The 112115-nt window shown below is 59.7% G+C and carries 110 protein-coding genes, 1 pseudogene and 1 CRISPR repeat array (2 of these 112 running past the window's edge); of the genes and pseudogenes, 49 read left to right on the top strand and 62 right to left on the bottom strand.

The window, feature by feature from the left end; translation table 11 throughout:
- Positions 1–277, top strand: partial view of a Uma2 family endonuclease gene (locus tag NW833_RS04865; RefSeq protein ID WP_414411738.1) — the 3' portion only. Its footprint begins 296 nt before the window's first position; 277 of the gene's 573 nt are visible here — the last part of the coding sequence; the start codon falls outside the window, past its left edge; the stop codon is at positions 275–277.
- A gap of 108 nt (positions 278–385) precedes the next feature.
- On the opposite strand, the gene NW833_RS04860 is transcribed toward NW833_RS04865, so the two are convergent.
- From NW833_RS04860 to NW833_RS04845, 4 genes are all read right to left on the bottom strand, one after another.
- Entirely contained in the window at positions 386–712 is a 327-nt protein-coding gene (locus NW833_RS04860; protein WP_414406038.1) for a YggT family protein, read from the bottom strand.
- Between the two features lie 116 nt (positions 713–828).
- Positions 829–1203 (bottom strand): hypothetical protein, encoded by a 375-nt coding sequence (locus tag NW833_RS04855; protein ID WP_414411737.1) that lies wholly within the window; start codon positions 1201–1203, stop codon positions 829–831.
- Between the two features lie 38 nt (positions 1204–1241).
- On the bottom strand, positions 1242–3014 hold the full coding sequence (locus tag NW833_RS04850; RefSeq protein ID WP_414411736.1) for an ABC1 kinase family protein: 1773 nt from the start codon (positions 3012–3014) through the stop codon (positions 1242–1244).
- A gap of 127 nt (positions 3015–3141) precedes the next feature.
- Positions 3142–4428, bottom strand: a complete 1287-nt coding sequence (locus tag NW833_RS04845) for a glucose-1-phosphate adenylyltransferase (protein ID WP_414411735.1) — start codon at positions 4426–4428, stop codon at positions 3142–3144.
- Between the two features lie 78 nt (positions 4429–4506).
- On the opposite strand from NW833_RS04845, the gene NW833_RS04840 reads away from it, so the two are divergent.
- The 6 genes from NW833_RS04840 (at position 4507) to NW833_RS04815 (ending at position 9709) form a co-directional block, all read left to right on the top strand.
- On the top strand, positions 4507–5289 hold the full coding sequence (locus tag NW833_RS04840) for a ParA family protein (RefSeq protein WP_414411734.1): 783 nt from the start codon (positions 4507–4509) through the stop codon (positions 5287–5289).
- Between the two features lie 110 nt (positions 5290–5399).
- Positions 5400–5750, top strand: coding sequence for a hypothetical protein (locus NW833_RS04835; RefSeq protein ID WP_414395605.1), 351 nt, complete (start codon positions 5400–5402; stop codon positions 5748–5750).
- 108 nt (positions 5751–5858) lie between these two features.
- Positions 5859–7037 carry a sulfate adenylyltransferase gene (gene sat, locus NW833_RS04830; protein WP_414411733.1) on the top strand — a complete coding sequence of 393 codons (1179 nt, stop codon included), beginning with the start codon at positions 5859–5861 and terminating at the stop codon, positions 7035–7037.
- Between the two features lie 246 nt (positions 7038–7283).
- Entirely contained in the window at positions 7284–7805 is a 522-nt protein-coding gene (locus tag NW833_RS04825) for a PDZ domain-containing protein (RefSeq protein ID WP_414395609.1), read from the top strand.
- A gap of 4 nt (positions 7806–7809) precedes the next feature.
- A complete protein-coding gene (locus tag NW833_RS04820) occupies positions 7810–8124 on the top strand; it encodes a hypothetical protein (RefSeq protein WP_414395611.1) in 315 nt (104 codons plus the stop codon).
- Positions 8117–9709, top strand: coding sequence for a hydantoinase B/oxoprolinase family protein (locus tag NW833_RS04815; RefSeq protein WP_414411732.1), 1593 nt, complete (start codon positions 8117–8119; stop codon positions 9707–9709). The genes NW833_RS04820 and NW833_RS04815 overlap by 8 nt, the downstream gene beginning before the upstream one ends.
- Here NW833_RS04815 and NW833_RS04810 read toward each other — a convergent pair.
- Both NW833_RS04810 and NW833_RS04805 read right to left on the bottom strand, forming a co-directional pair.
- Positions 9649–10038: a thioredoxin family protein gene (locus NW833_RS04810; protein WP_414411731.1), complete on the bottom strand. Its 390-nt coding sequence runs from the start codon at positions 10036–10038 to the stop codon at positions 9649–9651. The two genes, NW833_RS04815 and NW833_RS04810, sit on opposite strands and share 61 nt — an antisense overlap.
- A gap of 34 nt (positions 10039–10072) precedes the next feature.
- On the bottom strand, positions 10073–10813 hold the full coding sequence (locus NW833_RS04805) for an NnrU family protein (protein WP_414395617.1): 741 nt from the start codon (positions 10811–10813) through the stop codon (positions 10073–10075).
- Between the two features lie 60 nt (positions 10814–10873).
- Between NW833_RS04805 and psb27 the strand changes: the two genes are divergently transcribed.
- Positions 10874–11275: a photosystem II protein Psb27 gene (gene psb27, locus NW833_RS04800; RefSeq protein ID WP_414411730.1), complete on the top strand. Its 402-nt coding sequence runs from the start codon at positions 10874–10876 to the stop codon at positions 11273–11275.
- Between the two features lie 3 nt (positions 11276–11278).
- On the opposite strand, the gene NW833_RS04795 is transcribed toward psb27, so the two are convergent.
- The 4 genes from NW833_RS04795 to NW833_RS04780 form a co-directional block, all read right to left on the bottom strand.
- Positions 11279–11959: a sensor histidine kinase gene (locus tag NW833_RS04795; RefSeq protein ID WP_414411729.1), complete on the bottom strand. Its 681-nt coding sequence runs from the start codon at positions 11957–11959 to the stop codon at positions 11279–11281.
- A gap of 150 nt (positions 11960–12109) precedes the next feature.
- Positions 12110–13072 carry a peptide chain release factor N(5)-glutamine methyltransferase gene (gene prmC, locus NW833_RS04790; RefSeq protein WP_414411728.1) on the bottom strand — a complete coding sequence of 321 codons (963 nt, stop codon included), beginning with the start codon at positions 13070–13072 and terminating at the stop codon, positions 12110–12112.
- Positions 13009–13806, bottom strand: coding sequence for a Tic22 family protein (locus NW833_RS04785; RefSeq protein WP_414411727.1), 798 nt, complete (start codon positions 13804–13806; stop codon positions 13009–13011). Before NW833_RS04785 ends, prmC begins: the two co-directional genes overlap by 64 nt.
- A 301-nt stretch (positions 13807–14107) precedes the next feature.
- Entirely contained in the window at positions 14108–15280 is a 1173-nt protein-coding gene (locus NW833_RS04780; protein ID WP_414411726.1) for an ABC transporter ATP-binding protein, read from the bottom strand.
- Between the two features lie 195 nt (positions 15281–15475).
- Here NW833_RS04780 and NW833_RS04775 point away from each other — a divergent pair, with 195 nt between their 5' ends.
- The 4 genes from NW833_RS04775 (at position 15476) to apcD (ending at position 19222) form a co-directional block, all read left to right on the top strand.
- Positions 15476–16201: an SDR family oxidoreductase gene (locus NW833_RS04775; protein ID WP_414411725.1), complete on the top strand. Its 726-nt coding sequence runs from the start codon at positions 15476–15478 to the stop codon at positions 16199–16201.
- 127 nt (positions 16202–16328) lie between these two features.
- Complete coding sequence (gene folE / locus NW833_RS04770) at positions 16329–17012, top strand: GTP cyclohydrolase I FolE (protein WP_414406054.1); 684 nt, start codon at positions 16329–16331, stop codon at positions 17010–17012.
- A 226-nt stretch (positions 17013–17238) separates the two neighbouring features.
- A complete protein-coding gene (locus NW833_RS04765) occupies positions 17239–18594 on the top strand; it encodes a type IV pilus twitching motility protein PilT (protein WP_414411724.1) in 1356 nt (451 codons plus the stop codon).
- Between the two features lie 142 nt (positions 18595–18736).
- Positions 18737–19222, top strand: a complete 486-nt coding sequence (gene apcD, locus NW833_RS04760) for an allophycocyanin subunit alpha-B (protein WP_414395632.1) — start codon at positions 18737–18739, stop codon at positions 19220–19222.
- Here apcD and NW833_RS04755 read toward each other — a convergent pair.
- Positions 19219–19923: a HEAT repeat domain-containing protein gene (locus NW833_RS04755; RefSeq protein ID WP_414411723.1), complete on the bottom strand. Its 705-nt coding sequence runs from the start codon at positions 19921–19923 to the stop codon at positions 19219–19221. The genes apcD and NW833_RS04755 overlap by 4 nt on opposite strands.
- A 92-nt stretch (positions 19924–20015) precedes the next feature.
- On the opposite strand from NW833_RS04755, the gene rpsO reads away from it, so the two are divergent.
- Together rpsO and NW833_RS04745 are read left to right on the top strand one after the other, a co-directional pair.
- Positions 20016–20291 (top strand): 30S ribosomal protein S15, encoded by a 276-nt coding sequence (rpsO, locus tag NW833_RS04750; RefSeq protein ID WP_414395636.1) that lies wholly within the window; start codon positions 20016–20018, stop codon positions 20289–20291.
- A gap of 35 nt (positions 20292–20326) precedes the next feature.
- Positions 20327–20761 (top strand): PAM68 family protein, encoded by a 435-nt coding sequence (locus tag NW833_RS04745; RefSeq protein WP_414411722.1) that lies wholly within the window; start codon positions 20327–20329, stop codon positions 20759–20761.
- 45 nt (positions 20762–20806) lie between these two features.
- Here NW833_RS04745 and NW833_RS04740 read toward each other — a convergent pair whose 3' ends face one another.
- Positions 20807–22276 carry a hypothetical protein gene (locus NW833_RS04740; protein ID WP_414411721.1) on the bottom strand — a complete coding sequence of 490 codons (1470 nt, stop codon included), beginning with the start codon at positions 22274–22276 and terminating at the stop codon, positions 20807–20809.
- Positions 22277–23412: 1136 nt separating this feature from the next.
- On the opposite strand from NW833_RS04740, the gene NW833_RS04735 reads away from it, so the two are divergent.
- On the top strand, positions 23413–23832 hold the full coding sequence (locus NW833_RS04735; RefSeq protein ID WP_414411720.1) for a hypothetical protein: 420 nt from the start codon (positions 23413–23415) through the stop codon (positions 23830–23832).
- A gap of 60 nt (positions 23833–23892) precedes the next feature.
- Complete coding sequence (locus NW833_RS04730) at positions 23893–25263, top strand: hypothetical protein (RefSeq protein ID WP_414411719.1); 1371 nt, start codon at positions 23893–23895, stop codon at positions 25261–25263.
- 424 nt (positions 25264–25687) lie between these two features.
- On the opposite strand, the gene NW833_RS04725 is transcribed toward NW833_RS04730, so the two are convergent.
- Positions 25688–27220 (bottom strand): leucyl aminopeptidase, encoded by a 1533-nt coding sequence (locus NW833_RS04725; RefSeq protein WP_414411718.1) that lies wholly within the window; start codon positions 27218–27220, stop codon positions 25688–25690.
- A 126-nt stretch (positions 27221–27346) separates the two neighbouring features.
- Between NW833_RS04725 and NW833_RS04720 the strand changes: the two genes are divergently transcribed.
- Positions 27347–28138 (top strand): hypothetical protein, encoded by a 792-nt coding sequence (locus tag NW833_RS04720; RefSeq protein ID WP_414411717.1) that lies wholly within the window; start codon positions 27347–27349, stop codon positions 28136–28138.
- On the opposite strand, the gene NW833_RS04715 is transcribed toward NW833_RS04720, so the two are convergent.
- From NW833_RS04715 to csx2, 15 genes are all read right to left on the bottom strand, one after another.
- A complete protein-coding gene (locus tag NW833_RS04715; protein ID WP_414411716.1) occupies positions 28135–28971 on the bottom strand; it encodes a metal ABC transporter permease in 837 nt (278 codons plus the stop codon). The two genes, NW833_RS04720 and NW833_RS04715, sit on opposite strands and share 4 nt — an antisense overlap.
- A 9-nt stretch (positions 28972–28980) precedes the next feature.
- Positions 28981–29757 (bottom strand): metal ABC transporter ATP-binding protein, encoded by a 777-nt coding sequence (locus tag NW833_RS04710; protein WP_414395651.1) that lies wholly within the window; start codon positions 29755–29757, stop codon positions 28981–28983.
- A complete protein-coding gene (locus NW833_RS04705; protein WP_414411715.1) occupies positions 29754–30839 on the bottom strand; it encodes a metal ABC transporter solute-binding protein, Zn/Mn family in 1086 nt (361 codons plus the stop codon). The genes NW833_RS04710 and NW833_RS04705 overlap by 4 nt, the downstream gene beginning before the upstream one ends.
- A gap of 12 nt (positions 30840–30851) precedes the next feature.
- Entirely contained in the window at positions 30852–31295 is a 444-nt protein-coding gene (locus NW833_RS04700; protein WP_414395655.1) for a SufE family protein, read from the bottom strand.
- A 116-nt stretch (positions 31296–31411) separates the two neighbouring features.
- Positions 31412–32551: a cyclopropane fatty acyl phospholipid synthase gene (gene cfa, locus NW833_RS04695; protein WP_414411714.1), complete on the bottom strand. Its 1140-nt coding sequence runs from the start codon at positions 32549–32551 to the stop codon at positions 31412–31414.
- Positions 32552–32624: 73 nt separating this feature from the next.
- Positions 32625–33083: a CRISPR direct-repeat array (repeat unit 36 nt; unit sequence GTTTCCAATTTCTAGGGATCCCCCCGAAGGGGGAAC).
- A gap of 251 nt (positions 33084–33334) precedes the next feature.
- Positions 33335–33613 (bottom strand): CRISPR-associated endonuclease Cas2, encoded by a 279-nt coding sequence (gene cas2, locus NW833_RS04690; RefSeq protein WP_011431332.1) that lies wholly within the window; start codon positions 33611–33613, stop codon positions 33335–33337.
- Positions 33613–34602: a CRISPR-associated endonuclease Cas1 gene (gene cas1, locus NW833_RS04685; protein WP_414411713.1), complete on the bottom strand. Its 990-nt coding sequence runs from the start codon at positions 34600–34602 to the stop codon at positions 33613–33615. The genes cas2 and cas1 overlap by 1 nt, the downstream gene beginning before the upstream one ends.
- Entirely contained in the window at positions 34602–34901 is a 300-nt protein-coding gene (gene csx18 / locus NW833_RS04680) for a CRISPR-associated protein Csx18 (RefSeq protein WP_414411712.1), read from the bottom strand. Before csx18 ends, cas1 begins: the two co-directional genes overlap by 1 nt.
- A 32-nt stretch (positions 34902–34933) precedes the next feature.
- Positions 34934–36892, bottom strand: a complete 1959-nt coding sequence (locus tag NW833_RS04675) for an RAMP superfamily CRISPR-associated protein (RefSeq protein WP_414411711.1) — start codon at positions 36890–36892, stop codon at positions 34934–34936.
- Positions 36893–36921: 29 nt separating this feature from the next.
- The gene (locus NW833_RS04670; RefSeq protein WP_099812779.1) at positions 36922–37563 is read right to left on the bottom strand and encodes a Uma2 family endonuclease; all 642 of its coding nucleotides are present in this window, start codon (positions 37561–37563) and stop codon (positions 36922–36924) included.
- A complete protein-coding gene (locus NW833_RS04665; protein WP_099812778.1) occupies positions 37563–37955 on the bottom strand; it encodes a hypothetical protein in 393 nt (130 codons plus the stop codon). Before NW833_RS04665 ends, NW833_RS04670 begins: the two co-directional genes overlap by 1 nt.
- 13 nt (positions 37956–37968) lie before the next feature.
- Entirely contained in the window at positions 37969–38739 is a 771-nt protein-coding gene (gene cmr4, locus NW833_RS04660; protein ID WP_414411710.1) for a type III-B CRISPR module RAMP protein Cmr4, read from the bottom strand.
- 45 nt (positions 38740–38784) lie between these two features.
- On the bottom strand, positions 38785–39918 hold the full coding sequence (locus NW833_RS04655; protein ID WP_414411709.1) for a type III-B CRISPR module-associated protein Cmr3: 1134 nt from the start codon (positions 39916–39918) through the stop codon (positions 38785–38787).
- Positions 39915–42902: a type III-B CRISPR-associated protein Cas10/Cmr2 gene (gene cas10, locus NW833_RS04650; protein ID WP_414411708.1), complete on the bottom strand. Its 2988-nt coding sequence runs from the start codon at positions 42900–42902 to the stop codon at positions 39915–39917. The genes NW833_RS04655 and cas10 overlap by 4 nt, the downstream gene beginning before the upstream one ends.
- Before the next feature lie 224 nt (positions 42903–43126).
- On the bottom strand, positions 43127–44434 hold the full coding sequence (gene csx2 / locus NW833_RS04645) for a TIGR02221 family CRISPR-associated protein (RefSeq protein ID WP_414411707.1): 1308 nt from the start codon (positions 44432–44434) through the stop codon (positions 43127–43129).
- A gap of 171 nt (positions 44435–44605) precedes the next feature.
- On the opposite strand from csx2, the gene NW833_RS04640 reads away from it, so the two are divergent.
- The 8 genes from NW833_RS04640 to NW833_RS04605 all read left to right on the top strand — a co-directional run bounded on the left by NW833_RS04640 (position 44606) and on the right by NW833_RS04605 (position 53968).
- The gene (locus tag NW833_RS04640; RefSeq protein ID WP_414411706.1) at positions 44606–45040 is read left to right on the top strand and encodes a Uma2 family endonuclease; all 435 of its coding nucleotides are present in this window, start codon (positions 44606–44608) and stop codon (positions 45038–45040) included.
- Positions 45041–45043: 3 nt separating this feature from the next.
- Positions 45044–45190, top strand: a complete 147-nt coding sequence (locus NW833_RS04635) for a hypothetical protein (RefSeq protein WP_414411705.1) — start codon at positions 45044–45046, stop codon at positions 45188–45190.
- A 43-nt stretch (positions 45191–45233) separates the two neighbouring features.
- A complete protein-coding gene (locus NW833_RS04630) occupies positions 45234–45818 on the top strand; it encodes a Uma2 family endonuclease (RefSeq protein ID WP_414395677.1) in 585 nt (194 codons plus the stop codon).
- Positions 45819–45845: 27 nt separating this feature from the next.
- Entirely contained in the window at positions 45846–46454 is a 609-nt protein-coding gene (locus NW833_RS04625; RefSeq protein ID WP_414411704.1) for a Uma2 family endonuclease, read from the top strand.
- Between the two features lie 48 nt (positions 46455–46502).
- The gene (locus NW833_RS04620; protein WP_414405924.1) at positions 46503–47078 is read left to right on the top strand and encodes a hypothetical protein; all 576 of its coding nucleotides are present in this window, start codon (positions 46503–46505) and stop codon (positions 47076–47078) included.
- A 110-nt stretch (positions 47079–47188) separates the two neighbouring features.
- Positions 47189–50911, top strand: coding sequence for a PAS domain S-box protein (locus NW833_RS04615; protein ID WP_414411703.1), 3723 nt, complete (start codon positions 47189–47191; stop codon positions 50909–50911).
- Positions 50912–51120: 209 nt separating this feature from the next.
- Entirely contained in the window at positions 51121–52173 is a 1053-nt protein-coding gene (locus NW833_RS04610) for a Fe(3+) ABC transporter substrate-binding protein (protein WP_414411702.1), read from the top strand.
- 121 nt (positions 52174–52294) lie between these two features.
- On the top strand, positions 52295–53968 hold the full coding sequence (locus NW833_RS04605; RefSeq protein ID WP_414411701.1) for an ABC transporter permease: 1674 nt from the start codon (positions 52295–52297) through the stop codon (positions 53966–53968).
- On the opposite strand, the gene NW833_RS04600 is transcribed toward NW833_RS04605, so the two are convergent.
- From NW833_RS04600 to NW833_RS04565, 8 genes are all read right to left on the bottom strand, one after another.
- Positions 53965–54909: a F0F1 ATP synthase subunit gamma gene (locus NW833_RS04600; protein WP_414411700.1), complete on the bottom strand. Its 945-nt coding sequence runs from the start codon at positions 54907–54909 to the stop codon at positions 53965–53967. The two genes, NW833_RS04605 and NW833_RS04600, sit on opposite strands and share 4 nt — an antisense overlap.
- A 26-nt stretch (positions 54910–54935) precedes the next feature.
- Positions 54936–56456 carry a F0F1 ATP synthase subunit alpha gene (gene atpA, locus NW833_RS04595; protein ID WP_414411699.1) on the bottom strand — a complete coding sequence of 507 codons (1521 nt, stop codon included), beginning with the start codon at positions 56454–56456 and terminating at the stop codon, positions 54936–54938.
- Positions 56457–56493: 37 nt separating this feature from the next.
- Positions 56494–57042 (bottom strand): ATP synthase F1 subunit delta, encoded by a 549-nt coding sequence (atpH, locus tag NW833_RS04590; RefSeq protein WP_414411698.1) that lies wholly within the window; start codon positions 57040–57042, stop codon positions 56494–56496.
- 25 nt (positions 57043–57067) lie between these two features.
- The gene (locus NW833_RS04585) at positions 57068–57595 is read right to left on the bottom strand and encodes a F0F1 ATP synthase subunit B (RefSeq protein WP_414411697.1); all 528 of its coding nucleotides are present in this window, start codon (positions 57593–57595) and stop codon (positions 57068–57070) included.
- 36 nt (positions 57596–57631) lie between these two features.
- Positions 57632–58105, bottom strand: coding sequence for a F0F1 ATP synthase subunit B' (locus NW833_RS04580; RefSeq protein WP_414411696.1), 474 nt, complete (start codon positions 58103–58105; stop codon positions 57632–57634).
- Positions 58106–58198: 93 nt separating this feature from the next.
- A complete protein-coding gene (gene atpE, locus NW833_RS04575) occupies positions 58199–58447 on the bottom strand; it encodes an ATP synthase F0 subunit C (protein ID WP_414395918.1) in 249 nt (82 codons plus the stop codon).
- A gap of 227 nt (positions 58448–58674) precedes the next feature.
- Positions 58675–59421: a F0F1 ATP synthase subunit A gene (atpB, locus tag NW833_RS04570; RefSeq protein WP_414411695.1), complete on the bottom strand. Its 747-nt coding sequence runs from the start codon at positions 59419–59421 to the stop codon at positions 58675–58677.
- A 5-nt stretch (positions 59422–59426) separates the two neighbouring features.
- Positions 59427–59957 carry a hypothetical protein gene (locus NW833_RS04565; protein WP_414405916.1) on the bottom strand — a complete coding sequence of 177 codons (531 nt, stop codon included), beginning with the start codon at positions 59955–59957 and terminating at the stop codon, positions 59427–59429.
- A 301-nt stretch (positions 59958–60258) separates the two neighbouring features.
- On the opposite strand from NW833_RS04565, the gene NW833_RS04560 reads away from it, so the two are divergent.
- Positions 60259–60846: a DUF3177 family protein gene (locus NW833_RS04560; RefSeq protein ID WP_414411694.1), complete on the top strand. Its 588-nt coding sequence runs from the start codon at positions 60259–60261 to the stop codon at positions 60844–60846.
- Positions 60843–61157 (top strand): hypothetical protein, encoded by a 315-nt coding sequence (locus NW833_RS04555; protein WP_414395706.1) that lies wholly within the window; start codon positions 60843–60845, stop codon positions 61155–61157. Before NW833_RS04560 ends, NW833_RS04555 begins: the two co-directional genes overlap by 4 nt.
- A gap of 13 nt (positions 61158–61170) precedes the next feature.
- Here NW833_RS04555 and gpmI read toward each other — a convergent pair whose 3' ends face one another.
- The 4 genes from gpmI to mnmE form a co-directional block, all read right to left on the bottom strand.
- Positions 61171–62763: a 2,3-bisphosphoglycerate-independent phosphoglycerate mutase gene (gene gpmI / locus NW833_RS04550; protein WP_414411693.1), complete on the bottom strand. Its 1593-nt coding sequence runs from the start codon at positions 62761–62763 to the stop codon at positions 61171–61173.
- 98 nt (positions 62764–62861) lie between these two features.
- Positions 62862–63386 (bottom strand): tetratricopeptide repeat protein, encoded by a 525-nt coding sequence (locus NW833_RS04545; protein ID WP_414395710.1) that lies wholly within the window; start codon positions 63384–63386, stop codon positions 62862–62864.
- Positions 63387–63409: 23 nt separating this feature from the next.
- Positions 63410–63910 (bottom strand): DNA starvation/stationary phase protection protein Dps, encoded by a 501-nt coding sequence (dps, locus tag NW833_RS04540; RefSeq protein WP_414395712.1) that lies wholly within the window; start codon positions 63908–63910, stop codon positions 63410–63412.
- Positions 63911–64011: 101 nt separating this feature from the next.
- Positions 64012–65391: a tRNA uridine-5-carboxymethylaminomethyl(34) synthesis GTPase MnmE gene (gene mnmE / locus NW833_RS04535; RefSeq protein ID WP_414411692.1), complete on the bottom strand. Its 1380-nt coding sequence runs from the start codon at positions 65389–65391 to the stop codon at positions 64012–64014.
- A 135-nt stretch (positions 65392–65526) separates the two neighbouring features.
- Here mnmE and glgP point away from each other — a divergent pair, with 135 nt between their 5' ends.
- Positions 65527–68133, top strand: coding sequence for an alpha-glucan family phosphorylase (gene glgP / locus NW833_RS04530; protein WP_414411691.1), 2607 nt, complete (start codon positions 65527–65529; stop codon positions 68131–68133).
- Between the two features lie 38 nt (positions 68134–68171).
- On the opposite strand, the gene NW833_RS04525 is transcribed toward glgP, so the two are convergent.
- The 7 genes from NW833_RS04525 to NW833_RS04495 form a co-directional block, all read right to left on the bottom strand.
- Complete coding sequence (locus NW833_RS04525) at positions 68172–69212, bottom strand: anthranilate phosphoribosyltransferase family protein (RefSeq protein ID WP_414411690.1); 1041 nt, start codon at positions 69210–69212, stop codon at positions 68172–68174.
- Positions 69209–70180: a LysR family transcriptional regulator gene (locus NW833_RS04520; RefSeq protein WP_414411689.1), complete on the bottom strand. Its 972-nt coding sequence runs from the start codon at positions 70178–70180 to the stop codon at positions 69209–69211. Before NW833_RS04520 ends, NW833_RS04525 begins: the two co-directional genes overlap by 4 nt.
- A 24-nt stretch (positions 70181–70204) precedes the next feature.
- A complete protein-coding gene (locus NW833_RS04515; protein WP_414411688.1) occupies positions 70205–71467 on the bottom strand; it encodes a class I SAM-dependent methyltransferase in 1263 nt (420 codons plus the stop codon).
- A gap of 244 nt (positions 71468–71711) precedes the next feature.
- The gene (locus NW833_RS04510) at positions 71712–72257 is read right to left on the bottom strand and encodes an NAD(P)H-quinone oxidoreductase subunit J (RefSeq protein WP_414411687.1); all 546 of its coding nucleotides are present in this window, start codon (positions 72255–72257) and stop codon (positions 71712–71714) included.
- Position 72258: 1 nt separating this feature from the next.
- Positions 72259–72999 carry an NADH dehydrogenase subunit K gene (locus NW833_RS04505; protein ID WP_414395725.1) on the bottom strand — a complete coding sequence of 247 codons (741 nt, stop codon included), beginning with the start codon at positions 72997–72999 and terminating at the stop codon, positions 72259–72261.
- Complete coding sequence (gene ndhC, locus NW833_RS04500) at positions 72990–73352, bottom strand: photosynthetic/respiratory NAD(P)H-quinone oxidoreductase subunit C (RefSeq protein WP_414411686.1); 363 nt, start codon at positions 73350–73352, stop codon at positions 72990–72992. Before ndhC ends, NW833_RS04505 begins: the two co-directional genes overlap by 10 nt.
- Before the next feature lie 85 nt (positions 73353–73437).
- Positions 73438–73689, bottom strand: a complete 252-nt coding sequence (locus NW833_RS04495) for a hypothetical protein (protein WP_414411685.1) — start codon at positions 73687–73689, stop codon at positions 73438–73440.
- A gap of 172 nt (positions 73690–73861) precedes the next feature.
- On the opposite strand from NW833_RS04495, the gene NW833_RS04490 reads away from it, so the two are divergent.
- Entirely contained in the window at positions 73862–74389 is a 528-nt protein-coding gene (locus NW833_RS04490) for an ATP-binding protein (protein WP_414411684.1), read from the top strand.
- Here NW833_RS04490 and NW833_RS04485 read toward each other — a convergent pair.
- Positions 74386–75516 carry a geranylgeranyl reductase family protein gene (locus NW833_RS04485; RefSeq protein ID WP_414411683.1) on the bottom strand — a complete coding sequence of 377 codons (1131 nt, stop codon included), beginning with the start codon at positions 75514–75516 and terminating at the stop codon, positions 74386–74388. The two genes, NW833_RS04490 and NW833_RS04485, sit on opposite strands and share 4 nt — an antisense overlap.
- 59 nt (positions 75517–75575) lie before the next feature.
- Positions 75576–76893, bottom strand: a pseudogene (murA, locus tag NW833_RS04480) (UDP-N-acetylglucosamine 1-carboxyvinyltransferase).
- Between the two features lie 359 nt (positions 76894–77252).
- On the opposite strand from murA, the gene NW833_RS04475 reads away from it, so the two are divergent.
- The 4 genes from NW833_RS04475 to NW833_RS04460 all read left to right on the top strand — a co-directional run bounded on the left by NW833_RS04475 (position 77253) and on the right by NW833_RS04460 (position 80545).
- Positions 77253–77906, top strand: a complete 654-nt coding sequence (locus NW833_RS04475) for a DUF3386 domain-containing protein (RefSeq protein WP_414395733.1) — start codon at positions 77253–77255, stop codon at positions 77904–77906.
- Between the two features lie 95 nt (positions 77907–78001).
- Positions 78002–79219, top strand: coding sequence for a GNAT family N-acetyltransferase (locus tag NW833_RS04470; RefSeq protein WP_414405904.1), 1218 nt, complete (start codon positions 78002–78004; stop codon positions 79217–79219).
- Between the two features lie 49 nt (positions 79220–79268).
- Positions 79269–79886 (top strand): Npun_F5749 family FMN-dependent PPOX-type flavoprotein, encoded by a 618-nt coding sequence (locus NW833_RS04465; RefSeq protein WP_414395737.1) that lies wholly within the window; start codon positions 79269–79271, stop codon positions 79884–79886.
- Positions 79887–80029: 143 nt separating this feature from the next.
- The gene (locus NW833_RS04460) at positions 80030–80545 is read left to right on the top strand and encodes a hypothetical protein (protein ID WP_414411682.1); all 516 of its coding nucleotides are present in this window, start codon (positions 80030–80032) and stop codon (positions 80543–80545) included.
- 6 nt (positions 80546–80551) lie between these two features.
- On the opposite strand, the gene mraY is transcribed toward NW833_RS04460, so the two are convergent.
- The 5 genes from mraY to NW833_RS04435 all read right to left on the bottom strand — a co-directional run bounded on the left by mraY (position 80552) and on the right by NW833_RS04435 (position 86942).
- Complete coding sequence (gene mraY / locus NW833_RS04455; protein WP_414411744.1) at positions 80552–81628, bottom strand: phospho-N-acetylmuramoyl-pentapeptide-transferase; 1077 nt, start codon at positions 81626–81628, stop codon at positions 80552–80554.
- 102 nt (positions 81629–81730) lie between these two features.
- Positions 81731–84106: a phosphoketolase gene (locus NW833_RS04450; RefSeq protein ID WP_414411681.1), complete on the bottom strand. Its 2376-nt coding sequence runs from the start codon at positions 84104–84106 to the stop codon at positions 81731–81733.
- 99 nt (positions 84107–84205) lie between these two features.
- Positions 84206–85309, bottom strand: coding sequence for a pentapeptide repeat-containing protein (locus tag NW833_RS04445; protein WP_414411680.1), 1104 nt, complete (start codon positions 85307–85309; stop codon positions 84206–84208).
- Positions 85310–85327: 18 nt separating this feature from the next.
- Positions 85328–85702, bottom strand: a complete 375-nt coding sequence (locus NW833_RS04440) for a DUF1257 domain-containing protein (RefSeq protein ID WP_414406251.1) — start codon at positions 85700–85702, stop codon at positions 85328–85330.
- A gap of 88 nt (positions 85703–85790) precedes the next feature.
- The gene (locus tag NW833_RS04435; protein WP_414411679.1) at positions 85791–86942 is read right to left on the bottom strand and encodes an AI-2E family transporter; all 1152 of its coding nucleotides are present in this window, start codon (positions 86940–86942) and stop codon (positions 85791–85793) included.
- 130 nt (positions 86943–87072) lie between these two features.
- Between NW833_RS04435 and xseA the strand changes: the two genes are divergently transcribed.
- The 3 genes from xseA to folD all read left to right on the top strand — a co-directional run bounded on the left by xseA (position 87073) and on the right by folD (position 89501).
- Positions 87073–88305 carry an exodeoxyribonuclease VII large subunit gene (gene xseA, locus NW833_RS04430; protein WP_414411678.1) on the top strand — a complete coding sequence of 411 codons (1233 nt, stop codon included), beginning with the start codon at positions 87073–87075 and terminating at the stop codon, positions 88303–88305.
- On the top strand, positions 88286–88525 hold the full coding sequence (gene xseB / locus NW833_RS04425; protein ID WP_414395752.1) for an exodeoxyribonuclease VII small subunit: 240 nt from the start codon (positions 88286–88288) through the stop codon (positions 88523–88525). The genes xseA and xseB overlap by 20 nt, the downstream gene beginning before the upstream one ends.
- 106 nt (positions 88526–88631) lie before the next feature.
- Complete coding sequence (gene folD / locus NW833_RS04420; protein ID WP_414411677.1) at positions 88632–89501, top strand: bifunctional methylenetetrahydrofolate dehydrogenase/methenyltetrahydrofolate cyclohydrolase FolD; 870 nt, start codon at positions 88632–88634, stop codon at positions 89499–89501.
- A gap of 26 nt (positions 89502–89527) precedes the next feature.
- On the opposite strand, the gene NW833_RS04415 is transcribed toward folD, so the two are convergent.
- The 3 genes from NW833_RS04415 to NW833_RS04405 are packed head-to-tail and all read right to left on the bottom strand — an operon-like array spanning position 89528 to position 91242.
- Entirely contained in the window at positions 89528–89803 is a 276-nt protein-coding gene (locus tag NW833_RS04415) for a hypothetical protein (RefSeq protein ID WP_414410397.1), read from the bottom strand.
- A 28-nt stretch (positions 89804–89831) separates the two neighbouring features.
- Entirely contained in the window at positions 89832–91013 is a 1182-nt protein-coding gene (gene mutY, locus NW833_RS04410) for an A/G-specific adenine glycosylase (protein WP_414395758.1), read from the bottom strand.
- Between the two features lies 1 nt (position 91014).
- Positions 91015–91242: a hypothetical protein gene (locus NW833_RS04405; RefSeq protein ID WP_414410399.1), complete on the bottom strand. Its 228-nt coding sequence runs from the start codon at positions 91240–91242 to the stop codon at positions 91015–91017.
- A 248-nt stretch (positions 91243–91490) separates the two neighbouring features.
- Between NW833_RS04405 and NW833_RS04400 the strand changes: the two genes are divergently transcribed.
- From NW833_RS04400 to NW833_RS04375, 6 genes are all read left to right on the top strand, one after another.
- Complete coding sequence (locus NW833_RS04400) at positions 91491–92549, top strand: serine hydrolase (protein WP_414411676.1); 1059 nt, start codon at positions 91491–91493, stop codon at positions 92547–92549.
- 63 nt (positions 92550–92612) lie between these two features.
- Positions 92613–92897, top strand: a complete 285-nt coding sequence (locus NW833_RS04395) for an RNA-binding S4 domain-containing protein (RefSeq protein WP_414395762.1) — start codon at positions 92613–92615, stop codon at positions 92895–92897.
- 36 nt (positions 92898–92933) lie between these two features.
- Entirely contained in the window at positions 92934–93593 is a 660-nt protein-coding gene (locus NW833_RS04390; protein ID WP_414411675.1) for a DUF2232 domain-containing protein, read from the top strand.
- Between the two features lie 86 nt (positions 93594–93679).
- Complete coding sequence (locus tag NW833_RS04385; RefSeq protein ID WP_414411674.1) at positions 93680–94240, top strand: hypothetical protein; 561 nt, start codon at positions 93680–93682, stop codon at positions 94238–94240.
- A gap of 42 nt (positions 94241–94282) precedes the next feature.
- The gene (locus tag NW833_RS04380; RefSeq protein WP_414395767.1) at positions 94283–95467 is read left to right on the top strand and encodes a pyridoxal phosphate-dependent aminotransferase; all 1185 of its coding nucleotides are present in this window, start codon (positions 94283–94285) and stop codon (positions 95465–95467) included.
- Positions 95468–95522: 55 nt separating this feature from the next.
- Positions 95523–97148 carry a peptide chain release factor 3 gene (locus NW833_RS04375; protein WP_414411673.1) on the top strand — a complete coding sequence of 542 codons (1626 nt, stop codon included), beginning with the start codon at positions 95523–95525 and terminating at the stop codon, positions 97146–97148.
- A gap of 6 nt (positions 97149–97154) precedes the next feature.
- Here NW833_RS04375 and NW833_RS04370 read toward each other — a convergent pair whose 3' ends face one another.
- From NW833_RS04370 to NW833_RS04355, 4 genes are read right to left on the bottom strand one after another with little or no spacing between them, the layout of a single operon-like run.
- Entirely contained in the window at positions 97155–97979 is an 825-nt protein-coding gene (locus NW833_RS04370) for a diguanylate cyclase (protein ID WP_414411672.1), read from the bottom strand.
- Between the two features lie 3 nt (positions 97980–97982).
- Positions 97983–98243 carry a hypothetical protein gene (locus NW833_RS04365; protein ID WP_414411671.1) on the bottom strand — a complete coding sequence of 87 codons (261 nt, stop codon included), beginning with the start codon at positions 98241–98243 and terminating at the stop codon, positions 97983–97985.
- A gap of 19 nt (positions 98244–98262) precedes the next feature.
- Positions 98263–99150, bottom strand: coding sequence for a photosystem I biogenesis protein BtpA (gene btpA, locus NW833_RS04360; RefSeq protein ID WP_414411670.1), 888 nt, complete (start codon positions 99148–99150; stop codon positions 98263–98265).
- A gap of 55 nt (positions 99151–99205) precedes the next feature.
- Positions 99206–100273 carry a quinone-dependent dihydroorotate dehydrogenase gene (locus NW833_RS04355; RefSeq protein WP_414411669.1) on the bottom strand — a complete coding sequence of 356 codons (1068 nt, stop codon included), beginning with the start codon at positions 100271–100273 and terminating at the stop codon, positions 99206–99208.
- A gap of 155 nt (positions 100274–100428) precedes the next feature.
- On the opposite strand from NW833_RS04355, the gene uvrC reads away from it, so the two are divergent.
- Both uvrC and NW833_RS04345 read left to right on the top strand, forming a co-directional pair.
- Positions 100429–102312 (top strand): excinuclease ABC subunit UvrC, encoded by a 1884-nt coding sequence (gene uvrC / locus NW833_RS04350; RefSeq protein WP_414411668.1) that lies wholly within the window; start codon positions 100429–100431, stop codon positions 102310–102312.
- A 53-nt stretch (positions 102313–102365) separates the two neighbouring features.
- Positions 102366–104036 (top strand): NAD+ synthase, encoded by a 1671-nt coding sequence (locus NW833_RS04345; protein WP_414411667.1) that lies wholly within the window; start codon positions 102366–102368, stop codon positions 104034–104036.
- A gap of 56 nt (positions 104037–104092) precedes the next feature.
- Here NW833_RS04345 and NW833_RS04340 read toward each other — a convergent pair whose 3' ends face one another.
- Positions 104093–104248 (bottom strand): chlorophyll a/b-binding protein, encoded by a 156-nt coding sequence (locus tag NW833_RS04340; RefSeq protein ID WP_414395779.1) that lies wholly within the window; start codon positions 104246–104248, stop codon positions 104093–104095.
- 519 nt (positions 104249–104767) lie between these two features.
- Here NW833_RS04340 and NW833_RS04335 point away from each other — a divergent pair.
- The 5 genes from NW833_RS04335 to hpsA form a co-directional block, all read left to right on the top strand.
- Complete coding sequence (locus NW833_RS04335) at positions 104768–104989, top strand: photosystem I reaction center subunit IV (RefSeq protein WP_414395781.1); 222 nt, start codon at positions 104768–104770, stop codon at positions 104987–104989.
- Positions 104990–105003: 14 nt separating this feature from the next.
- Positions 105004–105837 (top strand): DNA-formamidopyrimidine glycosylase, encoded by an 834-nt coding sequence (locus NW833_RS04330; protein ID WP_414411666.1) that lies wholly within the window; start codon positions 105004–105006, stop codon positions 105835–105837.
- 27 nt (positions 105838–105864) lie between these two features.
- Entirely contained in the window at positions 105865–106461 is a 597-nt protein-coding gene (locus NW833_RS04325) for a pentapeptide repeat-containing protein (RefSeq protein ID WP_414411665.1), read from the top strand.
- 88 nt (positions 106462–106549) lie between these two features.
- Positions 106550–107146: a response regulator transcription factor gene (locus NW833_RS04320; RefSeq protein ID WP_414411664.1), complete on the top strand. Its 597-nt coding sequence runs from the start codon at positions 106550–106552 to the stop codon at positions 107144–107146.
- A 120-nt stretch (positions 107147–107266) separates the two neighbouring features.
- Positions 107267–112115: the 5' portion of a hormogonium polysaccharide biosynthesis protein HpsA gene (gene hpsA, locus NW833_RS04315; protein ID WP_414411663.1), read on the top strand. The gene runs 2675 nt beyond the window's last position; the window shows 4849 of its 7524 coding nt (coding positions 1–4849); its start codon is at positions 107267–107269; the stop codon falls past the right edge of the window.

Genomic DNA, 112115 nt, shown 5'->3' with positions numbered 1-112115 from the left:
GCTGACTCCAGAGCAGCGGCGCCGCTTTGCACCCCTTTGTCCAGACTTTGTCTTGGAACTGCGCTCCCCGAGTGATGACCTGGCCACTTTGCAGGCCAAGCTGCAGGAGTACCTCGAAAACGGCTCCCAACTGGGCTGGCTGATTGACCCGGAAAGCCAAAGGGCCTACGTCTACCGTCCAGGCCAGCCTGTCCAGGTTCTAGAGCGGCCCACCTCCCTAGAAGGGGATCCCGTCCTCCCCGGCTTCGTTGCCGATCTCACCTTAATCTGGGAATGACTGGCCTGCCCATGGCCGTCGGCAACCCCGAGCGTGCTGGCACCTATCGGCGGGAAATGCAAGAACTGGATGAGCCCGAGAAAGCCCAGCGCCTGGCTGGCCCAGCAACTAGGCAAACTGGCCCACCACCTGTAGGGCAAAACTCAGCAAGAGGAAGGCCAACCAGGGGGAGAAGTCCAAGCCGCCGATGGGGGGAATAATGCCGCGGAAGAGGTTGAGATAGGGATCCGTAAGCTGGCTAAGCACCGACAGGATAGGGTTAGACCAGTTCAGTTGCGGGAACCAGCTTAGCAAAATCCGCACGATCAGCAGGGCGTTGTAGATGACGATGAACTGGTAAAGGGAGCGAAACAGCAAAGAGACCGCACCGCTGTAGACCAACCCCAGAGGGAGGTCGTCTAGGCCAGCAAGAGAGGACAACACGTGGCTAAGCATATGACTGGAAAAGGGGGAAAGGACTCATCCACAGCTTATCGGCAGAGCAGTCGGCTTAGGGTAGCGCCGGCAGAACCTCTGCCGCCTCTAGTTTGGCATGGACAGGGATCCTTTGCTCAAGACTTTTCCTCCACAGCTCGGGAGGAGGTTTCCTTGATGAGCAATTGGGCCCGCGTGGCCTGAATGGCCTCGTTGAGCTCGGCAATTTTGGCTTCGAGGGTGCGGCGAACCTGGGCAATCCGTTCTGCCTCCTGCTCCCACTCCCTCCAGCTCCTCAAGCTGGACTCCGTTGCTTTCCCCAGCCCTCGAGAGCGGGGGCATTCAGGGCTAGTGGCGGTGCCGTCGAGGCGCTCGGGATCCCGGCCTTGACCTTCAGCGGATTCCCTACCTACTCTGGAGGCGAGCACCAGCCCAAGGATCCCGCCGAGGATCCCTCCCACCACAGCCCCCGTTACCACACCAGCAATGAAATCACTCTGCCGATCTGCCACGCTTGCGTCCCAGTCAATTGAGTCTCCCTTCTTCCGTTCTAGCTCTCTTGCCCCACCCCTGCCAGCAAACGAGGCCAGAGCTGGGGGAGTCGCCATTGGCTCAAATTTTCCAGGTAATCTTGCACCTGCTCCCTCAACCCGGCCAAGATAGCCTCCAGTCTGTTGGTCAAGGGCAAGGAGGCCAGAGCGGCTTGCCAAAGGTGAGCTAGTGACAAGTCAGGGCTGACTACCCGCCACAGCCGCTGCAACTCCTCGAAGTGCAGGCGATCATCTTCTGTAAGCGAGAGGATTAGCTGGCGGCGTAGCTCCCGTGCTTCCTCCGACATGAGATAGCGCAAGCCCATGCGGGCAGCAGGGATCCAATCCAGCCCACCATCGCTGCGGGCAACTTGAAGCAGGTTCTCCAGGCGGTTCCAGCGGAACTTGCCATCCTTAATCAGCACTTGCAACAGCCGCTGGCGAATACGAGGGGATTCATCGGTCAGCAGGCGCTTGGCCACGTAGGGATAGGCCACGCCGACGATGCGAAACTGCGGATAGAGACTGAGGGCCACCCCCTCCTGGGTAACCAAAGAGCGGATCACCAAGGCAAAGTGGGAGGGCACCTGGAAGGGGTAGCGGTACATCAAATCGGAGAACTGGTCGGTGGCGGTTTTGAAGTTGAAGTTAGCCACCTCCTGCCTCAGCACATCCGCCAACACCGTTTCTAGAGCAGGGAGCAGCTCTTGCCGATCTACATCCGGCTGTAAAAAGCCCAGGTGAATGAAATCGTCAATCAGGGCGTTGTAGTCGCGATCCACCAGGTGGACCAGCGCATCCACCAGGTACTCCTTCATCTGGTCGGTGAGCTGGTCCATCATGCCGAAGTCGATGTAGGCCAGGCGGCCATCCGGCAGGGCAAACAGGTTGCCCGGGTGGGGATCGGCGTGGAAAAAGCCGTATTCCAGCAACTGCTTTAGGCCGGCTACCACACCGATGCGCACCAATCGTTTCACCTCCAAGTTGGCGGCCCGAATGCGCTCCACATCGGTGAGCTTGATGCCGTCAATCCACTCCAGGGTCAACACGCGGCGGGTGCTGTAGGCCCAGAAGATGCGCGGCACATATACATCGGGATCGTCGCGAAAGTATTCAGCAAAGCGCTCGCAGTTCCGTCCTTCCTGGAGGTAGTCAATCTCCTCAAAGAGCTTGCGGCCAAACTCATCCACCACCGCTGTCAAGGTGTTGCCCAGGTTGAGGGGCAACCAAGGGCCCAGCCAGGTGGAGGCCCAGCGGATGAGGTAGAGATCCAGGCTCAGCCGCTCCCGCAGGTGAGGCCGCTGCACCTTGACCGCCACCCATTCGCCGCTGTGCAACTGCGCCTTGTAAACCTGGCCCAGGCTGGCCGCAGCCACCGGCTCGGGCGAGATCTGGGCGTAAATCTCGGCAATTGGACGGCCCAGCTCCGCCTCAATGCAGGCAAACGCCTCCTCTGAAGGAAAGCTGGGCAGTTGATCCTGCAGCTTGGTCAGCTCCTCCAAGTAGTCTTTGCGCACCAAGTCGGGCCGGGTGGAGAGGGCCTGCCCTACCTTGATGAACGTCGGCCCCAGGTCGGTGAGCAGTTTGCGCAGCTGCGCCGCACGCTGGGGCACCTTGCGATTGCCCTGCCCCCAGAGCTGATCCCAGCGCAGGCAGAGAACAAACCACAAGAGAGGGCCAAGGATGGCCAGTGCCCGCGCCACCACTTGGGGCAGACGCCAGCGGTAGTAACGGGCAATAACCTGCGGATCGTAAACTTCTAGATCAGCAACAGAGACAATCTGGTTAGGCACGCTCCAGGGATCTCACCGTCGTCTTAAACGAGCAATACCTATCGTAATGGCAAAAGTTACCTGATTTTTCTTCACTTTCTTTAACAGCACCTCCTTTAGCTTCGGCCCGCTGCAGCCACGACCTTGCTTAGATGACGGTGTTGTCCGGGATCACCGAGTCCTTGATGATGGTGACAATGCCGTTGCTAATCCAGATTCCTTCCTCTTCCCGCTGGGCTTCGGTGACGTGATCTTTGTTGATGATGCGGACGTTGCGGCCGATGCGGGCGTTCTTGTCCACAATGGCGTTGGCAATGTGGGAGTTGGGCCCGATGCCCACCGGCGGGATCCCGGCCTCCAGCTTGGCCTGCCGCTCTTCTGCCGACTCGTAGTAGTCGGCCCCCATGACCAGGGTGTTTTCGATAACGGCATTGGCCTCTATGCGGCTGCGAATGCCGATGATGGAGTTGCGAATTTGGGCGTTTTTGATGATGCAGCCGTCGGCAATCATGGAGTTGACAATGTGGGAGTCGAGGATCTTGTTGGGAGGCAAAAAGCGCGGGCGGGTGTAGATGGGCATGTCCCTGTCGAAGAAGCTGAAGGGCGGGTTGGGCTGCTGCACCAAGGCCAGGTTGGCCCGATAGAAGGCCTCGATGGTGCCGATGTCCTCCCAGTAGCCCTTGAAGGGGTAGGCCTGCAGGTGGTACTTGCCGATGGCTGCCGGCAGCACTTCTTTGCCGAAGTCGGTGTGCTCCTTCACCTGCAGCATCTCGATCAAAGCTTCCCGCTTGAACACATAAATGCCCATAGAAGCGATGTAAGGCTTGGCTTTCGCCTCTTCTGGGCTGAGGCCGAGGACTTGGGTATCGACTCGGCAGGCTTCTAGCAGCTCCCCTTGCGGCTTTTCCTTGAAATCGATCACGCGCCCCTCGGCGTCAATCTTGAGCAAGCCAAAGCTGGAGGCCACTTTTTCTTCACAGGGGAGCACCGCCAGCGTCACATCCGCTCCAGTTTGCCGGTGATAGTGAATAAAGGGGCGGTAGTCCATGCGGTAGAGGTGATCCCCAGAGAGGATGAGGAAGTCACGCGGCTTCCAGGAGTCCATCAGCCAGAGATATTGGCGAACGGCGTCAGCCGTGCCCTGGAACCAGTCGGGGTTATCAGGGGTTTGCTGGGCCGCTAGGATATCTACAAAGCCGCCGGTGAAGGGAGACATGCGGTAGGTATTGATGATGTGGCGGTTTAGCGAGGCGGAGTTGAACTGCGTGAGGACGTAGATCTTATCGATATCGGAATTGATACAGTTGCTAACCGGAACGTCGATAAGGCGATACTTGCCTGCTAGAGGTACAGCCGGCTTGGCGCGGCGCTTGGTTAGAGGATAGAGGCGGGTGCCCCGCCCACCGCCTAGGATAATTGCCAGTACATCGCGCATGGTGGTTCTCCACCAGGTTACACCCAATAGCATAGACCGCGGCGAGGGGAAGCGGCTGCAACGGCCCTGGGGAAGCTGATGGCACGCATCCTGGCCTTTACCAACAACAAGGGCGGCACTGGCAAGTCCACCCTCTGCGTCCACGCGGCCCAGTTGACGGCCCAGCGGGGCCACGCCGTTCTGCTAGTCGATCTCACCTCCCAAACCACCGCCAGCAGCTTTTACCTCGAAGAGGCCGGATCCCTTCCCCCGGAGGAGACCGTTTGGGCTAGCCTCCACCCTCACCACCAGCGGCCTCTGGAGGAAGTCATCTATTGCACCGACAAGGGAGTGGATGTGGCGCCCTCCCACCGCACCATGGCCGAAGTGGCAGCCCACCTAGCGGCTTCCGGGGAGGCGGGCCAAAACCTCCTCCAGCGTCAACTGGATCCCTTGCTGTCGGAGTACGACTTTATCTTTCTCGACACGCCAGGGGAGCTGAATGCCCTCACCGCCAATGCTTTGCGGGCAGCCCAGCGGGTGTTGATCCCGACACGGCTCAACCGCGCCGACTTCTCCTGCACAGAAGAGACCCTGCGCTATATCGAGACCCTCAAGGGCGAGCTGAGCCAGGCCCGCGCTGTCCTGACCATGTTGGACGACCGCTACCTGCCCGGCGGCATTTGGTCGGGATCTCACACTGGACAGTTGTACGTGCAAGCGCAACAGATTTTTGCGGATGTGCTCTCACCCGTTACCATTCCAGATAGTAGCGACTTGCGCACAGCTTTTGATTATGGCCTGACGGTCATGGACTATCGGCCCGGGGCGGCCGTGTGTGGGCGCCTGCTGCAGTTTGTTGAACGTGAGGTGCTCCTGTGACTGGGTCTGAGCGTAGCTTGTTTTCTCGTGCGGGAGGAGCCCCCCGCCGCCCCGCCCGGCGCAAAGTAAAGTCAGACTCCCCCTCCACCCCTGGACGTGAGGAAACGGCAATGTCTACCGCAGAAACGTCGGAACTCGAAGCCCTCAAAGGCCAGTTGGCGGAGGCCCAACGGCAGCTTCAGGAATACCAAAACAAAATCTCCAGCCTACAGGCTCAACTCGAGCAAGTCACAGCCCACCGCGACGAATTGCAAAAGGCACTGGTCCAACTCCAGGCAGTGGCGGATGAGCGGGCCAAAACCATCCAGGAACTGCAAAGCCGCCAAGGGCAGGCCACGCTGCCGGTTAAGCCCCAAACCTCTGCCTCCCCCCTGCAGGCACCCAAGAAGATCCTCAATCGGCCTATCTTTGACAATGTATCCCCCACTGACGAAGACATGCCCCCCTACATGCTGGACTAGGCCAAGCTGGGATCCCCTGCCCAAACAGTTGAGTATTGCACCCAGGGGAAGGGGGGTGTATGGTTGGGGATCCCTAGTCTTTACGCTATGACTGCGTCCCAGGCAAAGATGACGGCTTCTGGCGATGCCATTCCACCCCACGGAGGTACTCTAGTTAACCGCATTGCCTCGCCTGAGGAGGCGGAGGAGCTCCGCTCCAAGGCCCAACACTGCCCTGTTATCCGCCTCGACGAGCGGGCTCAATCGGATCTCGAGATGATTGCCATCGGGGGCTACAGCCCGCTGACGGGCTTTATGGGGCGGGAAGATTACCATTCGGTTTTGGAGACAATGCACTTGGCCAACGGCCTGGCATGGTCGCTGCCGATTACGCTGCCAGTTTCGGAGGAAATAGCTGCCGGGCTCAAGGAAGGGCAAACCGTGGCCCTAGCCAATGCTGAGGGCAAGCTTTTGGGCGTGTTGGAACTGACCGAGAAATTTACCTACGACAAAACCCGCGAGGCGCAGCAGGTCTACCGCACTACGGATGAACAACACCCAGGGGTGAAGGTGCTCTACGAACAGGGATCCGTTTACCTAGCCGGCCCTGTCACGCTCCTGCAGCGGGATCCGCATCCCCTTTTTCCGGCCTACCAGATTGATCCAGCTCAGTCGCGGCAACTGTTTCGGGAAAGAGGGTGGAAGACGATTGTCGGTTTTCAGACTCGCAACCCCATCCATCGCGCCCACGAGTATATCCAGAAGTGCGCTCTGGAAATTGTGGACGGCCTGTTTCTCCACCCGCTGGTGGGAGCCACCAAAAGCGACGACATTCCCGCCGAGGTGCGCATGCGCTGCTATGAGGTGTTGATTGAAAAGTACTACCCCAAAGAGCGGGTGATCTTGGCCATTAACCCTGCAGCCATGCGCTATGCAGGACCGCGGGAAGCCATCTTCCACGCCCTTGTTCGCAAAAACTACGGCTGCACCCATTTCATTGTGGGCCGGGATCACGCTGGGGTAGGCAACTACTACGGCCCCTATGACGCCCAGCACATTTTCGACGAGTTCCGGCCCGAGGAGCTGGGCATCATCCCCCTCAAGTTTGAACACGCCTTCTACTGCACCGTCACGGGCACCATGGCCACGGTCAAGACCAGTCCCAGCCAGCCCCACCAGCGCATTCACCTCTCGGGCACCAAGGTGCGGGAAATGCTGCGCCGTGGCGAAGTGCCGCCGCCGGAGTTCTCCCGCCCCGAAGTGGCCCAGCTCCTTGTGGAGGCCATGCGAGAACGCAGCTCCTCCTAGCCTCTTGGTGGGAAACCACCCAGGCGCTGGATTCTAGACCTAGCCGAGAGCTCGAAGGCACGGGGCAGATTTTGCAGAGGTTAACGACCTGGCCTATCGACAGTTGCCGATTTTGGGTTTATCACTGAGGGGAGGGTGGTGCAAGCTGCCCACCTAAGCCTTCCGCTACCTACCCTGGGCTAGTGGCTCGACCCCAGCGCGCGGCGGAGGCAACTGTGTTTTCTTTGCCGTTTCCAGGGTCAACCTATGCAGAAATCAACCCTTCTTTCCAGGCTTGCCCTCGCCCTGCCCGCCTCCCTCCTGCTGGCAGAGGCTGCTCTGGCCTACCCCTGTAACTGGGTTGGGGCTGAAGCCTACAACTTCTCCAGCCCCACGGTTGAGGTTGACAGCTTCGAAGTGTTGCCTGCCTCCTCCTTTGCAGGTAACGGCTTCATTGGGGTGGCTATTGAAACGGTAGATGAACAGGCACCTCAAGGCGCCATTAGCCGCCGCCTGTTTGGCCCTGCCCCTCGCCTGCAAGGGATACGGGTCGTTGGCCTCCTCCAGAATGGACCGGCCCACCAAGCAGGTCTGGCGCAGGGCGACATTCTCCTCGGGGTCGACGGACAGCGGGTCACCTCGGTGCAGCAGGTTCAGCAGCTCATCCAAAACACCCCTGTGGGCCAGCGGCTACCGATTACCTTCCGGCGCGGCGGGCAGGTTCTATCCACAGTGGTGGTGGTGGGCGATGGCCGCGTGTTGCGCCCCCTGATGCTGCAGCAGCGGTAAGCGGGTGACCGCTGAGGTAGGCCTAGCAGAGACGGTCTGGGTGGTCTGCGGCCTCAACGGCTTGCTGGCTCTTGGCCTGCTTGCTTTAGTTCGCCCAATCTTGCGCTTGCGCACAGCGCTTTGGGTTACGGAGCGGGCTCTGGACAACTGGCAAAGAGCAGCAAAGCCGGCTTTGGCCCTTACCTCGGCTGAGCTTCTCCACCTGCGGGCTCGCCTGCAAGCCAATCGCACCACCCTTGGCCGCTGGCGGCGCCGGCTCCAGTTCTGGCAGGGGATCCGCCGGCTAGCGCTTTGGCTGCAACAAAGGCTCTATGGATAGCTGCTCCTCCCTACCCAACCCCATCCGCTTGCAGGTCATGGCCAACGCTCTGGCCGGGATTGCCGAGGAGATGGGGGCACGTCTCATTCGCGGCTCCTACTCTGCCAACATCAAGGAACGGCGGGATTGCTCCACGGCTTTGTTTGACGCCCAGGGGGCTTGTATTGCCCAGGCGGCCCACATCCCGGTTCACCTAGGCGCTCTTTCCCAAGCCGTGCAGGCAGTGGTGGCAGCTGGCCCCCAGCCGGGAGAGGTGTTTGTCCTCAACGATCCCTATCAAGGGGGATCCCATCTGCCGGATATCACCGTGGTGGCGGCCATTCCCGGCCTGCGGGATCCCAGCCAGGTCTGCGCCTATGCGGTAAACCGCGCCCACCATGCCGACGTCGGGGGGATGCGCCCCGGCTCCATGCCCGCTGATTCCAGCGAGATCTGGCAGGAGGGTTTGGTGATCCCACCCGTACGGCTGGCCAGGTTTTCTCTGGAAGGAGAGTTGCGCTGGCAGGAAGATCTGCTGCGCCTTATTCTGGCCAATGTGCGCAATCCTGAGCAGCGCCGCGGAGACCTGCAGGCCCAAGTGGGAGCCAACGTGGTAGGGGCAAGCCGGTTTCGCCAGCTGCTAGCTCGCTTTGGCGAGGAGGAGGCTTGGCAGCTCATTGCGGAAGTGATTGCCTATAGTCGGCGGCGGATGCAGGCCCAGATCCGCGCGCTGCCCGATGGGATCTACAGGGCTGCAGATTGGTTGGAAGGGGAGGGAGATCCGCCCAAGCCACTCCGCATCCAAGTGCAGATTGAAGTGCAGGGGGAGAGGTTGCGGGTGGACTTCAGCGGCACGGCGCCAGCCACGGCGGGCAACCTAAACGCCCCCCTGGCCGTGACCCGCTCGGCGGTGCTCTTTGCCCTGCGCTGCCTTTTGGATCCCACCGCTCCCAGCAATGCCGGGCTAGAGGAGCCCATCGAGATCGTGGCCCCACCCGGCTGCCTGGTCAACGCCCAATTTCCGGCGGCGGTGGTGGCCGGCAATGTGGAAACCTCGCAGCGCATTGCCGATGTGGTGTTCAAAGCCCTGGCGCCGGTGGCTGGATCGCGGAGCATGGCCCAAGGGCAGGGCACCATGAACAACTGTGTCCTGGGCAACCGCCACTTTACCTACTACGAAACCCTGGGGGGCGGCCAAGGGGCCAGTCGCCAGCGGCCAGGCCTGGATGGGGTGCATGTGGGCCTGAGCAATACCCTCAACACCCCCATCGAAGCCCTAGAGCTGGAGTATCCCCTGCGGGTGTTGCGCTACGAGCTGCGCCAAGATTCTGGGGGCATTGGGCAGCAGCGGGGCGGCTGGGGGCTGATCCGCTCCCTCCAGGTGTTACAAGACTGCACCCTTTCCCTTCTCACCGACCGCCGCTACTACGCCCCCCAAGGAGAAGAGGGCGGCGGAGCCGGCCAGGTGGGGATCAACCTTGTCAATGGGGAACCCCTGCCCAGCAAGATTAGCCGCCCCCTGAAAGCTGGCGATGTGGTGACCCTCTACACCCCCGGCGGCGGCGCCTGGGGCTCCAGCGAGGGGCAGGCGCGGGAGGTTGGGTAGCCCAGATGGGCAAGCAACAACTGCTCGCAGCGGCGGAGCACATCCTCGCGGCTGGTAAAGTGCTCCAGCCTTTGCACTTGTTGACCTTTCTCAAACAAAATTAAGGTCGGCAGCGAGCGCACCCGATAGCGGCGCGGCAGCCAAAAATTGTTATCCACATTCACCCGCACCACCTCAACGGATCTCTCCCCTTCGGAGGCCAGGCGGTCGATAAGCGGTTGAACGAAGCGACACAAACCGCACCAAGGCGCGCCAAACTCTAACAACACCAACCCATCGCTTGTCAAAAGTTCTTGATTAAAAGCCTCTAAAGCAACTGGCGAGATCATTGCTCCCAAACTAAAGCAGTTGTTTGGGATCATGCTACCAGGCAACTCTGCTGGCTGCAGAAACCAGTTGCGGATGGAAAGCATAAAGAATCACAACAAAGCTCAACACCCCCAGATAGGCCCAGCGGAGAAACTCGCGCGGGTACAGTTGCTGGCGCCCTTGCAGAATGGCTAAGCCGGGGATCACGGAGGTGCGGGCCTTGAGATCGCGGAAGGCGTGGCCGTACTTGCGCTCCAGGCGGTAATCCCCGTGCCAAACGGCAAATAGGTGGTAGGCCACCAGCGCCAGCGAGGTGACCAGCATAAAACTGGAGCCAATCCACAGGGAATGGGCCACACACCAGATGACCTGACCGACTAGCTGGGGATGGCGGGTGAGGCGGATGATCCCAGTTGTAAACAAGTGGATCTCCGGCTGGCGAAGGGCGACAATCTCCAGCACGTTAAAGGTGGCCGGATACAGGAAGAAAAACGAGAGCGCAGACAAAAGGACGACGGTAGTGTGGATCCCGGGAACAGCCTGCAGATTCCAAAGGATTACGCCGTCGTAGCAGTGGTTAGAAAAGTAGACGAGCAACAGCGGCGCCAGGCTAAGACTGACCAGGACAAAGAAAAGGCGGTACAGACGCGCTCCCAGCCACGCTTCTCCCCAGGGGCGCAAGTAGGCTAGTCCACTGTGGGCGCAGGCAAATCCCAAGATCATGCCCAGCATGATGGCATGGGAGCGGTAGGGGGCCAGCCCTGGCAGCCAGTGGCTAAAAAGGGGGGGTGACATCCTCTTTCGCGGTTGCCGTGACCTATGCTTAGCTTAAAGATAAGTTACATTCGACTCCCCATGCAGAAGACTCTCTTCCTACGTCTTGTCGGCCTGCTCCTGGCGATAGCCCTTATCCTGGGCTGGGCGATCCCAGGCGCGCAAGCAGCCCGTCTCACTGGCAAGTATTACGAAGACAGCATGACCATCATCCAAACGCTGCGCACGGCTCTCTTGGAGGGGGATCCTGTCCTCAAGCCGGAGGAGGCACGGGCGGAGGTCATGGAGGCCATGCAAGAATTTGTAGGGCGCTACCATGGCCCTCGCTACAACAAGTTGCCATCCTTCACGACCCTGCGCACGGTGTTCAACACCGTGGCCTCCCACTACCGCACCTCGGATCGACCGCTGGACCCAGAAAAGCTAGAGCGGGTGCTGATGCAACTGGATCGGGCAGAGATGGCCTTGCGCCGTGAGGGTTAAGCTTTAGGCAAGGCGCAGCGTTGCTCTAATGCCAACGCGGTGGAGTCCGCTCTCCCACAGCTCCAGCTGGCCTCCCATTTCCCTTAGGAGCCGCTCGCTAACCCGCCAGGCGGCGCTGTCTTGTGGCTGGATGGGCAGGCAGCACCGCCCTTCAAGCTTCCACTCCAGACAGAAGTGCTCCTCCCCGCCAGGATAGGCGCTCAAAGCCATTGAGCCGTAGCAGAGGGTGCGAATGCCCCAGCGACACACGCCCAGCAGCGCCTGCACCAAGCCATGGGGATCCGCCCAGACAGTGAGGCTGTCGGGAAGCCAAGAGGACTGAAGAGCGGTCCAGTCGTAGCGGATGCCCCGATCCTGGGCCTGGAGCCGAGTGAGGCTGTGGATCTCTTGCAAAAGAGGACGCAGGCGCGTTGGCCTTGGCCGCAGCGGCTGAATGGGCAGGTCGTGGCGAGCCAGGCGAGTGTATTCTTCCAGCAGCTTGAGCAGGCGCTCCACCGCCTCCTTGGCGCTCTGCAGGCACTCTCGCTCCTCCTCTCGAGAGTCGCACAGGTTGGACAACACCAACTGCAGGGCTCCCATCTGGCTGCTGAGGGGATTGCGCAGCTCGTGGCCGATACTCACCAGAAGCTCCTGCTGAAAAGCGCGCATCACCTCAGAGCGCTCAAAGGCAAACTGCCAGTCCATCCCCTCCTGGTCTGCGGCAGGGGCAGGCGGGAAAGAGGGAGGATCGGGGGGGGTGGCAGGCAAGGCTTTGCTCAACTGGAAAGGCAACCCGTCATTGGCGGCAGCAGCTCTTGGCCCCTCTCTGGGCTGGCAACGCTGCTCACCATTTTTTTACCCGACAAAGCAGGCGCTGACTACCCGCTCAATCCCGGCCAGATCCCGGTGCACCTGGATCTGCTGGTAACACCCCTGCGCTCGCAGCTGCTCGGCCACCCAAGGTGCCTGGCCCTGCATCACCTCCACTGCCCAGAAGGAGTTGGGGGCTAGATAATCCGGCGCGCCCTCAATCAACACCCGCAGATGAACCAGCCCATCTTCCCCGCCGTCCAGGGCCTCTCGCGGCTCGTGCAGCCGCACCTCAGGCATGAGGTGATCTAGCTCCCCTCTAGGGATGTAGGGAGGGTTGGAGACAAGGCCGCGCAGCCGACCCCGCCAGGGATCCAAGGGTGTAAACCAGGATCCCTCAAGCAGATGCACCCGCTCCTGCAGCCCGTGATCGGTCACGTTGGCTGCTGCCACTGCCAGGGCTGCCGGGCTCACGTCCACGGCCAGAAGCTGCAGCTGGGGGTGCCTATAGGCCAAGGCAATGGCGATGGCGCCGCTGCCGGTACCCAAGTCAGCAAAAGGGGAGCCCGGGGGCAGAGGGTTGGCCTGCAGCCACAGGGAGGCTTGCTCCACCAGCAGCTCAGTCTCGGGGCGCGGGATCAGCACTGCTGGCGTTACCTGCAAGCTCAGCCCTGCCCACTCTACCTTGCCTAGCAGGTATTGCAGAGGGATGCGCTCCTCTAGCCGACGCCGCCACAGCGCCTCCACCTCAGCCAGCGGATCCCCCTTCCCTACTGGCGGCCGACCCAGCAGCCGTTCCAATGGCCCCCAGCCCAGATGCTCCCTAAGCAAGAGATCCACTTCCTGCGGGGAAATGCCAGCAGCCTGGGCTGCCTGGAGAGCCTGCGCCCGCCATGCCAGCAACTCTTCCACTAGCGCCGAGCGGGATCCCTCTGCAGCTTGGTTCAACGGCGCTGAGGTTGAGGCGTGGCCGCGGGACTGGCCTGGGGAGTTGCGGAGCGTATCCACGACTGCACGTACTCCAGCGAGGCACGCGGTGGGATGAAGGCAATCTTTTGCACATCCTCTTGGGCATCAGGTGCCAACATGCGCTCCACCACAATGGCTAGCGAAGTGACCTCAATCTGGGTTTTGCCAACCACGCTGGGGTTTTGCGCCGCCGCCCGCTCCAGAGCTTTCTTTAGGTCGTTGCGGTCAAAAAAGAAAGGCACCACTTCCTGGCCATTCTGCTCGATGGTCAGCAGCCCCTCGGGGGAGCGGCCATAGAACAGAGGCACGCCAATGGCCTCTGGGGGCACCTTTTGCCCCGTTTCTTTGAGCACCTGCTTGGCTGCCTCTACATCGCCAGGGCGGGGCACCACCTCAAAGTACAGATTGCTATTTTTAGCTCGCTCTTCTTCCGATTTCTCATAGGCATAACCTAGGGGGATGGGCACCACTCGGGCTTGCTTGCCTATCTCGGGGTTTTTGGCCTTCACCTGCTCCAGGGCTTGCTGGGCTTGGTTTTGATCTAGCCAAAGAGAAACCACCTGAACGGTGCGACCCTCCCGCTCCACGTTGGCAACCACAGGGGTGCCGTTCTGCGAGACAATGGCAAAAACCGGCACCAGATTGAGCCGCTCGGCTACCTCCTGACGACTCAGGGGGGCTGCCACTACCGGAGCCGGCCAGAAGCTCCCCTGAGCCAATACGGGGATCCCCACCAGCCCCAGCAGCAGAGTGCTACGGAGGGCTAACGCCATTGCTGTCCGTCTGCCGGCCTGAGTTGCAGAGCGGCCAGAGAATCGCAAAGGTGGCGCTGCCTTGCTGTGCATCATTTCCATCATCTACTCCCAACGTCGCGCCTTGTTCTTGTTGCCCTCCTGGCAAGAGCTCCTAGGCCACCCTAGAGGTCAAGTTAAAGCATTTGTTAAGCCCTGTCGAGGGGTAAGGCTCCTGCTTTGGGTGGGGATCCCGCATACCCCCTACTATATACGGGGTCGAAGGAAATCGAACCACCCTAGATGCAGATCTCAGGGCAAACCGTGAATCCTCATCCCAACTTCAGGCAAAGCCTTTGCTTTTGGAGTGGTTTTGCTTGAGATCAGGTGCCAGGGATTCCCCAGGACAAAACAGGCGGCATTGCTCGACGGTAACTCGAACTCGCGTGCCCACTGGCAATGCCTCCCGCGCTAGGGCATGCAACTCCTTGCCCGTCTCCGTGGCTAGGCAATAGCGATACTCCCGCCCCAAAAACTGGCGATCCCGAATGATTGCCTTTCCTTGGGGATCGGGATGCAGGCGGAGCTCCTCCTGCAGAACCATCAACTCTGCCCACTGCAGATGGGAGTCGGGCTGATCCCCGACCGCACGGAAGGGAAGGTGCAGCAGCTCCTCAACTTTCCAACCCCCCTCGCGCCGCTCACAGCGGAGAAAGTTGGCCTGGGTAATAAACTCGGCCACAAAGCGAGTAGCCGGCTCCCGGTAGACCTCCTCTGGCGATCCCCATTGCTCAATACGGCCTCCCCGCATCACCGCCACCCAGTCGGAAAGAGAGAGAGCCTCTTCTTGGTCGTGGGTAACGAAAATGGCCGAAGTCCGAGTTTGCTTGAGGATCTTGCGAATTTCCTCCCGTAGGTAGCAGCGCGTCTGCACATCCAAGTTACTCAGCGGCTCATCCAACAGGATTAGGCTGGGCTTGGGGGCCAAGGCTCGGGCCAGCGCCACCCGCTGTTGTTGTCCACCCGAAAGTTCATGGGGATAGCGGTGGACATAGTCTTCTAGGCCCACTAGCCGCAACACCTCGTAGGCGCGTTCTCGTGCCTGTTGGTGGTAAGCTTGCCTCTTGCTGGCCACCGCAGGGGATTGAAGGCCGAACATGACATTTGCCAACACGTTCAGGTGGGGAAACAGGGCAAAGTCCTGAAACACCAGCCCCACTCCCCGCCGCTCTGGCGGAACCCACTGCCCCTCCCCCGCCACCACCTGACCCCCTATTCGGAGCCGGCCGCTGTCCGGCTGCTCAAAGCCGGCAATGATGCGCAATAAGGTGGTTTTCCCACAGCCCGACGGACCGACGATCCCCAGGATATCCCCTTGGGGCAGGCGAAACGCCACTTCCTGCAAAACCAATTGCCGCTGACCAGGAAAACCCTTGCTGAGGCCCTCAACCTCAAGAATGTAGGAAGAGTCCGCCTGGCCAGCGTTGGACATCGAGAAAGCCAAGAACTCAGCCATGACAATTGTTGCAAGAGATTTTCACTATCTTTACCACGCTACCACACCTCCGGCCCTCCCCGGCCTGCTGCCGGTTAGATAAGGGGCAGCGGGAACAGAAGGGACAAGCAGGAACTCGTGTTACACTGAGTTAACGAAGTTTCTCAGGCTCTGGCGGCGCTTGTTCCCGACGGCGCGCGCCAGGTTTTCTTGTGGATGAGTTTTGAGACAAAGTTGCCGGAACGTGCTCTGGTTACAGGGGCCAGTCGAGGGATCGGCAAAGCTGTGGCCCTGGCCCTAGCCCAGCAGGGGCTGACCGTTGCGCTAGTGGCTCGTTCTCAACCTGATTTGCTGGCAGTGCAGGCGGAGATCCAGGCAAAAGGGGGAAAGGCAGAGGTTTTTCCCATCGACCTGGCCGATTTGACCGCTCTACCGCAGCGGCTGCAAGCTCTTCTGGATCGATTTGGCGGTTGTGATGTTTTGGTGAACAATGCCGGCGTAGCCCACGTTGGGCCTTTGGCCACTCTCTCGTTATCGGCGTGGCAGCGGGTGATCGACTTAAACTTAACAGCAGCCTTCCTCTGTGCCCAAGCCGTCCTTCCGGGAATGCGCCAGCAGGGCTTTGGCGTGATTGTCAACGTGGTCTCGATTGCGGGCAAGCGAGCTTTTCCCAATTGGGGGGCCTACTGTGCCAGCAAGTTCGGCCTACTCGGCTTTTCCCAAGCCTTGGCTGAGGAAGAACGGCAGCACGGTATCCGGGTAACCAGCCTCTGCCCTGGAGCGGTGAACACGCCCCTCTGGGATAGGGTGGAGGTTGATTTTGACCGCTCCCAGATGCTCTCGCCGGAGTGGGTAGCGGATGTGGTGGCCTATCTCGTCCGCCTGCCCAGGGGTGCTGTAGTGGAGGACCTAACCCTCATGCCAGCAGCCGGGGCCTTGTAGGTGGGGCCAGCTCTGACCCTTCCGAAAGCAGCGCTTGTCAGCCCGGCTTTTGAGCCAACCATCTCGCGGCAGCGTCTCTCCTGACAAATTTCTTCAACTCCTCGTTCAACTCAAGGGATATCTTGCTATGACTCTTGCCAAGCCTGGATTGAGTGCCGAGTTTTGCCTAAGCGACAAAGCCAACCTCAAGTCTCGGGTTCTCCGCGATCTGTCCCCTTCGACAGAGCCAGAGACTTCAGAAAGCCTAGATCCGGCAATGGTGGCGGCAGTGGAGACGTTGCTACGGGGAATTGGCGAGGATCCCGAGCGGGAGGGCCTCAAGAAAACCCCGGAGCGAGTGGTGGCGGCGCTGAAGTTTTTGACCAGCGGCTATCGACAGTCTTTGGAAGAGCTCATCAATGGGGCCATCTTCGACGAAGGCCACGATGAGATGGTGCTGCTGCGGGACATCACTGTGTTTAGCCTCTGCGAGCACCACCTCTTGCCCTTCATCGGCAAGGCCCATGTGGCCTACATTCCTAAGCAAAGGGTAGTGGGCTTGAGCAAAATTGCCCGCATTGTGGAGATGTACTCCCGCCGCCTGCAGGTTCAGGAGCGCCTGACCCGGCAAATTGCGGAAGCCTTGATGGAGGTGTTGGATCCTTATGGGGTTGGGGTGGTTATCGAGGCTACCCACATGTGCATGGTGATGCGCGGGGTTCAAAAGCCAGGCTCCTGGACGGTTACCAGCTCGATGGTGGGGGTGTTCCGGGAGGATCCCCGCACGCGCGAGGAGTTCTTGAGCCTTATTCGCCACCCGTCCAACCTTTAAGGCTCCCGCAGAGTTTTGCCGGCAAGGAGATTAATCCCCTACTTAAGTGGGGAAGACTAGCCTAAAATTGATGCAAACTCTGCCAGCAGCGAGGCCTGTCATGAGCGAGGTCAGCCCCGAAAAAGACGCTGGTTGGAAGCCGCCAACCCCGCCTGGTGTCCAACGCTCCCCACGGGCGGCTGCCCAAACACCATCAGCGGAACCCCCAACTCAGCTGGATCCGTTGGTGAACAGGACTACCCCTCTCGCGCCAGGGATCGGCTCGCGTCCTTCTGTGAGCGCTCCTAAGCCCATTCTAGGCCGGCCCGTCCTGCCAGAGGTGGCTGTCGCCCCTCCCCAGACGCCAGTGCCCATGCCGGGCTCTGTGGCTCCTCCGCAGGGATCTCTGCCCACTGCTGCTGCGGCAGCTCGGCCTCAAGCCTCCCCTCCCAGGCCAGCGGCTCCGCCTTTTGTCCCGCCGGCTCGTCCGACGGCTGTTGGTCAGGTCCCGCTGGCTGCTGCTCCTAAGTCTGCCCCCTCTGGCCCGACGCTGCGCCAACTGGTGCAGGAAGCCTACGAAAAAGGCTACTCGGACATTCACCTGGGGGTGGGAGAAGTACCCCGCTTTCGGGATCGGGGGGAAATTGTGATCAGCAACCACCCCGTTACCACCACTGAGATGTTCTACAGCTGGCTGCGGGAAAGCCTGCCGGAAAACCAAATCCGCCAGTTTGAAGAGTGCTTAGAGCTGGATACCGCCATCCAGTACGAGGGCTTGGTGCGCTGCCGGATTAACTGCTTCGTTTCCCTCCTTGGCCCCGCGATGGTAATGCGCCTCATCCCGCTCAAGATTTTGACGCTGGAGCAGTTGCGGGCGCCGGAAGTGCTCAAGCGCATTGCCGAGGAGCCCAAGGGCCTCGTGCTGGTGACTGGCCCAACTGGCTCCGGTAAGTCCACGACGCTGGCGGCAATGGTGGACTATATCAACTCCAACTTTGCCAAGCACATTATTTCCATTGAGGATCCCATCGAGTTTGTTCACCAGAGCAAGAAATCCCTGATTCGGCAGCGGGAGGTTGGGATCCACACCCTGGAGTTTGCTAACGCTCTGAAAGCCTCCCTGCGGGAAGATCCGGACATCATCCTCATTGGGGAGATGCGGGATCGGGAAACCGTAGATATCGCCCTCAAGGCCGGCCAGACAGGCCACCTCGTGTTTGGAACCCTGCACACCAACAGCGCTGTCCGCACCATCGAGCGTCTGCTAGGGATCTACAAGCCGGAAGAGCAGGAGCCGATGCGCCTGCAACTGGCGGAAACCCTGGTGGCCATCATTGCTCAGACGCTGGTGCGCACCACCGACGGCAAGCGCACGGCAGCCCACGAGATCATGCGCAACACCGATGCCATTCGCGACTACATCAAGCGGGGAGCGGTGGACGAGATCGAGGAGCTCATTGCCAACGGCTCCTACGAGGGCATGTGTACCATGAACCAGTCGCTGTTTCGGCTCTATCAGGAGGGGCGGATTACGGCGGAGGTGTGCCTGGAGGCAGCTCCGCGGCGCAACGAGATGGCCCAGTGGCTGCGGGGCCGGATATAGGCAGGACAGGTGCAGGTGCTTGAGGGAAGGCTTGCCTTATCCTAGACTGAGAGCAACGGGCATGCTTATCTCCTCAGCCAAGCTTTGGCTAGGGGGATAGGTTGGTGGTAAAAGCAAGTTAGAAAACAGGAGAATCTCTACCGTGAGCGTGATCAACCAGCTCATCGAAACTGCAGATAACCAGCTGCGCTATCTCTCAGTTGGCGAGCTGCAAGCTATCAAAGACTACATGAGCAGCGGGGAAAGACGGCTGCAGATTGCTCAGGTGTTAACTGAGAATAGAAAGCGGATTATCGATCAGGCCCAGAAACAGCTATTTGCCAAGCGACCTGAATACCGACAACCTGGTGGCAACGCCTACGGGGAGAAGCGCTACAACCAGTGCCTGCGGGACTACGACTGGTACTTGCGTTTGGTAACCTACGGCATCGTCGCTGGCAGCAAGGAGCCAATCGAGTCCATTGGCCTGATAGGGGTGCGGGAAATGTACAACAGCCTCAACGTACCCATTGCCGGCATGATCGATGCGATGGTCTTTTTGAAGGAAGCAGCCCTCAGCTTGTTGGATCCCGATTCGGCTGCCGAGGCCGCTCCCTACTTTGACTACATCATCAATGCCCTGAGCTAGCTGCCCTTGGAGGAAAGGGAGGCTAGGGCCGCACGGGCGCAGGCGGCTACCTGTTCCTGGGGATCCTGGGCAAGCCGGGCAAGACCAGCTTGGGCAGCTTCCGTCCCTAACTTACTTAGGGCAATGCAGACGCGGTAGCGCAGTTGCCAATCCTCAGAAGCGATGAGGGGCTCCAGGTAGGGGATGGCCCGCGGATCCCCCAGATCCCCTAAAGCTGCAGCAGCGGCGGTGATTAGCAGTTCATTTCCTTCCTGGAGAGCCTGCACCAGCGTGTCGAAGGCGGCGGGGTTGCCTAGCTCGCCGAGGGCAGCAACGATGCTAAAGCGCACCAGCCACTCCGTCTCCCGCTGATAGGCCTCTAGGAGATCGGCCAGGGCCTGCGGCTGCTTGAGATCCCCCAGAGCAGCAGCAGCGGCAGCTCGCACGTCGAACTCGGGATCCTCCCGCAAAGACCGCTGCAGAATTGGCAAAAGGATGGCTGGATCGATCCCTTTTGCGGCCAGGGTGCCCAGTTGGCTGATGGCAGCGTAGCGGACGCGGGCATTTTCGTCGGCTATTGCCTGCTGCAACAGCGTCAAGCTTTCCGGCGGGGAGAGTTCTCTGGCCTTGTTAATAGCGCGCAGCCGCTCTCCCAAATCCTGAGAGTTCAACAGCTGCAGCAAGGCTGTCAGTGAAGGCGGATCCCCAGCAGTTGTTGTCATAGTTCTTTCCCTCCGTAGCCTTCTCTAGCTGTAGCAAAGAAGGAAAACTCAGTGTTATCATTCTGAAGCAGTGTGTGCCGTCTTTCGGTCCTATGGCCTTATTGCAGAAAGAAAAGCAGGAGATTATCGAGAGATATCGACTGCATGACACTGATACTGGCTCTGCCGATGTGCAAGTTGCCTTGCTAACCAGCCGCATCAACCAACTCTCGCAGCACCTTCAGAGAAACCCTAAGGACTTCAACTCCCGCCGCGGCTTGCTGATGATGATTGGTCGCCGCAAGCGACTGCTCAACTACATCGCTAAGCATCATCCCGAGCGCTTCCGGGAGTTGGTCGAACGGCTAAACATTCGGGTGAAGAAGTAGCTAGCCCGTCAAGGCACAGCCGAGGAGCTACCTTCGTGGGCAAATCTAGCCGCCATTCCAAAGCTTCTCAAGGCCGCCCCAGTCAGCCTGCTGGGCAGGGGGAGAAAAAGCCAGCCAAAGGAGAGCGGGTTGCTGTCATTCCTCCTGAGGTAAGCCGGCGCATGGTGCGGCGGATCCTCATTTTTTCTGGGATCCCTTCTACGCTTGGCCTAAGTAGCTTTGTTGTCAACTACTATCTTTTAACCAACCATGTGATAGCCCTGCCCCCCTACTTTACTTTGGTGGAGTCGCTGGCCTTTTTTGGCCTTGGCTTTTTGGGCATCAGCTACGGTGTCTTCTCGGCCTCTTGGGATCCAGAGCCCGGATCCCTGCTGGGGGTTAGTGAGTTCCGCCGCAACCTAGGCATTTTCCTCCAGCAATGGCGCGAAGCAGCAAGCGGCTCTGCCTCTTCGAAAGCCGACGAGACCTAGCTGCTTTGTGCTCTGGCTGGAGGGGTTCAAAACAAGCTGTTGGGGCTATAGCCGCACCTCAGTTCCCTCAAAGAACCCACGGATGATCAAAATGGCCCCTTGTTGGCTAGCAGGAGTCCCTGGTTCATCCGCCGTACCGCCTTCAACGTTGCCGGTGGGGAACTCTTGTTCTAGAAACCATTGGCCAGAAATTCGATCTGCAGAAGTGGTTGAGTCAAAGATAAGGTTCAGGTTTCCCCTTTGAACACCACCACCTATGTCACGCCGGTTAAACGGCCCCGCTAATTGTGCTCCAGCCAGGGTGCGGAAGACGAAATCGCCTGTGGCGGGCACAATGCCCTGAAGGATAACAGGGTCAGGATTGGTTCCTTCCACAGGTGAGCCAGGTAAGGTACCGGTAGAGCGCTCCGTGCGCAATGAGAAAAAGTAATCAAAGGCTGTAGGAGCATCTGGACGCCCAGGGACAGGTAACTGGGAAATCGGTGTGGGGAAAGGTCGTGGCGGCGGGCTGACCTGGACAAAGTTGAGGACTGTGCTGACGTTGGCCGGATCAAACTCTGCTTGAACGCGGCCATTCAACAGGCGCCGGATGCGCACTAACTGGTTGGGCAAGATGTTGGGCCGAGTCGGATCCGGGGCAAATAACACCGACTGCGTACCCACCTGGGCAGGACGATAGACAATCTCCGCCTGGTTGGGACGGAAGTTCAGGCGTGCAAACAGGGCCAAGGCATCCTCAGGAGTGCCATCGCCCGCAACACCTCGCTGCCGCACCACAAAGCTCGCGGAGAAATTGCCCGTTTGGAGAATAGCGACTACAGGACCTTGAGGTGGAGGAGGGTTGACAAAGCTTCCTGCTGGTGGGTTGCCGTTGGGGCCAGGATCTTCATAGAGTACCCCTGTGGTAGGGACGATGAGAGAAGAATCTCCCTCGAGAACGACCTGATTGCCATTCCTGTTCACCAAAATGCGGCGCACGGTGAGCGTTAAAACAGTGCGGTCATCTCGGATAGCCCTGAAGGTGGTATTCACCCGAATGCGCTGGTCGTTGGGGTTTGTCGAAATTGCAACCAGCCCGGCGATATTAAATTGCGTAGATAGCCTGCCGTCGTTGGGGCCAAAGGCAATGAGGTTCACCAGCGGCGCGGTTCGGGCAATTTGGATGGCCAGCGTGCTGGAGCGAAGGGTGGAGTCGATTGTCAGTTCATTGGCTGGGATCTCGTTCACAGGCAAGATGCGGGCTTCAACATTGGCGATGCGAGCTTCACCGCTGCCTTGGAGGGGGTTGGTACGGACAGGAATCCCGTTGTCGAATCTCGGATTGATGTAGTCTAGCCGTAAGTTGGTGGTCTCCAGCACCGAGCCGGGGGTAAAGCGATACTCCTGGGCCGAGACAAACGCTGTGGGATCCACCTGGACAGGCCCAGGTAGGGTTGGCGCCTCATTAACCTCGCCGCAGCCCCCTAAGAGCAAAACCCCACACAACACTGCCAATGATCGACCTTTGAAGTTCATACGGCACTGCCTCACACACCCTAATCTGGGGAAATTCACACACAAAATGGAGGGGAAAGCACCCAACCCCCAACGCTACAGGTAGGCTGGTTGCCCCTGCTCGAGGCTATGATACCCCATATCTAGGGGATGGGCCATTTCCAGGAAAATTTCCTGGATTTGCTTTGCCGCTGGCTTGACAACGCTCTGAGATGCAGTAGAACTAACGGCAGACATTCCCCCTTGAAACGGGATCTCCACGTAATCTTGCCAATGCACATGGGCAGATTCAGTGGATCTCGGCTGGACGCAGTTGGAAGAACTTGCTGTGGTGTGAGTGAGTGGAGACTTCCCCGATGAAACGAGGTTCTGGTTCAGCCCTTGGCCGTGGTGGCCTTTCCCTTCTGGTGACTTGGGCTTCGCTGGCCCTGACCACTGGTTGCAGCAGCGAGACTACCAGCGGGCTGCCGCCCCTCTTGACTGCCGATGGATCCACGCCTCCTCCCGTGGCTGTGGCCCCCACGATTGCGCCCAACCTCACGCCCATCACCTTCCGCCCCGGGCCGGACTTTGCCCCCATCACCCCGCCGCCGGTTCAACCCGACCTTCCGGATCCGCCTCAATTTGGGCCAGGGGGCGGCTTCAACGTCGACCAGCCGTTTGCATCGCTCTCTTACAGGGTGGATTTAACCAACCTAATTGTTCGAGGAGGGATAGCAAGCGTAGACATCCAGGTTCTGAACATCACTTGTGGAACAGATGTTACTGGCGTGATCCGGCCTGAGGCCATAAGTCAGTTCAGAAACTTGCTAGTTGGGAGAGGCAACACATTTGCCGACGCTAACGGCTTCAACTTTAGCTACACGTTTCCAACGGATCCTAGGTTTTTTGATGACTTGAGGATTTTTTCAAAGGGAATTAGGAGGATCGAGAACCGAGAAATACTGACAGGAGATGACATTGTTTTTGTCCTAACTATTAGAGATGCTTTTGGACAAGTTTTGCGGGTTGATGACTCAATTTTCAATCCAGGGGAAACTCGAAGCGAGGTTCGCGGCTCTGCAATTCCACCCTGTGGCAACCTTCCTCAGCCAACTCCCACTCCAACTCCTACTCCTCTGCCGCCTGTACCTACGCCTACCTCAGGCCCCACTCCTGTGCCAACGCCGGTTCCTGTGGGACCCTCGCCCCTGTTTGCTCGCTTCCTACGGCCCAATCCAGCGCCGGTCAATACACCTGTTACCCTCACCTTTGTAGTCGATAACCGAGTGGCTGGCGCTATTCCCTTGAGTGGTCTCAGCTTCCAGGCAGTCTTGCCAGAGGGGCTGGTCGTGGCCAATCCTCCCACACCTGCCGGCATTGCCAATCCAAATACCTGCGGGGGCACTTTGGGCGCAATACCGGGAACAAGGATCATCAACCTTTCGGGCGGAGTTCTGGCAGCAGGTGCTACTTGCGAGGTGAACGTCTCCATTCAAGCAACGGCTCCTGGGATCTACACATTGCCGCTGCTATTTGTGTCGAACAATCAGACTCTACCCAGTGCAGCTCCTCCCATCACTCTAGTAGCTAACTAGCAGCCAATGGTGATGCGGCTTTGGAGAGGACTTCCGTTTTGTAAGCGAAGGTGGCAGGAAATGAAGGTGCAAAAGTTCAAGACTGAAAGAAGTTGGTTGCGGGCTTTAGGCAGCGCGGGGGCTGTTTTCTTCACTACGGCAAGCCTGATCGGCTGTCAGCAATCCAACGACAAAAGCGCCACTAGCTTTGTTCCTGGGCCGATCATTCCGCCGCAAACGCCCAGCGTACCTACCGGAGGCACTGAGGTGGGTTTACCTCCTATAGCCCCAGGGATCCCTTTACCAACTCCTACCATTGCTATCCAACCTCCTCTCCCAGCCCCAACCATTCCTCCGATTCCCTCTCCTGCTCCTGTTCCCACCATTAAGGCGGAGATCCCTGTTCCTTTTACTCCTTTCCCTCCTCCTCCCCCCCCTCCGTTCCCTGTTGAAACAGTCAGCGTCACGCCAGAAAAAGTTACGTTTGACTCAGGGACAACTGTTGGCTCCATAGAAACTCTCACGCTTACGCCTTCTGCTCCTCCGGCCAACGGCAGTTTGGTGTTGAAAGTGGAAAGCAATAACCCACAGGTGGTGGGTGTTTCTACAACAGCTGCCTCTTTCGTAACTGTTGTCATTCCACCGGGATCCGAGGATAAGCCCACAGTTACATTAACCCGTTTGATCCCGGCCACTCAGGAAGGCAATGCCACCATAATAGTTACCCGCGACCCTACCACAACAGCTGTCAATTACCCGGTGGGCAGTGTGAATGTTCTTGTGCCGGTTAAGGTATTGCAGAAAGCGCCGCCTACCATTACGGTTACCCCTTCGACGATAGAGTTTCTCGATAATGACATAGTTGGGGCTACCAAGGTTGTCAGGGTCGAACTCGCAGCCCCTCCGATTGGTGGGCAGGTTGTTTTGGATGTCAGCGGAACTCCTAACCCCTTTGGGGCGGGCGCTCCGTTCACTGTTTCGACCTCTACTCTCCTCTTTAAGGAAGGTAGCAAAGGGCCTCAAGAATTCGGAGTTATTCGACTAACGGACGGGGTATTCACTGGCTCCATCACTATTAAGCTTAACCCATCCTTAACTACTGCCAGCAACTTCCTGACCAGTGATATTAACTTTGTGATTCCTGTGAAATCAGCTGTAGGTTCTATCCAGCTTGAATATGAGGATTCAGTAGATTGCACCAACAACCCTGGTAAGCTAGTCATCGTAAATCCAAAAATTACCATCCAAGGTAGAGTCCTTAGACCCCTAACTTTCAAGGCAGAGCCTGAACCTCCACCGCCAGCTGGCTTTTCGTTTGACAGGCTAACGGGGGCAATCAGGGTGCAGTGTCCAGCCCCCATTGGCTCTACTCTCTTGACATTGGTGACTGTTACGGACTCTTCTAGTCCTCCTATCTCGGCGCAGGCACGTGTGAACATTACAGTTAAGTAGACGATACATGCCTGGCTTATATGAATGTCCAAGACCATCTTGGGTGAGACTGTTGAGCTACACCCAATCGGCTTTTCTTTTGCTGCACTGGTAACGGTTACTAACTCTTCGACTCCCCCAATTGCAGCTCAGAAGTTTGCAGCGGTCAAAGTCGAGTAGCACATATCGTGTCAGTTCCTTTGCAGAGCCAACTTTCTGGGTTGGCTCCCACTCCATCAATCGTCGGAGGGCAGGTCTGTAGCAGCCTCTCTTGCAGCGGACCTAGCATAGCAGCGCCTTACCTCAAGAGGAAGAAAGTCCGCGGCTGGTGACCCTGCAAGCCCTCCAGCAGAGCCCTCCTTTTCTGGAGAGACAAAGCCTTACTTTGGGGATCGTTCAAGACCCGCCTACGCAACAGGCAGAGCTTCGGGAGTGGTGAACCATGCTAGGAGGAGGCGGCTGCCATCTCCCGTGCCAAGACCCATTCCACGAGGGTGCGCACGCCGTAGCCAGTGGCGCCTTTGTTGGTGTAGCCCGAGTCTTTTTCGGCCCAGACGGGACCAGCTATGTCTAAGTGGGCCCAGGGGGTTTTCTCCACAAACTGCTTAAGGAAGAGGGCGGCAGTGATGGAGCCGCCAGAGCGGGGGCCAGTGTTTTTCATGTCGGCTACGGTGGAGCTGAGGCCCTCGAAATAGCTCTCTTCCAGGGGTAAGCGCCAGATCTTTTCGCCCGAGAGGTTGGCCGCCTGCTGCAGCTCCTGGGCCAGCTTCTCGTCGGGGGTGAAGAGGCCAGCAATCTCTTCTCCTAGGGCAATGACGCAGGCGCCGGTCAAGGTCGCTAGGTCAACAATGGCGTCCACCCCCAGCTTTTCGGCAAACACTAGGGCATCGGCCAGGGTAAGACGGCCCTCGGCATCGGTGTTGTTGACTTCGATGGTCTTGCCGTTGGAAGCGGTGAGGATGTCTCCCGGGTGCAGGGCCCGACCGCTAATCATGTTTTCCGTGGCGGCCACGATAAAATGCACCTCTACCCGCGGCTTGAGGGCAGCTAGCGCACGGGCCGCTCCCAAGACGGCTGCCGCCCCGCCCATGTCGGTTTTCATCATGGCAATGCTGCGGGAGTCGGTTTTGATGTTGAGGCCGCCGGAGTCGAAGGTGAGGCCCTTGCCCACCAAGGCCAACTTGGCAACAGGCTCCCCTTCCTTGGGCTTGTAGGTGAGGTGGATAAACTGAGGCGGCAGATCCGAGGCTTGGGCCACGCCCAGGAAAGCCCCCATGCCTAGGGCTTTGCACTCTTCCCGCCCCAGGATCTCCACCTCTAGGCCGTAGTCTTGGGCCAGTTGCCGGGCAGTGTCAGCCAGGGCAGGAGGCGTGATGACGTTGGCGGGAGCAGCCACCAGTTCGCGGGCCAGGATCGTCCCGGCAGCCATCTCGGTGGCCCGCTGAAGGGCGTTCTCACAGTCTTGGCGGGCCTGGGCCAGTCCTGGCACCAAGAGCGTGACTTCTTCAACGGCAAAGCCGCGCTCTTCGTCGGGCTTGGGGGGAGATTTGAAGCGGTTATCCTGGTGGGCCACCAGGAGGCTGGCTTCGGCCACCGCCTGCACTGCTCGCCCCTGATCCAGCCCAGTTTCCGGCAAAGACAGCACTACCTGCTTGGCTTTAAGGCTGTGGGCCTGGCGCAGGCCGTTGGCAGTAGCCCGTCGCAGTCCTTCCAAAGTCAGCGCTGCGGGATCCCCCAGCCCCACCAGCACCAGCTTGCGGATAGGCCCTGGCAGGCGCAGGGCGAGGCTGCTGTTGGGCTTGCCCTGAAACTTCTGTTCTTGAACCGCTTCCGCCACCAGCCCCGACCATACCTTCTCGTCCAGGGAAGCGATCTCAGCAGGCAGCGGGAAGGTGGCGTTTTCGCCGCTGGGGGCAAAGCAGTAGACCAGGGCACATTCGGCCTGCGTTAGAGGTGGCTCGCCAAGACGAAGCTGCATGGGAAACCTTTGGCCAAGCTAGGGACAGCAGACTCTCAGTGTAGCCAATTCTGCCACTTCTGGGCCAGGGGATATGGGCCTTTCCAGTCAATAGCCTTTAATCAGAAAGGGAGAGACCCAAGGGGTATGGTCTGGCGGCGTTCCATCCTTCAGCTTGGGGTTATTGCCTGCGCAATGCTCCTTGCCCTGGCGGTAGGCGGAGTGGGATCCCTGGCTCAGGCGCAGAGACCCCTGGAAGAGCTGCCGCAGCCGGTTCGCCTCAAGCTGCCCCCAGGCCTAGCCCGCTACGCCTACGACAAGTCGGCGGGAGACTACTTCGAAGAGATCGAGCCGCTGCTGCCAGGCGGAGCTTATGCCCAGTGGGCCTTCTACCCCATCCCCGTCTACATCCAGGGGGATCACCCCCAGTGGAAAGCCTTTGTGGAGCAGGCGGTGAAGGAGTGGTCGGCCTATATCCCGCTCAAGGTGGTAGCCAAAGAAGAGGAGGCCTTCTACGGGATGAGCATCTACCGCGTTCCTCCCATTGGCGAGGGAATAGCGGGGGCAGCCCGCCCAGAGTTTTTCTTCGCCGCCGATGGTTCGCTGCAGCAGCGGGTGCGCATTGTTATCGTCGAAGGCCAGGGGCTGGCAGAAGTTACGGCAGTGGCTCGGCACGAGATTGGCCATGGGCTAGGGCTGTGGGGCCATAGTCCCAACCCGCGGGATCTGATGTACGGCGGCCACCACGCCAAGGCCACTGGCAATCGCCGCCTGCTGCGGGTGCCCACCATCACCAAACGGGATCTCAACACCCTGAAGCGGGTTTACGAGCAGCCTACCCTCATGGGCCAGGTCTTCCCGGAAAGCTACCGCCGCCTCTTTGGCCAGGTCTGGGGGGAAAGGCCGTTTCAGAGGGCTTTTGGGGTTGCCGGCAGCTAGAGGCGTAGGAGTTGCCATACCCCCTTTAGTACCATTGCTAGGAGAAAAAAGAGCAACTGGGTGGCAACAATGCTGGGTCCGGAGGGCAGATTAAAGGCTGCCGAAAGGAGGATCCCCAGCACGGCGCTCAAGCCTCCCAAGGCCATGGCCAGCAGCACATAGGTTGTAAAGCTGGATCCCAAAAGCCGCGCCGTCGAAGCGGGGATGACCACAAAGGCGCTTACCAACAGCACCCCCACCGAGCGGATCGACAGCGCCACCACCAAAGCCAGCAGCACCACAAAGGCTAGCCGCTGCCAGCCCACTTCCACCCCTCGCGCCCGCGCCAGCGACTCGTCCAGGGTAAGCAGCATCTGGGCAGGCAAGGTCAGGCCGATGTACCCCAGGGCCAGCAACAGGAGCAGGCCGCTCATCCCCAAAGCTGGCAGGCCGATGCCCAAGATATCCCCGAAGAGCAGTTGGTTGAGGTTGCCGCGGTAGCCAGGGATCAAGCTCAAGCCGAGGATGGCTAGGGCCAGGGAGGAAGAGTAGATGATGTTCAGCACCGTATCCGGCGAAAGCTGGGTGCGTTCCAGGATAAAGGTCACGCCCAGGGCAAACACCACCCCAAACCCCATCAGCACCGCCGTAGGATTCAGCCCCAGGGCTACTCCCACGACAATACCCAAGAGCGCCGAATGCCCTAGGGCATCGCTAAAAAACGCCAACTGCCGAAAGATGACAAAACTGCCCAGCAGTCCCCCCGTCACCCCTGTGAGGATCCCGCCCAGAAGAGCCCGCTGCATGAAGGGCAACTGCAGCAATTCCACCACCCGCGCCCAGGTCTCCGGCATTTCCCCTCCTTAGTGATGGTGGATGTAGCGGGCAAACTCGGGGCCGTAGACGCAGCTCAGCATCTCTGGGGCCAAGGCCACCTCGGGGGATCCCTGGCAGATCAGGGAGCGATTGAGACATAACACGCGGTCGCAATGGCGGGACACCATTTCCAGGTCGTGGGAGACTTGTAGGATGGTCCAGCCCAGGGATCGGCGCAGCTCTTCCAACATCCGATAGAACTCCCCTTCGCTGGGGCTATCCAAGCCGGCGGGGGCCTCGTCCAGCACCAGCAGCCGCCGCGGCCAGACTAGGCAATAGGCCAACAGCACCCGCTTCAGCTCGCCGCCGCTGAGTTGACCCAGGAGTTTAGAGGCCAGGTGTAGAGCCTCGGCCCGTTGCAGGGCTTTCTGGACGGCTTCCTGCCGAGCAGCTTGCTGCTGCCAGGGCCAGCGGGGTCCAAGGGATCCCCAGCCCAGGGCAACAAACTCGGCCACGGTCAGGGGAATGGCGGGGTTGAACTGCAACCGCTGGGGCACGTAGGCAATCTGCTGCCGCACTTTCTGGGGCAAGTACCCCGACAGGCGCAGCGGCTCTCCCAGAATGCCAATCGAGCCACACTGCCGCGGCAGGATGCCCAGGATGGCCTGCACCAACGTGCTCTTGCCGGCACCATTGGGGCCGACAATGGCAGTATGGGATCCCGCCTCCAGCGCAAACGACACATTCTGCACGGCCAACTGGGATCCCCGATAGACCGTCAGCCCCTCCACCCAAAGGACAACTTCGCCCAAGTGGGAGGTCATCGCCCCCTCGCCAGCAGGTGTTCGAGGGCAGCTTGGCCCACCACGGGCAACTGCAGGGGAACCCAGGCCTTTTCCTTCTCAAAGGCGGAGACCAGGTTCTCCACGTTTTGCCGCATGACGGTTAGGTAGTACTCCGGCTCCAGACCCTCTGGGCCAGCCGTTTCGATGGGATCGAAAACGCGGACCTGTACCCCCAGGTCTCGGGCTAAGACCTCAAAGGGGTTGTCTTTGCCCACTTGGGGCTCCACCAGGATGGTCTTTAAGCCCGACTGCCGTACCGTCTCCATGACCCGCCGCACATCTTCCGGAGAGGGATTGGCTTCAGGGATCTCCACCAAGAACTCGGCCTTGAGGTTGTAACGCTCGGCAAAGTAGGGGGCAAAGTTGTGGAAGACCACAAACTTTTTCCCTGCAAAGGGGGCTAGGCGCCGCTCAATTTCCTCGTCCAAAGCCTTGAGCTTCTCGATAAAGGCAGCCGCGTTGGTGCGGTAAATCTCTGCCCCCTCGGGATCCGCAGCCATGAGGCCGTCGCGGATGTTTTCCACCTGCCGGATGGCCCGCCGCGGATCCAGCCAGATGTGGGGGTTTAACTCGCCGTGGCTGTGCTCATGAGGGTGACTGTGGGAGTGTCCATGGCTGTGGCCGTGGGAATGCCCATGCTTTGGCTCCTCCGTCTGCAGAGTCGGGATCCCTTGGCTGCTGTCAATAAGGCGCAGCTTGGGGTTTCCAGCGTTGGCGAGCAATCCCTCCAAAAAGGTCTCCATTCCCAACCCATTGATCACCAGCACATCTGCCTGGGCTAGCAGACGCGCGTCTTCGGGCCGAGCCTGAAAGCTGTGGGTCCCCATCTGGGGAGGGATGAGAGGCCTCACCTCCGCCCGATCCCCCGCCACGGCGCGGGTAAATTGCGTTACCGGCAGGATGGTGGTCACCACCTTCGGGGGGTCGGATCCCTGCTGGGCCTGGGGCTCTTGCCGGCGTGTCTGCGAGCAACCCAGGATCCCGACTGAGAGAGCGGCCACCAGCAAGACCAGCGACCGCACAGGTTGAGCCAAACGCGGAGAGGTAATCCTCTTGGTCATGCGCCCTCCCACTCACGAGACAACAGAAGCGGCAGTGTCGGAAGCGCCTAACTGCTGGAAAGCCAAGGCCCGCTGCTGGAGCAGGGCAAACATGCTCACCAGGCCGTTGCTGCGGGAAGGGCTAAGGCTGAAGTTAAGACCCATCTCCCGCACGAAATTCAGGGAAACCCCCAAGATTTCCTCCGGCGCTAGGCCACTTAGCCCCTCCACCAAAATGGCCACCAAGCCCTTGACCAACTGGGCATCGGCATCTCCCTGGATGTAGACCTTGCCGTCCCTCAATTCGGTGGCCAGCCACACCCGCGAGGCGCAACCCCGCACCAGATTCTCCTCCGTCCGCTGCGACTCGGGGAAAGGGGGCAGGCGCTTGGCATAGGCCAAGAGCAACTCGTACTTCTGACGAGGGGTTTTGGCCTTTTGAAAGCGGCCCACAATCTGCCGCAGAGCTTCGGGCATCAACCCACTGGCTGAATGAGAATGATAATCAAAATCGTAGCACGCCGCCTCAGCGCCTGCCGACGCTGTGAGGGGCAGCCTAGGCCAGTCAGCGTTGGCGGGTAGCCTAGATCTTGCTACCGCACCGAGCGATAGCCGCCTTTTACTCCCCTTGGGGAGAGGACCAGTTGCCAGAGCTGGCTGGCCCGGGCCTTGAAGCTGCCAGCGCTCATTAGCAGGTAAAGCCGCCACATGCGGCGGAAGCGCTCGTCGTAGCGCCTAGCCAGTTGGGGCCATGCCCGCTCAAAATTGGCGTGCCAAGCTTTTAGGGTGGCCACGTAGTTGATGCCAAAGTTGTGCCAGTCTTCCAACACGAACAGGCCCTCGAAGGCCGCGGTTATTTGACGAGGCGAGGGCAGCATCGAGTTGGGAAAAATGTAGCGCTCAATCCAGGGATCCCGCCCCTGGTAGGCCACGTTGCTGCCGATGGTGTGCAGAAGAAACAAGCCATTGTCGTTCAACAAGCGGCGGGCTACCTGCATAAACGTTCGGTAGTTTCGGTAGCCAACATGTTCAAACATGCCGACAGAAAGGATGCGATCAAACTTTCCCTGGGTCTGGCGATAGTCTTCTAACCGAATCTCGACCGGCAGGCCGCGGCAGCGTTCGCTGGCCAGTTTGGCTTGCTCTTTGGAAACAGTAATCCCCACAACCTGCACCCCGTAGCGTTCGGCCAGGTACTGAGCCGTGCCGCCCCAACCGCAGCCAATGTCGAGCACGCGCATGCCGGGCTGCAGATCCAGCTTGCGGGCAATGAGATCCAGCTTGGCTTCCTGGGCCTCGTCCAGGGTCTGCGCCCCCCCATCCCAGTAGGCACAGCTATAGATCAGGCGGCGATCCAGCATGGCCTCGTAGAGGTCGTTGCCGAGGTCGTAGTGGCGCTGGCCAACCACGAATGCCCCCTTGCCCCGCTGGCGGTTGACAAAGTAACTGTCCAAAGCCACTAGAGGCTGAATTAGCCAACCCACCCGCTGCGGCACCTGGGCCGTCAGGAGACGACAAACTAACTCATCAATGGCCTCGCAATCCCACCAGCCCTCCATGTAGGCCTCGCCAAAGCCCAGGGATCCATAGAGCAGGCAGCGCAGGTAGAGCCGCTCGTCGTGAACTTGAATATCCCAGGGCTGTGAGCCATTGAGGGTTATACCGGCAGCATCCAGAACTCGAAGCGCATACTGACGCGCCAGCCGGTGCAAGCTGTTGAGTCCTTTCCCCATCCCTACGGATCCCTCACTGCAGGGAAACTGACTCAACAAATACACCCCAAGGTGGCAAGGGATCCAACAAGTTGTTTCCAATTTCTAGGGATCCCCCCGAAGGGGGAACAAGAGAAGCGGAAGCAAGGGGGGCCTATGACTGTGTACCGCGTGGAGGGCAAAGAACCCTGGCACTACCAAGCTAGGAGGTTTCCAATTTCTAGGGATCCCCCCGAAGGGGGAACAAGTTCTATATAGATATGCCTAACGAAGAAAAGGCTAGGTACAGTTTCCAATTTCTAGGGATCCCCCCGAAGGGGGAACGAAGAAGACTACCTAGACTAGACCTCCTCCCATAATCGAGTTTCCAATTTCTAGGGATCCCCCCGAAGGGGGAACAGAAAGGAGGAAACCATGAACGCACCCAAGTTACCCGCGTTTCCAATTTCTGGGGATCCCCCCGAAGGGGGAACACGGAGAAAACGGAGACTAGCCATGAGAGAAGCCATTCATAGTTGTTTCCAATTTCTAGGGATCCCCCCGAAGGGGGAACTCTACCCCTATTAAACCCAAGCAGGGCAAGGAATGCAAGACCCATTTGCGAGGGGGTCGGTCGAAGAGGGCAAAAAAGAGCTTGGGAGAGGGGGGTGAGAGGCCTGAAAGCCTTGTGGCGCAAGGCATCGAGCGGGTCAACGAAAGAATCGGCCTTTGCGGGTTTTGGCGAGGCGCTCGCAAAAGCGTTGATACCGTTTTTGTGTGCTTTTGAGAACATCAAGTACTGAAGTGGGTGGAGAGTTGCTTGAGCTAGACAACGATCGAGTGGGGGGGTGCAGTTAAGGGGGGCCCACCCCAGATTTCCACTTGGTCAAGGGCGTGGCTGGTGAGGGGATAGAAGCGGACGCTGTCCTCATCGGGCTTGACCCTTTTCCGGAGCCGTAGCTTGAGCTCCTCGAACTTGTCCTTGTCGAGGACACACTCGAACACGCTGTATTGCACGCGCTTGCCGTAGCCTTCTAGCAGGTCGGCAATTTTCTTGCGGCGCTTATCACAAGGGGTGTCGTAGGTAACGACATAAAGAAACATCAGCGAATCCGGTAAGGCTGATACAGGTCTTGAGGATTATAGACAGAATGCTTAAATTTCTTAACCTGCTGCGTCAGCAAATCCCAGCGGGGTTGATCCCCATCGGGGGTTTGGATGGATCCCTCCATTCTCTGGAGAAAAGCTTTGAGATACTTCTTTCTGCCAGCATCGCTGAGAAAACAGCCCCCATCTCGATACTCGAAGTCTTCTTGGATATCCATAACACCGCTGTTGACCAGCCACAGTACCAGTGAGTCCACAATAGGCGCTCGGAACTCTTCCAGCAAATCGGAAACCAAAGCAGCGTGGCGTTCGCTGCTGGCATGTAGGCAACCTTGATAGGGATCCAAATCTTGCAGCTCAATTAAGGTTAATAGGTGGTTCCAGAGCACCATGTAGCCAAAGCTGAGCATGGCATTCACTGGATTGGTGGGCGGCTGTCGGGTGCGCTTGATCAAAACAAATCCTTTTTGTTGTAAGCAATTGCCCAATTCGGGAAAATACAAAGCTGCGCCGATCCCTTCAATGCCTCGCAATTGATCCAGCGAAGTAGCCTGCAGAGCTTGAGCGGCCAAGTGTTCCAGGCTGCGCAGGGTTAGATCCCCTGTCTCAGTGGGGCGCTGCCTGAGCTGCCTCATCAGCAGCACTCGGCTATTGAGAAGCTTGGCTCGCACCATCTGGGCTGCCGTTTGCAATCGCCATTCTTCAGGGAGCGCCTGTTGCCAATGGGCCAGGCGGCGGTAGCCCCTTTCAATGGGAATGAGGCGACCGTAGCAATAGCCGAGCCGGGAGAGGTAGGCAATGGGGATATTGCGCTTCAAGCACTCCCTCACAACATCGGTAGTCACCTGAGAGCGGCCAAAGATTAAAATTTGCTCCAGCAAGGGCAGAGGCATCTCTTGCAAGAGCGACTCGCCCAAATGAACCAGCACAAACTCTTGCCTGAGGCTTAGCCTGCACCCTTGCTGGGAAACATACAAGGTTCGCATTATTGATCATCTCGACGCAGACTCTCTGAGCCTCGCCTTGGCTCTATGGAAGTGCTGGTCTTGGATTGGCGCTCTTCTGGCAAAACCTCCACGTCAATTTCAGGGCTTGACAAAAGATCCATGACCATCTCTGTTAAGCTTCCAGAAAAGAAGCTGGCAATGGCAACCAAAATAGTGTTGGTAATCACGGCTGCCAATCCCAAAGGGGCAATTAGCAGGATGGCCAGCGTGATCGAGCCGTTGACCACAGCTGTAACAAGGTTTCTAAGAACTTTGGCATTGATCCTCTTTTTAGACATTTTATTCCTCCTCTAGAGATTCTCCAAGATCTCTACCCCAAGGGCCAGATTATTCCAAAATCGTCAGCATTTTTCCTGAGCTGTTCAAGATAACTTTTCCTAGGATCCACCGTTGCCCCAAAAACAGTAACCACTTGGTAATCATCCAAATCGGCAATCCAAACCGGAGAGGGCACAGCACCACCCTGTACACCCCCACACAAACATCGGTCGTACCGGCCTTCTCTCTGCCGACCCAAGCGATGCAAAGTTGCCAGGGCATAGGGCTTGTGGAAATCTTTCCTGCCGCTGCAGACTACAATCTTGCAGTTGGCATCTACCGCTTCTGGCCATTTATCCCTGTCAACTCGGCCAAAACTTTGTGGGCTGTTGGGGTTAATGGCTTGCTGGGTTAGAGTCTTGAGAGCCTCAAAGAAGCTGCCCAGTCGCTTTTGGAAAAGCTTCTGAAACTCGACCACCGATCCTGGCAGCTCCCAGAAGGGACTCTCTGACTTGGGAATTAGGGTAGAGCCGCGCCACCAGGGAGGCCGGTCGCGATCCTGGCGGGAGTAGCAGGGTCTTCTAGCACCTTGGCCCACACCCCCCAGATGGAACATCATCCAGGTGAGGTTAGTAAAGAGCCTTTTCACCGCCTCCTGCTCTGCTTGGGAAGCGTAATTTTGGCACTCGCTAGAAAAACTCAAGACAAGGATCCCTTCCTGTTGGCCTGCGGCTTCTCCTCGCTGATTGGGCTCCGGCCGAGAGACTTTGCCGTTCAGCAAATCCACATGGATCCAGCCGTGTTTTTGCTGGGGAGTGATGGCCCCAAAAAGTTGCCCCTCCCATTCCTGCACCTGCTTCACGGGCAAAACACCCAGGGCAAAGGTTCGAAACCAGTAGCGCAGCATGTTCTTAAAGGCTACCGGTCGGACTTCGGCAATGGGTCGATTATCATAGCGATTCCTACCCGGATTCCAGTTAGCTACTTGACGCCCGTGAATGAGTTGGCCTTCTAGCTCGAAGGGCAGCCGCAGGAATTCCCCTGGCATCTTGTCCAGCGATTTTCCTAGGGGGATCAGCCGGCCATAGCCAGTATTTACCTGCGATCCCACCCCTTGCTCTAGGCCCCGGATCAGCCACTCCTTGACTTGAGCCAATATCTGGTCAGTACAGCCGGGGCCTTTGCGCAGGCCAATTAAAAAAGTGGCTTGCTTGAGAGAAAAGAACAAGTTAGGGTTAGGCGAGTAGTCAAGATTTTTTCCATTCCATTTCCAGATACTATTGGCAATATCTACAGCTAGACCCCCCGTTTTAGAATTATCGGGATCCTCTCGCCGTTGGGGCCGAGTGGGTACCGGGTAGGCATCCAAAAAAATAACCTTGCCAGCACTATCTTTGTCCTCAGCTTCCAGGTGCCCAAGCCAGGGTGCCACTGCTTTATCCGCCTCTTTCCAAGACAGGTTGTGCTTCTGCATCAACTCTCGAATAGCCTGGGCGCGGGCTACCCCTCGCAAGGTGGAGCTGGGAATGTAGGGGATCCCTAAGTGATCAAAAGCGGGCAGCAGCATGCTCTCTGGACCCTTGGCCCCACCGACTCGAATTCGCCAGGGACAAGTAACCTGAAAGGTGTCGCTGGCAATGCGTTGGGTGCGCTCATTCAAAACTTTCAGGCGGGCTCCAAGGTTGATCGTTGTTTCCACTTGGTGCGCCAGCTCCGCCTTGGTGCCGTCTTTAAAAGCATCGAGCGGCGCTCGCATCCAGCGCAGATATTCAATAAAGCCAGCGGTGGGATCCGGCCTGGGCGTGGGATCCAAGGGGTGACCCAGCCAAGGCGAGGGCGGAGGATTGTTGCCTCCTCCACCGCGCGGCTGGTTTCCCCCTCCATTGCCTCCTCTAGGAGAATTAGGGCCCCGATTTTCCTGAGGCGGCCGGCGGCTGGGATCCCCTGGCTTGGGGGGACGAGGAAGCGGCTGAGGAGCGTTGCCAGGACGAGTAGGGCGATTGCCAGTCATGGGATCTTCTCCAAAAGTGGGAAACAGCGTTAGGAATTGCCAAGGGTTTGCCGAAATTTGCGCAACATAGCGCTGGTGCCAATTTCTAGGGCGCGTCGAATGAGTTGAGGTACAAGATTGGGGATGTCGAAGTCTGGAAAAAGCCAGCTGCAGCTTGATTCTACGTAGTCTTCTCCCTGCAGAATAAAGATCCGCAAACTTCGCTCACCCAAGATCCAAACTTCCGGCACGCCGATGGCTCTATAGGCCTCGATAAAAGTTCGGGAAGTAACGTCGGACTCGATGGCCAGATCAGGTGGGGGCAACTGATCGACATCGATCCTGCCCTCGCAACCTCGCACCAACTCCAGGTGATTGACATAGAAGCAGGTGTCGGGCTCCACGCCAGCTCTGCCTGGCTTTTTGAGGGTTGTTGAGCCAAAGTCTTCCCAATCTCTCCCCTGAGCATCTAAGAGAGCCTTTACAATGTCACTGGCAATGCGATGAAGGCGCTCGTGTTTGGATAAAGGAGACATGATCTCAAAAGTGCCATCGTAGTAGGCAATGCGAGTGTGGCGATCTTCGCCCAGCTCCTCCAGAATGCTCTCGCAGTCTTGCCAGGTAAGAGAATGAATAACCACTCGGCTGCCTTCTTGCAGGGAAATCGCTTGCAGGGGGATCGCGACGCCCATTACTCTCCTCCTTTAATGTCGTGGTAGATGGCCATAGCCCAAAAGCCGAATTCCTGAGCCAAAGCCAGACCTAGCCCTGTTAAACCTAGATACTCTTCAACTCCCAATTGCATAAGACGATCCAGGCCGTTGGAGTTAGCAATTCCCTTTTGGCCAGAGATCTCTTCTAGGCAATCAAAAAACTCCTTGACTACTTGTTTTTTCCCTTCCTGGTTGAGGGCATCTTCTTCTGCCTTAAGGCGCAGCAGGCCCCAGGTGGAAAGGTAGGTGTAGAGCTCCACAGCCTGGTTTTTCTGCTCCTTAAGCTTTTCTTGGTCTCTGGTTTGAGCCCTTAACTGGCGAAGGGATTCGTAAACGGGCTTGGCCAACGTGCGGGGATCAAAAGTTTCCATAAAGCCTCCTCAACTAGTTCCAAGACAACTCGACAAAGCCACGGCCTAGGCTCTCCTGGCCGCCAATTTGCAGGAGCTGGTTACCCTGCAGGAGCTTCCGAAATTGCTCCACTGCTTCTTGGGAATTGCCGTTGGCCTGGGCTGTTACCCCCCAGGTAAAGTACATCAAGCTATCGGGGGGGATGGCCTCTTCGTAGCGAAAGCCGCCTTCTACAACTTTGTGCTCGCTGAGCTTAACTTTCACCTGCCGCCACAGGCTCATTTGAATAAGGGTGGCACAGTGCTGATCCGGCAAGACAATGACGCGGGTGATGCTGGAAGATTTGACAAAGTTTTGCCAGTTTTCCCACTTCTTTAGACCGTTCTTTAGGATGGCATCCTTGAGATAGATGGGTCGGTTTGCCTCCAAGTTGGTGCTATAGGGCTCCGGCACCTGCAACTTCTGGCCACTTAGCCGCAGCCAGCGCTTGAGCAAGAGCGGGCAGCTTATCCAGATCACGCCGTGGCTGAGGGAAGCCACCGGCACCCACAAGAGGGATCCATCTCCAATCCAAATGGAGCCTTGGGTAAGCTGATCCCCCTCCCCAATTTCGTTGCCAAAAAGCTCAAACTTTAACTCTTTCTCGGCCACGCTGGCCCGCAATTTGCCGCGGATGGTGCTGGAAGGGATGTAGGGCAAGTTGGTGTGGGCCTCGCGGGCAATGCCCAAGAGGTTGCCTTCTTGGGTGGTGCCGCCGGTGTGCAGGGGAGTCAGCAAGGTGAGATAGACCAGGTGAAAGGCCATAGAAAAACACTCCTTATCCGTTAAAACAGGACTTCAAAAGCAAGCTCAATGGGCCCAAGGCAGCCAGAGCAACTCGCTGTAGCCTAGAAGCCGCCAGCGGTGGAAGACGTTGAGCCGGCCATCTTCCAGCTCCGGCTCGTCCTGGGCAAGGGGAGCTGGATGCTCCAGGTAGTAGATGCTGCCAGGCGGGGCGGCAAACACTTGCGGAGCTGGCAGGCTGGTCTTGCGCGGCTCTGTCAGGGACTCCACCCGCAGGCGGCCACTAATGGGAACCGGTTTGCCGGTGGCCACGCTCACCAGAGGGCCAGTGAGGGAGTGGGCAGGATGAGGGGTGGCCAAGCGCCACTCCCAGGGCCAGGCGCGGCAGAGGGAGCGCCCCTCCACCTTTTTGATGAACACGCCGGGGGTCACCAGGTAGGCCAGAGCTCGGCGGGCTTGCCGGAAGGTCTGCTGGGAGAGCTCCTGCAGCACTTGCCACTGCTTGCCCAGCTTTGGGCAGGGGCTGAGGAGAGCAGCGTGGCCTTCTCCCCCTAGCCGCACCACTACTTCCTGCGCTAGGGGCAAGGGATCCCAGCTTTCGCGCTCTGGATCCCAGCACTCGATGGAAAGAGCCAGGCTCCAGCCGGGCTGCAGGCGGATGCAGGTTTCCACAAAGTAGCCATCGGTCTCCCGCACCTGGCGTTTGCCTGCCTGCAGGGTGTTGTGGGGCCGCACTTCCTCTACCCAGGGGGACTTTACTGCCTGCTCCAGATCCCAGCCCTTGCCTTGCAGGGCTTTTTGCACCGCCTGCCAGGGTAGGTAGCCAGCAGCCTTTTGCTTGGGGCTTTGCGGGCTTTTTTCTTCCTCGAGCTGAGCCGCTGTCACCAGAGGGGCTGGCCGGGTGGGATCCCAGCGGTAGCTGCCGTAGGCATGGCCCTCTTCCAGCCAGGGGATGGGCACCAGGGGGGATCCCTGGTAAAGGTGCAAGGGGCTGGGGAAGTAAAGCTGCTCCTCGCAGCAGAGAAAGGGGCCGCAGAGGCGCAGGGTTGCCGGCTGGCCCAGGTGAGCTAGGATAGCGCCGGCAAGGGTGTGCCCGCTGGGCGGAAAGCCGCTGGTGGCCCAGGCCCGCTCCCCCGGCGCAAAGGGCTTGGCATCGCGAAACATCCACACATCCAAGGGCGAGAGCACAAACCAACTCATCGCGCATTTCTCCCCAATTCCACGGTGCGGTTGCGCAGCACAAAGGCCGCCAGCTTGAACCAGTTTTTGATGGCCAGATCCCACGCCGCCGGCTGGGCGGGCAGGCTGTGCTGCCAGAAGTGCTGAATAAACTCGACCAGCTTGGCCTGGAAGCGATCCTTCTGCTCACTTTCGCCGCGAAAGAGATCCCGGCGGCTGCAGAACAAGCGGGCCCAATCGGGCACTGCTTCCAAGGTGGGGGCTGGGTGCTGCTCCCAAAGCTGGGCGGCCTGCTCAAACAGAGAGCTCTGATCCTGCTTCTGGCCCAACAGCTTCCAGTCGAAGTCCAGCAGATCCTTCCACTTGTCGAAGGTGTCGAACTTGCAGGTGCTCACCAGTTGGTTGCCGTTGGCAAACAGCACCCGCACCTGGACGCTGTCCTTGGGGCTGCTAGAGGCATAGGCCTGCCCCTTGGCCCCTTGTTCGGCCTCCCAGAGGTTTTCCAGGGCAATGGCCAGGGGCACCGAGTGGTGGGCAATCACCACCCCAAAGCTAATGCTGGCCAGGGATCCCAGGGTAAAAAGAGGGCGACGGCTTAGGCCAGCCGGCAACTGCGCCTTTTGCCACTGCCAGTAGTCCCCTTCGTTGGCAAACTCGCGCCAGTCGTCTTCGCCGCCGCGGAAACACTGGCGGATGTCCCAGAGCCAACTATCCCACTCCCAGAGGTTGGTGTAGGCCAGAACGTCGTCCCCCCCGGCGTAGATGAGCCTGCCGGCATAGCGCTGTTCAGTAAGGTAGGGCACCAACTGGCCAGAAAAATCCAACAGAGCCCGGCTGAGGGCGCTGTGGGTGGCTGGGCCCATGCGCTTGCGGCTGGCTTTAACAAACTCGCTGAAGGCGTCCTTGACTTGCTTGAGCTCTTCAGAGTCGAGGACGCGGCCAATAGCGTCCCTCTGGCCATCCGCTAGGCGCTGCAGCGGCTGGGGCAGGTAGTCGTAGTAGGGCTTCATCTTCCCCCCGCTCAGCCACTGGCCCATGTCGTCGCCATCGCCCGCGGCCAGCACGTACCAACTGGCGGGGTTGATGCTGGGGTAGTAGCGGCTGAGGGTGGCTTCTATCTCCTGGCGGCAGCGCTTCTGGGTTGCCTCGTCCGCTTCCAGGTCTTCCACCAGCCAGCCGGCGTTGAGCAGCCGCGGGTGGTAGCGCAGGTTTTGCTGGTCAGCCCACGGGATCCCCCACTTGCCGCGCATTTCTCGGATGACCTCCCGAATGGCGGGGTGGATGGCCTCAACGGCGCGGCAGGCCTGCTCGAAGTGCTCCAGCTCGCGTCGCCCGTGGGTTTTCAGGTAACCGGCCACGCCAGCAGTGAGATCTGGGTAGGAAGCGGCGACCTCGTCTTCGTCGAGGGTGGGGAAGAGCTCCGGCAACACCTTGTCTAGGGCCCGCTTAACCGTTTCGGTGGCGTTGAGCTGCTCGCGGCCATCGAAAAGCCCTGCCTGGCGCTGCCAAAGCCGCCGGCTCTCCCCTTCGCTAATCCAGCGATTCCTGGGGGAAGGGTGAACCACCGGCCCTAGGCCAGAGACGGTGCTGCGCGGCCCAAAGGCCACCGACAACTGCCAATCGCGGGCCTGTTTGCAGGCAGCCTGCAGCCGGCGCGTCGCCTCCACTGCCGCTGCCCACCAGGAGCCTACGTTTAGCCCTGGCTTGTGCTGGCGGTGCTGCTGCCTTTCGGGATCCCAGAAGCTGATCCGCAGGAACTTCAGCTCCGGGTCGGCAAAAAGCTGCCGCTTTCCTTTGAGATGGTAGGTGCGGTTTTGGGCGCTGACCCAGGGATCCCGCTCGATGGACTCCTGGGACTTGAGGATGGCGGTGTCTTTAAGCCTTTGGTGGGGGGATCCCAGGGGCGCCGCCGCCCAGTAGATCTGCCACTGGTGCTCCAGCCATCCCTTCCAGGTGGGATCCTCCGGGCGCAACTGCACCAGCCAGCGGCGCTCCAGTTGCAGGTGCTCCAGCGCCTTTTGCGCTAGCTGCCGCCATTCGTCTTTGAGGGTCTGCTGGGCAAACTGCATGGCCGCCTGCACCCGATCTTGGGGCAATAGCAAAAGGAGCACGTTGGGGAAGCCGGCAGTGAGGAGGGCGTTGGCAGAAGGCTGAGGAATCCACTGGGCAAATTCGGGATATCGCTTCAAGAGCCAGGCGTCGATCAAGGGCTGGCCGTAGAGGCTGGGGTAGAGTAGACAGTCAGGGCCGTATTTCTCCGCCAGCTCCCAGCAAAGCCGTGCCGAGAGGTAGTGCAACAGCCAGGATCCAGCCCAGAAGTCCCGCATCTTGCGGCTGGCTTTGATCAGCTCCTGGATGGGGTTGAAGGTAAAGCTGGCCAAAAAAGGCCGCGTGAACTTGGGTTCGTCGTAGCCGGCCAAACAGCCTGCTAGGGCCGCCACAACGCTGGTGTGGCTCCACAGGGATCCATCGGGCAGCCGCGTTTCTGCTGGCAAAAGCAGAAGGTTTTCATCGCCAAATTCCCGAACCAACGCCTGGGGGAAACAGCGCCAGAACCACCAGAACACCTTCTGGATGTCCTCCTCTTGCCAGATCCAGTCGGGAACCACCCTTGCTTCCCGCCGCAGCAGGTACTCGGCGCGGGAGCTGGCCTGCCGCAGGGCGCGGTGTTCTTCTTCGGGCAGTTGCCAAAAGCGCTTGCGCCCCGAAAGGAGATGGCTCATCTCTAGGCCCGGCCCCAGGCTCTGGCTGCAATCAGCTACCTGGTAGTCGATGGCAACCGGCAGGTGGCCAATAGCAGCCCGATCGCTGGCGGAGGCGACCAGATCCGCATCGCCAACGCTTTCTAGAGGAGATCCCTCTGCCTTGGGCGAGATCCACCCCCGCATCGCCGCTAGGTCTGGCCACAGTCCTTCCTTGGCGCGGCCAGAGGCGTCGTGGAGGGCCTTGAGGGCGGGGTCGTGCAGCAGACCCCAAAGCTTCGCTTGCCAGTAGTGATAAGCCATGGTGTTCTCGCAGCAGGAAGGGGACGTTTAGAACAACAAAGACAAGAACCCGACAGCCGTCTGGTGTCGAGGTTACAGAGGCTACAAAACACCATCCGTCGATCCCCCTTGCTTCCCAGATTTCTTCAGCTTTTTTTCTGGTCGTCTGGGAGGATCAAGCTTGAGCTTGGCCAACTTTTTAACTAGGCTTGAAAAGCGGGAACGAAGCTGCCAATGTCTTGGGTTTACCAAGAAGCGGAGGGATCCTTTTCTAGCCGAGTCAATTCGGGAAACAGCGCCTCCAAGCTGGGCAGCAGCTTCTGCAGCACAAAGCTCTCCAAGGCCTCGCCGCCTAGGGGATCGGGATTCATCTGCCCATGGGCCACGTCGTTGCGGTATTCGCTTAGGCAAGACCAAAGATCAGCAAGCTGCTTCACATCCGAAACGTGGGCGGCAATGGGAGGAAGGAACTGAAGCTGCTCCTCTTGCTGGACTGATTCGCCAGTTGCAGGGGGATCTCCCAAGGGCTGCTTTTTCCGCTGGATAAGGGATCCCAACTGGTGTTCAACTACTTGCCGCGCTTCTCGTTCGCGGTAGTTTTGGAGCCCCTCACAGAGGCAAAGGGCGGAGACCACCCACTCGCGGGCCAAGAGAATGGCTTGGGTGGTGAGGCGCTTTTCAACATACCAGCGCAGCAGTTGAAAGTGCTTTTGAACTTGCGCTTGGGGATCCGCCGCCTTTTCTGCCGGCAGCGCCAGTTGGCTGTAGCTATCTTGAATACTTTGCAGCAGTAGGCCAAGGGGCTTGGCAAATTGGCCTGCCTCCTTTGCCAACTCCTCGGTGGAGTGTCGTTGTAACTTGCGCAAGTCCTCCTGCAGGCTGACGGGCCTCACCAGCTCCAGGGAACGGGAGATGTCCCGGATGGCCTGTCCAAAGCTCTGCAGCCGGGTGGGCCGGGGATCCCCTTTGCCGGGCTTTTGCTGCCGGTAAAAGTCCCGTTGAACCCTGTCCAAAAGCTGCCCCAGTTCCACCGCCGAGCCGGTGCTGATGAACTTGTCACTAGCCGTCAGCCAGTCCAAAAGCCGAATGGCCGGCGTGAGATCGATGATGGGGGTTTCTGCCTGGCCATGGCGGTAGAGGCCGTAGTAGAGCCCCTGGATCTCGACGTTTTTAGCCTTGCGCAAAAGGGCGGCTCCCAAGAGCATCAGCACCGGGATGGAGCGAAAGGCGTGGGTGATATCAAAAAGCAGCTGGGTGTTAGGCTCGATGCTATCCACCAGCACGTCGAAGATCTCCCAAGTCTCTGCCTCGGTTTTCCCTTCGGGGATAGCCCTGGCAATTTTCTCCACGTGGGAGGGAAGACAGTCCTGCAGACAGTTCCAGTGCGTAGCGCGGGCTTCTTTGGTAAGCAGGAGAACAACCCTGTCGATCTCAAAAAGCTGGCAGAGGGCTTTGGCAACGTAGCAGGTTTTATCTGCCCTTTGCTCTCCAAAGAAATACACTGTCTCCGTGTATTTGGTGGTGCCCAGGGTAGTCAAAAGGGTTTTGGCCATAGGGATCCTCCAGGTGAGCCTGCAACAATCAAAGCATAGGCGCTGGCAAGCTCCTGCAACCTGAAAGCCCCCCTTCACGAAAACAAGACGCCTTTTCCCAAACAGAGAAGGTGAAAGAGCCTGAAGTTAACCTAGAAAGCAGTTGGCCTCTGGAGCGATGGGGATTCCAGCATGATCTCGACCAAAAAGCTATCGCTCACTCCCGAACAATTTCTCGCCTTGCCAGAGGAAGATGCTACCTGTGAGCTGGTCGATGGGCAAGCTGTTCCCAAACATGAACCCATGTCGCCAAGGCGCTTCCACGCTCGTCTTCAGCCTATCTTGTGGCGAATCCTTGAGGACTGGTGCTCCGCTGCTGAGTGTCCCAAGCCGAGATCCGCTCACGCTGAATGGGCAATTGTCCTAAGTCGACAAGGGGAGCCCTGGATCCCGGTTCCGGATATCACCTACATCTCCAATGAGCGATTGCCAATTGAAGCCATGGCCGATGAGCCCTGTTCTGCCATTCCTGAACTGGTGGTTGAGATCCTTTCTCCAGAGCAGAGTTTTGGGGCTGTACTTCAAAAAGCAGCGGATTATCTGGAGGCCGGGATCCCCCGCGTTTGAATTGTGGATCCGCAGGCCAAGAGCATCACAGTCTTCTACCCCGATGCCCCGCCAAAGACCTTTACGGGATCCCAAGCTATTCAAGAGGATTTCTTGCCGGGCTTGAAGGTTGTTCCTCAGGATGTGTTTGCCCAAGCGCGGATCCCTTAGCGAGCAGCAACCTCAAACAGCAAAAGATAAGGAGGATCTCCTGATGCTATCAACTACAGAGCCGCTGGTTTCAGGTCAAAAACTGACTCCCGAGCAGTTTCTAGCCTTGCCAGAGGGAGATGTTACCTATGAGCTGGTCGATGGACAAGCCGTCCCCAAGGATGCGCCCATGTCGCCCCAAAGGTTTCATGCCTCCCTGCAGAAACGACTGCTTTGGATCCTGGATGCATGGTGTCAGGGCAAGGGGGATGTATACACAGAGTTAGCGATTGTTTTGCAGCGGCAAGGGAAAGAATGGTTTCCGGTTCCCGACCTACTCTATGTTTCCTTTGAGCGCTGGCCAGCCCAGCATACCCAAGATGGACCTTGTCCGGTAGCTCCTGAGTGGGTGATTGAGATCCTTTCTCCTGGCCAAAGCTTTGGGGCGATGCTTCAGAAAGTAGCCGATTACTTGGATGCGGGCGTCCCCCGAGTTTGGGTGGTGGATCCCCAAGCTAAGAGCATCACAGTCTTTTATCCCGATGCCCCACCGCGGACATTTACTGGATCCCAAGTGATTCAGGATGAGTTCCTGCCAGGCCTGGCGGTTGTCCCTCAAGATGTGTTTGCCCAAGCGAGGATCCCTTAGTTGTTTTAGCTATTTGAGAGGGTTACCATGATTGAAGCTCTAGAAGGGCTAGCGCAAGAGCTTGCTGAAAACTCTGCAGCAGTTCCTCGGAAGATTTGGACTGATGAAGAGTTTATGGCCCTGCCCGATGATGGCAATCGCTATGAAGTTGTGAACGGGGAACTGGTTGCCGTGGGCTCGGCAGGTGCGAAGCATGGGTACTATGTAAGTTTGATTCACATCATCCTAGGCGCCTACGTCCGCAGCCAGAAGCTCGGCTTTACTTTCGACGCTGATACCTCGTTTAAAATGAAATCTGGCAATCGCCGCTCCCCAGATTGTTCTTTCTTCTCCAAAGAGCGATTGCGATCCCTTGGCGGGATCCCCAAGGGCTATATCGAGGGAGCTCCAGACCTGGCTATAGAGGTTCTCTCTGAGGCCAATACTGTAGGAGAGATCCACGACAAAATTGTCGAGTATTTTGAGAACGGATCCCGGCTTGTTTGGGTCATTCATCCCGAAGAAAAGTATGTTTTAGTCTACCGCCAGCCTGAGCCCGCAGCATTGAAGCGGCCAGGGGACATTCTGGAAGGCGAAGAGGTGATCCCTGGTTTTGCCTTGGATTTGTCAGAGTTTTTTGCCGAGCCTGAGTTCTAGGGTTCTAAGGCACCTGGTAAACTGGCCCCAAAAACGGGATCCGCTTTCATGGCACCACTTCACCTGCAAGTCCTGGAGCGCAACCCCAGACGGCTGCGGATTGCCCTGCAAAGGTTTACCCCTGAGCAACTGGCCTGGCGGGTGGTTGTGGGCCTAGGGCTGTTGGCGCTGGGATCCCAGCTGTGGGCTCGTTCGCTGCTCTTGGGGTTGGTGCTTGTGGGGGTGGGCCTATGGACTGGGATCCCTTGGGGGTTGGGGCAAATCTTGAGCTTGGATCGCGAAAACCAACGGGTCACCTTAACCCGTCTGCGTGGCCCTTGGGGAATTTGGCGGCAGCAGGCGTTCTCCTATCCCTTGGCTCAATTGCAAGGGGTGCGGATACATCGGGTAGGCTGGGAGCTCTTAGACAACCAAGCCCAAGAGAGTTTCCAAGTCCAAAGTCAGGTGCGGCTCCAGTTTCGCGAAGACCCTTCCCAGCCTGATCTGAAAGAGGAGGTCATCGCTTGCTTCAATAGCCAAGTAGGCGTCAAAGGGAGCGAGCCAGAGGCTTTCGTGCTCTCTCAGCGGCTGGTGGGCTGGATTCAGGCATATCTAGGAAATCCAAAAAAGAACCCCTTGTCCTAAAGCTCCCTTGTCAGGGGATACTGTCCTCCCCAGGGAGATAGCGGAAATGCTGGCACAATGCCTGATTCTAGGTTAGAAATGCTACCGATTAATCGGCCAGCCTAACTTCTATGAGCGTCCCTAGGGATTTGGTTAACCTGATTACCTTACTCAGCCAGAACACTTTGCCCACTTGGCTTTGGCTAGTCCTTTGGGGATCTTCTCTAGCAGTGCTGATCTACTGGCAAAGGCGGCGGCTGCAGCAAGCTCAGCTGGGCTTTGCAGACATCGTCATGCTGGCGCGGGCGGATACAACGGTTGTGGAGTGCAACGAAACTTGTCGGAAGGTTTTAGGCGATTGGCGGGGCAGGCGCTGGCTTGAGGCCCTGCCAGTAGAGGAGCAAGAGGAGGTGCGGCAGAAAATAGCCCAGCTCACTCCTCAGCACCCCTTCTTTAGCCAAGTCAGTAGGTTAATAGATGGGCGGGGAGAGGTGCGCTGGTTTGAGTGGGTCAACCAGGGCATCTTTGACTGGCGGGGCCGGTTGCAGTTTATTCGTGGGCTAGGCCGAGACATTACCGAGAAGAAGCAATGGGAAGAAAACCTGCGGCTGCGGGAAGCCCAACTGCGCGCTTTGCTAGATGCCCTGCCGTTGGCGGTGTGGGCCAGGGATCCTCAAGGAGTGCTGATTTTACAAAATGCCACCGACCGCGCCTGGTTTGGCGATCTGCTGGGCACTTCTTTGGAGGCAGTGGCTCAAGAACACGGGGACTGGCAAGAGTATGTCGCCCGCGCCCTTCGAGGGGAAGTTGTCAAGTACGAGGGGAAAGAGCTCGTTCAGGGAGAAGAGCGCTATACCTATTCCGTAGTCGTGCCCCTGAGAGAGCAATCGGAAGGGCGGGGGGTTCTCGGCGTTAGCCTAGACATCACCGAGCTAAAGCGCCTGCAACAAGAGCTAGTAGAGCAGCAGGAGCGCTTTTGCGCCTTCATCAACAACAGCCATGAGATCTTGTGCCGAATTGACGGCCAGGACCGGTTGCATTGCCTTAACCCACCGGCGGCTAAGAGGATCCTAGGGCGCTGTCTTGAAGAGGGAGAGCCGCTGCCTTGGGAGTGGATCCACCCTGAAGATCGACAGGCTGTTGTCAACGCTTTCCAGCGCCTAAGAGCTAGCCCAGGCGAGACGCTCAGCTTTGTCTATCGGGCCCAGCACGCCGATGGCCATTGGGTGTGGCTGGAGAGCCGCTGCACCAACCTTTTGCAGGATCCTGTAGTGCAGGGGATTGTGTGCAGCAGCCGCGACATTACCCAACAAAAGCAGGTGGAACTAGCTTTGCGGGAAAGCGAAGCCCGCTTTCGGGAAATGGCCGAGGCTGTGCCGGTGAATTTCTTCGTCTGTTCCGCAGATCTCAGCCAAGTTCTCTACGAAAGCCCCCGGTGTCAAAGCATCTGGGGATACACCCCGGAGGAGTTTTATCAAAAACCGGATCTTTGGAAAGAAAGGCTTCACCCTGAAGATCTGCCCCGTGTTCTTCAATCTCTTCCTCGAGTTATTCGAGGGGAGCAGCCAATCACCTACCGCATCTTCCATCGAGATGGAAGCCTGCGCTGGTTACGCTCTTCCTGTCAGCCTATTTTTAATGAGCGGCAAGAAATCATCCGCTTTGTAGGTGTTACGGAAGACATCACCGAGCAAAAAGAGATAGAGCTGGCTTTACAAGCAAGTGAGGCTCGCCTTAGAGCTATTCTGGACAGCATCCCCTTTTCCATCTTCCTCAAAAACCTGGAGGGGCGCTATCTTCACGCCAACAGGTTTTATCTACAACAGAGAGGTTTTGAGCTAGGAGAACTTATTGGCAAGCTGGATGATGAGCTTTTCACTCCCGAAGAGGCCCGCGAGTTCCGAGAGCAGGATCAGAGAGCTCTCCAATCTCCGGATCCTGTCAGCTACGAGCGGATTTTTTCCCGCAATGGCAAGCAATTGAGCCAGTGGGTTACCAAATTTGCCCTGCGAGATTGCCAGGGGGATCCCTATGCCGTCTGTGGCGTTGTTGTGGACATAACGCCTCTTAAGCAGGCTCAGGATCTGTTGATGCAAGAAGCAGAGCGGGAGCGACTACTAGGGGCTTTGCTGCGGCGGATCCGACAAGCTCTAGACCTGCCAGTTATTTTGCAAACAACCACTGCCGAGGTGCGGGAGTTTCTCCAGGTGGATCGGGTAATGATCTACCAGTTGCAGGAGGGGGCAGGGGGGTTTGTGGCCGCTGAGTCAGTGGTGGATCCCTGGCCTAGTCACTTGGGCCGCTACGTGTGGGATGAGTATTTCCCCAGGGATCCCTGCCATCCCAAGTACCAGCAGGGCTTTGTGCAAGCCATCGAAAATGTGGCGACCGCCAGTTTGGATCCTTGCTATCGGCAGCTCTTGGAATCTTTCCAGGCCCAGGCCAACTTGGTGATCCCAATCCGACGGGGTGAAGACCTTTGGGGCCTCTTGGTGGCGCAGCACTGCCAATCCAGCCGCCCGTGGCAGGAGTGGGAAATTGAGCTTTTGCAGAAACTGACCGACCAGTTGGCTATCGCGTTGCAACAGGCTCAGTTGTACGAGCAGGTAAAAGCTCTAAACCAAACGCTGGAGGAAAAAGTGCGGCAGCGCACTGCGGAGCTAGAGCGGGCTTTGCAATTTGAGGCTCTCTTAAGAAGCATTACCAACCGCGTGCGCGATTCTCTCGACGAAGCTGAGATCCTCAGCGCCGCCGTGCGCGAGCTGGGAGAAAGTCTAGATGCCGATGGCTGCGACATCAGCCTTTACAACGCCGATTTCACCCTCGCCACCATCCGCTACGAGTATTGCCCCCGCTCGAAGTCTTACCTAAATCTCTCTGTACCTTTGCAGAGAGGCCCTTACGGAGACGTTCATCGACAACTGCTCAGGGGGCAGTCTTGTCTATTTTGCTTTTCAGGGAAAGCCCTGGAAAACTGCCAAGTAGTGATGGCTTGTCCCTTGCTAGATAAAGGCCAAGTCCTGGGGGATCTGTGGATCTTTCGATCGGCTCGGCGTCCTTTCGACGACCAGGAGATCCGACTTATCCAGCAGGTGGCCAACCAATGTGCCATTGGACTGCGCCAGGCGCGCTTGTTCCAAGCTGCCCAAGAGCAGGTGCAAGCTCTAGAGCGCCTCAACCAATTGAAAGACGACTTCATCAGCACCGTCAGCCACGAGCTGCGCACTCCCCTCACTAGCCTAAGGATGGCTCTCAAAATGCTGCAGATAGCTCCCTCTGAGGAGAAGCGAGCCCAATACCTGGCTATTGCTGAGCGGGAATGCCAGCGGGAAATCGAGCTCGTCAACGACCTGCTGGATCTGCAGCGGCTACAAGCCGGGGCCTATGCCCTGAACATCCAAGCCCTCACCTGGCGGGAGCTGCTGGGGGATCTGCTGACGGTTACCCAAGAGCGGGCCCGCGCCAAGGGGCAAACTTTCCAAGCCAGCGTTCCCCTGGAGAGCTCCCTCACGACCGATCCCTTGCTCTTAGGGCGAATCCTGCGCGAGTTGCTGCACAATGCGGTGAAATACACCCCACCCCAGGGATCCATCCGCTTGCAGATCGAAACGGAAAATCGTCAAAGCCGCATCCAGGTCAGCAATAGTCAAGAGATCCCTGCCGAGGAGCTCACGCGCATCTTTGAGCGCTTTTACCGCATTCCCAGCAATGATCCCTGGAAGGAAGGGGGCACGGGTCTAGGCCTGGCCTTGGTGAAACAGATGGTGGATCAGTTGCGCGGATCCATCGAGGTCAGCAGCGCCGCCGGCTGGACAACCTTTACGCTCCACCTGCCCCATCTGCCGCAACTTTAATCTGCTTGGTGAGAATAGCTCCTAAGAGCTTGACTCAGTACTTGAGATCCCCTATCATTGCCTAGGGCGAAGCTACTGATACAGACTCTCAATAGGCTTGGTCTAGAAAAGCAGGATTTGGAAGGGTTGGTCCGCTTCTAGGGCTAGATCCGTTGCTGCTGACGGAATCAGGGCAGCAGCTTTTCCTGAGATTTTTTTGAGTTTAGGAGTTGGGTATGCGCTTATCGCGACGGCAGTTGGTTAACGCAGCTGTGTTGGGATCGGTAGCCTTGACAGTAGGCTCGCTGGGGCGTTCGGCTCGCGGCGCCAACCGGGAGGTCAACCTCTACACCTCTCGGCACTACAGCACAGATGAAAAACTATACGAACTGTTTAGACAGAAAACGGGCGTTAGGGTAAACTGGGTGCAGGGCAACGCCGACGAGATTCTCCAGCGCCTCCGCAGCGAGGGATCCAACAGCCCCGCCGACATTTTCATGACGGTGGATGCGGCCCGGCTGTGGCGGGCTCAAAACGAAGGCCTGTTTCAACCTATCCAGTCGGAGACGCTCGCTAAAAACATCCCAGAATCCCTGCGGGATCCGGAAGGCTACTGGTTCGGCCTGACCAAGCGGGCGCGAGTAATCATGTACAACAAGGACAAGGTGGATCCCAAGGAGCTGTCCACCTATGAGGATCTCGCTAACCCCAAGTGGCGGGGCAAGGTGCTCACTCGCTCCTCCAGCAATGTGTACAGCCAGTCTCTGACGGCTTCGATCATCTTGGCGCACGGGATCCCGGAGACGGAAAAGTGGGCGCGGGGCTTGGTGGCCAACTTTGCGCGCCCGCCGGAGGGGGGAGATATTGATCAAATCAAAGCCGTAGCCGCTGGCGTAGGAGACGTGGCCCTGGCCAACACCTACTATCTGGCGCGTTTGATCAAATCCGACCAGCCTGAAGATCGCGCTGTAGCCGCGAAAATCGGCGTCTTCTTCCCCAACCAAAAGGATCGCGGCACTCACGTCAACATCAGCGGCGCCGGCATTCTGAAAACCGCTCCCAATAAAGAGGCTGCCATCCAGTTTCTGGAGTTTCTCTCCGGCCCAGAGGCGCAGGCTATCTTTGCCCAGAGCAACAACGAGTACCCGGTGCTGCGGGGGGCGGAGATCGACTCGGTGGTGGCCAGCTTTGGCACCTTCAAGGAAGACACGATCAACGCCGCCAGCATTGGCCGCGTTACCCCCGAGGCCCTGAAAGTCATGGATCGGGCTGGTTGGCGGTAAGGGCTAGGTTCACCCAAAATGCCGGGGTTGCCGAGAGCCTTCTTCTTGGCTCCCCGGTATGGCTAGATCAGATTTTTGCCAGCTCTCAGGAATTGCCATTGCAGTTGATGGGAAAGCTAGCTTGGCTAAATTCAAGAGCGCTTGGAGGCGATGGTTCAGCGGCTGGACGTTGCTGACCGTAGCCCTGACGGGCTTAATTTTGATTCCCACGCTAACCGTGCTGCTCAGCCTCCTTGCCGACGAGCGGCAGGTTTGGGGGCACCTGGTTGACACGGTCTTGGGGCTATATGTGCGCAACAGCCTGCTGATAATGGCGGGGGTGGCGCTGGGAGTCATCCTGGTGGGCAGCGGCACCGCCTGGCTGGTGACGATGTGCGAGTTTTGGGGACGGGCCTGGCTGGAGTGGATGCTGGTGTTGCCCCTGGCGGCCCCTACCTATGTGTTGGCCTATGCCTACACCGATTTTTTGCAAGTAACTGGGGGCTTCCAGATCTGGCTACGGCGGGTCACCGGCTGGGGGATCGGCGACTACTGGTTCCCCAACATTCGCTCGCTGGGGGGGGCCATCCTGCTGATGACGCTGACTCTTTACCCCTATGTGTATCTCTCGGCGCGGCTAGCTTTCCAGGAACAGTCGGTGGCCTGTTTGGAGGTGAGCCGTTCCCTAGGCTACGGGCCCTGGGCTAGCTTTTTCCGGGTGGCTTTGCCTTTGGCGCGGCCAGGGATCGTGGCTGGCTGCCTCCTAGCGTTGATGGAGACCCTGAACGATTTCGGCACCGTCAGCTACTTCGGGGTCGATACCTTTACCACCGGCATCTACCGCACTTGGACGGCCCTCGGCAATCCGGTGGCAGCAGCTCAGCTCTCGGCGCTGCTGTTGCTGTGGGTGTTGCTGCTGATGGGCTTGGAGCAATTCTTGCGCCGGCGGGCGCGCTACTATCGCCAAGGGCTTAGGCCAGCTCTAGCCCGCTACCGTCTGCAGGGGATCCGAGCGGTGGGAGCGTGGCTAGCCTGTGGGATCCCGGTTGGGCTAGGCTTTGTCGTCCCCGCCCTTATCCTGCTCCAGATGACGCTGCGCCAGGGAGCGGTGGGCCGCCACTTTTGGAGCTACGCCCGGAATAGCCTTCTACTAGCCACCATCACAGCGGTGATTGCCGTTTCGGTGTCGGTGGTGGTGCTGTATGGGCTGCGGCTGCAGCGGGGATCCACCTGGAGCCTGCGGCTGGCAGTGCGCTTGTCTTCTTTAGGCTACGCGCTGCCAGGTATGGTGATTGCCGTGGGAGTTCTGATTCCCCTGGGGCGACTGGATCAACTGCTGAGCTACTTGCGGCAGGTGCTCTTTCAGCAGCCACCCGGTTTGGTTCTTAGCGGCACCATCGCCGCCCTGGTATTTGGCTATTTGGTGCGCTTTTTGGCAGTGGCTCTAGCCACCGTCGAGGCAACCCTGCTGCGCATCCCCCCCAGCCTGGACGAGGCAGCCCGCAGCCTGGGGCAGGGATCCCTGGGCACCCTGTGGCGAGTGCACCTGCCGCTGATGGGAGGCGGGATCTTGGGGGCAATGCTGCTGGTGTTTGTGGATGTCATGAAGGAGCTGCCAGCCACGATGGTGCTGCGGCCTTTTAACTTCGATACCCTGGCCGTTTACACCTACCGCATGGCTGCCGACGAACGCCTGGCCGAGGCCGGTGCCCCTGCTTTGGCAATGGTCTTGGTGGGGCTCTTGCCTGTCATCCTGCTCAACTCCCAAATGGCCCGGCAGCGTCACTTGTACTCTTCCGGACGGGAAGAGACCTAGAGGGCCTCGGCACCTGCCACCACCTCGAGGATCTCCTGGGTAATGGCCGCTTGCCGAGCTTTGTTGTAGTCAAGGGTGAGGGTACGGATAAGCTCAGTGGCGTTGTCGCTGGCATTGCTCATAGCTGTCATCCGGGCCGCCAGCTCGCTGGCTGCTGCCTCCTGCAGAGCCCTCAGCAATTGATTGTTCAGGTACAGAGGCAGGAGCGCATCCAGGATTTGCACGGGATCCTGCTCGAAGATCATGTCCGGCGGCGGGGCTGAGACAGGAGCAACGATCTTGCTGCGCTCGACGGTAAACTCTCCCCCCCGCACCAGCAGGTTAAAGATCTCGTCGTCGCGAGCAGCCAGGCGCGTAGGGTCTAGAGGCAGCAGGGATTGCACCACTGGCCGCGAGCTAATCAGGGAGACAAAGCGGGTGTAGATGAGCTCCACCTTGTCCACCTTCTCAGAGAGGAAAGCGGAGAGCAGCTCATCCCCAATTTGAGCGGCTTCAGCGGCAGTGGGGATCTGCGGCAGATTCACGTAGGTCTTGGCGATAGGGGCAGAGCGCCGCTGAAAATACTGCACCGCCTTGCGGCCTACCAGGTAAAGCTGCACCTGCTGCCCTGTTTCCTGCAGCTCGCCCACTCGCTCTTCAGTACGCTTGATAACGTTGGCGTTGTAGGGGCCACACAGACCCCGATCCCCAGCCACCACTAGCAGGCCCACTGTTGCCACAGGGCGCTGCTTTAGCAAGGGCAGCTCGACATTTTCCAGCCGCAGCCGCGTCTGCAGCCGATAGAAAACCTGGGCCAGGCGATTGGCAAAGGGACGGGTAGCCATCACCTGCTCCTGAGCCCGCCGCACCCGCGCTGCCGCCACCAGGCGCATGGCCTCCGTGATTTTACGGGTGTTCTTCACTGCCTTGATGCGATCCCGAATTGGCTTTAGCTTGGCCATAACCCTCTCTCTTGTTGGATCTGCCCTTAGGCTGCCTGAGCTACAAAGCTTTGCTTGAACTCTGCAATGGCGGTTTTCAGGATCTCTTCCGCCTCCTCGGTAAGCTGCTTGGTGGAGAGGACGATTTCGCCATATTTGGGATGGGCGGTGCTCAAGTAGGACAGCAGTCCCTGCTTGAAGCTGGAGACCTTCTCTAGCGGGATGTCGTCCAGGTAGCCCTGCGTTCCCGCATAGATAATGGCTACTTGCTGGTCCAAAGACAGGGGCGAATATTGGGGCTGCTTGAGGATCTCCTGCAGCCGTTGGCCGCGGGCCAGTTGCTTTTGGGTGGCCTCATCCAAGTCGGAGGCAAACTGGGCAAAGGCTTCCAGATCCCGATACTGCGCCAGTTCCACCTTCAGGGAGCCAGCGACCTTCTTCATGGCCTTGGTTTGCGCCGCCGAGCCAACGCGGCTAACGGAAATGCCAATGTTGATGGCTGGGCGAATGCCAGCGTTGAACAGATCCGACTCCAGGAAGATCTGGCCGTCGGTAATGGAGATAACGTTGGTGGGAATGTAGGCCGACACGTCATTGGCCTGGGTTTCCACAATTGGCAGGGCGGTCATGGATCCCTCGCCCAATTGGCTGTTGAGCTTGGCTGCCCGTTCCAGTAGCCGCGAGTGCAGATAGAACACATCGCCCGGATAGGCTTCCCGACCGGGGGGACGGCGCAACAGCAGCGACATCTGGCGGTAGGCTACTGCCTGCTTGGACAGGTCGTCGTAGACCACCAGGGTGTGCTTGCCTTGGTACATGAAGTATTCGGCAATGGTGGCCCCGCAGTAAGGAGCCAGCCACTGTAGGGGGGCCGGGCTGTCGGCGCCAGCAGCCACCACGATGCTATAGTCCATTGCCCCCCGCTCGGTTAGGATGTTCACCACCTGGGCGATGTTGCTCTGCTTCTGGCCGATGGCCACATAGATGCAAATGACGTCCTGTCCTTTTTGGTTGAGGATGGTGTCGACCGCAAGGGTGGTCTTACCCGTTTGGCGGTCGCCGATAATGAGCTCCCGCTGTCCCCGCCCAATGGGGATCAAGGCGTCGATGGCGGTGATGCCGGTCTGGAGCGGCTCATACACCGAGCGGCGGTCAATGATGCTGGGAGCTGGGGACTCAATGAGGCGAGTCTCGGTGCAGTGAATCGGCCCTTTGCCGTCGAGGGGATTGCACAAGGGATCGACCACGCGGCCCAGCAGGGCTTCCCCTACGGGAATGCTGGCAATTCTGCCTGTGGCCTTGACGGTAGAGCCTTCTTGGATGTTACGGCCGTCGCCAATCAGCACGGCGCCGACGTTGTCTTCCTCGAGGTTGAGAGCAATGCCCAGCGTGCCATCCTCAAACTCCAGCAGCTCACTGGCCATCACCTTCTCCAAGCCATAGATGCGGGCAATGCCGTCTCCTACCTGCAGAACCGTGCCGACATTGGAGACCTGCATCTCCCGGTTGTACTGCTCGATCTGCTGCTTGATGATGGTGCTAATCTCATCTGGGCGAATGGTAGGCATGGCAGTCCTCTCAGGAAAGGGGATCTCAAAACTTAAGCTAGCTGAGCTGCAGCGCCAGCCGGCGCAACTGGCCGCGCAAGCTGAGGTCAATGACCTGGGAGCCAATCTTGAGGATCACTCCGCCTAGCACCGTGGGATCTTGGCTAATCTGCAGCTCCACGCTGCTGGCTTGCGTGAAGTCCTTTACCCGCTCCCGGAGGGATTGCTGCTGGGCTTCGGTCAAGGGCACTGCGGCAGTTACCTCCGCAAGAACAATGTTTTGCAGTTTCCGCTGCAGCTCCAAGAAACGCTGACAGAGAGCCCCAAGGAACATGATGCGGCGGCGGTCGGTCAACAGCTGAAGGGCGTTGAGCAGCAGCGGGTGGATCTGATCGGCAAACACCTGCTGCAGAAGGTTTTTCTTGGCTTCCGTCTTCACCAGGGGGCTAGCCAGAAACTGGCCCAGCTCCGGCGTGGCCTGCAAAACAGCGGCAATAAAGCGCACATCGGCGGTAAAGGTGTCCAGCAACCCCTGTCCAGAAGCCAGAGAAACCAAAGCCTCGGCGTAGGGATCCACTACCCTAAGAGCCATTTTCCGGTTCAGCATGGGTTTCCGTTTCTCCTGAACTCACCTAGCGGGCAAGCATCTGGATCCCTTGCTCAATGAGGCGATGGTGAATCTGCTCATTGAGGTGTTGCGGCAGCTCCTGTTCCACCTTGCGCAGCGCTTGGCGAACAATTTGGCGGCGCAGCTCTTGGAGAATTTGCTCTTGCTCGGCGGCGAGATCCCTTGCCGCTTTGGCGCGCAGCCGTTCGATCTCCTGCTCCACCTGCTGCAACATCTCCTGACGGCGGGCCTCTGCGCTAGCTTCCGCCTGACGGCGAATGCGCTCTGCTTCCTGCTGGGCCTGTGCCAGCTTTTGCTGTTCCTTCGCCAGCCTCTCGAGGGCTTCCTGCTTGCGCTGCTCCGCCTGCCGCAGCTCTTCGAGGATGCTTTCCCGCCGTTTAGCCAGCGCTTCCCCCACCACTCGGCGACCCAAGAGGTACAGCAAAGTTAGGATAATGGCGATGTTGATGAGGTTGCTTTCTAGAACCGCCTCGAGGATCCCTGGCTCAGCCACGGCCAAAAGCCAAGCGGGCATCCAGCTAAACCCCAGCATCACAAGCTACTCCCCAAGGAACGTTTAACCAGCCACTCAACGGACGCTGCCTAGCAACTTCTCGGTAATCTGGGCGGCGATGGCCTCCACTTGCTGCTGCAGCTGTTCAAGGGCTGCTTGCTTTTCCTGCTCAACCTGCCGCCGCGCCGCTTCCAGCTTGGCTTGGATCTCTGCCTGAGCTGCCGCCAGCTTCTCTAAACGGATGCGAGCAGCAGCCGCTTCCGCCTCGGCAATCACGGCCTGCGCCTGTAGGCGAGCTCGGCTAATCTCCGCCTCGTACTCTTGGGCCAGGGCCGTTGCCTTCTCCAACCGCTCCTGAGCTTCCGCCTGGGTGGAGCGGATGTAGTCGTTGCGGCTGTCAATAACCCGAGTAACCGGCTCGTAGAAGAGAGAGTTAAGCACGGCTACCAACAACAGAAATTGAATGGCGATGATGGGCAGGGTGGCATCCAAGTCGAAGAGACCATTTTTCTCGGCGGCCTCGACGGCCAAAAGGGCTGAGGAGATCATGGGGCCTCAGGGACAAAAACGGGATTCTGAGCTGAAGCAAGACTAGGGGGCAAGCCGGCAGGGACTGTCCAGACTGCCCCCGAGACGACAGCACTAGGAGGCGAAGGGGTTAGCAAACAAAAGCACCAGCGCCACCACCAAGCCGTAGATGGTCAGAGCTTCCATGAAGGCCAGGCTGATCAACAGGCTGCCGCGGATCTTATCTTCCGCCTCTGGCTGGCGGGCCAGCCCCTCCATGGCCGCAGCAGCAGCATTCCCTTGGCCCAGCCCTGGACCCAGGGATCCCAAACCAATAGCCAGAGCAGCAGACAAAACAGAGGCAGCAGAGGTTAACGAATCCATAGCCATCGTGAGATTCTCCTCGTCGTTACAGAACAGAAGTAGGCACGACTGCAACAGCGCCTTTGGTTTGAGGTGATCTGGCTGGAGTATCCGAGCCGATCGCCCCCTTGTCGGCGACCTCTGGGCACAGGCCCTCGGCCCCAACAAACCTTACCCAGCCCCGGCAACAACCCCCGGAAGAGGTGGGGAGAGCTGAGCGCCCCAGCCCTCGCCGACTCCTCGGCAGCTCAATCGTGGTGATCCCCACCCCCATGGCCTTCCAGCGCCTCTCCAATGTAAGCCGCCGAGAGGGTTGCGAAGATTAAAGCCTGAATGGCTCCGGTAAACAGGAACAGGATCATCACCGGCACCGGGATCAACAAGGGCACCAGCAACACCAACACCGCAATCACCAGCTCCTCGGCCAAGATGTTGCCAAACAGACGGAAGCTTAGGGAGAGGGGCTTGGTGAAATCTTCTAGAACGTTGATGGGCAACAGAACCGGCGTGGGCTCGATGTACTTTTTAAAGTAGGACAGCCCCCGCCTGCTGATGCCGGCCACGAAATACATGATACTGGTAAGCAGCGCCAAGCCGGCAGTGGTGTTGATGTCGTTGGTGGGAGAAGCCAGCTCCCCTTCCGGCAACGGGATCAACTTCCAGGGGAAAAGATTCCCCATCCAGTTGGAGACAAAAATAAACAGAAACAAGGTGCCAACATAGGGCACCCAGGGCCGGAAGTTTTTCTCGCCAATCTGGGCACGGGCAATGCTTTGCACAAATTCCAAAACATACTCAACAAAGTTCTGCAAGCCAGCGGGCTCCCGCTGCAGTTGACGAGTGCCCAGCAGCACCACCGTCAAAATCAGGGCAATGGCAATCCAACTGGTAATCAGAACCTGGCCGTGGACCGTAAACTTGCCCAGGTGCCAGTAGAGGTGATGGCCAACCTCAAGCTCTGCTAAGAGAAAAGGCGAGGAGAAGGACGGGCTCATAAGCATCAGGAAGAGGAAGATAAACGGCTCAACGTCTGGACGAGGTAGATGAGCAGGGTGACCTTATACGTCATAAACCCAAAGAAGATGGGCAAAATCTGTAGGGACTTCACCTTCGCAGCCAAAACCATCAGCCCAACAAACAAAGCTAGGCGCGTCACCCCTAAACGGCTGCGAGTTTTGCCCAGCTCTGCCACGCTGCGGCCCAGCATGCGCAGATAGACTACGCCGACCATTGCCCCTAGCAAGTAGTTGCCTGCAACCCCTGGCGAGTAAACCAAAGCCAACCCCAGGGCAATGGGCAGGCTCACGCTAAGGGTAACTAGCGCCAGCCATAACTGCAGTGCCGCATAGCTTCTGCCCACTGTCCCCTCGCGAGAGGTTGGCTCTGGCTGCAGCGAAGCTTGGCAGCCCCTCTCTTCCTCATCGTTTTGAGAAAGGGGCACGTCCTCTAGGGGAGGCAAGGGCCTGGGCTTCCACTGGGCTGCCTTCCAGCGGCTGGGACTGTGGGAGAGAAGTCTGAAAGAAGGGGACATGGAAGCGGGATTCCTACCTCTTAGGGGTCGGCCTTAAAAATACCATGGCTGAGTAACAATACTTAACACACTAGGCCAAACCAAGGCCCTAGGAAACTCCCATCTGCCTTCCAGAAAGACGGCTGGCCCACAAGGTGTTCCTTTAAGAATCTACCACCTTCCTGGATGGGCAATGGCGAGAATTGGAAAACTTTCCAAAAGCCTGCAGCGTAAAGTCTTGGGGAGGGGTAGTATTCTGTACCCCTGGGGGATCCTGCTGCGGATCCCAGCATACTAGGGTCAGGAAGGAGAGAAGGAGAGGATGATCCCACAGGAGTGGCTGCTGAAAGCCATTTGGGCGGACTACAGCCTAGCTGTGGCGCTGACCGTGGTGGTGCCGCTAGCTCTCTTGGTTTGGGCTTTTGCGGTGGGGCTGGGGCCCCTGATCCAGCTTCTGATTGTCTACTGGCGGGTGTCTAGCCTGTTGGCGGTAACCGTATATCTCATGATTGGCGGCCTGCCCATCAGTTTCCTGAGCGGGGCAATGGCACGGCTTTTGATCCCGCTCAGCCTTTGGTTCTGGCGGGATTGGAGCACCGCCCTCGAGCAGTCGAGAAGCTGGGCAGCGCGGGCTTTCTTGCTCTGGCGGTGGATCCTGACTGGCTATATGGGGGTCGGGTTCTTCTTTTCGGGAGCCTTTATGCCCTGCGCCTTCCAGGCTTCTTTGTCGCTGGAGTGTCGAGCCTGGTTTGAGCCGCCGCTGGGCTTTCGGGAGATCTTCCATCCCAATGTACCCCCCGAGCTGCTCGGGAGCCTAGGGGCCTGGGGCTTGGTAGTTTACCTACTCTACGGCGTCTATTTCGTCTGGCGGCTGCGGCCCCCTACCGAGAAAAGGGAGTTGGCAGCATGAGCGCCCTGCCCTGGCCGCTGGCTCTAGAGCGCTACAGCCAAGCCCACCCCCAGGAGGTGCTGCGGGTAGAGGTGGAAAGCGAGGGGGAAACGGATTTGGTGCTCATCTACCGCGGCTATAGCAGCTCCCTGCGCCGGCCCACCCCCCCCGATCCAGAGGTGCCGGTGATCCCTCCTCAGGCTCGCTTCTTACAGTTAGAGCGCCTCAGGGCCCCTTACCACCCTGAGCACTCCCAGGTTTTAGCTCTCTACCGCAGCTGGGAGGAGTTGAGGGCTTGGCTAATCCAAGAAGGGATCCCAGTAGCCGAGTAGGGGAGGGCGGGTTTTAGCGCCCCACAGGCGCCGGCTGCCGCTGCAGGAGGGTGTATTCTGCCGGCTGCAGGAGGGACTGCCCCGTCATCTCAGGGGGCTGCGGCAAGCCCAAGATCTCGAGCAGGGTGGGTCCAACATCAGCCAAGGTGCCGCCGGAACGCAGCCTGGCGTCGCCACCGCGGCCCGGGATCTTGCGCTTTTCGCCCTCCACCAGAATGCAGGGCACGGGGTTGGTGGTGTGGGCGGTCCAGGGGTTGCCCTGCTCGTCCCACATCAGCTCGGCATTGCCGTGATCCGCAACGATGAGGGTGGTGCCCCCTACGTCTACCACTGCCGCCAGCAGGCGACCTAGGCAGTGGTCTACCGTTTCCAGAGCCCGCACCGTGGCCTCAAAGTTGCCGGTGTGGCCCACCATGTCGGGGTTGGCGTAGTTCAGCACCACCAGGCTGTACTCGCCGCGGGCAATGGCTTCGATAGCCTTGTCGGTGACTTTCCTCGCCGACATCTCCGGCACTTGGTCGTAGGTGGCCACCAGCGGGCTTTGAACCAAGATGCGATCTTCCCCAGGGAAGGGCTGCTCGAGGCCGCCGTTGAAGAAGTAGGTGACGTGGGCGTATTTTTCCGTTTCGGCAATGCGCAATTGCTTAAGGCCAGCCTCGCTGACCACCTGCCCTACCAGGTGATCCAGGTTCTGCGGCTTAAAGAGCACCTGCACGGGCAAGGTGGGATCGTACTGGGTCATGGTGATGAAGGTGAGGTCCGGAATAAGGCAGCGCTGGAAACCGGAAAAGTCGGGGCAGACGAAAGCTTGGGTAAGCTGGCGGGCCCGATCCGGGCGGAAGTTGAAGAAGATGACTGCATCTCCCGGCCTTACTGCTCCCGGCGCCAAACGGGTGGGGGGAATGAACTCGTCGGTAATATCCTGGGCGTAAAAGTCTGCCATCACCTCGGCAGCGCTGCGGCCACAGCCAGGGCCATCTTCCGTCATAACCTCGTAGGCCTTCTGGGTGCGCTCCCAACGGCGATCCCGATCCATGGCGTAGTAGCGGCCGCTCAGGGTGGCGATAACGCCGTTGCCCAGCCATTGCAGCTCTTTTTGGAGGGCGGCCAGAACTGTTGCCCCTTCACAAGGGGGAGTATCGCGGCCATCGGTAATGGCATGAACGTAGGCAGGGATCCCCACCTGCGCTGCCAGTTTCAGCAGGCCGTAGAGGTGGTCAATGTGGGAGTGAACCCCTCCTGCAGAGCAGAGCCCGATGAAATGAAACCGGCCTCCCCGCCCCTTGAGTTGACGACAAACTTCCACCAAAAGAGGCTCTTGAAAAAGGGATCCCGTCTCAATGGCATCGCTAATGCGCACCAACTCCTGCGGCACTACCCGCCCTGCTCCCAGAGTTAGGTGGCCCACCTCGGAGTTGCCCATCTGCCCTTCTGGCAAACCCACGGCCCGCCCCGAAGCTTGCAGCAGGGTATGGGGATAGGTAGCCCATAGGCTATCCATGACGGGGGTTCGGGCAGCCAGCACGGCGTTGCCCTCCGCGGCCTCGCGATAACCCCAGCCATCTAGAATGACCAGAACTACGGGTGCCACCGACTGTGCATTCATGAAGCGGTCTCTCGCGTTTTCCAAAACATGATACCAGCCCCGGCAATACGGTACCGGATCCCTAACCTCCACTTTCTTTTAAGGCCAGCAATTGTCAATTAGCCGCGGGAGCTGGGCTGCAGACGCTTGCGCAGGGACTCGGCGCGGCGCTTGGCAATGGCATTTTGGGGATCCAGCTTCAACACGGTCTCGTAGGCTTCCAGGCCAGGGCCGTAGAGATTTTTTTTCTCGTAGGCATGGCCCAGGTTATTCCAGGCGGTTACATAGGCCGGATCTGCCGCCACCGCATCTTTGTAGTAGCGAATGGCCAGATCGTATTGCCCCTGGCTAAAGTAGGCAAAGCCAAGAGCGTTGCAAACCGGGGGGATGTTTTCCCCAGCCACTTCCAGGGCTTTTTTGAGCTGGACGATGGCCTGCTCGTAGAGACCCTTTTGCAGGTAGACGCTGCCCAACTCGTAGTGCTCCTGGGGGGATCCCTTGCCCTTGCTTAGGCGGGGCTGGAGCTCGCGAATGACTTTTTCCTGCGCCCATAGGCGTAGCACCCCACGCAAGACAAAGAAACCCACCACCCCCAGGATGCCTGCCAAAGCTGCCAAGTAAAGGAGAGAAGCACTGGCAACCATTTTGTTACCCCACAATTAGCTCTTTAAGCCTGCAGGTGGGCCTCGATAAACCAGAGATCTTTATCGATTTGCCGCGAGATCTCGGTAAACAGGTCGGCAGTGTCGGCGTCCCCCAGCTCGGTGGCACGGTCAATGTTGCGCCGAACGGCAGCGGCATACTGACCGTAGCGGGCCGCCAAAGCCTGCAGGTGAGCCCGACCGTCTTCAGCCGTCAGGTCGTATTCAGGCAAGCTCGAGGTTTGGGCGACAATGCGGGCCGTGCCGCGGGCAATGCCCCCCAGGGCCGTAACCCGTTCGGCCAGCATGTCCACGTAGTTTTCCAGGGTGCTGGCAAAGGTGTCAAACATCTCGTGCAGGGCGATGAAGTTCATGCCTTTGACGTTCCAGTGGGCCTGCTTCACCTGAGTCTTCAAATCCAGGGTGTCCGCTAAAGACTGGTTGAGCAGCTCCACCAGTTGCGCGCGGGCCTCGGCCGGCAGGTCGAGCTGAGTGGGGTAGAGACGGGTTTTTTCGGCGCTAACCATAGCCAACCTCCGTTGTGGAATCCGCTGGGGCCATCAGTCTGTCAGGTCCCAACTGGGCCTATACTAACACAAACTCAGAATGAGTATGAGTTAGCAAGCGGTTACTTGCCAATGCAAAAGCGGCTAAAGATCTGATCCAAGACTGCCTCGGAGATCTCCTCGCCGGTGATCTGGCCAAGGGCGTGCAGCGCCCCCCGCAGGTCGATGGTCCAGAAATCGAGGGGGAGCTGTTCCCGCATGGCCTGGGCCACTTGTTCTAGGCTGGCTTGGGCCTGGCGGAGGGCGGCGGCCTGGCGCTGGTTGAGGCTGACCTCCAAGTTGGGCTGGGGTCGCCCCTGGGTAACAAGCTGCTCCAGGGCTTCTTCCAGCTCTGGGATCCCCTTGCCCTGGGCGGCAACAGCAGGGACACGGTAGGTGATTTCGGGGGGGAGAGAAATGCCGTTGGGGGAGGCGAGGTCAGTTTTGTTGATCACTAGAATCAGGGGGCGGTGGCGGATGGAGGCATAGATAGCCGCATCAGCCTCCGTCCAGCCCGCCTGAGCATCGATGACCAGCACCAGCACATCGGCGGTCTGGGCCAGCCGTTGGGAGCGCTCCACCCCCAGCCGCTCCACCGGATCGTCAGTGGCGCGAATGCCGGCGGTATCCAGGAGCTGGACGGGGATCCCTCTCACCACCAACTGGGACTCCACCACATCCCGAGTGGTGCCAGGTAGATCCGTGACAATAGCGCGATCCTGCCCCGACCAGGCGTTGAGCAGGCTGGACTTGCCCACATTGGGCCGCCCGACAATGGCCACTTTCACCCCAGTGCGCAGCAGTTGCCCCCGTTCGGCAGTGGCCAGCAGGGCCTGCATCTGAGCCTGAATGTCTTGCAGCCGGGCCTGCCAAGCCGGGACATCCAGAGGGGGCAGATCCTCTTCAAAGTCAATTCGCGCCTCGATCTCGGCCAATAAGCCCAGGAGCGCCTGGCGCAGGGCGCGGATAGACTGTCCCAGTTTGCCCTGCAGACCCGCCAGCGCCATTTGAGCTGCCTGTGGAGAGCGGGCTGCCACCAGATCAGCCACACTTTCGGCCTGGGTTAGATCGATGCGACCGTTTAGGAAAGCGCGCAGGCTAAACTCCCCTGGCTGCGCTAGCCGGGCTCCCTGGCGCAGGCACTGCTGCAGGGTAGCCTGAACCACCATAATGCCGCCGTGGCAATGGAACTCCACCACATCCTCGCGGGTGTAGGAGCGGGGGGCCTGCATCCACACAGCCAGAGCTTCGTCCAGTGGGTGGCCCTTCTCGTCATGGATCCAGCCATAGAGAAGGCGATGGCTCTCCCAGGCGGCGTTGCGGCGGGCGGGAGTAAAGATCGCCTGGGCAATGGACAGAGCCCGCGAGCCGGAAAGGCGTACAATGCCAATGCTGCCCTGCTCGGGCACCACGGCGGTGGCAATGGCAGCGATGGTGTCGGCCAGGGGTGTAGTGGGATCCATAGGTGAATGGGCTATGCCTCAGTTCCCTGTAGGCAGGAGCCCGGCCTTAACTCGAAAGAAGCTGTAAAAAGCTAAGCTCTCCCGCCAGGGTCAGGGTAGCTTGGCAGTGGCGACCTGCACTTGTCCTAACAAAATATGAAGCCGTTACGCACGTTTAGGGTAATCCCTTACCTGCCGCCTGCCTTGGAGAGCCTGCGCTTTTTGGCCTACAACCTGCATTTTAGTTGGAATGTAGAAACCCGCACCCTGTTCCGGCGCATGGATCCAGATCTGTGGGATGCCTGCGGGCACAACCCTGTGGCTCTTTTGGGCCAGATCCGGCAGGAACGGCTGGATGAATTGGCAGAGGATCCGGGGTTCTTAGCCCAACTGGAGCGAGCTAGCCAGCAACTAAATAGCTATCTCCAACGAGACACGTGGTACCGTCGGTACCGCTTATCCCATGCGGTGGAAGGGGAATGCTACGCCTATTTTTCCGCGGAGTTTGGCTTGGCCGACTGTCTGCCTCTTTACTCAGGGGGTTTGGGGGTGTTGGCCGGGGATCACCTCAAGGCAGCCAGCGACTTGGGCCTGCCGCTCGTGGGTGTGGGCCTACTCTACCAGAAGGGGTATTTCCGCCAGTACCTCAGCCCCGATGGCTGGCAGCAGGAGCGCTACCCCACCAACGATTTCTTTAACATGCCCCTGGAGCTGCAAAGAGACGCGGAGGGCCGCGAGATTCGCATTGAGGTGGACTACCCCAACCGCAAGGTATTTGCCCGCATCTGGAAAGCCATGGTGGGGCGAGTGCCCCTATACCTTCTCGACACCAACATCGAGCCCAACAGCCAGTACGACCAGGACATCACCGACGAGCTCTACGGGGGCGACCAGGATGTGCGCATCCACCAGGAGATCATGCTGGGGATCGGTGGTGTGCGGGCTCTGCGCGCTCTTGGGATCCACCCCACTGTCTACCACATGAACGAGGGGCACTCTGCCTTTTTGGCCGTGGAGCGGATCCGCCTGTTGATGGTGGAGCAAGGGCTGAGCTTTGAGGAGGCCTGGCAGGTGGCTAAGTCGAGCCAGCTGTTTACCACCCACACGCCAGTGCCTGCGGGGATCGACCTGTTCCCGCCAGACAAAATCGACTACTACCTGGGCTCCTACTACCGCCAGATGGGCCTAAGTCGGGAGCACTTTTTGGCCCTGGGTCGAGAAAATCCAGGCGACTTCCAGTCCCCTTTCAGCATGGCGGTGCTGGCCATCAACATGGCCTCGTTTGTTAACGGCGTCAGCAAGCTCCATGGGGCGGTCGCCCGCAAGATGTTTGGCCCCCTCTGGCCTGGGATCCCGCAAGAGGAGGTGCCGATTACCTCCATCACCAATGGCGTGCATGTCCGCACCTGGGTGGGGGAGGAAAACCAAGCTCTCTACGACCGCTACCTGGGGCCGGATTGGGCGGAGGCTCCTCCCTCGGATCCTCTCTGGCAGAAGGTGGATCGGATCCCGGATGCGGAACTGTGGCGGGCGCACGAGCACAGCCGCGCTCGCCTCATTGACTTCACCCGCCAGCGCCTGGTGGAGCAGCTGCAAAAGCGGGCAGCCTCGACGGCTGAGATCCAACGGGCCTCAGAAGCCCTCAACCCAGAGGTGCTTACCATTGGGTTTGCCCGCCGCTTTGCCACCTACAAGCGGGCCACTCTCTTGCTCCACAACCTGGAGCGGCTCAAAGCCTTGATCAACCATCCCCAGTACCCGATGCAGTTTATCTTTGCCGGCAAGGCCCACCCTCGCGATACAGCCGGCAAGGAGTTGATCCGCCAGATTGTCCAGGTGTCGCGCCAGCCAGAGTTCCGCCAGCGGCTGGTGTTTATCGAAGACTATGACATGTACATCGCTAGCTTAATGGTGGCCGGGGTGGACGTGTGGCTGAACACCCCCCTGCGCCCCCGCGAGGCCAGCGGTACTAGCGGCATGAAGGCAGCGGCTAACGGCGGACTGCACCTGAGCACCTTGGACGGCTGGTGGGATGAGGCAGATTACTACCAGACTGGCTGGCCCATTGGCCGCGGCGAGGAGTTTGAGGATCGCGCCTACCAGGACGAGGTGGAGGCCAACGCCCTCTACGATCTCCTGGAAAAGGAAGTAGCTCCCCTTTTCTACCAACGCGGCAGCGACGGCCTGCCCCATGCCTGGATTCAGCGCATGAAGCAGGCAATCCGCCTCAACTGCCCTCGCTTCAGCACCCAGCGCATGGTTCGGGAGTATGCCGAGCGAGCCTACATTCCGTTGAGCAACTCCTTTGACCGCATGCGGCGCAACAACTTCCAGGCGGCCCGCCAGTTTACCCGTTGGCGGAACCATCTGCAGGAGAACTGGTACAACCTCCGGGTTCTCGACGTCCGGATTGAAAACCCAAGACAGCCCACTGGCAAGCCTTCTGCCGGCCGGGATAGTCAGGTCCAGGAAGTGGTGATGGCCGGGGAACCCCTCACCGTAACGGTGGAGGTGCAGCTGGGATCCCTGCAGCCGCAGGATGTGATTGTTCAAGCCTACCAGGGGTCGGTGGACGACAAGGGCCAGATCCAAAACGGCCGGGCAACCCCCTTGCGCTACGTGGAGACAGTGGGGGATCGCGCCATCTTTTGTGGCCAAGTTCGCTACGAGAGCAGCGGCTTGCAGGGGTTGGCCATCCGCCTATTGCCCTTTCACCCCGATATGCCCGATCCCTATGAGCTGCGGCTGATGCTCTGGGCCTAGCCGGTCAGGCCCTCCTCAAGAGCTGGGCCAGTTGGTTTTTAGGAAAGCTGGGCCAGGCAAGCTAGGTGTTGGAGCTGTTGCAGCTTTTCCCTCACTCGGCCAGAGCGGAGCAATTCCTCTGCTTGCTGGATCCCCTCGCTGAGAGATTGAGCATAGCCTAGCAGCCAGAGGTAGCTGCCGCCATTCCAGAGTACCGCTGGGGCAAGGGGGGAGGGATCCCCGTTGAGGAGCTGGTGCATCTGCCGCAGCAACTCTTTCTCCTCCGCCAGCGGGATCTCCGGGCCAGCCAGGTGATGGTCGCGGGCTTTGAGCAGCAGCCGTTCCCCGCGGTGGTTGAGGATAGCTGTCCGCTCCCGCGGCAGGTCGCTGCTGCCTTCTAGTCCCTTGACCGTGGTAAAGTTTTGGATCCCTTGCAGGGCAAACAACTCCAGCATTGTGGCCTCGGTGGGCGGATGCACATAGCCGGCCACCAGGTGGAAGGGGCCCTCATAGGGTGCCCAGACCAGCTCCAGCGTAGCCAGGGGAGGGCGCTTGCCGATTTGATCCCGGTACTCCATCAGAGCTTGCGCTTGGGGGAAGCAGTCTGGCAAGTACAAAAATCCCAAGCCAGTTTGCTCCAGGCATCGGCCCACCTGCTCCAGCGACCATCCTCGCCAGTCCACCCCCAAGCCTCGCCAAACCACCTCCAAGGGTAGACCATACTTGGGAGGGCAAAAGCCGGAACCATGGAGCAAAACAGCTGCTCCTGCTGCCGCCAATACCAAAGCCACTAACACCCCCAGCGGCGCTGTTCGCGAGCGGCCGTCGTAGGGGTGGCCAAAGATAACCAAGGGATGGGGCAGATCTCGTTGGGGAAGGCGAGGGCCGTACTCGGCATAGGCATCCAACATACCAGCCAGCTCTTCGGCGGTGGGGCGCTTGATGCGGTGGGCAATCAAAAAGGCCCCAATCTGGGCCGGGGTGGCTTTGCCCGCAAGGAGCAGCCGAATGGCCTGGGCGGCTTCGCCGCGGGTGAGATCCTCGTGAGTGTGGGTGCCGCTGCTGATTTTCTTCAAAAGCTCGCGAAACTCGTGGCTCATAGCTTTGGCAGTCTAGGGCGAGCGAACTTGGCAGAAACCCAGGAGGCATCCCTATCTGCCTTGGCGTCGGAAGCAGGCTGGCGGAGCAACTGGGCTGCTAACTGCAAAAACCGGCGAATGGGCGGGATCCGATAGCGATCACGGGTGGTTACTGCCACTACCTGTCGCTGCAACAAGGGGGGTTCGGTGGGCCGCACCTGCAACCCTGGGTCGGCGTGACAGTCCACTAGAGCCGATTCTGGCAGGAGAGCAATCAACTGCCCCTGGCGAACGACACCGCGAAAGGCCTCCAGCGTGTTCAGCTCCAGCGCTGCCTTGAGAGTTAACCCCTGGCGGGCCAGGTGGGACTCCACGCAAGTGCGCATGGCATAGCCATCTTTAAACACGACCTGGGGGTACTCGGCCAACACCGGCCAAGGGATCCGCTCGTAGCGGCTGAGGGGATGGCTGGTGGCCATCAACACCTGGATGGGCTCGGAATACAGGGGCTCCACTACCAGTTCGCCCCCCCGCCTTAGCCAGGGATTTTCCATCACCAAAGCCACATCCACCAACCCATCCTTGAGCACCTTCAAGGCGCGGTCGCTGCCTAGAGCCGTAACCCGCAACTGCACCTGCGGGTACTCTCGGCAGAACTCCTGCAGCACCGGCGGCAGTCGATAGGCCGTCAGGGAGTGGATCCCGGCAACGCAGAGCTCGCTTTGCCCGCCCTGCAGCCATTCTCGAATGCTGGCTTGGGCTTGCTGCCACTCCTGACAGATGCGCCGGGCATGGGGTAGGAGCCGTTCCCCCGCCACCGTCAGGACCACTGGGCTCTTGCGGTGCAATAGCGGGGCGCCCACCTCTTCTTCCAAGGCCTGAATCTGGCGGCTGATGGTAGACTGGCTCAGGCCACTGCGGCGGGCTGCAGCCAAAAAGCTGCCACTTTCGACGACGTTTAGAAAAGCCTGTAACAGCTCCAAGCGCACCGAGAACCTCTCAGGAGTTACGGCCTAGCTGCCGCGGGATTTTAGCCAGGGATCTCTCGAACTGCTGTAGGTGCTGCTACCAAACTCTGCCGTAGGGTTCACTTTCAAGCCCGCCCCGCCCATAGGCATTAGCTCCGGCTCGGCAAAGCCCCGCAGCCGCTGGGTAGATTCCAACTCACTCAGGCCCTTGGCCTGCAGCAGCACCCCAAAGCTGCCTAGCCCCAGCGGATCGATCAGCGCTTGGAGCGCAAAGCGCCGCTGCAGCACCTGGCCCACGCCCCCTGCCCCACCGCCCGTTGAGCTGAGGGCGGCCAGCCGCTCCGCCAACCCCAGGTTTACCAGAAAATAGCTTTGCTGCGTGAAGCCCAGTCGCTTGAGTCCCAGGGATTCCCCCACCTGTTCCAGGGTTGTAAAGTCCACATGGGCCGTGAGATCTTGGCACCCCACCCGACTATAGGGATCCGTAGAGGTGGCGTGTCGGCGGTAAGCTAGGAGCGTGCCCTGGGAGCGCTGGGGGCTGTAGTAGCGCTGGGCAGGATAGCCGTAGTCGATGGTCAGCACGTAGCCCCGCCGCAGCTTGCGGGCCAGGAGCTGCAGCCACTCGAGGGCCTTGAGGTTGACCTCGGTTTGGTAGCCAGAGGGGTAGGTGGTAATTGGGATCCCCAGCCGGGCAAAGTACGCTTCTAGCGCGGGGGTCGAGGGATCCCCCAGCACCTCTTGAAACCCTCCCTCTGTCCAATCCACGTAGATTTCCCGCAAAGACCCCCCCTGCACCTGCACCCGATGGACCGGAAAGGCGTCCACCAGCTCATTGGAGAAAAAACAGCCAGTTACTGACCCCTCCGGGATTTCGTCCCACGCCAGCCAGCGCACCTTCTCCCCAAAGCCCGCCAAGCGCTCCTGCTGCAGCCGCCGCAAAGAGGCAGAGCGCTCCAGGATCCCGTACTCTAGAGCCTGCCAAAACGCAGGGTAAGCCGAGCGCACGTAGGTTAACCAATCTTCAGCCAGGCGACCGCTGCCTGCCCCCATCTCAACAACCGCAAAAGCAGAAGGGGAGCCTAGAACTTGCCAGAACTGGTGAATCTGCTCCGCCAACAGGTGGGCAAAGTCGGGCGCCAGGTGGGGAGCCGTTAAGTAGTCAGGGCCAAGGGGGTAGCCCCGCTCGTAGTAGCCCAGCTCCGGCTCGTAGAGGGCCCACTCCATGAACTGGGCAAAAGTCACTGGCCCCTGGGCGCGGATGCGGCTAGCGATGAGATCCCGAAGTTGTTGGTCCGTCTGGGGGTGCAACAAGGTGCCTATAGGCTAGGAGACTCATCTCTGCAAGGGGCGGCGCCAATTTTGGCGAAACCGACGGTTTGTGAAAAGCAGGACTGGCCAGAGAGCTGAGACCAGCCATTTTCCCGATCCCGAGTAGAGGCGATCTGCCTTGCGGAGCGAGTACCAAACCCCTCCTGCGTAGATTGCCAAGAGCAAAAACGGCCACATTTTCGCTTATCCTGCAAACGCCAGCCAGGTGGTTGAGGGAGCCCTCTTAGTAGGCATCCTGCAACTCATAAAAGTCAGGCGTAATGTAGTCCTTGCGCAGCGGCCAGCCAATCCAGTCTTCTGGCATCAGGATCCGCTTTAGGTTAGGGTGACCTTCAAAGATAATGCCGTACATGTCGTAGGTCTCCCGCTCCTGCCAGTCAGCCGACTTCCAGATCCAGTACACCGAGGGCACCCGCGGATCGTCGCGGGGCAGTTTCACCTGGACGCGCACCTCCGGCGGGCGATCCGCTCCGTCCTTCAGCTTAATCAAGTGGTAGAGGCTAACCAACGGCTGGCCTGCCCCTAGGTCATAGCCGCACTGGCAGGCAAGATAGTTGAAGCCATAGGCGTAGAGAGCGGTGCATACGGGCAGGAGAAAGTCCCGCTCCACCTCCAGTAGCTCTACTCCAGCCGCATCCCTGCCCAGATACTGGTGGTCAAAGCCGTTGTCAGCAAGAAACTGAGAAACTGGACCTCGCTCCCGCGTTGCCAGCGACTCGGCTGGCTCAGAGGCAGGAGGCGGACTTTCCGGCGTTTTGGGATCCGTCATCTCAGGCCCCTCCTTGCAAGGCTTTGAGCTGTTGCTCTACCCGCTTGAAGTCGGCAGTCTGCAAGGCCGGCGGCACGGGCAGGCCAATGGCGGCAGCTAGCTCCGGCGGCGGAGCCTGGCGGGTTTCGCTCTCCAAGTACTTGCCAGTGATGACTTCGGGCACCGGTCTGAGGTTGTGCTTGACGGTGTAGTAGCGGTGGGTTTGCTGCAGACGGCCTCGCTCCCGCATGTCCTCAGCGGCAATCTTCTTGCGCAGCTTGACAATGGCGTCCATAATGGCCTCAGGGCGGGGTGGGCAGCCGGGAATGTACACGTCCACGGGGATGAGCTTATCCACCCCTCGCACAGCGGTGTAGGAATCAGAGCTGAACATGCCGCCGCTGATGGTGCAAGCTCCCATGGCAATGACGTACTTGGGCTCGGGCATCTGTTGGTAGAGCTTAACCAGCGCCGGCGCCATCTTCATGGTTACCGTTCCCGCGGTGATGAGCAAATCAGCGGTGCGCGGCGAAGTCCGAGGCAACAGGCCAAAGCGGTCGAAGTCAAAGCGGGATCCCAGCATCGCCGCAAACTCGATAAAGCAGCAGGCGGTGCCATAGAGCAGCGGCCAGAGGCTGGACATCTTGGCCCAGTTGTAGAGGTCGTTTACCGTTGTGAGAATAACATTGTTGGAAAGATCCGTAGTAACTTGCGGAGGAGAGGCCGGAAACAAAACTTCCGGCTCCTTAGAGGTCATGACCATTCCAGCGCTCCTTTTCTCCAAGCGTAGACAAGACCCACCACGAGGATGGCAATGAAAATCAAAGCCTCCACAAAAGCCAGCAGCCCCAGGCAGTGAAAAGCTACTGCCCAAGGGTAGAGGAACACAGTCTCCACATCGAAAATGACGAAGGCAAGCGCGAACATGTAGTAGCGGATGTTGAACTGAATCCAGGCCTGCCCAAACGGCTCCATCCCCGACTCATAGGTGCTGACTCGCAGGGCTCCCTGCCGTTTGGGAGACAAACGGGCTGAGGCCCCTAGGGCCAAAACTGGCAGCAGGGCGCAGACAATGAGGAAAGCCAGCAGGTACTCGTAGCCAGATAGGACAAACACGACGCCAGACTGCCTCAGGTGCTCAACATTTAGATACGTTTCTCAGTATAGAGCCAGTCCGTGGCCTCTTGGCGCCGGCGGATCTTTAGGACTGCTGATGGTCTCGATTGCGGGAGAGCCAACTCCACACGCCGCTTAGCAAAGCGCCGGCTGTCAGGATCCCCAGCAACGGCTGAAACCAGGGCAGCCACAGCCGCAGCCAGAGCTTGTAGCCTAGGGTAATCCCGAAGAAGGCTGCTGTTACCGAGAAAACAAACCAGACAAAGCCGGCAAACATCAGAAGGGCCAGGGCAATGAGAAAAGAGTCCAACCAGCGCTTCCAGGTAGAGAGACTCATAGCCAGAACAGGCCAAATCTTCACAGATCCTAACCCCTACTGCCCAGACCCTTCCCCTTAGCTTCTTCCTGGGCAGCTTCTCATTCCCTTGGGAAGTTGAAGGCGCGGCTACAGCAAGCCTCGGTGCCCCCTAAAAGGGGGGGTAAGCGGCTGAAGCAGGTTGGTTTAGAATTTGACCGGGTCATTCCTGCTGAGAGAGAACTTCGGAGTAGGGCGCAATTTGAGTGAGGCAGAGATTCCGGCAGAGGAAAAACGAGCCCTTGCGCTGAGGGTTGACACGACTTTGGATGCCCTAGGTGAAGTTTTGACTTGGTTTGAGTCCTTTCGCAACGCGGGTATTCCAGATCCCATCTGGTTGGAGTGCCAGTTGGTTCTAGCCGAAGGGTTTACCAATGCCGTCCGCCATGCCCATCGCGCCCTGCCTGCCAGTACGCCTATCGATATCGAGCTGACGCTGACACCGCAGGGGCTAGAGCTGCGCATCTGGGATCAGGGTCAGGAGTTTGACTTGGAGGGCTTTGCCCAAAACCTAGCAGCCAAGCCCCTCCCCGACGCCGAATCCGAGGGAGGGCGGGGCATTTTGCTGATGAAGGCCCTCTCCACCCACCTGAGCTACACTCGCCAGGCCGATGGCCGCAACTGTCTGTTGATTAGCCGGCGCTTTGACGATCCTGGCTGCAGTTCCCAGCAAGCTGTCTAGGCCAAGAGACCAGCACTCAACTGGCGAATGGCCGCGCTGGCCACATCGCTATAGCGCAGCTCGCCAGCTAGGATTTGGCCCATGCGCCGGGTGGCTCCCGGTCGCTTGACGCCAACTCGGTAGCCCACGCCGGGAAAGCGGTAGAACAGAGCCGCAATCCGCTTGGCCCAGCGCATCTCTGTGCCCCACTCCTGTTGGACGCGGGCGGAGTAGTTGGCCAGGGCTTCGGGATCCCCTGCCAGGGCTTGGTCGATGGCCTGCGCCGCCAGCATGCCAGTGAGGAGGGAGGGACGGATCCCTTCGGCGGTAAACGGGTCGACAACACAGGCGGCATCTCCCACCAGGAGCGCATTTTGGCTGTGCAGGGGTTGATCCCCGTCCCAAAGGCAAATGGGATGGCCAAAGGACTTAACCGACTTGAGGTCGATGCCAAAGTTGTGGGCATACTGGCTGGCTATTTCTCGCAGGTTTTGTTTCTGGCCACCCCGAAAGGTGCCAGCTCCAATCGAGTAGCCGTCCGCCTTGGGGAAGTTCCAAATGTAGCCATTGCTAACACTGCCGAAGTCAAAGTGAGCAGCGGCAGTTTGCGGTTCCAAGCCAGCTACTTCCGCCTCTAGGGCAGCGGCCAGGCGGCACTGGCGACTGCGAAAGCCCAGCCACTTTGCCATCGACCCCTTGGCCCCATCAGCCCCAATCACGTACCGGCCCCAGACCGGGCCAGCAGGAGTCATCACCTGCCAGCGGTCACTTTGCCACTCAAGGCCGGCAGCGGCACATCCAGCCCAGAGGGTGGCCCCCTGCTTCTGGGCCTGCTGGATTAGGTAGGCGTCGAAAACCTCCCGTCGCACCATCCACACTGGCTCTTTCAGATCCAACTCGACCACCACTGGATCCCCACCCCGCCAGGTGTAGCGAATTTGCCGAATCTTCAGCGAGATGGCGGGGCTGAAGTCAAAGTCAAACCAGGCTGCCACCATGGGGGAGACGCCGCCCCCGCAGGGCTTGTAGCGGGGCAAGGGATCCTTTTCCAGGACCAGCACCGAGCGCCCGCGCTTGGCTAGGTGGTAGGCGGCAGCTCCGCCGGCAGGGCCAGCGCCGACGATGACACAGTCATACACGTAGGACATGGCTTGACACCTACATTCAGGGAACGCTGAAGCCGGGAAGGGGTTATCCCTGGCTGACTCTAGGCCGTAGTCGGGTCTTCTGCCGGGTTGTTACAGCGATACACCTTGGCCCCGACATTGCGCAACTTTTCGTCGATGGCTTCGTAGCCGCGGTCGATGTAGTGGAGCCCGTAGATGGTGGAGCAGCCCTCGGCCGCCAGGCCAGCCAACACCAAGGCCGCCCCCGCCCGCAAGTCCGTAGCCACCACCGGCGCCCCTGACAGAGACGGCACCCCCCGGACGGGCCACCCGGTTCTTGAGACGAATGTCCGCGCCCATGCGGTTAAGCTCCGGGATGTGGTGCATTCGGTTTTCAAACACTGTCTCCTCGATGGTGCAACTGCCCTCGCTGAGAGCAGCCAAAGCCATGATTGGCGCCTGCACATCGGTGGGAAAACCCGGGTAGGGCAGGGTTTGGATATCGGTGGCCTGACAAATCCAGCCTGAGCTGAGTTGAGCCGGGGCAATGCGCAGGCGGTTGGGGCCTTCTTCCTCCACCCGCAGCCCCATGTCCCGCAGCTTGGCAATCACCGCCCGCAGGTGATCCGGAATCACCGGCCCCACGGTGAGCTCAGAGCGGGTAATCGCTCCAGCGATGAGATAGGTACTGGCCTCGATGCGATCGGGAATGACGGTGTACTCTGTGCCATGCAGACGCGGCACCCCCACCACCACAACGGTATTGGTGCCTACGCCACGGATGCGGGCTCCCATCGCCTGACAAAAACGGGCCAGGTCCGCTACCTCTGGCTCTTGGGCGGCATTTTCAATCACCGTTTCCCCTTCGGCCAGCGTAGCAGCCATCATCAGAGTTTCCGTAGCACCAACGCTGGGATAGTCGAGGTAGATGCGGGTTCCCACCAGCTTACGGGCATAGGCGTGGACCACCCCGTGCTCAATCTGAACCGTTGCCCCCAACGCCTGCAAACCCCGCACATGCAGATCCACGGGACGCGAGCCAATGGCGCAGCCGCCCGGTAGGGGCACCCTGGCCACTCCCAGCCGCGCCACCAACGGTCCGATGATAAGGAAACTGGCCCGTAACTGGCTGACCAATTCATAGGGAGCCTGGCAAGTCCTCAGGGAGCTGGCGTCTAGGTCAAGGGTATTGCCGACATGGGACACCTTAACCCCCAGGGTGGCCAGGATCTGCCCCATGCGTTCGATGTCCAGCAGGCGCGGCACGTTGTGAATTCGACAAGCGGCAGGGGCCAAGAGGGATCCGGCCATGAGAGCCAAAGCTGAGTTTTTCGATCCCCCGATGGGAACGTGGCCGCTTAGGGTCTGCTTGCCAACAATTTTTAGCACCGGCCCTGCTATCTCTGACGAGGCTACCATCCCTGTGGGGGTCGGCCACAGCTCAGGCTCCAAGAGCCCTGCCGGGTCAATGCGAGAGGACGCTCTGTTGCCGCGATTGTCAAAATCTTTCAATCTTCCTCCTCACACAAAAGAAAAGGTAGGCACTTCAGAGAATACTCTGGGGATCACAGCAGCGGCTAAACTAGCAGGCCCAAACCGGGAGTGAGGAAGGAAGAGAAGTTCCTACAGCCCTGCTTCTACCCTATAGTGGCAAAGGAGGATTCGCTCAGCCACTTCCCTGAATGCAGGCTCCCAGCGCGGGCGGCTGGGTTTAGCCCAACAGGGGAGAGCGGTACAATGGAGAGTGATGAGAATCTCTTGCAAGAAGGAGATCCCTGATGACCGCAACTCGCGTTTCTGCCGAAGAACTGTTTCGGGCTGCCTACGAAAATCGCTACACCTGGGATCCCGACTTTCCGGGCTATAGCGCAGAGGTCACCTACTGGGATGGAGAGCGCATGTTTGTGGGTCAGGTGCGCCTGGGGGCAGACCTGAAAGCCACGGTAACCGGTGTGGAAGATGAGGAAGCTCGGAAAGCCATCCAAGAGCAGATGTGGGAGATTTCCGTCCACCGGGTGCGCCGCAGCTTTGCCGAAGCCCACGGCCAAAACACGTTTCGCTACGGCCAAATCCTGCCCGATGGCTCGGTGGAGATCCTCGTGGGAGGCAAAGCCGAGGGGGATCGCTACCACGTGCGCGACAACCAAATTACCATGGTGCATCGGCACATTCACGGCGTGGTGGTTACCATTCACACCTTCAGCAGCCACGACACCGGCGAAGGCTACCTCTCCCACCGCTACGACTCTGTCTACCACGACGCCAAGACCGGTGAGCAAAAGGGTGGGCGCAGCCAATTTGAAGACCTCTACACCAAAGTGGGCAAGTACTACATCCTCTCCGAGCGGCGCATTCAAACCGAGACGGAAGCTGGTGTTGTTGAGAAGCGCTTTAGCTTCAGCAACTTTGCGTTGCTCGATGCCAGCGCCTAACTGGCCAAGCGACCACAAAAAATTTTTTCGGGGCCGCAACAACCTCCAAGGAGGATTCTGGGCTATGCTTTGAATGTTCCCCCCGGAACTTTAACATGGACAGGACAACGGTAAAACCCACTCCAGATTCCGAAGCCCCCAGCGAGGCTCCCAAGCTGATTCTCCGCCCGGCCCAACTGGGGGATCTGGAGGCGGTGGAGGAGATTTTGGCGCAAGCTTTTGAAGAAGAGTATGGCAGTCGCTCGGTAGACATTCGTCGCCAACTGCGGAGGCTGCGCCAGTGGTACGGGCTTCTAAGAGCCCTAAGCCTGTTTCCCAACCGCTTCCAGCACATGTTTACCGTGCATGTGGCGGAGCTGGAGGGCAAAATCCAGGGGGTTATTCAGGTTTCTCCCTTTAACCATTCCCGCAGCACCTGGCGGGTGGATCACATGGCGGTGGCGCCTTCGGCCCAGCGTCAGGGAATTGGGTCTAAGTTGCTCAAACACTGCATGGAGCACTTTCGCGAGGCCCGCACCTGGATTCTGGAGGTGAACATCCACAACAAGGGGGCGATAGCCCTCTACCGGCACAATGGCTTCCAGCCCCTAGCCCAGATTACCTACTGGTCGATCCCGCCCGAGATCCTGGCCGCCCTCAGCCAACACGAGCCCAAGCTGCCCAACCTGGTGCCGGTGACTAACCGAGATGCCTACGCCATCTACCAACTGGATACGGGATCCATGCCGGCCACGGTGCGCCAGGTGTACGACCGCAACGTGGGCGACTTCCGCACTAGCCCCCTGGAGTGGCTTCTGGAGCAGGCCAGGTGTGCCGTCAGCCAAACCGAACGGCTGGAGATGTGTGTCTACGAGCCCGAGCGGAGAACCGCCATCGGCTATTTCAACCTCAAGCTGGATCGGACGGGGCAGCAGCCGCACGTGGCCAAGCTTACGGTTCACCCTGCCTACACCTGGCTCTACCCAGAGCTCATGGCCAAGATGGCCCAGCTCACCCAAGCCTATCCGCCGCAGGCTTTGGCGTTGGCCTCCACCGATTACCAGCCGGAACGGGAAGAGTTCTTGCTTAAGCTGGGAGCCCAGGAGGTGGAGCGGACGCTGTTGATGTCACGCTCGGTGTGGTACAAGGTGCGGGAAGTCCGCTCGCCGTGGTACAGCGAGTATCTCAGTCTAGTGTTCCAAAAACTGCCAATGAAACAGCCGGTGCCAGAGCGGTTTGAGGGGGCAGCGGAGAGCTGGCTGGAGCACCGCTTTCATCCCCCTGCGCTGGATCCCAACGCCGGGCCAGGGCAGTCCAGGGATCCGCAAGGGTAGGCTCCCCCCTGGCGGTTAAGTCTTGCTTGGCGGGCATCTGCGAACCTCTATGGACAAGTTGAAGGATAGCCCAGCCGGGGATCCCTCCTGGCGAGCAAAGCTCCAAGCGGCCTTGCACCGCAACCGCAGCGACCCGGCTGCACGCTATTTGCAGTTGGCCACGGTGGATCCCTGCGGGCGGCCGCGCAACCGCACAGTGGTCTTCCGGGGGTTCTTGGGCGAGACCGACCGCATCCAGTTGGCGGTGGATAGCCGCAGCGAGAAGATCCACCAGATTGCCCACTGTCCCCTGGCCCAGATCTGCTGGTACTTTGCCAAAACGCGCGAGCAATTCCGCATCGCCGGCACCCTGGAAGCCATCACCGCTGGCCATCCGGATCCGCAAGCGCAGCAGCAGCGGCAACAGTTGTGGCAACAAATTCCAGAAGAAGGACGGCTGCTCTGGTTTTGGCCAGAACCCAAAGGTCCTCTTGCTCCACCAGAGGCCTTTGTTGCCGAGCTAACCCCCGAAAAGGCCTCTTCGCCGCCGCCCACTTTTGTCCTCCTGCTGTTGGATCCAACGGAGGTGGATCACCTGCAGCTCAGGGGGGATGCAATCTACCCCCAACGGCGAACCCTCTATGAGCGCAGCCCGCAGGGATGGCAATGTCGAGCGGTCAATCCCTAGCAGGGGAGCTGTTTTTCCTCTCGCTTTCCGAGAGAATAGGAAGAGAATAGACGTGCTACCCCCTAGGGCAACGCCGCCCGAGAGCAGTTGGGGAGGTAGCGCTCTCCATCCGACACCTAGCCTTCCTGCTGGCAGGAATTCTGATGGCCATTTCCGCCCTCTCAAAGCGCTTTGCCCAAGTGGCCGGCAGGTCATTGCCGGCTAGCGTACGGCGGGGATCCTTGGGCTTGGCTGCTGCCCTGGCTTGGAGTCTGGCTGTTCCTAGGGGGATCGCAGCTCCCCTAATTGCCACATCCCCGCCCAGTTCGTCTAGGCAGGGGGGGACCTCTGTCCTAACCTCGAAATCGGTTCGCACCGGCCCCTTTCGGGTTGGCAACCGCACTCCCCACCCCATTCGCTTAGTGATCTTGTTGCGCAGCAGCAGTCGGCTGACCAACCCCGAAACGGCTCACTGGGATTTTGCCCCCGGCGAAGGAGGCAGCCAGGGTTTGCTGCTGAGCTTAGGGGAGGAGCCGCTGCAGATTGGCCCCGGCGATGTTGTGGTGGCTTTTACCCTAGATGGAACCCGCCGCTACTGGGGCCCAAATGTGGTGGGAGAGTCGCTGGCGCCTTTTTGGGATGAGGCAAGCGGCTCCTGGTCGATGATCTTGCAGCCCTAGAGAGGCTCACCCTCCAGACCCCTGCCAGCAGAGCCAGCCCACCCCCACCAATAGCGCTGTTAGCCCGTAGAAGCACCCCACCACCTGCACCTCCGACCAGCCCCCCAACTCCAGGTGGTGGTGGAGAGGAGACATGCGCAGCAGCCGTTGGCCTTGGCCGGTCTTGCGTTTGGTGTATTGGAAGTAGCCCACCTGTAGGATTACCGACAGCGCCTCCGCCACCAATATCCCGCCCATCCAGGCCAGAGCCCAGAGCTGATCTCCCAGCAGCGCCAGCCCCGCCAGAGCGCCCCCCAGGCCTAGGGAGCCGGTATCTCCCATAAACAGGCGGGCCCGATGGTGGTTGTGCACCAGAAAACCCAGACAGGCGCCGCTCAAGGCAAAGGCCACGAGCGCCAAAACGGGATCCGTTGCCGTCAGCCCCAGCCCTGCCAGGACAAGGGCCACCACCCCTGCGGCCAGGCCGTCCATGCCGTCGGCAAGGTTGACGGCGTTGTTGGTGCCCACCAGCACAAACAAAGCCAGCGGCCAAAACAGCCCGCCTAGGGGGAGGGAGCCTATTCCCGGAAGCGTGAGAACCGTTGGGATCCCTTGCCAGGCCAAGTAGCCGCAAAAAACCAGGCCAATCCCCACCTGGAGCAAAAGCTTCGCTTTAGGGGGCAACCCCTTGTTGGAGCGCTGCCGGATGACCAGCCAATCGTCCAGCCAGCCAACCAAGGTGTAGGCCAGGGTCAGGAGGGCCACCGCCAGCCACTGGGGATCCCAGCCGCTCCAGATCCCGGCTACCAGCAGCCCCACCGGCAAAAAGCTAAGGCCGCCCATGGTTGGCGTGCCCGCTTTTTTGTAGTGGGACTGGGGTCCCTCCTCGCGGATGACCTGCCCTGCCTTCCAGCGCCGCAAGAGCGGAAGAAGCAGGGATCCCAGCACCGCCGATCCCAGCACGCTCAGCCCAAAGGGAAGAAGCACCTGGGGCTGGCTTCCCATCACCAAGGCCGAGAGCGCTAGGCCCAGAACTAGGGTAAGCGCCGCCCCGCCCCAGTCCGCCTCCTCCACCTCCAGCCGGGAAAGGGTATCCCCCTCCATCTTTTCTAAACCCCTCACACCCTCAATCTCCAAGCTTGGGAAAACTCTAGCAGGCAGAGCTCAAGAAAACTCTAGCTTGCCCGCGGCTCAGAGGGGGATCCCCTAGTAGGGCCACTTCCAGTTGCGCACCTCCGGCAGATCCTCGCCGTACTTGCAGATGTACTGCTTGTGCTCCACCAGCTTGTCCCGAATCAACTGCTGGAGGTGATCCCGTCGGTATTTGAAGCGCTCCACCCGCTCCAATACATCGTTGGCTAGGTTAAAGCGATCCACCTGGTTGAGGACGCACATGTCGAAGGGAGTGGTGGTGGTGCCTTCCTCCTTGTAGCCGCGCACGTGGAGGTTGTGGTGGTTGGGGCGGCGGTAGGTGAGGCGGTGAATCAGCCAAGGGTAGCCGTGGAAGGCAAACACGATGGGCTTGTCAGGGGTGAAGATACTGACAAACTCCTTGTCGCTGATGCCGTGGGGATGTTCGCTGGGCGGCTGCAGCTTCATCAGGTTTACCACGTTCACCACCCGGATCTTGATGTCCGGCAGGTGCTGCCGCAAGAAGTCCACCGCCGCCAGGGTCTCCATCGTCGGCACATCGCCGCAGCAGGCCATGACCACATCCGGCTCCGAGCCCTGGTCGTTGCTGGCCCACTCCCAGATCCCCAAGCCCTGGGTGCAGTGCTTGATGGCGGCGTCCATGTCCAGGTACTGCAGAGCCGGCTGTTTCCCCGCCACGATGACATTGACGTAGTGGCGGCTGCGTAGGCAGTGATCCGCCACCGAGAGCAGGGTGTTGGCATCGGGGGGCAGGTAGACGCGGATAACATCGGCTTTCTTGTTGACCACGTGATCCAGAAAGCCGGGATCCTGGTGGCTGAAGCCGTTGTGATCCTGCCGCCACACGTGGGAGGTGAGCAGGTAGTTGAGGGAAGGGATGGGCCGCCGCCAGGGGATGTGCCGGGAGGTTTTCAGCCACTTGGCATGTTGGTTAAACATCGAGTCCACGAGGTGAATGAAGGCCTCGTAGCAGGAGAAGAAGCCGTGGCGACCGGTCAACAGGTAGCCCTCCAGCCAGCCCTGACAGACGTGCTCGCTCAGGATCTCCATAACCCGCCCGTCAGGGGAGAGGTGCTCGTCGTAGTCGTAGATAGGGGCCACCCAGGTGCGGTCACTAGCCTCAAACACAGCATCCAGCCGGTTGGAAGCCGTCTCGTCGGGGCCAAAGAGGCGGAAGTTGTGGGGGTTGAGCTTCATCACATCCCGCAAGAATTGCCCCAGCACCTTGGTGGCCTCGGCTTCCGTGGTGCCAGGGCGCGGGACGTCTACGGCGTAGCGGCGGAAATCTGGCATCCTCAGCTCCCGCGTCAGCAAGCCGCCGTTGGCATAGGGAGTGGCGCCCATGCGCTTTTCCCCCTTGGGAGCTAGCTCCTGCAGCTCGGGGAGCAGGCGGCCGTTTTCGTCGAAGAGCTCTTCTGGCCTGTAGCTGCGCAGCCACTCTTCCAGGATCTTGAGGTGCTCCGGCTTTTGGGCCAGATCCGCCAGCGGTACCTGGTGGGAGCGCCAGAAGTCCTCGACCTTTTTGCCGTCCACCTCTTTGGGGCCAGTCCAACCTTTGGGGGTGCGCAGGATGAGCATCGGCCACTGCGGACGGGTAGGATCCCCCTTGCTGCGGGCATAGTGCTGGATTTCTTGGATTTCATGGATAACGGTGTCGAGGGTGGCGGCCATCAACTGGTGCATTTCTGCCGGCTCGGAGCCCTCCACGAAGTAAGGCTTGTAGCCGTAGCCCACAAACAGGCTTTGCAGCTCTTCGCGGCTGAGGCGGCCCAGGATGGTGGGGTTGGCAATCTTGTAGCCGTTGAGGTGGAGAATGGGCAGTACCGCCCCGTCGCGGATGGGGTTGAGAAACTTGTTGGAGTGCCAGGAGGCAGCTAGAGGGCCGGTTTCCGCTTCTCCATCCCCTACCACACAGGCCACCAGCAGATCGGGGTTGTCAAAGGCTGCCCCAAAGGCGTGGGCTAGGGCATAGCCCAGTTCTCCCCCCTCGTGGATGGAGCCGGGGGTTTCCGGAGCCGCATGGCTGGGCACGCCGCCGGGGAAGGAGAACTGCTTAAAGAGCTTGCGCAGACCTTCGACATCTTGGGTGATGTTGGGGTACACCTCGCTGTAGGTGCCTTCCAAGTAGGTGTTGGCCACTGGGGCAGGGCCGCCGTGGCCGGGGCCGGTGATGTAGAGGACGTTGAGGTTTTCCCGCTTGATGATGCGGTTGAGGTGCACGTAAATAAAGTTCAGCCCTGGAGTAGTGCCCCAGTGCCCCAATAGGCGCGGCTTCACGTGTTCTGGCTTCAAGGGCTCCCGCAGCAGCGGATTGTCCATCAAGTAGATCTGCCCCACTGACAAGTAGTTGGCAGCCCGCCAGTAGGCGTCGATCTTGCGCAGTTCCTCGTCGGTGAGCGGTTTTCTCGAGAGCTGTTCTGCCAAAACCATAGCTCCACCCCCTAGGTATCTCTACTCCCATGGTGAGCTAGGTTTGGAGAAGGGCGTGGGGATCTTGGGATTCCTTTGGATTTGGGAGGAAGGGTCGGCCTACCACCACCAAGGCTTGAGGGGGGTGCCGTCGGGGAAGATCAGGCCGGCAATCCGGGCGCCGCTATGCTTGAGGCCCTCGATCTGGGCGCCTTCTAGGTTGGCTTGCTCCAAATTAGCCCCGCTGAGGTCGGCGCGGCGCAAGTTAGCTCCCTGCAACTGGGCCTGGCGCAGCTCGGCGCCGCGGAGATCGGCCCCCTCTAGGTCGGCATTCTGCAAGTTGGCCCCCCGGAGATCTGTCCGCTGCAAATTGGCCCCCCGCAGATCCGCTTCCTCCAGGTTGGATCCGCGCAGATCCGCCCGCTTGAGGTTGGCTCCCCTTAGACAAATTTGCCGCAGCACCAGCCCCCGCAGGTCAGCTTTGCTGAGGTCTTGGCCGGCCAGATCCTGCCCCTCTCCCCCCCAGTTTTGCAACTGCCAGATGTGGCGCAGCCGCTCCTCCAAGTGGGTGGCGTCTGAAAGCTGGGATCCGCGCAGGCTGGTGCCACTGACTTTTACCCCCCTCAGGTCGGCTCCCCGCAGATCCGCTCCTTCTAGGAGGGCGCCACTGAGCTTGGCCCCTTGCAAATTGGCTTGGCGCAGATCCGCTTGGCGCAGGTGGGCGCCGTTAAAGTTGCAAAGGCGCAGGTTAGCCTTTCTCAAATTGGCTTCGTAGAAGTTGGCACCCCCCAGCCGTGCCTCCTGCAGATCCACTCCCTCCAAGTCGGCGTAGGCAAAGTCTCGCTCCCCGCGCCGATAGGCCACGATTACCCCCTGTGCTCCTCCCACCGGCCGAAAGGGGCTGTAGGTCCGACAAGCTTCCTCTGCCTCGGGTTGCTCGAGCTGGGAGAGCAGCCGCCACGCCGCCAAGCGCACCGCCCAGGAGCTGTTGCCGGCCAGGGCTGCTACTAGCTCCGCTAGACCTGCCGGCCCGTACTGCAGCAACTGGGGCAAGGTGGCTAGACGCACCGCCTCCTCACCCCGAGTGAGCCGCCGCCGCGCCCCCTCAAGACCCCCTAAGACCAAGGCGTAAGGCGGGGCACCGCTGGCGGCAGCTTGTCCTCCCAACACCAGATCCCAAGGGCGAGGGCTAGACCCCACCGCTGGCTGAGGATTGCCGTTCATCGGCGGAGGTGGGCTCAGTTACACCCAGCGCCCCACCACCACGCGGATAGTGCCATCTTCCAGGCGCTCTTCCGCCTCGATGGCATAGCCCTGTTGCTGGGCCGAGCGCAGCAGGCTTTTGTAGGCGTAGCGCTGCAAAATCGGCGCTAGGAACGTCTGGGGATCGATGCCGGCTCCCCAGAGATCGGCCACCAGCTCGTAGTGATCCCCCTTGCGGCGAAAGCCGATGTCGAAGCCGTTCTTTTGCCGGATCACCAAGTCGGCGCGGGTGCGGTTCCAGAGGTAGCCCCGCAGGTTGGCGTTCCGCTCCACGCTGTAGCCCAATTCCTTCAGGGTTTCTTCCAGCAGCTCGGCATCTTTAATCTGCACTTGCAGGGTGGTGAAGTGGGACATGGCGCTTCCCATCCCAACACGGAGAGGGGGATCCTCACTATAGGAGCGCTTTTGCGGTTCTAGGACAAATGTTAAGGAGCTTGACGCTTTAAACCTCTCCGCCCGAGGGGGGGAGCAGCTTGGGATCTGTTCTCTCCGGCTGCCGGGAGGGCGAGCTCCCATCCCTTCCCAGCTCAGACAGGAGCAAGGGGCGGGCTCGCGGGCCTCGCCAGGGATCCAGCACATCTCGAATCAGCACCTCCTGGATCCACACCTGCAGGATGGCCGCCAAGGGCACGGCCAAGAATAGGCCCAGCACCCCGAAGAAAAAGGCCGAGGTGATTTGAGCTATCAGCGTCAAGGCGGGCAAAAGCGACACCTGGCGCGACATGACAAGCGGGGTAAAGACGCTGCTTTCAAGCTGCTGGATGAAGATGTACAGCCCTAGCACTGCTAGGGACTTCCAGGGGGCGTCGGTGAGGGCTACCAGCATTGGGGCAACCACGCTCAGGGTGGGGCCAATGTTGGGGATGAAGTTGAACAGGCCCGCTAGCACCGCGTTGGCTAGGATCAGGGGCACACCCAAAATCCAGAGGCCAATGCCGCTCAGCACCATCACCAAGGTGCTGGTAAACAAGATCCCCACCAGCCAGCCCCGCAGCACCAGCTCGCAGCGCTTGAGGATGTAGCGAACGCGGGGGCGGTAGAAGGCCGGGAAAACCGAAACAAAGGCGCGGCTGTAGGCCGGGGGATCTAACAACAGCAAGATGGTGAGGATGAGCACAAACAAGAAGTTGAGCAGGGTGGCAAAGAAAGCAGTGAAGGACTGGGAGAAAAAGTCGCGCACCTGGCGCACCAACTCGGTGGCCTGGGGCACAAGACTATTGGCCAACTCCCGCAGCGTCGGCAGCTCAAGGTCGGTCGGCAGCAAGAGGATTAGGCTCTCAAACAGCCGCTGCGCTTGCGCAATCCCCGCAGGCACCACGTCGGTCAACAGCCGGCGCAACTGCTCCAGTAGAGGCGGCACCACGATGAGCCCCACCAAGACCGCGCCCACCAAAACCGTCAAGCCCGTGATGAGAAGGGAGGGGCCGCGGCGAAAGCCGTAGCGCTGGGGAATCTGGGCTAGAGTATCCAAGGCTACTGCCAGGACGATGGCTGCAAACACCAGCAGCAGGATCTGTCGAATCTGCCAGAGCAGTGCCAACAGGCCCAGCAGCGCCCCCAGCCCCAGCCAATGGGCAAACGTCACCGCAGCCACCTCCTCCCTTGGTTTGTCGTCGCCTATTCTAGATGGGATCTCGGACATTCCCAGCGGTATCCGGGAGCTGCGTATGCCGAATCCCGATCCACAAGCAAGGGCTCTGGGTAGCTGTAGTAACCTAGAGGAGGTGATAGAGTCCCTGCTGGGCGAGGAAGTTCCCCTCCTCTCAGTTGGGGGAGTGTCCCGCTACCTCAAGTCGCTGCTGGGCGGGGATCCCTACTTGACCCGGCTGTGGGTGGTTGGAGAAGTCTCCAGTTGTCAGCGCAACCACACGGGCCACCTGTTCCTGACCCTGGTGGATCCAGAAAGCGGCGACGTCCTCAGGGGGGTTGTGTGGCAAAGTCAGACGGCCCGGCTCAGCTTCTGGCCAAAAGTGGGTCAACAGGTGCTGGCGCTGGGGCAAGTTGGCATCTACAGCGGCGGCAGCTACTACCGCCTGGTCATCTGGCAACTGCTGCCAGCAGGGGAAGGCCTCCTGGCGTGGAGATTCCAGCAGCTCAAGGCCCGCCTGGCCGCCGAGGGCCTGTTCGACAACCAGCGGCCCCTGCCCACCCACCCTCAGTGCATTGCCGTCGTCAGCTCTCCCGACGCCGCCGGCTGGGGAGATATCCGCCGCACCCTCAACCAGCGCTACCCGGGGCTGCGGGTGCTGTTTTCGCCAGCTCAAGTGCAAGGGGAAGCGGCCCCTGAGTCCATTGTGCGGGCCATTCGCCGGGTGGAACGGGATGGGCGGGCGGAGGTGCTGCTGATTGCCCGAGGAGGCGGAGCCGGCGAGGATTTGGCCTGCTTTAACGATGAACGGGTGGTGCGGGCCATTGCCGAATGCCGCATTCCGGTGGTAACTGGGATCGGCCACCAGCGGGATGAGACCTTGGCGGACTACGCCGCTGACTATGCGGCCCACACCCCCACAGCGGCCGCCGAACGGGTTGTGCCGGATCTGCGGGAATTGCAGCGCCAGGGATCCCAGCTCCGGCAGCGGCTGGTCACCTGCACCCTGCAGGTTTTGGAGAAGGCCCAGGAGCGCCTGCACCATGCCCACCACCGTCTGCTCCAAATTCATCCCGAGCGGCTGCTGCACCAGGCCCAGAAGCACCTGCTGCAACGGCAACAGCGCCTAGTTCAGGCCGTGCGCCATCGCCTTCAAGAGCAGCAACAGCGCCACCAAGCTCTCCAGCAGCACCTCCAAGCCCTCGATCCCGCCGCCGTCCTCCGGCGGGGCTACGCCCTCGTGCGCGACGAGCGGGGATCTCTCGTCCGCAACCCCTGCCTGCCACCTCAGACCCGCCTGTGCATAGAGCTGGCCGGGGGAAGCTTCTGGGTTCGAGTGGAGGAGAGCCATGAGCCGCCGCAAACGTGAGGATCCCTGGCGCTACGAGGCAGCCATTGCCGAAGTAGAAAGTTTGATTGCCCAGATTGAATCGGGGGAGCTGGATCTGGAGGAGGTGGTGGAGCGCTTCCAGCAGGCCGCCCAAACTCTAAAGCGCTGTGCCGAGTTTTTGGAGGAAAAACGGCAGCAGGTGGAGATCATCATTGAGCAGCTAGGGCCCGACGACGAAGAAGAGCTGCGCGAGTTCTAGGGACATCAATGCCCGTGCTGCTGGTTCTCGACGGCAGCAAGGCTTGACGAAGGGAGCGGAGCTCCTGAAGATAGTCAAGTTGTCAAGACCTCGCGGGGCGCCCTCCATGGCTGCCAAGATCTTGGATGGCAAAGCCTTAGCTGCTCGCCTGCAAGCCGAGATGGCTGCCCAAGTGCAAGCTTGGCTCCCGCGGGTGGGGCGCCCCCCAGGGTTGGCAGTGCTGCGAGTTGGAGAGGATCCCGCCAGTGCTGCCTACGTGCGCGGCAAAGAGCGGGCCTGTGAGCGGGTGGGCATCGCCTCCTTTGGTCGCCATTTTTCCGCCCAGGACTCCCCCGCCCATCTGCTCGACACCATTGCCCAACTCAACCAGGACGAGCGCGTCGATGGCATCCTTGTGCAACTGCCGCTGCCCCCTGGCTGGGATCCCATCCCGCCTCTTCTAGCCATCGATCCTGCCAAGGACGTGGACGGCCTCCACCCCCTCAACCTGGGCCGGCTGGTGCGCGGCGAGCCCGGCCTGCGCAGTTGTACCCCATTAGGCGTGATGCGCCTGCTGGAGGCAGAAGGGATCCCGGTTGCCGGACGAAAAGCGGTGGTGGTCGGCCGCAGCCTTCTGGTGGGCAAGCCCTTGAGCTTGATGTTGCTGGCCGCCGACGCCACAGTTACCGTGGCCCACTCCCGCACACCCAACTTGGCCGAAGTAACCCGCAGTGCCGACATTGTGGTCATGGCGGTGGGGCGTCCCCGCCTGCTCAAGGCAGAAATGGTAAAGCCAGGGGCCGTGGTCGTCGATGTAGGCATTAACCGCATCCAAGGCCCTGACGGGTCGGAGCAGTTGGTGGGAGATGTGGACTACGAGGCAGTCAAAGAGCGGGCTGCCGCCATCACACCCGTACCGGGTGGCGTGGGGCCGATGACGGTAACCATGCTGCTGGCCAACACTCTAGAGAGCTACAAACTGCGCAGCCGCCTCTAGGCCAAAATGCGTGCACCCCCCTCCGGCTAGACGCCGCGGATTTCCCGATATCTTCTGGCGCGCTCTTCGGCGGGATCGGGGGCTTGTGCTTTGGCCACAGCTTCCTGCAGTTGCACCATCACCTTTTCCGGAGGGTCAGTGGAGCGAACGACATAGAACATCAAGTTAATGGCTTCGGCAGCTGTTAGCTTGAGGTCTTCTTTTCCCTTAGGCACCAGAGCGACCTTGCCATCGGTGGTCGGAATGGCCGTATGGGATCCCTTGGCGAGAATCTCCCCTGCTTTCTCCAAAGTGACCAGCATATCCGCGCCTCACTGCAGCAATTAGGTATCATCCCAGCGAAGATCTTCTGGGCTCCACGTAAAGCTCGTGTTCTTCTAGCCAAGTGTACAGGTAGGGAAATAGCTTTTGGTTAGCTGCTGGAAAAGGAAACTGCGACAGCTCTGCCGGTTTGACCCAGCGGACTTCACTGCATTGTAAAGGCTGAGCTTCTCCGCCCAAATAGCGGCAGATAAAAGCCATGAGGGTGATGGTGAAATGGGTGTAGGCATGCTCAACGGTGGCCAGCGGCGCTACCACTGCGATGTCAATGCCCACTTCCTCTTTCACTTCCCGCACCACACACTCCGCAGGGGTTTCTCCCGGCTCGATCTTGCCACCGGGGAACTCCCACAGGCCGCTGAGCATCGAGCTTTCCGGGCGCCGATCGATGAGGATCTCGTTCTCCCGCAGGACAATGGCCACCGCAATCTGTTTGTGAGGGCGCAAGGGACGGGGTTCAGCCATAGGCAGGTGGTGCTGTTGACCTCGATGGTAAGCGGCGCAATCGGCCTGCCAAGGGCACTGACCACAGCGAGGCCGCCTGGGCCGGCAGACAGTAGCGCCCAAGTCCATCAGAGCCTGGTTAAAGGTGCGCGGCTGCTCGGGATCCAGTAATTGCTGCGAAAGCCGCCACAGGAGAGGCAGGCAGCGACTTGGTGGCTGGGGCAAAGCCACCAGGCGAGCCAACACCCGCTTGACGTTCCCCTCCAAAATCGGCAGGGGTAGGTCAAAGGCAGCGCTGAGAATGCCCCCAGCCGTTGTGCGCCCGATCCCTGGCAGCGCCAGCACCTGCTGCAGATCGCGGGGAAACTGCCCTCCATGTTCCCGCATCAGGATTTGAGCGGCTTTGTGCAGATTTAGCGCCCGCCGGTAGTAGCCCAGGCCTTCCCACAATTTCAGCACCTGCTCTTGGGAGGCTGCCGCCAAGTCGGGGATCCCGGGCAAAGCCTCCATCCAGCGCTGAAAGTAGGGGATCACGGTAGCCACCTGGGTCTGTTGCAGCATCACTTCCGCTACCCAGATGGCGTAGGGATCTCGGGTGCGCCGCCAGGGCAGATCCCGGCCTTCCTTGCGGTACCACTGCAGCAAAGAACGCCTCAGGCGCTGCTGAACTGCCTCTTCCCAGCCCAGCCGTTGCCCGTCGACGGTTGCCGCCTCTACCTCCACCTCCCCGGGTTGCAGAGATGGCATCTCAAGCTGCGTAGGCAAAGTGCAGGGCCCACCAGATCAAGGCCGAGACGACTCCCGCCACAACGCTGGCCGAGATCAGCACCACAATGGGGCTATCCGCCCCCTTGAACTGCATAATGCCGCGGTTGTAGTTAGCCATCGTCGCCTCCCCCAGCTCCAGCGGTGGGGTGGGGAACCAAGCGCAGGAGCTGGAAAGTTTTTCCCAAGAGCCTACTTTCAGGATAGCCAACTAGCCCCCCTCCGACTCTACACCGGGGCAGGTTCCCCCCGGCTATGGCTGGGTTGGCCAGGGGGTGCTTTGTTAAACTGAGGTTCCGGAGGCAAGTTGCCATTATTGGCCAAAAGAGTGGCGTTGGGGCAGGCATGGCTAGAGGAAGGGAGGGAAGAGGCAGCAGCTCAGCTCCAGAAAGATCCCGGCAGGCAGGGCTTCATCAACACCCTGCTTCTGAGCGTCTGCTACCTGCTGCGGGATCCCTCTTGCGCCTTTCTCGCCAAAAGGCCCTTGCCCGAGTGCGCCAACGGGCAACTCGTCCCTCTCGCCTACGCCGGCCCAGGGCTTTTAAGGAGGTGCTGCTCAGGGGCTTGGGCTTCAGCCTAATTCTGGGTCTGACGATGGCTGGCCTGTCGCGCCTGCTGCAATCCACCGCCCCTCCCCAGACAGAGCAGGTGGCAGCAGGATCTGGGGATCCCCCCCCTGCCTTGCCCACAGACTTCCTCAAAGGAGAGGAAATCCCTGCTCTGCAGGAGCGCTTAGCGGCCCTGGCTGACCAGCCGGGCCTGACGGTGGGAGCCTTGTTTTGGGAGGTGGAAACTGGCGCCTTTGCGGGGGTGAGGCCGGATCAGGTTTTTCCTGCGGCTAGTGTCCTCAAGATCCCGATTCTCCTAGCCTTTTTGCAGGCGGTGGAAACTGGGCAGGTGCGGCTAGATGAAAAGCTAACGCTGCGGAAAGAGCTCAAGGGGGGGGGAGCTGGCCTTTTGCAAACCCGTCCTCTGGGATCCCAGGTCTCTGCTCTTGAGGCAGCCACCCTCATGAGCACCGTCAGCGATAACTTCGCCGCCAACTTGATCCTGGATCGCCTGGGCGGTCGAGAAGCCCTCAACCAAAAGTTTCGCCAGTGGGGGCTGCAACACACGCAGATCTCCCAATGGCTGCCAGATCTAGAGGGCGCCAACACCAGTAGCCCGCGCGATATGGTCTGGCTGCTCAGCCAAGTGGAGCAGGGGCGCCTGCTTAGCCGTCGCAGCCGCGACCGCTTTTTGGACATCCTCTGGCGCACGCAGCGGCCCTCCTACTTTCGCCCTGGCCTAGACCCAGAAGTGCGCATTGCCCACAAGACGGGAACCCTCAGCTCGGTGGTCGGAGATGCCGGGATCCTCGATCTGCCCAACGGGCGGCGTTACATAGCAGCGGTGTGGGTGAAGCGGGAAACCCCCAACGATCCCAGAGCGGAGGAGCTGATTGCCAAACTCTCCCAGGCCGCCTACGAGTTCTGGTCGACTGTAGAAGCTCCGGCAACCTCAGCTTTGCAGCCCTAGGCCATCTCAGCACCTTGCCAGCAGAGCGCCTGAGAATGGAATTAGCCGACGAGCAAGAACGCTATGGCCACAACGGCTCGAGCTTCTGGAGGGGGAGATCCCTACATTAAGCTGGGTCAATTTCTCAAGCTGACGGGAGTTGTCCCCACCGGCGGGCGGGCTAAGCAGCTCATCCAGGCGGGGCAGGTGCGCGTCAACGGCGAGGTGGAAACCCGGCGGGGGCGCAAGTTGCGCCCAGGGGATGCAGTGGCGGTGGCAGGCCAAGTTTGGCAGGTGCGCTGGGAGGGTGCCAGAGCTTGCGCCTGGCGCCAAGATCCCACTCCGCCAACTCGGCCACTGCTGGCCTAAGCTGGGAACAGATGTCTTTTCCTAGCTGAGCCTCCTGTGCAGGGTGATTCTCCCCCTTTACCCCCCTCGCCACCCCCTTCTCCTGCGTTGAGGGTGGTGGAGACGGCTTTCTTGGCCAGCACTGCCGCTTTGATCTGGATCTTGAGCTACACGCCGCTGGCCCCGCTTATGCGCCTGTTTTTCCCTATCCCGGTGGCACTGGCCGTGATGCGCTGGGATCCCCGCACTGGGGCCATGGCGCTGGGGGTCTCCGCCTTGCTGCTGACGGTGCTGATGGGGCCCACCCGCAGTATCCTCTATGTCATTCCCTACGGCCTTCTAGGCTATTGGTGTGCCTGCCTGTGGCGGCAACGCCTCTCCTGGTATCTCTCGGTGGTCAGCGGCGCTGCCCTCAGCACTTTTGGTCTGGTTTTCCAATTGCTGCTCTCCTCGCTGCTGCTGGGAGAAAACCTCTGGATCTATCTCACCATCCAGCTCACTGGCCTGACCAACTGGCTGCTGGACGTGTCTCTGGGCCGATTCGGCCTGTACTGGGTGGCGGAACCTTGGATGGTTCAGGTGGTGATCCTAGGGTTTATTGCCTTTAACTCCCTTGTCTATGCATTTACTGTGCATTTGGTGGCAGCCTTGGTCATGGAGCACTTCCGCTGTCCGCTGCCACCGCCGCCAAAGTGGGTGCAATTTTTGCTGGACTAGCAGCCTCCTATACTTCTTGGGGAGGCTATCGCCATAAGATTAATTAGATTAAGACCTAGAGGCTCTGCCTTCGTTGCCTAGGCCCTATGAACCCTATTCCCCCCCCTGCCCACCCCTACCAGTTCCGCGCGCTGGGCTTGATTAAGGGATCCCTGAAGCCAATCCCGAAGACCTATGCCCAGGCGACGCTGGTTGCCAGCGATGGCGTGGAGTACCCAGCCACCCCTGGCCGCGCCGGGCTGCTGCGCCGTTTCACCCACTGTATTGAGAGCGGCCGAACCTACTGGTACTACGTGCAGCCCCAGCCGCGCTCGGGGGGCACTCTGGGCCTGAGCGTCATCCGCATCCTGGCTCTGCCAGAGGAGGAGCAAGACCCAGCGGCAGAAGATGAGCCTTTTTTGCCTGCCCCTGAAGATGCGGAGGAAGGCTTTAACATTCGCGGCGTTGTCGAGCCCCACGAAGGCTACATCTGGGTAGCAGTGCGGCGCAAGCCTCAGGGGAGCAAACAATTTCCCCCCCTGCGGCTACGCCTGGAAGGGTTTTTGCCAGGGGCTACAGCGGGGGAGTTCTGGGATCTGCTGGCGGAGCGGGAAGGTCACAAGCTGCTGCTGGTGGATGGCAGCCGCCTCTTGACAGCCGTAGCCTAGGTGCTGAGAACTAGCCCAACTGTACCCCAGGATCCCTAACTGATGGTGTCTGCTGCTGGCTTGTCCCAACGGGTTGCCCGCCTTTCCCCTTCGGCAACGCTGTCGATCTCGGCCCTGGCCAAAGCCATGCAGGCAGAGGGTCTGGACGTCTGTATCCTGAGCGCCGGCGAGCCGGACTTCGACACCCCTGAACATATTCGGGCGGCTGCCATTCGCGCCCTGCAGGAAGGCAAGACCCGCTACGGCCCCACCGCTGGGATCCCCGCCTTGCGCCAGGCGGTAGCCGACAAGCTGCGTCGGGAAAACGGCCTGGACTATAGCCCCGAGCAGATCTTGATTAGCAACGGCGGCAAGCAAACCCTGTTTAACCTGGCCATGGTGCTGCTGGATCCAGGGGATGAGGTCATCCTGCCTGTCCCCTACTGGGTCAGCTATCCCGAAATGGTGGCTCTGGCAGGCGCTCAAGTGGTGCGGGTTCAGACCCAAGAGGCCCAGGGCTTCAAGCTCACTGCCGACCAGCTGCGCCAAGCCCTCACCCCCCGCAGCAAGTTGCTCATTCTTAACTCGCCAGCCAACCCCACCGGCGCTGTCTATCACCGGCACGAGCTGGAGGCGCTGGCGGAGGTGATCCTCTCGGTCCCCCATCTCTACGTGGTCTGCGATGAGATCTACGAGAAGCTCGTCTACGGCGAAGCTCGCCACCTCAGCCTGGGATCCCTTTCTCCAGAGCTGCTGCCGCGCACTATCCTCAGCAGCGGCTTTGCCAAAGCTTATGCCATGACCGGCTGGCGCATCGGCTACTTGGCAGGGCCAAAGCCCATCGTCGAGGCGGCCATCAGCCTGCAAAGCCACAGCACCTCCAACGTCTGCACCTTTGCCCAATACGGCGCCCTAGAGGCCCTCACCAGCCCCCTTTCAGCGCCAGCGGTAGAAAAGATGCGCCAAGAGTTCTGGCGGCGGCGGGATCTGATGCTGGAGGGGATCCGCACCCTGCCAAAGGTAAGCTGTCCAGAGCCAGAGGGCGCATTTTACATCTTTCTCAACATCAGCCAGACCGGCTTGAGCTCGGTGGAGTTCTGCCAACGGCTGCTCAAAGAGCACCATGTGGCTGCCGTGCCAGGGGTGGCCTTCGGAGCCGATCACTGTATTCGCCTCTCCTACGCCGCCGACCGCGTCACCCTGGAAAAAGGTCTGGAGCGACTGCACCGCTTTCTCTCCTCCCTCTAAGGCGGGAAACTGGATGCTGCCAGCGCCCTGGTTGACCTAGAGGAGCTTCTTGACGATGAAGGAAGTAGACCTGGCCAAAGCCATCCAGCAGCGGCGCACTTTTGCCATCATCTCCCACCCCGATGCCGGAAAGACCACCCTTACGGAAAAGCTGTTGCTGTACGGAGGAGCCATTCAGGAGGCTGGAGCCGTGAAGGCCCGCCGCGCTCAAAAGCGGGTTACCTCCGACTGGATGGAACTGGAAAGACAGCGGGGTATCTCCATCACCTCGACGGTGCTCCAATTTGACTATCGCAACTTTCGCCTCAACCTCCTCGATACCCCCGGCCACCAGGACTTTAGCGAAGACACCTACCGAACCCTGGCGGCAGTGGACAACGCCGTGATGCTAGAAGATGCCGGCAAAGGGCTAGAACCCCAAACCCGCAAGTTGTTTGAAGTCTGTCAAATGCGGCGGCTGCCGATTTTTACCTTCATCAACAAGATGGATCGCCCCAGCCGGGATCCCCTCGAGCTCATGGACGAAATCGAGAGCGAGCTGGGCCTTAAGCCCTATCCTGTTACCTGGCCCATTGGCTCAGGGGAGCGCTTCACAGCTTTGTTTGACCGACGCACTCACGAGTTTCACTTCTTTGAGCGAGTCTCCGGGGGACGGCTACGAGTCAAAGATACAGTTATTAAACTCGGGGATCCCCAAGTGGAAGACCTAATCGAAAAAGATCTCTACTACCGATTTAAGGAAGAATTGGAGATCCTGGATGGCCTTATGCCCAGTTTGGATCTCAAACAGGTTCATGCTGGGAAACAAACTCCTGTCTTTTTCGGCAGCGCCATGACCAATTTTGGGGTGGAGCTGTTTCTCAATGCGTTTTTGGAGTACTCCCTGCCGCCAATGCCCCACGAAAGTACGGCTGGGCTGATTTCTCCAGAGTATCCTGAGTTCACAGGCTTTGTCTTTAAGCTGCAGGCCAATATGGATCCCCGCCACCGGGATCGCATTGCTTTTGTGCGCATCTGCTCCGGCAAGTTCGAGAAAGACATGGTGGTCAACCATGCCCGCCTCAACCGCCCCATCCGCCTATCCTACCCCCAGAAGTTGTTTGCTCAAGAGCGCATCTCCATTGACGAAGCTTACCCTGGGGATGTGATTGGCCTAAACAACCCTGGCCTCTTTACAATTGGGGATACGCTCTACACTGGCCCAAAGCTGCGCTACGCCGGGATCCCAAGCTTTTCCCCGGAGCTTTTTGCCTATCTCAAAAATCCCAACCCCTCCAAATTTAAACAGTTTCAGAAAGGAGTGTCAGAGCTGCGGGAAGAAGGGGCGGTGCAAATTATGTACTCCCTTGACGAATCCAAACGGGATCCAATCGTGGCCGCGGTGGGCCAGTTGCAGTTTGAGGTGCTGCAGTACCGCCTGGAACATGAATACAACGTTGAAACCCGCCTGGAGATGCTGCCCTACACGCTGGCTCGCTGGGTAGAAAACGGCTGGGAGGCCCTTCGGGATCTTCCCAGTCTGTTTAACACTCTGATTGTCAAGGATGTTCAGGATAGGCCGGTTCTGCTCTTTAAGAATGAATGGACTCTGCAGCAATTTGTCAGTAGCAATCCCAAGATTAAGCTCAGCAAAATTGCTCCCACTGCCGATCTCAGCCCAGAAGCCAACAGCAGCCCGTAAAGCCCCTCAGAGGACCTCCTCCGACGTATTCCCCGAAAAGGGTGCTGGTGGCCAGAAAAGCTGCAGCCGGTTGCGTCCTGCCCGTTTGGCTTGGTAGAGGGCCTCATCGGCTTGCTGGAGGGCAACCTCTGGCGGCAGGGGGTGATCTTCGCTAATCACGACCCCGCCAATGCTGATGGTTACAGCCAGGCTGCGACGGGGCGAAACCTCAACGGGACGGCTGGCGATAGCCTGGCGCAGCGACTCAGCATACCGTTGACAGCGCGAGGGGCTTAGACCAGGGGTAACGCAGACAAATTCCTCTCCGCCGTAGCGGTAGAGCAGGCTGGAGGGGCGGAGGTGCTGCTGCAGCCGTTCAACAATGGCCTGGAGAACGCAGTCGCCGATGAAGTGGCCGTAGGTGTCGTTGATCTGCTTGAAGTGATCCACATCCAGCATCAATAGACAGAGGTAGCGGTAGCGGGCTTTCCCTTGCGGCCCCACCTGCTGCAGCAAACGGGGCAGTGCCTGGTCAAGGGCGCGGCGGTTCAAGGCTCCAGTCAAGGGATCCGTCAAAGCCAGAGACTCCAACAGCTCGTTGCGGGCTTGCAGTTGGCGGTTGGCCTGAGCCAAAGCTTGGACAAGCCGCTGTAAACGCAGCCCTGCCTGCACCCGTGCCCGCAGTTCCTCGGGAGCCACCGGCTTGGCGATAAACTCATCGGCCCCCGCCTCCAACCCCTGAAGGCAATCCTTGAGTTCAGAGCGGGCCGTGAGGAAAATGAAGTAGACAAACTGGCCAGCGGTGGATCCCTTGAGACGGCGACAAAAATCCAGCCCTGACAGCTTGGGCATCACCTAATCGCAGATCACCACATCCGGCCACTGGCTTTCGTCGAGCGCCTGCAGCTGCTCCCAGGCCATCTGGCTATCTTCCCAGGTTTCCACCTGGTAGCCACAGGCTTTGAGAACCCCGCCCACGAAGCAGCGAGTCACCGAATCGTCGTCGACGACCCAAAGGCGGGGAACCTGATCCTTAAGCTGGCTCCACGCCTTCTCCTCCAGGGACTCAGGTACTGGACTAGAAGAATCCCCGCCCCTGTAGTCAGACGGCAGCATGAGGAGAAACCCCCAAAGTCTAGCTACTAGAAGTAGGGGTGGCTAAGTAGGTAGAGGCAGGGGGGCCCTCCCCTACCGCCTGCTGCAACGCCTCTACAAATTCCCGCACCCGAATGGGGTCAATGAGGGGGAAAAGCTCTGCATGGCCTGTCAGCGTACCCCCAGAACGAGCCAGCCGCTTGAGGGAACTGGCCACGATCACTCCATCGGCGTGCTGGATGAGGGTGCCGATGTTCTCAGCGGTGGCCCCTGAGCCAATGAGAAGGGGTACCTGAGGAGCAACTTGGCGGGCTAGCCTTAGATCTTCTAGAAGAGGCGGCTTGCCGGTCGCCTCGCCGGAGACAATGATGGCATCGGCAAGACCTCGCTCCACTGTATCCAGGATAGCCGCCTCAAGGCTAGTGGAGCTAAGAGGTTGGGCGTGCTTTACCAGCACATCGGCGAAGATTTTAATGTCTTGGGCCCCTAGCTCGCGGCGGTAGCGCAGCAAGCGGTAGGCATTCCCCTCGATGAGGCCCTGGTCGGTCACCATTGCCCCGCAGAGGATGTTGACGCGGATAAACTGCGCCCCCACACAGGCGGCAATGGCTAGAGCGCTACAGCCATCGTTGCGCAGGACGTTGATCCCGATGGGCAGGGAGACCAACGTCTTAATCCGCTGGACAACCACCGTCATGGCGCTCACCACCGCCGCGTCTACCTGATCCTTGGCAAAAGGGGCATCGTAGAAGTTCTCGACCAGGATCCCGTGAACGCCCCCTGCAGCCAAGGCCGTGGCGGCCTGTTCCGCTTGGGCAATAACCTGCTCCAGGTTGCCGCCCCAACGGGGGGAGGTGGGCAGCGGCAACAGATGGACCACTCCGATCACGGGATGGGAAGTTTTGAAAAGGTGTTGCAGCAGGCTCACCGGCAGGCTCTCTTGGGGATCCTTAACCAACAATCTTACGCCCGGATGGGATCGATCAGGCTCCCTGCCGGCTAGCAGCAAGGCCCCGCAGCAGGCGAGGAACCAGGCTTGGCCCTTCATAGATCCAACCGGTATAGACCTGGAGCAAACTGGCGCCGGCAGCAAGCTTCTCCAGGGCGTCGTCTAGGGTAAAGATGCCCCCCACGCCGATAATGGGCAGCTGTCCCCCCGTGGCCTGGTGAATGTAGCGGATGATCTGGGTGGAGCGCTCTCGCAGCGGGGCGCCGCTGATGCCGCCGGCTGCTGTTGTCAAAGGCCCTAGACCAGGGAGGAAGCGGGTTTTCAGGTTGTCGCGGCGCAGAGTGGTGTTGGTGGCGATGATCCCAGCCAGGCCGTAGGCTTGAGCTAGCTCCAGAATGGCGTCAATCTCTGGCCAGTCTAGGTCGGGGGCAATCTTGACCAGAAGAGGCTTCTTGGCTTGGTTTTCCTCTTGGAGAGCGGCCAGGATGGGCTCCAGGTGCTTGGCAGCCTGCAGGGATCGCAAGCCTGGCGTGTTAGGGGAGCTGACGTTAACCACAAAATAGTCCCCCAGCTCCCGCAGCACCCGAAAGCTGGCCAGGTAGTCGGTGGCGGCGGCTTCCAGCGGCGTGGTTTTGCCTTTGCCCAGGTTGACGCCAATGGGGATAAGACGTTGACGCAGCCGGCGCAGCCGTTCGGCCAAAGCTGCTGCTCCCTGGTTATTGAAGCCCATGCAATTGAGGGCAGCCCGATCCTGGGGCAGCCGAAATAGGCGCGGCTTTGGATTGCCCGGCTGGGGCTGGGGAGTGACGGTGCCCACCTCCACAAAGCCAAAGCCCAGGTAGGGCCAGACTCCCAAAGCTACGCCGTCCTTATCCAAGCCCGCAGCTAGACCCAGGGGATTGGGAAAGCTCAGCCCCCACAGCCGCACCTCCAAGCAGGGATTCCGGTAGCAGAAGAGGCGTTCCAAAAGACTCAAGATCCCCGTGGCCTGGGTAGCATCTAGCCCCTCCAAGGTGCGTAGGAGCGCCACCTTGAGGGTTTCTGGGTCAGCCCTTAGCCCGGAAAACAGTAGCGGCTGCAGCAGATCCCGGTACAGATTCACCCCTAAACCCCTCTTGGCCAAGCCATATTACCTGAGCCAGCTCGCTTGCACTCCGCGGTGCAGGGCTGTTGCTAGATTGGGGTTACAGTTTTGACTCCCCTCCTTCCGCCGGAAAAGGGAATGGGGGCAAAACCAGGATCCCTGAGGCTAGCGCTATGACTATCCCTCTCATCCAAAGCCCAGAGCTTCTGGAGAGTCGGCTCAAGGAGATCCCGGCTGAGCCTGGTGTCTACCTCATGCGAGATGCCAGCGATCAAATCCTCTATGTGGGCAAGTCTAAGAAGTTGCGCTCCAGGGTGCGATCCTATTTTCGCTGCCTTGGGGATCTCCCCCCTCGCATTCAGCGCATGGTAGCCCAGGTGTGCGAGATCGAGTTCATTGTAACTGATAACGAGAGTGAGGCCCTGGCTCTAGAAGACAATCTGATTAAAACCTATCAGCCACCCTACAATGTTCTCCTCAAAGAGGATAAGAAGTACCCCTATTTGTGCATTACATGGTCAGAGCCCTACCCTCAGATTTACATTACCCGCCACCGCCGTCTCGACCAAAATCAAGATAAGTACTACGGGCCCTATACCGATGTAGGCCTGCTGCGGTACACCCTTGGGCTAGTGAAGCGGATTTTTCCCTTGCGCCAGCGTCCCAAGCCACTTTACAAAGACCGCCCCTGTTTGAACTACAACATCGGGCGTTGCCCTGGTGTCTGTCAGGGCTTGATCAGCCCCGAGGAGTATCGCAAGACCGTTGCTCAAGTGGCGATGATCTTCCAGGGGCAGACGGACGAGCTCATCCGGGAGTTGAAGGAGAAAATGGCCCAGGCGGCCGAGCAAGAAAATTACGAGGCAGCAGCGCGGTATCGGGATCAAATCCGCGGCCTAGAACAGTTGGGCGAATCCCAGAAGGTGTCCTTGCCCAACTCGACAGTTAGCCGCGATGCTCTGGCCTTGGCGATAGACGACTCGCGGGCTTGTATTCAGTTGTTTCAGGTGCGAGCGGGCAAGCTGGTGGGTCGGCTGGGGTTTGTGGCCGAAAACCGGGGCGACGATCCAGCCCTGATTTTGCAGCGGGTTTTGCAGGAGCATTACCAGTACTGCGATCCGGTGGAAATTCCCTCGGAAATCTTGACGCAGTACGAGCTGCCGGATCGCGATTTTCTCGAGTCTTGGCTAAGCCAAAAAAAGGGGCGCAAAGTCAGTCTCATTGCCCCCCAGCGGCAAAGTAAAGCCGAGCTGATTGACCTGGTGGAGCGGAACGCCCAGCTGGAGCTAGCCCGCAGCCAGCGCTTGGCAGACCGGGAGGCAGCAGCCCTGGAGCGCTTGGCAGAAGTTTTGGATCTGCCGTCAGCCCCCCGCCGCCTGGAAGCCTACGATATTTCCCACATTCAGGGATCCGATGCGGTGGGCAGCCAGGTGGTGTTTATCGACGGCCTGCCAGCCAAGCAGCACTACCGCCGCTACAAGATTCGCAACCCCGAGGTGCGTCCTGGCCACTCCGACGATTTTGCCAGCCATGCCGAGGTGGCGCGGCGTCGCTTTAGCAAAATGACCCCTGAGGATCAGCCGGACTTGGTGCTCATCGACGGGGGCAAAGGGCAACTGGCCGCGGTGATGGCTGTTCTGGCGGAGCTGGGGCTGGATCACCTGCCGGTCATTGCCTTGGCCAAGCGGGAGGAGGAAATCTTTCGGCCCGGGGATCCCGAGCCGCTGCGGCTGCCACCCCAAGATCCAGCTCGCCTGCTATTGCAGCGCCTACGGGATGAGGCCCACCGCTTTGCCCTTGCCTACCATCGCCAGCAGCGGAAACTGCGCCAACAGGCTTCTGTTTTGGAGGAGATCCCTGGCCTAGGCAAGCAGCGCCAAAAGCTGCTCATGGAGGCGTTTCGCTCCCTTGCCCGCATTCAAGTGGCTACGGAAGAGCAGTTGGCCCAGGTGCCAGGTATTGGCCCCAAGCTGGCCCGCCAGATTTACCGCTACTTCCACCCAGACGCCGAAACCGAGTTGCCAGCAACAGTGCAACCCGCCTCTAGCCAGACCTAAGTCTGAGCTGGCGTATCATCGTGGAGTCCGCCATTCTCGACCAAGGGAGCTAAGTGAAGGTAGCGCTGTTGCAACTTAACTATACCGTTGGTGATCTTAGCGGCAATGCCGAGCGCATCCGTGCGTCGGTTGAGGCAGCAGCAGCCAAGGGGGCAGAGCTGGCGATTACTTCTGAACTGGCCTTGTTGGGGTACCCGCCCCGGGACCTGCTGCTCTACCCTGCTCTAGTCGAGAGGGCAGGCCAAGTTTTGCAGCAGTTGGCTGACCGGCTGCGGGATAGCATTCCGGTGGTGGTGGGATCCGTGCAGCCCAACCCCCTGCCGGAGGGGCGGCCTCTCTACAACGCCGCGGCCTGGCTAGAGGGGGGGCAGATCCGCCACTGGTTCCAGAAGTCGCTTTTGCCCACCTACGATGTCTTCGACGAAGACCGCTACTTTGAGCCGGGATCCCAGCCCCAGCCCGTCCAGTACGGCGGCTATCGCCTGGGTTTCACCATCTGTGAAGACATCTGGAACGACCGTGACTTCTGGCAGCACCGCCGCTACCACCGGGATCCGGTAGACGAGATGGCCCGCTGCGGCGCCGATTTGCTCATCAATCTGTCGGCCTCGCCTTTTAGCCTGGGCAAGCAGAAATTGCGGGTGGAGATGCTGGGATCCCTGGCCCGCAAGCACGCCCTGCCCATCCTCTATGTCAACCAGGTGGGGGGCAACGACGACCTCATTTTCGACGGGGCCAGTTGCGCCCTAGACTGCCGGGGCCGGGTGGTGGCCCAAGCCGCTGCCTTTCAGCCGGACTGCCTGATGGTAGATGTGGAGGCGCTGGTTCACCCTCCTAAGGAAGGCCCGGAAGTTCAGGGATCCCGCTGGCCAACGGAGCCGGAAGCAGAGATCTACGAGGCGCTGGTCTTGGGCACCCGCGACTACGTCAGCAAATGCGGCTTTCGCGAGGTGTTGCTGGGCCTGTCGGGGGGGATTGACTCAGCGGTAACTGCCGTCATTGCCGCCGACGCCCTAGGTCCAGAGCGAGTGCTGGGGGTGCTCATGCCCTCTCCCTATTCCAGCCCGGGCAGCCTGACGGACGCCTACCAACTGGCGCAGAACCTGGGGATCCCTACCCTGAAGCTGCCCATCCAGTCGATTATGGAGAGCTACCAGAATCTCCTGGCAGAGCCCTTCGCTGGCCTGCCCTCTGACATCACGGAAGAGAACCTGCAGTCGCGCATTCGCGGCACCTTGCTCATGGCCCTCTCCAACAAGTTTGGCCGGCTGCTCTTGACCACGGGCAACAAGTCGGAGCTGGCGGTAGGCTACTGCACCATCTACGGGGATATGTCCGGCGGCCTGGCCGTGATTTCCGATGTGCCCAAAACCTGGGTCTACCGCCTGGCTCGCTGGATCAACCGCCACCAGGAACGGATTCCCCTCCCCATCCTCACCAAGCCCCCCTCAGCAGAGCTGCGACCTGGCCAGAAAGATAGCGATAGCCTGCCTCCCTACGACTTGCTGGACGCTATCCTCCAGCGGCACATCGAACAGCACCAGTCAGCCGCTGAGCTGGTGGCCCAGGGGTTTGAACCTGACACGGTGCAGCAGGTGCTGCGGCTGGTGCAGAATGCTGAGTTCAAGCGCCACCAGGCTCCCCCTGGCCTACGGGTTACCGATCGGGCCTTTGGCACCGGCTGGCGCATGCCGATTGCCAAGCGCCAAGAAGGGATCAGCTAAAGAACAAAGAGCCTGCTCCACGGCAGGCTTGATCTGGTGCTAGGGCCTGAGGGGGATCACTGAATGAGACCTAGCCAGGAGGCGACGCCTTGGCCCGTTACCGCTTCAATAACGATGGCCAGCACAAAGCCAATCATGGCTGCGCGGCCGTTGAGGCGCTCGGCGTACTCGTTAAAGCCAAACTTGGGCTCAGACAGGTTGGGGTTGGACATGGAAACCTCCACAAGCGGCACCTGCCCTTCAGTATAGTTTGCATTTCTTCACGATCGCAACCTCAGCCGCTTCTCGCCTTGGGGGCTAGGCTTTGCCTTCCCTGTTACAAAAATTCGGAAATCGCAGCCTTCTTGCCGACTAGGGATCTCCTCTAGTCCTTGATTCACCAGACAATTGGCCACTTTGTGGCATAACCAACCTCCTGCCTTGACGGAGATGGGCTGAGCTAGTAGGCTTGCAAGTACATCGTTTCTGGTAGGCCCTTTGCCTAGGCTAAAGTTGGCTCTGTCTTTAGCCTGTGTGCCTTATGGGGGCAAGGAGCACCTACCTGCAGCTCGCGGGGAAGTTACGCCTGTGGAGATCCCTCTGGCGGGGTGGTAGGGGTGGACTCTGCCACTAGCCATGGGTCGCTGAAGCAGGAAGAAAGGCTCAACCCCAAGCGAAAGTCTGCTTTTGCCCGGGGCTGTATAAGTCTTTCAGAGCGGTAATCTGAAGGGCAGGTAATGGAGAAAACCTCTATGGCGATTCAGCGCGGTGCCAAAGTCCGTGTCTTGCGGAAAGAATCCTACTGGTATCGGGATGTGGGGACGGTTGCGGCAGTGGATACCAGCGGCATTCTCTACCCGGTGATCGTCCGCTTTGACAAGGTTAACTACTACAACATCAACACCAACAACTTCCGCGAAGACGAGCTGGAAGTGGTGGAGGAGCCCAAGCCTAAAGCCGCTTCTAAGAAGTAAACCCAAGCCCTCCCGTGCCCGAGCTGCCGGAGGTTGAAACCGTCAGGCGGGATCTGCAGTGCCTGACTCTTGGCCTGCGCATCCTGGCGGCAGAAGTGCTTCTCCCTCGCACCCTGGCCTACCCTGGCAAAGAGGAGTTTGCGCAGGGGCTGTCTGGCGCCTATTTGACCCAGTGGCGGCGTCGGGGCAAGTATCTTCTGGGATCCCTGGACTCCGGAGCGGTTCTCGGCGTGCACCTAGGCATGACGGGGCAGCTGCTCTGGGTTCAGGGATCCGCGCCTTTGCCAGCCCATACCCGGGTTCGACTGCGCCTGGAGCAGGGGTGGGAGCTGCGCTTTGTGGACCCGCGTACCTTTGGCCAGATGTGGTTGGTGCCTGCCGGGGTGGAGCCGGAGGCGGTGATCACGGCTTTGCAGAGGCTGGGGCCAGAGCCGTTTTCGCCCGCCTTTTCAGAAACCTATTTCCAAGACGCCTTGCGGAAAAGCCGCCGCCCCATCAAAGCCGCCCTGCTGGATCAGTCGCTGCTAGCGGGAGTGGGCAACATCTACGCCGACGAAGCCCTGTTTTTGAGCGGCATCCACCCCTTGACACCTGCCTCGCAGCTTTCGGATGCTGCCAAGAGCCGCCTGCGAGAAGCCTTGATCCGGGTGTTGCAAGCGGGGCTGGAGCAGCGGGGCACCACCCTGCGCGATTACCGGGATCTGCGGGGGCTCAACGGCAACTACCAGGGTCAGGCGTGGGTATATGGTCGAGAAGGGGATCCCTGTCGCCTGTGTGGCACCCCGATTCAGCGGATCAAGCTGGCAAGCCGCTCAGCCTACTTTTGCCCCCACTGCCAGCCGCCTTGAGGGCGGAAACGGTTCTCCGTGAAGAAGATGGCCTGGCCTCGGTCTTGGGGCAGTCTCAGCCTCCTCGCCCTGTGGGGGATGGGGATCCCGGCACCTCCAGCTTCTGCCCAACTGGAACTCGAGGCCCAACTGGGTCGATCCCAAGTCGTTCTTCCTGGCCGAGATTGTCCCGCCTGCGATCTGACGGGAGCCGTACTGGCGGGAGTGGATCTGCGGGGGGCCAACCTGAAAGAAGCCATCCTCAAGCAGGCCAATCTACAAGCGGCCAACCTCTCCCAGGCCATCCTCAACTTGGCCGACTTGCGCGGCGCCAACCTGAGCAGCGCGGAGCAGGGGGGAGCCTTTTTGTGGGAAGCGGATCTCAGCCGAGCCAACCTGCAGCAGGCCAATCTCACAGGGGCCAATCTTCAGGTAGCCAACCTCCGCGAAGCCGATTTGCGCGGGGCTGTTCTTGCCGGCGCCGACCTGACGGGAGCCAACCTGCGCCAGGCCGATCTGCGCGGGGCTGATCTAAGGGGAGCTTTTCTGGAAGAAGCCGATCTGACCGGTGCCCTGTACAATGCTCAGACCCGGCTGGATCCCACCTTCAACCCCAAGACCCGCGGCATGGTCTTTGTAAAATAGCTCCTCTCTAGGCTGGGGGTGAGGGCACTTTATTGGGGATCCCTCTTTTGGGCAGATTAAGTTGTGCCCTCTTCCTGGCCGGGATCCTATGACTTCTCCTGTGCGTGTGCTCATTGCCGACGACCATCCTCTGTTTCGGCTAGGGATGAGGTTTGCCCTGGAAGCCCAGGGGTTTGTGGTGGTAGCCGAGGCCGAGACCGGATCCCAGGCCGTTGAGTACTGCCGCCACCACCCCGTCGACGTGGCCCTTTTGGATGTGCGCATGCCTGGTGGGGACGGGATCGCTGCCTGCCAGCAGATTGTCGAGCTGGGCCTGCCGGTGGTGGTGGTGATGATGACGACTTTTCACGAGCTGGCCCTAATCGAAGCAGCGCGGCGGGCGGGGGCCAAAGGCTACCTCTCCAAAGAAACCGAGCCGGCGGAATTGGCCCGCGTTATCCGCCAGATCTTGGCCAACCCCGACCACGACTGGCTGCCCGCCCCCCAGGAGCTGCCCAGGCTTACCCCCCGCGAGCTATGCGTGCTGCAACTGATGAAGGAGGGCCTAGCCAACAAACAAATTGCTCGCCGCCTTGGCATTAGCGTCGAAACCGTGAAAGAGTACGCCAGCGCTGTCTACCGCAAGTTGGACGCCACCGACCGCGTCACCGCCCTGCTCAAAGCGCAGCAGCTGGGGATTTTGTAAAAGCTTGGGAATCCTGACAAGATCAGGCTGTCCCTTCCCCCCACCCGTGGGGATGTCTGAGACTCGGGATCCCTTGCATACTGTTGCTATCTTGGCACTCGCCTACTCCGGGATACAGCCATGTCTGCTCCTTCCCCGCTGTTGCTCAAACTTGTCCTGCGCTTGCTCAGCTCTCTGAAGATCCCGGTGGATCGGGGCAGGATCCGCGAGCGCGGCTTTGTGCTGCCAGTGGCGATTTTAATCGTGCTGGTGCTGAGCTTGGTAACCGTGGGGTTGCTCACTCGATCTACCCAGCGCACCATCCAAACCCAGGTGGAGCGGGCGGAGCAGACGGTTAGCCGACAACTGAATGCCGCCATCGACCGGGCGCGGGCCAAGATCGACAACCTCGTCCGGGATCGCCGCCTGCCTGTCAGTGCTCCCACTGATGAGCAATTCACCTCTGCCCTGCTCAACGATGGCGAAGTGGTGCCTGCGGAAGCCTCGGATCCCTATACCCTTCCCGATGAGCGGCGCTTCCTGTTGAGGTACTCTGCCCGTGTTCCGGATCCTCAGAATCCGAGCCGGAGAATTGAAGTGCAGCGGCAAGCCCCAGTCTGGTGGTTTTTGGTGGATATCGACAACAACGGCCTCAATGACTCCGTAACAGCCTATACCATCCTTCATGCTCGTCGTGCGCCGGTAGAGGGCCGAGACAGACTGGAGGGCTTTGAGGGAAATATCAGCGATACTGAACGGGCGCGGCGACTGGTGATCCGCAGTGGTCCACTTCAAGGATCCGTCCTGGAAGGGTGCACTGATTCCGCTGCCAACCAGACTTTCAACCCGAACATAGGGGATTGGTTCCAGGTCGGCACGGCGCTGTACAAGCCCTTCCAGGTCTTTGCCGTCACCCTGCCGATTCAAGGCGCCGACTCCACCACCCGTGCCATCTCGGCCTTGCAGTTCCAGCAGGATCGGAAGCGGGATCTGCTCAACAAGTGGGGGATCTTTAGCCGCGGCGATGTAGAGTTCTTCTTCACCCCCGGCTACAACTGGAACGGCGCTATCTACACAGGGGGCAGCCTTTTCTTCCGCTATGCCCCCAACAACTTGTTCCGGGCTTTCGCCATCAGCTCGGAGGAATCCTGCTTCTACATGCCCGCTGACAACTCTGAGATCACTGCCTTTGGAGAGCTGGTGGCAGGGGCCATTGGCTACGCCGGCCAGCAGGTGAGCGATACTCTGATTTTCGATGTTCACTCTGGCGAGCAAGACGTAGCGCCAGGGGTGCTGGCTCGGTTGAACAACCAAAATTTTGACTCGGTGCAGAACCAGGTAGAGCCAGAAAATGTGGCGCTGGATCCGCTGGAGCTACAGCTTTTTGGTCGCATTCGTACCCGCGGAACCTATGCCCAAGATGCAGCAGGATGGGCAAATTCTCCTCTCAACGCAAAGAGGAAGAACCCTGACCGCCAAGAGCAAGAGAGGGAGAACCCTGGCCGGATTAAAGCAGGCGGCTTTCGGTCCGACCAGGCCTGCCCCCCCTACGTGGACGATGTTTACCGGGCCGACAACCGCTTTGGCCCCAAGGCTAGCTATGACCGTCCACCGGTCGAACCTAACCAGCAGAGGGGCTGCGACGTGGACACCTTTGCGCAAAGGTATCGTGCTAAGGCCGGTGATCCCATTCCTGCCGATGCCAGGAACAACCAGAATGAGTCTTTGACCGAGGACAACCCACCCCCAGGCGCCCTTTCCGAGGTGGGCTTGGATGGCTACTGGGAGCGGCGGGCCCGTGTGGAAGGTCTGCGGGTGATCGTGGGCCAGCGGCTGGAACTAACCCGCACCGATTCTTTGCCTTTGCCTTTGGTGCCGCCCGGGGATCCCGACGATCCCACCAAGCTGCAGGCCATCTTTATCAGCAACGAGGCGCGGCAACGCCTAACGCTACGGGATAACCCAGCGGCAGTGCAGGCCACGGCCGTTTACCACTACAGCTATGAGCAGGGGCGCTTTCCCATTGCCTGCTTGGCCACGGTGGCTCACCCCGGCACTCCCTGGAGCTTGCAGCGGGCTTCCACGTTTCCCGCGGGTGACCAGAGCAAACAACTGGGTATCAACTTCTTTACCGGCGAGGGCACCAACGTTTGGGAATATGATCCCACGCCAATGAGAGAGCAGCTACGGCCTGGCACCCCACTGTGGACGGCGCTAACCAACCTGGCCAATTTTGCCGGCGATCCCGACGGGGCCTATCCACCCAGACAGGAGCCAGGCCGCATTCATCCGGATCCGTTCATCACCGCCTTTGGCAACTTCTCCGAGCTGCGGCGGGCGATTGATCTGGTCAACCGAGGCACTCCCGTTGACCAACTGAGCCTAGCCGACCAAACCACGCTGCAAACGGCAGGCTGCATGCTGGGCATGCTGGCCGACAACATCCTGCGCATTCGGGATGCCGCCAATGATGCCAGCAAGCCTGATCCCACAGCTCAAATCCTTTTGAACGACATCCAAGCCAGCCGAGCTGGGAACCGAGAAGCGGCCAACCGCTTCTATCTGCCGCTACGCTACATCTTCCCCCGCGAGACCTTTTACTACAGTGAGCTCCCCAACCCCAACGATCCCCCCAATGATCTCATTGAGGATGAGCGGAGGCGGGCCTACCCCTTCTTACGGGAGTTACCGTTCTTAGGATCACAGCAAAGAGGATCAGTAACCTACCGAACCCTTTGCGATCCCTCAACGTGCGACCTGGACAACCTAAGAGATCTGGAACTGATAAGGCTGAGGCCCAAGCCTAAGATCAACGCCTGGACCTTGCCCTATGCTCGTTTAGAGGAATGCCCCAGAAGCCCAGTACTTGGCAACCACCCCAACAGCAACCGATTTGAGTTAATTCGGATTGGCAACGAGTGCTACCGCGTGCCCTTCAAAGATTCCGTCTTTTACGATGGCCGCGAGGCGATGGCAGTGCGGGCCCTCAACATCGACCTGGCCCTGCTGACCAACAACGTCAACGGACAGGCCAACGGGTTGATCAACGGAGATACTTGGCTGCCTGCCGGCATTGGCGAGAACCGAGAAGGGGGGATTTTCTACGCCTTCCGGGAAGATGCCGTACGGGAGGATGCCATTGCCCGCCCGCCCTTGGGCACTTTTGATAGCTACCTAACCAGATGGCGCAACAGAAATGCCCGCGGTGACTTGGGCAGCGCCGGCATCATGAACGCCGGTCAGCCAGGTCGCGGCACGGCGAATGGTCAAACGGTTTGGGATCCCCCTGTTTCCGATGCCGGACTTAGCCCTAAGCCGGTGGACTACTACGCGGATCCGGATCGGCGGCCCTACGGCTTCCGCCTGCGCAACGGGGCAGTGTTGGCCCGCAGTGTGTTTAACCCCAGTGACGCCATCAGGCCTACTGAAGCTCTCTTTGGCTTGTCCTTCATTTCCGATAACCCCGTCTACATCCAAGGGGACTTCAACCTGCATCAGACGAAGGAAGGCGATCTCCTGGAGGAGTTTACCACTCGCCTTGCCTTCGGAGCAGATGGTCTTTACAGAAACTTCTACGGGCGGCAGCGGGCCAATGAAGATCGGCGCTTTGCTCGGGTGGTAGACCCAAACAATAGCCGGCAGCCTGCCGATCTCTGGCGGCCCAGCGAGGTCTTGGGCGACGCGGTGAACATCCTCTCTGCCGATTTCTGCGATGGCAGCATTGATGATGCCTTTGTCCAGGATGGCACCCTCAACGGCGGCGGCAGCAGCTACGTGCCCGGTCAAGACTACGCCGGTGGACGGGCCTCAGCCCCTCGCCGCAACGACTATTACGGCTGCAGCGGGCCAAACCTAGGAGCCAACACCTCCTTCCTCAACCAAGCGCTGGTGATCCGGGGCGACAACTGGCCGGCTCCGGATCCCGACAGAGGCGGCGCTGGTGTCCTCCGCTTCGACAACACCAACGGGGCGCAGAATTTGGGCAACCACGTGCGGCGGCCAGGCTGGCCAGAGGTGTTTGCCCGCGACACCATTCTGGCTCCCTTCGACAACGCCGATTCGGATCCCAATAACGATGACAGAACGGCAGGCGGTGGCGTGCCGGCAGTGCGGCCCTTGCGGGCACCCGATGTGGGCTATGCCAACTTTGGAGTGCGCATCTCGGCTCTAGGCAACCCGGTGTTGGATACCTCCCGCTGGCTGCTGATAGCTCCTCTCCAGCCTTGTCCCCTCCCTCCAGGAGGCGGCCTGTTGGCCGAGTACTACAACGGCTGGCTGACTAGCCCGAGAGACCAGTACGAACGCAACACAGGGTTTGCCACCACCGGAGCCGCAGGCCCCCTGGTCGAAGAGGCTCGAACGGCCAACCTGCCCTACCTGCGGGCGGTGCGCTGGCCGGATCCAACCTATCCTGTTCAGCATCGGAGGCTTGGCGTTCCAGGGGAATCCTTCATGATAGAAGAAGACCAGAGAGGACCAAGGTGCGATCCCTCAGGTGATTGGAACACTCCATACGACGAGCGAGCCTCACGGTGGTGGGCCTGCATTCGGGACGCTTTGGAAACAGATGAAGATGGCCAGGTTTCCGGCTGGCGGCCAGGTAGTCCAGGAAATCCTCCAAATCCAAATAATAGTTTTGCCCGCTGGGTCCGCGGTACCAATCTGCCGATTTGGGGTGGGTTCTACTACCTGTTTGGCAACCAGAATTATCAGAACACCAACTCCCCCTTCCTCTGGCCCTGGGGTGGCTGGCCTTTGAGGGATGATCGGTGGAATGATCAACCCACTCTTCCCAAGGCTGACTTTTTGTGGATGCCAAGATGCAGTGAGCCGGATACGTCTCAATCTCCCGCTGATGCTCCAGACATAGTAGGCAGGGGCAACATAGGCTTCTGGCGCTCCTGCTGGCGGCGTAGAGGAGGATCATTGGGAAGTGGCAACAGCTGGGGCAACGACTTTTTCGTGGTGCGCTGGGTCGGGGAGCTGTACC

This window comes from Synechococcus sp. O70.1 (genome assembly GCF_047462215.1).
In the GTDB taxonomy this organism is placed as follows: Bacteria; Cyanobacteriota; Cyanobacteriia; order Thermostichales; family Thermostichaceae; genus Thermostichus.
The sequence above is the reverse complement of the archived record's forward strand: the minus strand, read 5'-3'. Positions and strand labels throughout refer to the sequence as shown.

What these genes read in the sequence shown, in the direction of transcription:
- NW833_RS04860 (WP_414406038.1), bottom strand. Translation starts at nt 712, where the DNA reads ATGCTTAGCCACGTGTTGTCCTCTCTTGCTGGCCTAGACGACCTCCCT.
- NW833_RS04845 (WP_414411735.1), bottom strand. Translation starts at nt 4,428, where the DNA reads ATGCGCGATGTACTGGCAATTATCCTAGGCGGTGGGCGGGGCACCCGC.
- NW833_RS04840 (WP_414411734.1), top strand. Translation starts at nt 4,507, where the DNA reads ATGGCACGCATCCTGGCCTTTACCAACAACAAGGGCGGCACTGGCAAG.
- NW833_RS04835 (WP_414395605.1), top strand. Translation starts at nt 5,400, where the DNA reads ATGTCTACCGCAGAAACGTCGGAACTCGAAGCCCTCAAAGGCCAGTTG.
- sat (WP_414411733.1), top strand. Translation starts at nt 5,859, where the DNA reads ATGACGGCTTCTGGCGATGCCATTCCACCCCACGGAGGTACTCTAGTT.
- NW833_RS04825 (WP_414395609.1), top strand. Translation starts at nt 7,284, where the DNA reads ATGCAGAAATCAACCCTTCTTTCCAGGCTTGCCCTCGCCCTGCCCGCC.
- NW833_RS04815 (WP_414411732.1), top strand. Translation starts at nt 8,117, where the DNA reads ATGGATAGCTGCTCCTCCCTACCCAACCCCATCCGCTTGCAGGTCATG.
- NW833_RS04810 (WP_414411731.1), bottom strand. Translation starts at nt 10,038, where the DNA reads ATGATCTCGCCAGTTGCTTTAGAGGCTTTTAATCAAGAACTTTTGACA.
- NW833_RS04805 (WP_414395617.1), bottom strand. Translation starts at nt 10,813, where the DNA reads ATGTCACCCCCCCTTTTTAGCCACTGGCTGCCAGGGCTGGCCCCCTAC.
- psb27 (WP_414411730.1), top strand. Translation starts at nt 10,874, where the DNA reads ATGCAGAAGACTCTCTTCCTACGTCTTGTCGGCCTGCTCCTGGCGATA.
- NW833_RS04795 (WP_414411729.1), bottom strand. Translation starts at nt 11,959, where the DNA reads ATGGACTGGCAGTTTGCCTTTGAGCGCTCTGAGGTGATGCGCGCTTTT.
- NW833_RS04785 (WP_414411727.1), bottom strand. Translation starts at nt 13,806, where the DNA reads ATGGCGTTAGCCCTCCGTAGCACTCTGCTGCTGGGGCTGGTGGGGATC.
- NW833_RS04780 (WP_414411726.1), bottom strand. Translation starts at nt 15,280, where the DNA reads ATGGCTGAGTTCTTGGCTTTCTCGATGTCCAACGCTGGCCAGGCGGAC.
- NW833_RS04775 (WP_414411725.1), top strand. Translation starts at nt 15,476, where the DNA reads ATGAGTTTTGAGACAAAGTTGCCGGAACGTGCTCTGGTTACAGGGGCC.
- folE (WP_414406054.1), top strand. Translation starts at nt 16,329, where the DNA reads ATGACTCTTGCCAAGCCTGGATTGAGTGCCGAGTTTTGCCTAAGCGAC.
- NW833_RS04755 (WP_414411723.1), bottom strand. Translation starts at nt 19,923, where the DNA reads ATGACAACAACTGCTGGGGATCCGCCTTCACTGACAGCCTTGCTGCAG.
- rpsO (WP_414395636.1), top strand. Translation starts at nt 20,016, where the DNA reads ATGGCCTTATTGCAGAAAGAAAAGCAGGAGATTATCGAGAGATATCGA.
- NW833_RS04740 (WP_414411721.1), bottom strand. Translation starts at nt 22,276, where the DNA reads ATGAACTTCAAAGGTCGATCATTGGCAGTGTTGTGTGGGGTTTTGCTC.
- NW833_RS04730 (WP_414411719.1), top strand. Translation starts at nt 23,893, where the DNA reads ATGAAGGTGCAAAAGTTCAAGACTGAAAGAAGTTGGTTGCGGGCTTTA.
- NW833_RS04725 (WP_414411718.1), bottom strand. Translation starts at nt 27,220, where the DNA reads ATGCAGCTTCGTCTTGGCGAGCCACCTCTAACGCAGGCCGAATGTGCC.
- NW833_RS04720 (WP_414411717.1), top strand. Translation starts at nt 27,347, where the DNA reads ATGGTCTGGCGGCGTTCCATCCTTCAGCTTGGGGTTATTGCCTGCGCA.
- NW833_RS04715 (WP_414411716.1), bottom strand. Translation starts at nt 28,971, where the DNA reads ATGCCGGAGACCTGGGCGCGGGTGGTGGAATTGCTGCAGTTGCCCTTC.
- NW833_RS04710 (WP_414395651.1), bottom strand. Translation starts at nt 29,757, where the DNA reads ATGACCTCCCACTTGGGCGAAGTTGTCCTTTGGGTGGAGGGGCTGACG.
- NW833_RS04705 (WP_414411715.1), bottom strand. Translation starts at nt 30,839, where the DNA reads ATGACCAAGAGGATTACCTCTCCGCGTTTGGCTCAACCTGTGCGGTCG.
- NW833_RS04700 (WP_414395655.1), bottom strand. Translation starts at nt 31,295, where the DNA reads ATGCCCGAAGCTCTGCGGCAGATTGTGGGCCGCTTTCAAAAGGCCAAA.
- cfa (WP_414411714.1), bottom strand. Translation starts at nt 32,551, where the DNA reads ATGGGGAAAGGACTCAACAGCTTGCACCGGCTGGCGCGTCAGTATGCG.
- cas2 (WP_011431332.1), bottom strand. Translation starts at nt 33,613, where the DNA reads ATGTTTCTTTATGTCGTTACCTACGACACCCCTTGTGATAAGCGCCGC.
- cas1 (WP_414411713.1), bottom strand. Translation starts at nt 34,602, where the DNA reads ATGCGAACCTTGTATGTTTCCCAGCAAGGGTGCAGGCTAAGCCTCAGG.
- csx18 (WP_414411712.1), bottom strand. Translation starts at nt 34,901, where the DNA reads ATGTCTAAAAAGAGGATCAATGCCAAAGTTCTTAGAAACCTTGTTACA.
- NW833_RS04675 (WP_414411711.1), bottom strand. Translation starts at nt 36,892, where the DNA reads ATGACTGGCAATCGCCCTACTCGTCCTGGCAACGCTCCTCAGCCGCTT.
- NW833_RS04670 (WP_099812779.1), bottom strand. Translation starts at nt 37,563, where the DNA reads ATGGGCGTCGCGATCCCCCTGCAAGCGATTTCCCTGCAAGAAGGCAGC.
- NW833_RS04665 (WP_099812778.1), bottom strand. Translation starts at nt 37,955, where the DNA reads ATGGAAACTTTTGATCCCCGCACGTTGGCCAAGCCCGTTTACGAATCC.
- cmr4 (WP_414411710.1), bottom strand. Translation starts at nt 38,739, where the DNA reads ATGGCCTTTCACCTGGTCTATCTCACCTTGCTGACTCCCCTGCACACC.
- NW833_RS04655 (WP_414411709.1), bottom strand. Translation starts at nt 39,918, where the DNA reads ATGAGTTGGTTTGTGCTCTCGCCCTTGGATGTGTGGATGTTTCGCGAT.
- cas10 (WP_414411708.1), bottom strand. Translation starts at nt 42,902, where the DNA reads ATGGCTTATCACTACTGGCAAGCGAAGCTTTGGGGTCTGCTGCACGAC.
- csx2 (WP_414411707.1), bottom strand. Translation starts at nt 44,434, where the DNA reads ATGGCCAAAACCCTTTTGACTACCCTGGGCACCACCAAATACACGGAG.
- NW833_RS04640 (WP_414411706.1), top strand. Translation starts at nt 44,606, where the DNA reads ATGATCTCGACCAAAAAGCTATCGCTCACTCCCGAACAATTTCTCGCC.
- NW833_RS04630 (WP_414395677.1), top strand. Translation starts at nt 45,234, where the DNA reads ATGCTATCAACTACAGAGCCGCTGGTTTCAGGTCAAAAACTGACTCCC.
- NW833_RS04625 (WP_414411704.1), top strand. Translation starts at nt 45,846, where the DNA reads ATGATTGAAGCTCTAGAAGGGCTAGCGCAAGAGCTTGCTGAAAACTCT.
- NW833_RS04620 (WP_414405924.1), top strand. Translation starts at nt 46,503, where the DNA reads ATGGCACCACTTCACCTGCAAGTCCTGGAGCGCAACCCCAGACGGCTG.
- NW833_RS04615 (WP_414411703.1), top strand. Translation starts at nt 47,189, where the DNA reads ATGAGCGTCCCTAGGGATTTGGTTAACCTGATTACCTTACTCAGCCAG.
- NW833_RS04600 (WP_414411700.1), bottom strand. Translation starts at nt 54,909, where the DNA reads ATGGCCAAGCTAAAGCCAATTCGGGATCGCATCAAGGCAGTGAAGAAC.
- atpA (WP_414411699.1), bottom strand. Translation starts at nt 56,456, where the DNA reads ATGCCTACCATTCGCCCAGATGAGATTAGCACCATCATCAAGCAGCAG.
- atpH (WP_414411698.1), bottom strand. Translation starts at nt 57,042, where the DNA reads ATGCTGAACCGGAAAATGGCTCTTAGGGTAGTGGATCCCTACGCCGAG.
- NW833_RS04585 (WP_414411697.1), bottom strand. Translation starts at nt 57,595, where the DNA reads ATGCTGGGGTTTAGCTGGATGCCCGCTTGGCTTTTGGCCGTGGCTGAG.
- NW833_RS04580 (WP_414411696.1), bottom strand. Translation starts at nt 58,105, where the DNA reads ATGATCTCCTCAGCCCTTTTGGCCGTCGAGGCCGCCGAGAAAAATGGT.
- atpE (WP_414395918.1), bottom strand. Translation starts at nt 58,447, where the DNA reads ATGGATTCGTTAACCTCTGCTGCCTCTGTTTTGTCTGCTGCTCTGGCT.
- atpB (WP_414411695.1), bottom strand. Translation starts at nt 59,421, where the DNA reads ATGAGCCCGTCCTTCTCCTCGCCTTTTCTCTTAGCAGAGCTTGAGGTT.
- NW833_RS04565 (WP_414405916.1), bottom strand. Translation starts at nt 59,957, where the DNA reads ATGTCCCCTTCTTTCAGACTTCTCTCCCACAGTCCCAGCCGCTGGAAG.
- NW833_RS04560 (WP_414411694.1), top strand. Translation starts at nt 60,259, where the DNA reads ATGATCCCACAGGAGTGGCTGCTGAAAGCCATTTGGGCGGACTACAGC.
- NW833_RS04555 (WP_414395706.1), top strand. Translation starts at nt 60,843, where the DNA reads ATGAGCGCCCTGCCCTGGCCGCTGGCTCTAGAGCGCTACAGCCAAGCC.
- gpmI (WP_414411693.1), bottom strand. Translation starts at nt 62,763, where the DNA reads ATGAATGCACAGTCGGTGGCACCCGTAGTTCTGGTCATTCTAGATGGC.
- NW833_RS04545 (WP_414395710.1), bottom strand. Translation starts at nt 63,386, where the DNA reads ATGGTTGCCAGTGCTTCTCTCCTTTACTTGGCAGCTTTGGCAGGCATC.
- dps (WP_414395712.1), bottom strand. Translation starts at nt 63,910, where the DNA reads ATGGTTAGCGCCGAAAAAACCCGTCTCTACCCCACTCAGCTCGACCTG.
- mnmE (WP_414411692.1), bottom strand. Translation starts at nt 65,391, where the DNA reads ATGGATCCCACTACACCCCTGGCCGACACCATCGCTGCCATTGCCACC.
- glgP (WP_414411691.1), top strand. Translation starts at nt 65,527, where the DNA reads ATGAAGCCGTTACGCACGTTTAGGGTAATCCCTTACCTGCCGCCTGCC.
- NW833_RS04525 (WP_414411690.1), bottom strand. Translation starts at nt 69,212, where the DNA reads ATGAGCCACGAGTTTCGCGAGCTTTTGAAGAAAATCAGCAGCGGCACC.
- NW833_RS04510 (WP_414411687.1), bottom strand. Translation starts at nt 72,257, where the DNA reads ATGACGGATCCCAAAACGCCGGAAAGTCCGCCTCCTGCCTCTGAGCCA.
- NW833_RS04505 (WP_414395725.1), bottom strand. Translation starts at nt 72,999, where the DNA reads ATGGTCATGACCTCTAAGGAGCCGGAAGTTTTGTTTCCGGCCTCTCCT.
- NW833_RS04495 (WP_414411685.1), bottom strand. Translation starts at nt 73,689, where the DNA reads ATGAGTCTCTCTACCTGGAAGCGCTGGTTGGACTCTTTTCTCATTGCC.
- NW833_RS04485 (WP_414411683.1), bottom strand. Translation starts at nt 75,516, where the DNA reads ATGTCCTACGTGTATGACTGTGTCATCGTCGGCGCTGGCCCTGCCGGC.
- NW833_RS04475 (WP_414395733.1), top strand. Translation starts at nt 77,253, where the DNA reads ATGACCGCAACTCGCGTTTCTGCCGAAGAACTGTTTCGGGCTGCCTAC.
- NW833_RS04470 (WP_414405904.1), top strand. Translation starts at nt 78,002, where the DNA reads ATGGACAGGACAACGGTAAAACCCACTCCAGATTCCGAAGCCCCCAGC.
- NW833_RS04465 (WP_414395737.1), top strand. Translation starts at nt 79,269, where the DNA reads ATGGACAAGTTGAAGGATAGCCCAGCCGGGGATCCCTCCTGGCGAGCA.
- NW833_RS04460 (WP_414411682.1), top strand. Translation starts at nt 80,030, where the DNA reads ATGGCCATTTCCGCCCTCTCAAAGCGCTTTGCCCAAGTGGCCGGCAGG.
- mraY (WP_414411744.1), bottom strand. Translation starts at nt 81,628, where the DNA reads ATGGAGGGGGATACCCTTTCCCGGCTGGAGGTGGAGGAGGCGGACTGG.
- NW833_RS04450 (WP_414411681.1), bottom strand. Translation starts at nt 84,106, where the DNA reads ATGGTTTTGGCAGAACAGCTCTCGAGAAAACCGCTCACCGACGAGGAA.
- NW833_RS04445 (WP_414411680.1), bottom strand. Translation starts at nt 85,309, where the DNA reads ATGAACGGCAATCCTCAGCCAGCGGTGGGGTCTAGCCCTCGCCCTTGG.
- NW833_RS04440 (WP_414406251.1), bottom strand. Translation starts at nt 85,702, where the DNA reads ATGTCCCACTTCACCACCCTGCAAGTGCAGATTAAAGATGCCGAGCTG.
- xseB (WP_414395752.1), top strand. Translation starts at nt 88,286, where the DNA reads ATGAGCCGCCGCAAACGTGAGGATCCCTGGCGCTACGAGGCAGCCATT.
- folD (WP_414411677.1), top strand. Translation starts at nt 88,632, where the DNA reads ATGGCTGCCAAGATCTTGGATGGCAAAGCCTTAGCTGCTCGCCTGCAA.
- NW833_RS04415 (WP_414410397.1), bottom strand. Translation starts at nt 89,803, where the DNA reads ATGCTGGTCACTTTGGAGAAAGCAGGGGAGATTCTCGCCAAGGGATCC.
- mutY (WP_414395758.1), bottom strand. Translation starts at nt 91,013, where the DNA reads ATGCCATCTCTGCAACCCGGGGAGGTGGAGGTAGAGGCGGCAACCGTC.
- NW833_RS04395 (WP_414395762.1), top strand. Translation starts at nt 92,613, where the DNA reads ATGGCCACAACGGCTCGAGCTTCTGGAGGGGGAGATCCCTACATTAAG.
- NW833_RS04385 (WP_414411674.1), top strand. Translation starts at nt 93,680, where the DNA reads ATGAACCCTATTCCCCCCCCTGCCCACCCCTACCAGTTCCGCGCGCTG.
- NW833_RS04380 (WP_414395767.1), top strand. Translation starts at nt 94,283, where the DNA reads ATGGTGTCTGCTGCTGGCTTGTCCCAACGGGTTGCCCGCCTTTCCCCT.
- NW833_RS04375 (WP_414411673.1), top strand. Translation starts at nt 95,523, where the DNA reads ATGAAGGAAGTAGACCTGGCCAAAGCCATCCAGCAGCGGCGCACTTTT.
- NW833_RS04370 (WP_414411672.1), bottom strand. Translation starts at nt 97,979, where the DNA reads ATGCCCAAGCTGTCAGGGCTGGATTTTTGTCGCCGTCTCAAGGGATCC.
- NW833_RS04365 (WP_414411671.1), bottom strand. Translation starts at nt 98,243, where the DNA reads ATGCTGCCGTCTGACTACAGGGGCGGGGATTCTTCTAGTCCAGTACCT.
- uvrC (WP_414411668.1), top strand. Translation starts at nt 100,429, where the DNA reads ATGACTATCCCTCTCATCCAAAGCCCAGAGCTTCTGGAGAGTCGGCTC.
- NW833_RS04340 (WP_414395779.1), bottom strand. Translation starts at nt 104,248, where the DNA reads ATGTCCAACCCCAACCTGTCTGAGCCCAAGTTTGGCTTTAACGAGTAC.
- NW833_RS04335 (WP_414395781.1), top strand. Translation starts at nt 104,768, where the DNA reads ATGGCGATTCAGCGCGGTGCCAAAGTCCGTGTCTTGCGGAAAGAATCC.
- NW833_RS04325 (WP_414411665.1), top strand. Translation starts at nt 105,865, where the DNA reads ATGGCCTGGCCTCGGTCTTGGGGCAGTCTCAGCCTCCTCGCCCTGTGG.
- NW833_RS04320 (WP_414411664.1), top strand. Translation starts at nt 106,550, where the DNA reads ATGACTTCTCCTGTGCGTGTGCTCATTGCCGACGACCATCCTCTGTTT.